This window comes from Bacteroides xylanisolvens (genome assembly GCF_018289135.1).
In the GTDB taxonomy this organism is placed as follows: domain Bacteria; phylum Bacteroidota; class Bacteroidia; order Bacteroidales; family Bacteroidaceae; genus Bacteroides; species Bacteroides xylanisolvens.
In genome coordinates this window covers 1,095,755-1,211,097 of the sequence record NZ_CP072216.1, presented here as the reverse complement: position 1 = coordinate 1,211,097, position 115,343 = coordinate 1,095,755, and the positions used below count along the sequence as shown (strand labels likewise).

Genomic DNA, 115,343 nt, shown 5'->3' with positions numbered 1-115,343 from the left:
TCATTGCCAATCCCAGCATATTAATGGCTCCCATCACAGATGTTTTGGCAGTTTGAATCGGGTCATGTTGATAATGAATGGGAGATGCCGGACAGGCCAAATTATAGATTTCATCTACTTCAGCCGAATAAGGATAAGTGACATCATGCCTCACCACCTCAAAATGATGATTATCCATCAAGTGAATGATATTATCTTTCGAACCCGTAAAAAAATTATCCAGGCATATCACGTCGTGACCTTCGTTTATAAGCCGTGTACAGAGATGAGAGCCTATAAAACCGGCTCCGCCACTTACCAATATTCTTTTCATTCTAAATATTTCTATTGTTTACTAAAGAGACGCTGTCTCTTCGTTTTGTTTATGGTCACAAATGTAACCGATTTGCTTAAAATAAACAATTTTCGGAGAGGATATTTTAAAAAAAAGAAGATTTAAATAGTTTCAATTTCCGAAACAACTTGCCACTGACAAATGTTTATAATAAAAAAGTATTATTTATTAGAACTATTATGATGACAAATAATCCAAATGCAAACCTCATAGAAGCGATGAAGGAAAAGTTCCCGCTCAAAGGGCAACTGGCAGATATGTTAATGGACACGCTATACATAGGAAAAGAGGCAGTATATAGAAGATTGCGCGGTGAAGTACCTTTCACCTTGCAAGAGTCGGCTCTTATTTCAAGAAAACTGGGTATATCGCTAGACAAGATTATAGGACTAAGTTTCAAATCGAACGCCATGTTCAATATAAACATTGTAGATTATGACGACCCGTTCGAGAGTTACTACAATATCCTTGAAAAATATGTCTCGCTGATCAATACGATGCCGGATGACCCGAATTCTGTAATGGGAACTTCTGCCAACATTATTCCCCAGACTCTCTATCTGAAACATGAGCTTCTGGCAAAATTCCGTTTATTCAAATGGATGTACCAGAATAAATATATTGATTGCAAGAGCTTCGAAGAGTTGGATATTCCATCGAAATTGGTCAATATCCAAAAAGACTATGTAGCAATGACACGTCATATCCACTCCATAGACTACATATGGGATAATATGATTTTCCAGCATCTCATCAACGATATCCAATACTTCGCCAGCATCCATCTCATTTCCGACGAAACAAAAGAAGAAATCAAAAAAGAATTATTCTTATTGGCGGATGAACTGGAAGAACTGGCTATCAACGGTAAAACAGCCGGCGGCAATCGTGTACGCATTTATGTGTCGAATATCAACTTCGAGGCAACATATAGTTATGTAGACATCAATAACCTGCAACTGAGCCTCATACGTATTTATTCTATCAACTCCATTACCACGATGGACAACGAAATTTTCTGTACCTTGAAAGAATGGATTCAATCTCTGAAAAAGTTCTCCACTTTGATATCCGAAAGCGGCGAAATGCAGCGTATTCAATTCTTCAAGCAACAGCGAGAAATTATTGACGCTCTTTAATTTTATTTTCGCAGATTAGAACTTCAAAAAAAATTAAGTTCCAATAAATGAAAGTAGATAAGAATCTTATCTACTTTTTTTCATTCCCTGTTCCCATCCTACCCACTTGATTCCCAATCAGAAAAAGACCTGCACATTCATCTCTGTTTTACCACACAAATCTTTCAAACACAAGACGTAATTTTGCATAGAATGTATCACAGAGATTATTAACATTAAAATTAAAGGAACAAACAATGAAAAACGGTATTCTAAACGAATTAATATCTACAATGAGGGAGCGAATTCCTCAAGATATGAATCTGGCCAATACTTTGGCTGACATTTTATGCATGGGAAAGGAAGCTGTCTATCGCAGATTGAGGGGTGAGGTGTCTTTTACAATAGACGAAGTAGCGCTGCTTTCTCAAAAACTCGGCATTTCTATCGACCAGATTGTCGGTAGCCATGTATCTAATAAAGTTACTTTCGACCTGAACTTGCTTCATGCTTCCAGTGCGCTGGAAAGTTATTACGAAATAATCAACCGTTATCTGCAAATTTTCGACTATGTGAAAACAGATAATACGACGGAGGTGTATACTGCATCCAATTCCCTGCCCTTTACACTTTATTCTTCCTATGAGAATTTGTCTAAATTCCGTCTTTGCCGATGGATGTATCAGAATGGAGATATAAAGACGCCACATTCTTTGGAAGAGATGTCTGTGGATGAACGGATCGTCAATGTGCATAAGAAGCTGAGTGAAAGTATAAGACAGTGTCCAAAAACGTTTTTCATCTGGGACACAAATATCTTTTATTCTTTTGTGAAAGAGATCAAGTACTTTGCCAGTCTGAATCTGATAAGCAAGGACGATGTCATGCATTTAAAGGAAGAGCTTCTTCAGTTACTTGGCGTGGTAGAACATCTGTCCATAAAAGGAGAGTTCAGCGAAAACAAGAAAGTATCTTTCTATCTGTCCAATATCAGTTTCGAAGCCACTTACAGTTATATCGAGAAACATGATTACCAAGTCAGCCTGCTGCGGGTATATTCTATCAATTCGATGGATTCGCAAAGCTCGTATATCTGCCAGATGCAACGCAATTGGATTCAATCGCTGAAACGCCACTCTATTCTGGTTTCAGAAAGTGGAGAAGCACAGCGTATCGCTTTTTTACAAAAGCAATTGGAAGTTATCAATACGTTGTAAACAATTGTAGATTTTAGGATATAAAAGAAAGAGATGTAAAAGACGAGCTGTATCAGAATGAAGACAAACAAGATTCTGATACAGCTCTTTTCTTTTAGCTTTTATTCTATTGTGCGCACACAACGATACCAAGCCCAATCTGTGGATTCTCCAGTAGTCCATGCGCCGAATTCACCATTATTATGTCCGACCACCCAATAGCCGCCATCGCGTGAAGTCAATGTCCAATGTACAGCGCTAATCTTCTCGAATCCGCTCCCTGTCCAAGTAGTCGAACCACCGAAACCTTGGTTTTCAATGCTGGTAACGGCCCCTCCCATACTGAGCACCAGATACATCTCACGCTGGGTAGGCAGACGCCAGCCACTCCCTTTGTTTTCGCATGCCGCTTTTGCTTCCGACCAAGTTTTACCATTACTACTGGTATTTTCAATCTGAAACTTAGGAGCAATCTTATTCATCGCGTCACTTGTACCCGGAGTTTCACCTGAAGCAAATAATACCGAAGGATCCGTTCCTCCACTGGCATCACGAGAGACAATAGTGACCCCCGAGGATTCTACCGTTAGATAAGGGTACTTCTTTCCACTATTTGTATTATTCCTCACGCAACGGAAATAATTATTCTTGCTAACAGATTCGGAATCCAAAAAACCTGCCGACATCTCCATCCAAAAACGGGTAGCAGAGCCTTTAGCCTCATAGTATGATGAAGTCCAGTAATTACCGGTCCAGTTTTGATACCACCCATATATATTCTGGCTATCATGATTATTATAATTCTCTGCATTGCCACCCAAAGCATTTTCATAAGCGAATGACAGCAACAGTTCACTGGCAGTAGGCAGACGCCAACCATCGCCTATATTCCTACAGATATCCTCCGCATCGGCTACATTTTCCAACCGTCCCACACTTTGCTTCGTCTCGCCTATTTCCTTATAATATAGCCTGTTATCAAACCGAAGTGGATAAAGATAGAAAAGAGGTTCCCCTGCAGTTGTGTAAGATTTGGTTTCGGATACCATCTGAAGGTCAATCGTACGATAAAACGGGAATTCTTCATCCGACACAGTATGCATTACATTTCTGAACGTGATTCTTATCGTTCCACTTTTTCCCTCTTTCCACTTGCCAGGGTGAAGCTTCAGCCTAAAATCGTATCCGTGGCCAACCACATCATTACCCTTTCCGTCATCATAGCCTATGATAGACTCAAGATACATCTTGTCGTCCGCATTCTTTCTGCCTATAATTACATCATTATCCGAATCGGTCCGAATCAGTCCGGTACCATCATCGTTCGTTATATTCAATTCCTCAATATCCATAATTTCCCAATTGTTATTGACAAACAATTGCAAGTATTGCTCCGCACCCAGATTGACTTTATAAGTACGGCTATTGACTGTAGTGGGAATATATCGGAATGAGAATTCCAACTCCCCTTGATTGATGGGGAATTGTACATGAGTGAGGTATCCCTCCTTATCGTACAGGCCGAATAAGATGAAATCCCAACGCCACCACCAACCTTCACCATCTTCAACAGTACCATCACCTGCTCTTCGCGGATTAGGCTGTATGGTAAACGCCTGCACCCTTTCACTGAATGGTACCGTATTCGTCCTGTCTAATTGCGGAATTAAACCGCCGGCATTGTATTGGATCATACCGATATCGTTAGCGTCAAAAAGTTTACCTTCTATCTTATCCACGGAAAACATGACATACACCGTCTGCGGTTCAAGAGGGAGTTCGTCACCATCGGGATTTCTAATCGGGAAAAAAAGACCTCTCTCCAACACATTTCCGTATGCATCGACAAATTTGATAATTCCCGGATCTATCGTATACTGCGTCACTTCAATATTGTGAGTCAAGCGCCCTGCTGTCAACGTAACAGTAGCCTTACGCTCAACACCTATAGTTTCATTATTAAAATAAGGAATCTTCAATTTGAGTTGGGTATCATCGTTCGCAACGCCCGACGCCGCATCGACTCCACCTTCAAATTTGAGCCAGTCGCTCCCTGCAGTAACGGTGGCCTTCCAACCGCCGGGATTGTCAGTAAAAACGTCTATGGCATAACTATTATTCTGGTATTGAGTTACAGCGACCTCCGATTCACCCACTCCGAGCATATATTGCCCATTGTAGACTACATCTTTGACCTTATCACGGTCATAGTGTATCAATCGGAATTTAAGGTTGGACATGACTGTATAAGATGCCAACGCCTCGCTAAAACTTTTATAACCGATTCCCAACGCCTTAGTAATGGTAATGATGTATTTATGGTTTCGCTTCAAGGACAAATATTCCACCTGCTCTCCTGTATTTCCGGTTTTGGTAAAATCCACCCGGTAAAATGTCGATTCGCCCGTACCGATTCTTCCTTTCACAATCAGGCAAGTAGCATTCTTACGGCTCGCTTCTCCATCTTGTCCCACACCACCGGCATCCTCTGCTGCTAGAGATTCAAATGTATAAATCTCCCCATCGTAGGGTGTGTTGCCATTTACGGAGTAAAGAATTGCATCCCCTTCTTCCGTCATTTTACCACTGTTCACAGGGAGAACCGGAGTATCCGGAGCCGGGTCAGTAACCTGCCCGTTCGTGTTCCATGCCGGAGCAATGTATCCGGTGGTATTGTAATTAGCCAGGTAAACCTCTTCGACCGTGAAATTCGAAGTGGCACTGTTATTACGGATATCGATGCGCGCCAGCATACGTTTCATATTTATGCCAGTTATCGGATCCATCGAAGGAGTGATTTTGCTTATTACCTTCTCCCCGTACATCGGAATCCGCGTATACCCATCAGTCGTCGAACCGTCTGCCAGCCATTTGCCGGTCTGGGCGTGGAGCATCTTTTCCATTGCCTCAACCTTGGTGGTCGTTCCCTTCATGAAGCCCGACACAATATTATCAAGTTCCTTATTTGCCACAACCACGATGCAAGTAGATGCGGTAGTGGGAGAAAGCACAGCAGAGAAACTCACAGTGGAATTGTCAGCCAAGTCCTGAGTAACTCCTGTAGCGCTGACGCATTCCAGGTATACCGCCGGTGTTTTTGACATATCAAAAACAAGAATATCCACCGTTTTTATTTCGTCTTCTTTCTTTGCAGTTCCCGCTCCGGTCATCGTACGCGAAGATACGGACGGGAGGTTTACATCGGGAACCGTTAATGTAAACCGGATACCGTTTCCTGCCGGAGAAGGTGTCGATCCTAATTCTTCCTGTACGCATCCGGTAAGCCATACCGTCATCAACAAAACAGACAAAAGATAGCACCTTCTTATGATTGAAATCCCATATTGCATATTTCTATTTCCTTTCCTTAAACTTTAATATTACATATTCGCCATTATGGCGCAGTCAATGTCACCGCTATTGGCAGATTATCACCATTCGTATTGGTTAGTGTGAGTGTAGCCGTATCACCGGACACAGCATCGGCTCTAAAGTAGAAGTAAACCACATCACCACTCACGCCACTTGTTTCGAGCATTGTCTCACTGTTAAGCAGAATTTTATCCGGATCCTGTATCTGGGTTATCTTCCACTCCCACGTTCCCGGGTTGCCCGAAGTAAAGACAAGCTTGCGACGTTGCATATTTCCGGTTCCACCATCACTGCCGTCCAATTCTACGTTCGAGGTCAACCACTCTCCGTCTTCTTTCCACTGGCTCAACAGTACATGATGCCGCAGATTACCGGCATTGATATAAAAGCCTGTTTCCCGCTTAGTTCCGGTTCCGGAGTTAAATCCGGGCATCACAACCTGGATATTATAGGTATACACACCTCCCGAAAGGGATGTCTGAGTCATATTAACCGTTGCCCACGTATCCATAGTACTTTTGTTTAATGACGCACCCGGCAGATAGCCCGTATTCGGATTGGCATCATAATTCGTTTTCGCTTCTATATTGACAGTGACACCATCACCAGCCGTCTGTACCTTGGTCTGCGATAATTTGAGATAATATTGTTTGTCGAAAATCACATTCACCGGGCTTTCCGTCCATTCAAGCGGCGTGGCTGAAAGCTGATAGGTTTCGTTGGATATCGTAAGATTATAGTTGATGTACTCGCCTGACTCCCAAGAATGCGGGTTCTTGGCAATAATATCACTGAAGAGGAATTCCCGGTCGCCAAAGTTGGTGGTAACAACGATTTTGGCGGTTGCGGAGAAAGCGTCGGTCGGCAACATGAGGAATGTATCCCCCATCAAGGTGGCATCTTCGGTCACCGTTTTGTTATCGGTGAGAGTAGAAACGACCTTCCCGGTGGCAACATCGCTCCAGACAAACTTCGGTTTGCCGTTTTTCGTCGTGGTAGTCGGAATTTCAGTCATGGCAAGTTTACCGCTTTTTCCCACATTCTGGAATTCTATTTTCTCGATAGTCACCTCATCCGGCACAGGAGCTACTTTTTTGAATGTAAAGGTAACCTTAGTCAATGTGTGGTAGAAGTGTATATTCACACCCTCAATCCATACAGGACCTGATATAGCCGCTAGTACATCGACATGATTAGCAGCGGATTCATTCGCTGTATAATTCAGCACCATTTTTTCGGGATCAGTGAAACTCGCAGTAGGCGCATTCGCATCGTTGTACGGATACCAAGAGAAGAATTTCATGCTCGCATTCAGCAATCCGGGCCAATATTGCAACGGCGAGATGGTGGCTGTTAGGTCGGCGTTAACCGTGGCACTTGCATTGAAGTATGGTTGGGGAACGGAAGCATTGGGAGTCAGTGAGCCGTAAAGACCGAAAGTCTCTTCTTTCAGATCGGTATTCGAAGAGATTGCCGCACCACGAGTGTAGACATAGCCGCCTTCTCCGATACGTTGCACAACAATTAATTCCTTATCACACGTCATCTCTTCTCTGACACACGAAAAGAGGACAGCCGAAAGGACAGCCATTGCCATAATCATCCTAATATTATTAATAGTCTTTATCATCTTACTTCTTTTCCGAAATTAAAAACAATCAACGAAAGATATTACAAGCCCAGATCCAAGTCAATGTCTTGTCTTTCACCCCAATCTTCCACGCTTATCGTCAGTATCTGAATACCTATTTTTCCGACGCGTGCCGTTACCTGATACACGTTGTTCCGACGGATCTCCGTAAAAGGTTGCGCCGTCGGACTGCCTGTGTCGTCAACCTTTGTTACGCTTTCAATTACTTTCTCGGTTATTCCAGTGACGTCCGAAGGTCCTTTCGGGACATTAGCCATACTGATAGACAGTCGGTCGGAATAATCCGACTTGAATAGGCGTTCGGCTGTATAGAACGAGCAAAGCAACTTCCGGTTTTCAGCTCCGGCAGCCGATGAATATGCCCAGGTTTCTGTAGTCGTAGCCGTCCAGCTATGCGTTAACAAATTGCTTTCCGACACGTCTTCCTTCACTTTTCCGTAGTTTTTTGAAGAGTCGGCGTTATCACGCGTACCGTTATCCACGTTTCCCATCACGAAATAGCTATCGTGAGAGAAATTGTGCAAGGTGACACTGGTGCTTCCGGCAATATATCCGGTCACCGCCCCGCCGTCTATAGCTTCGATAAAGACATCTACTCTGGCTACGGCACGTTCGATCACCATTTGTACTGTTTTGGTTTCATCGGGTGCTATGGATATATCCCGGATCACCCCTGTCATAGGCATTCCAGTCGTCGAAATGATCTGCCCGTCATTATTCAGTATGCTGGAGATATCGTAAATCATCTCCTGCAATGTCAAAAGATTGGCTATACCGTCAAGTTTGCTTGTGAGGCTCTGCGGTTCGTTGGCAATAACTACGACCAGGATATCATTGCTGGAAGTCACTTCGAGAAGTTGCGCATCTATATCAGTAGCTGTCTCCGGAGTACTCAACAAGATGTGTTCATTCACATCCAGCCTCACGCCACCGGGCGTGCTGCCGAATACGATAAACCGCATGGAGTTTATCTTCTCCTGTTGTTCCACATCCCCATTGTTCACCAAGTCGATGCTAAGTTGCGCCCGGGTAGTATGGGCAGGCAACTCATAAGCCACATCAGCTTCTCTACTACATGAGAACAAAAGGATGGTGGATGCCAGACAAATGATATGTAATAGCTTTTTTCTCATTCTTAAACTTCCATCCCGTGGAGCCAATGAATCCAGTTCCCCACGACAATACCAATTTGAAGGAATCCTCCTCCGTTTTTTTCAACAACTGTAAATATCAGGTTCCATTCACTCTGCCTGTCAAGATATTCCTGAAAGGGAAGCTCCGTTCCGTCGTAACGGGAAACCGGCCGTGCAATACTCAAGAGTGTCATCAGATTATAGCTCCAGACTTCAGCTTCGGTATTCGCATCCCTTATAATAAATTTATAATCCCATCCACTCCTGTTGAGCAAACGCATCGTGTTCAGGCGTGCGGACATAACCACGTCGGATATTTCACCCGGACCTGTATAGTAAGGCACATAAGTAACCGGCCCTTGTCCTGCGGGTTCGTTTTCCCAGGAATAAACTGCATTTTCCGGCGCCTGAATTTCAAATGTATATTGTGTGCCATCCACTTTATTTTCCTCATATCCCATTAACGCGAGATTAAACCGATTGGTGTCACGTATCAGGTTCACCGGATAAATTTTATGGTCGGTACTGGATGGCAGGTGGTCCACTTCTACAACCTCTCCGAAGTAAAGATGCTGAAACTCGAAATTAACAACATCCGTCTCTCGCTTCAGGGATACAATGACCTGTTGGAGGGTGCTAGTTCCCGGTGCCAGTTTATTACCTGCATTGTCCGAAAGACGGAATCTGTCAGACAGACTTCCGACGGTCAGTACTTTATAACTTCCGAAATCGAGCTCGTCGGTCAACGACATCCGGTTTCCACCCACCAGCGCAGCAACCTCGGCACTTTTGGTGAAAAGCAATTTATCATCGCTGTCGAACACAAGTACATCCACCGATTTAACCTGCGGATTAAATGCATCCGCATATTCCATATTGTAGTCGAATACAAATTCCAACCAAAGCTCGCACCGTGGAAGGTCTTCGCGTATACTGTCGCACGAAGCCATACATAGCATCGAAGCAACGATAAGGAACAGCGATTTAGTTTTTCCGAACATATCTTTTTCTTTTAGGAGGCAACCCTATCGGTTTGCCATTTTATATTGTCAGAGATCTCTATTTTGTGACCTCCGGTTATTTCCTCTTTTAGGGGCGCGCTTTGCATTTCATTGCATCTCGGATGCGCCGGTATATTTCAGTGCTGTTTTTGGGAAGCCTGTCACCGGCTTGTTTTTACTTTTTTCGGCGGTCTGTTCCGCACAGAATATCTATTAAAAAAAGTACAGGGCAGGCAGTCCGCACTGCCCTGTTTTCTTTGAAAGTAAAGAGGTTCTTTAGATTTCGAAATTTGTAGTCCAGTATATCCACGGAGCAACTTTAATCTCAAAGTGGAGATAAGCACCTTTCTTATCGATATCTTCTTCTTCATCCGGATCTTCGGGTCCACCACCAGGATACCACGGTGTACCGTTACCATTTACCTTTGTCAGCGTAAGCGTATAATAGTTATTACGTACTACACCGTATTTTCCATACTCCATATAAGAGTTGGCTGCATTGTCATGACGAATCTCATAGTAGTAATAGTTGAGACTCTTTGGATACCAATAGATGCAACCTTCTTTTTTACACAGTTCACCACCATTCTTAATGTTGTTGTCATCAAGAATAGTCTGTGTAAGAAGAGCAAAACTACCCGGATCATTGGTGGTAAGTTCAGATTGTATCTGAGTATAGAACAGTTCGCATGCTGTAACCAAGAGTTTCTCCTGGGCGGTCATAGGGTCTGAGTTTGTTTGTTTAGCTTTAGCAGGTGTATAAGCAGCCAGCAAGTCAGCAAAACTTTTGAAGTTTACAGAGTTAGTTCCGTTAGGAAGACGATACCAGTCATCTCCCAAAGTAAATTCACCGGACTTCCAAGGTGCATACTGTCCCTTAAGTACCAGACGCGTAGCCGCACCGAACTTCTGATATCCTTCAGCCATCGTATTCTCGATACAGTATTTATAATTATCACCCGCATCTGCACTTTCAGCAACCCACTCTACCTTAGGTTCGCGGTTAGCATCAAGTGTATTCTTAACAATGCCTGTAAGATATTCAGTTCCACCTGCAGTCGTAAAGTTCGGGTCAACTGTATAGAAGTTACTTTTGTAGAATCCGGTAGTATGAGATGACGCTGTGGTAGTCTTCTTTGCAAAAGGATAGAACAGAGAGTTATAGTAGTCTATAGTCCAGTTTCCAAAATCAAATTGTCCAAGACTTGCATTTGTTCCATCTTCAAAAGGTCCAACTGCTAATGGACTGCCAATCATAACTTCCAACTTTGCAGCAAGGCGTTCTATCTCAAGAGTAGCCGGATTACTTTTCGCTGCATTCTGAGCTTGCGCTTCCGATTTATAGTCACTGACCAAAACAATCTTGTCCGATACATCGAGCAGACATTCATCTTTCCATGCATGATTGGATGGATCCGAATCGGAATCATCGTAGAATCCGACATTAATCATTGCACAACCATTGGAGTGTACAACCTCCTCTACCAGATAAGCATTGTTGGGCTTAGTATTGTTTTCAGGAACTGTAACCATTGCATTGATGGTAGCATAGGTTGCACCCTCTGAAAGGTTATCCAAGCGATCCTTTAATTGGTAACCCGGATTGGCTATAACAAGCAAATACTTAGTATTCGGATCCACTTTAACCGGAGTATTCGGAGTCGTAACTCCACTATTTGTTCCGAAAGAACCTGATCCCAATACCGTGGCATACTTAGTTGCCTTTTCATCCTTAGTCACCACCTTACCCGCATCGAACGTAATCACATAAAGCTCATTAATCGCGCTTTCTGCAGGCAAAGCCGGCTGTTCACCAGAAGCACGTGAACCAGGCACTTTTGGATTAGTCAGACTAATTGATACGTAAGCTACATCATAACCTGCTCCCCCTTCAACCTCCGGATTTTCCTCCAGATTCTCATTTGAACAACTTGCTAATGCCACAACGGCCAGCAACGAAACTAAAATTGATTTAATCTTTAGCATAATACAAAAAATTATTAGAATTAATACATATATAATTTCCCACTTAATTAGTAAGTTTTACTTACCATTTTTTCTCATCTCGGCAGCATTAGCCTTCTTCCTGACTAATTCTTCCAGATTGCCCCTAGCTGCATCCAGACCTAACTGCTCTGCGACCTTCAAATACTTCTTCGATAATTCATAATCTCCCTTCATTAACATTAATATTCCCATAGCATTATTATATTCCGGCAAATTCTTATTCGAATTCACCATACCCAGATAACGTTCGGCCGAAACCAAGTCATTGCGTGATAAAGCGGCAGTAGCAGCATTTATATTTGCAATCTCACTCTGCGGATACATCCGTACAGCCGTTTCGAACACATCAATAAACTCTTGCGAGCCTGTCGGATAGGTATTAGCCACCAGAAACATTTCATTCAAGCTCAAATTCTGCGGACGCGTCTTGATAATCTCTTTCGCTTCCTCCACACTAAAATTCCTCACTTCGTAATTCACTTTGCAGATAGCCACACGCAAACTTGGAAAAATATACTTCAACAAGTATCGGTAAGGTGTTCCTCCGTGAAGTTGCATCAGTTTTGTTTCTCTTCCTTTTTCAATAGGTATATTCCTGATAATATCCAGCACTTCGTCTTTATATTCCAATTCGATTGTTTCAAGCGCCTTCTCCAGTCCGTCCCAGTTTTCACCTCCAAAGACAATGTAGTATTGGTTTCTCGGAAAATCGTATCTGTGTGCCAGATAATCCCGAAGCGCCATGGCACGCCCTTCAGACAGACGTTTGTTCGCTGCCAATGTTCCTTCCGGAGAAGCATAACCGATAATATCCAGACGGTTCACTTTCACATTCGGATCGGACTTCAGCTCATCGATCATCTTGCGGATTTTAGCTAGTTCCTGAGGGTTATTCATGTATTCGGGACGAATATTGACTTTATTCACCTCGAAATCCAGAAAACATTCTGCTTGAATATCCCGTTGTTTGATTTCTTCCACTTTCGGTTGCAGATAAGCAAACTGAGGAACCGCTACGTAAGGCGTCCATACACGTTCCAACGTCACTTTGCCAAACTCCTCTATGTTCATCAATGCCGTTTCGCCGCAACCACATTCATCACGCTGCACGTCCAAGCGCGCATCCTTCATCCATGATTCGAACGGAACCAGATATTGATACCGAATCGTATCATTTCTTAGTTTTCCAGCTTTTTCCACTATATATGGCTTCTCGTAGTTTCTTTTCTCTTTGGCGCTCATCAACGCAAGCTCACGCTCATACGCCAGATACTCGTCACGACCTTTAATAGAAACTTTCGGAAGATTCTGAGTACGTCCGGGAGTCACCAGCCGCGGAATAAAATCCATTCCCCGGGCAGATTTCACTTTCACATTATTCAAAACAAAATCTATATCGACATGAATAAAATCACCTTTCTGTTCCAACCGCACCGGATTCACAGTAATGACACCTTCGTAAGAGCGGGATTGAGCCATAGCTGTGTTTATATTCAGGCTGCAAACCACCAACATACACACAAGGAAACCTATTTTTCTTATTATCATACTCCTCATTATTTAATTACATAAATAAGTGACACACTTGCTTTAGTAGGCCCGAAATAGTTTTTGCTGCTTTCCTTTAGTCTCGTACCACAAGTAGCGCAAGGATACTTGTCATATACAATGTGCGCATATCCCACTCCGACAGATGTTTCTATACTCCAGCGTTTTTTCAGAATCCACGAATATCCTACGGAAAAGCCACCACCATAAAGATATCCTTGATAACGCGTATGCTGCATATTGTCACTGATAAAAGACCAGTCGGGCCATCCCCCTACATTGAAATCGGCATAATGTCCATGCATTCCGACAAACATACGGCGAAAACTCTCACAAAACCAGTAACGGACTTCAGGTTGTATTCCCCAATGACGGAGGCGTTTGCCGTCGGAAAGTTTCCACGGATTATAATTGACCGGAATATCCAGCGTCCATTTACGCGCCAGTCCGATCTCCAGTCCCAGATTCATGGTAGTAGTAGCGTCATATAGCAGATTGCTTTTCAGCGCAACCTTCTGGGCATGCCCCTCGGAAATGGCACATCCGAGCATGAATAATATGAGTATAGCAACTTTCTTCATTTATATCACATTTACTGTTGTTTATTGCCCCAATTGAGTAACATCTATTTTTATGCGTTGCACATTACTGATGCCCGTTTTAACGGAAGACACCATTGTTGTGAGATGTACGATTCCGTTTCTGGAATCCGCCTCTACATTGGGCAATACCTTAATATAGATCTTACCGTCTTCAACGATAATGCGTTCTTCTCCTGTATGTCCCTCCGGCATTACGGAAGAATACAGACGAATCCAATTTTTAGCACTTTCATCCACTTCGCCCGTAAGGCAGAAATAATCGATTTCATACACCTCCGAATTTAAATTTCCAGTAGGCATGAGCTGAAGTGTACTTCCCGTAGCAGGAACAGCTTCCCTTTGTCTAATATGAACTTCTTTTTCCAAATTTCCTGTTTTTAATGTTATAAATTCATGGGGATAGTTTCTTGAGTGTCACTATAAGACAGAGAGCCAAGCAAAGGATTGCTCAACGGCTTAGTCAACAACCTGGCATATATATCCGCACAAGTTGTCACCTTCGATGTTAATTGAAAGAGAGTGCCGGTCACATTCGACCCCTGCACACACATCACAGATAATAAAAAAATCAAATATAAAATACTGATTGTAAGTTTTGTTATTTCTCTCATTAATTCTCTAATATACTTTCTTCTACTTCTTGTATATCTCTCTTATTTCTCTTTTTGCTTTTCTCTCAGGACAATATTTTTGTCCAAATCTCATATTGCAAATTTCGGAATATTAAAGGAGATACAAAATTGTATTCATTTCTGTTACAGAGAATCAACTTAGAATAAAGAGGCTAATTATGCAGGTAGCGAACAAGAGGGTTACGAAATTCACAACAAAAATATTTAATATCCTCATTTCTTTCGATATGCGAACATTAAAAAAATCCCAAGTTTCTCTCATAAAAACTTGGACAATGGAGGGAAGTTATAGTTTTCTGTGTCATTTAGACACAACTTAGGCACAAATTAGACAAAAGACATAGCTATTTTATACAACAAAATAGCCCAATAACTTGTATAATTTGTGCCTAAATGACAAAAAGTTCAATTTCTATATGTATATATAGTTATCAAATTATAAGGTTTTACGCTCTGTTTCCGTAGGTGCCACCTCATCAGGAATACTGAATTCGCGATTAGCAAACAGATCGGCAAGTCCTGAAATTTGTTTCAGACGCAACAATTCATCACGGTCCATACCAATATTTTTCATTATCCATTGATCGGACATACCTGCCTTGTCAAGTTCCGCAACAATGTTGCACATCAATTCAATGTTATGCATTCCACGCGCACGGTTGTGCCGGATGGTCGAACTCATACGGTTAGACAGGTCTTTGTCTATCACCACAATCGGCAATAAGCCGTTTTCACGCTTATAGATTCGTTGGGAAGTTTTCAATACCGTATAGCGATGGTAGCCGTCCACCAGTATATAATAGTCTTCATCTTTATTGTAGTAACATACACATGGCATTGTAAAGCCATCTTCCCAAATAGAAAGTTCCAGCAACTTCATTTCAGGCGGTGCAACGACATTCGGATTATAATCGTTCGCATATACTTTTTCTACGGGTACCGCTTTTACCTCGTAAACAGGGCTTTTATCTACACTCATGATACTATGATTCTATATTGTTCCATAATTTGACTCCTCTTACTCATCTCCTCCTTCGTAGGTGAGAATCCCATATATTTGCAGGCATGGTCATTTTTAAGAATACAAACACACATTCGCTTATACGTGGGTATTTCTTTGAATTCCGGAATGTCGATATCATCCTGATATTCCATACGTACCGGTTTTTTCAACGTTTTGTAGTTACTGTTGTCCATAACGATAATCGGTACTTTCGCATCAATCAACTTTTGGATGGTAGCATCACTTAGACATCCACCTTTTGTCCGCCAGAAATTCACGCTCACTGAAAGTTTACGAAGATAGTTTTTCCTCGCCCGTTCCGGCAAAGTGGACAACAAGAAATACATAAACTCTCGCCATGTATATCCTTCAGGAAGTTTCACCGACTGCCATCCCATCGCATGAGTACCGCCATACATACCGGTAAAGTTCACACCGTTCACCCTTCCGACCATTTTGCCCCAGGTATTGGGATCTAGCACCCGGTAAAGTTGCAGACTCTCTTGCGCTTCGTTAATAAAAGGACTTGCTACACGCTGACGCTCCAAATTGACTCCGGCACGATAGTAAAGGTCATATAAAGTATTATAATCCCACTGGAATTTTCCATTGGCCGTCCATACATCCGTTGTCTTCCAGTCGAATATAGGATAGGCATTATAAATATCATTCCCTACTTTTGAAGTCCATTTGTATTTATGATACATCTGGAATTTACGGCTCATATAGATACATCTCCATCGGTTGAAACTCTCCTGTGTACGGATTCCGATCAGACAACAAGTGCGCACTGCGTCATTTTTAGTATGTATCCATTGCGCAAAGCGCATCTGGAATTCATAATCCCACATGGTTGTATTATAAAAAGGAAAATCATCTTTAGTCATTGCCTTTTTAGGCATGGAACGAACCCATATATTCTTTTTATTATCTTCCCAGGGACGCCAAAAGGATTGATACATCGAGGTACAGGTAGCCACACGGAAAGGAATACATACCCGGTACACATCCAGAATATCCTTGTTAGCTTCCAGCATCCGGTCCACATAGTCGATGGTCATTTTATACTGGATTTCATAATCCATGTGAAAAACTCCCAAACGTACCTTCAGGTTATTCTTCCGGATATAATCGATACACATATTCAGCAGTACCCCGCTGTCTTTACCTCCGGAGAATGACACATATATATTATCAAATTCATTAAATATAACTTTCAGTCGTTCTTGTGCTAATTCATATACATTCTTTGTGCCTGCTATTTTCTTTTTCGCCATAAGTTATCTATACATTTTTACATACCGTGTCCATTTCTTGTCCATCGATACAAATTCAAACTTTTCAAATGTTTCTTTATCTTGTACCAGTGTGACCGAATTGAGCAACCAACTCTCAGGCCCGAATTCCGCAATAACGGCAGGCAACAAATGCGACAGGATTTCCTCCCGTCCGGCGTCTTCTGCCTTTACATAATAATTATTGATTACAGCTTTCTTCCGGCTTTTCTGTTCCACCGGCACGAAGCCCACCACTTCTTTATCTTCAATCGCAATAAACCACACATACTCTTCGCCCGTCTTGAAAGGGTAATTATTGTTTGCGCGTATCACTTCGGGATCCATCACCATCGGCGCCACAAGCCGATATAAATGTTTGTCTTTTCCTTTTAATCGTATTATCTGTATCATATCATTCAAAAATGGACACACAAAAATAAGGAAAAAATATCAAATTCGTCATTTCTGTTCCTAAAACATTTGTTTTTCATGTTATTATCTCTATATTTCGATATTTTTGAAATCACCCGTCCGTCATTCCTCTCTCACGTTTAAAGTAAGTCAGTATGGTGGCAAAGCTTAGATATTCCCGCCCGGGAGTATGCGACCGGCTTTGAAATTGATAACGGGCAAAGATGACTTCACATGCCAGTTTATATTTAAAATGCAGCTTTAAGCGGTGCTGTAAAAACTCAAACACCCGACAGAGATATACAAACACGTCTCCCACTTTGTCATTGGGAATCACTCGTGGCTCACGATGCGTATCCAATATGTGTTCCATTTCACTAAGAACATATTCCAGCTGCTCTATTTCCTCGCTAGTGTTTTGCATTGTACATTTCATTTGTTCTATTTTCTCTTCCTGACGAATGTACTGTTCACGCTTTCGTTGTAAACGATCTTTTATGATCTCTATTCCTTTTGACATTATAAAATTTAGTTATATATAAACGGTTTGACCTTACTGATTATTAACCGGCAAAAATGCCATATAAAATCTAATCTCACATGCAAATATAGAGAAGATTGTTTAAATAATTAGATTTTTATTTAAAAATATTCATACTTATAACACATTTAAATTACCGGCATCATAAAATCGGTTTTTCCTTCCAATGAAACGAATCGTACTTTTGCGGAATATTTAAATATTTTAAACAATGGATATGACTGGCTGCTTCATGGCTGCCATGCACTATCCGAAGTGGCAGTAGCTTATTTTCCGAACTATCAGTATAATTGTTCAGCGGTGAAAGCATTCCGTCGGATCATCAAAGAACATGCAGTATTACTGAACCAACTCACGGAAGCGGGATTCACCCCGCATACCACAACGCTCACTCCTCAGCAAATTGCGATTATTGTAAGGTTCTGGGGAACGCCTGCATTAGTATACGAAATGATAAAAAAGAATTCATATCTTGCTGTCCCGAAAATGGGGAAAAAGATATAATGTATTTTAATACATTCTTTTTTTCATTTATATATTAATGGATGAAGGGGTGGTCGAAGTGCTAATATAGGCATGCCGGCCTCCCCTTTTAACAGGGCGTTTGAGCAAGAGTAGAAGAAGGCAGACAGAGAGGTCCAAAAATATGGGCAATAATCAGGGGTATTGGACACATGAGCCAATATTAAAATATTTAGCCGTTCATAACCGTAAAATTGTACACCTCAACCAACCGGACTACCTGTCAAATAAGGCATTTATGAATGAATATGATTATTAGAAAAGAAAATGAGTGAGATAACAAACCCACAGGACGCCGAACTCGAAGAAGTCGTGCTCGGTGCCTGCCTGCTGGAAAGCAAAGCTATTACACTGGTTGCCGGCATATTACGGCCGGAAGTATTTTACACTGAAACGAACCGTGAGATTTATGCTGCCTTGCAAAGTATGTACCATGCCGGGCAAGTAATTGATATCATGACCATAAAAGAAAAATTTGCCCGGCGTGGCAAGCTCGAATTTATAGGAGGGTTTTATACAAATTGAATAACCGATATGCCATCTTTATGCCCAAACAAGTTACTCGACAAACTTCTTGGTTGCCAATATTGGAATAGCACTCATGATGCTCTATCAATCAAGTATTTACGACAGTCCGTCACTTTAAACAAAAATCGTCAATTAAAAAGTTAGACAAAATTTGGTCAAATATTCCTTTTTATTAATTAAAAAGGCTACAGTTTCACAAACTAATATTGGATTTCAGTCTCTTTTCCATATATTTGCGCCCGCATTTTTATTATTGGATCAACCTCCTTATTCAATTTACCAAACTAGATAAAACAAATGGAAAATATAAACGCAGTAATTACAGGAGTCGGAGGATATGTACCCGATTATATCTTGACCAATGATGAGATTTCAAAAATGGTAGATACCACCGATGAATGGATTATGGGGCGTATTGGTATTAAGGAAAGGCGTATTCTGAAAGATGAAGGACTAGGAACTTCTTACATAGCTCGTAAAGCTGTCAAACAACTGATAAAACGCACCCATACAAATCCGGATGATATTGATCTGGTAATTGTAGCTACAACAACTCCTGATTACCGCTTTCCTTCCACTGCTTCTATTTTATGTGAGAGACTGGAACTGAAAAGAGCTTTTGCTTTCGACATACAGGCCGTTTGCAGTGGTTTTTTATATGCATTGGAAACAGGAGCTAACTTTATCCGTTCCGGAAATTACAAGAAAGTGGTGGTGGTAGGTGCTGAAAAGATGTCGTCAATAATAAACTATACCGATCGGGCAACATGTCCTATTTTCGGCGATGGCGGAGCAGCCGTCATGCTTGAACCTACTACTGAAGATTTGGGTATTATGGATGCTGTGTTAAGGACAGATGGTAAAGGATTACCTTTTTTACATATTAAAGCCGGTGGTTCCGTATGCACCCCTTCTTATTATTCATTGGATAATCAAATGCACTACATCTATCAGGAAGGACGCACTGTATTCAAATACGCGGTATCTAACATGGCAGATGCCTGTGAATCTATTATTGCAAGAAACCATCTAAGCAAAGACAATATCGACTGGGTGATTCCCCATCAAGCTAATCAACGCATTATCACTGCTGTAACACAACGTTTGGAAGTTCCCGCCGAAAAGGTCATGGTTAATATTGAACGATACGGCAATACCAGTGCAGGCACTCTCCCACTCTGCCTTTGGGATTTTGAAGATAAATTCAAAAAAGGAGATAACCTAATTCTCACTGCATTCGGAGCAGGATTTGCCTGGGGAGCTATCTATATAAAATGGGGATATGATGGAAAAAACAGATAGCGATTAATCGCTATCTTCCAAATAAAAAATCCTCTAATTTACTAGAAACCAGAGGATTTTTTGTTTGGGAAGTGCGGTGCGTACGGGACTCGAACCCGTGACCCCATGCGTGACAGGCATGTATTCTAACCAACTGAACTAACGCACCAAAATATTCATTAAAGCATCTCTCTCGATTGCGGATGCAAAGGTAGATATTTTTTTGAAACCTGCAATAGCTTCAGTATCTTTTTTCTGAAAAAGTGGATTTATTAAGAATTATCGTGTACATTTGCAGCTACTAATAAAATAGAAAATAGAATGAAAAATACACCAATTGAACGACATCTGATTGATGAAACTATAAATGAGTTTCAAATTGTCGATTTTTCAAAAGCTACCATTCGGGAAGTGAAAGCTATTGCTTCAAAAGCAGAAGCTGCATCGGGAGTTGAATTTATTAAAATGGAAATGGGCGTTCCGGGGCTCCCTCCTTCCGCAGTAGGTGTGAAAGCAGAGATTGAAGCGTTACAAAATGGCATTGCCAGCCTATACCCCGATATCAACGGATTGCCGGAACTGAAAAAAGAGGCGTCCAACTTTATCAAAGCATTTATCAACGTGGATTTAAATCCGGAGGGATGCGTACCTGTCACCGGCTCTATGCAAGGAACATTCGCTTCATTCCTCACTTGCAGCCAATGCGACGAAAAGAAAGATACGATTTTATTCATCGATCCCGGATTTCCGGTACAGAAGCAGCAGTTGGTAGTAATGGGACAAAAGTTCGAAACGTTTGATGTATATGACTACCGCGGTGACAAACTGAAAGAGAAACTGGAAAGCTATCTGAAAAAAGGAAATATATCAGCTATCATTTATTCGAATCCCAATAACCCCAGCTGGATTTGCCTGAAAGAGGAAGAATTGCAGATTATCGGTGAATTGGCAACGCAGTATGATGTGATTGTTTTGGAAGACTTGGCTTATTTCGCGATGGACTTCCGGCAGGATTTGAGCAAACCATACCAACCTCCTTTCCAGCCATCAGTAGCCCATTATACAGATAATTATGTATTATTGATTTCCGGTTCGAAAGCATTCAGCTACGCCGGACAGCGTATTGGCGTAAGCTGTATCTCTGATAAATTATACCACCGAAGCTATCCGGGACTGACCAAACGATATGGCGGCGGTACCTTTGGAACTGTTTTCATCCATCGCGTACTTTATGCACTTTCATCAGGAACAAGTCATTCCGCACAATTCGCCATGGCTGCCATGCTGAAAGCTGCCAACGAAGGACAATATAACTTCCTCAACGAAGTGAAGATCTATGGTGAGAGAGCACAAAAATTGAAAGAAATCTTCCTCCGTCACGGTTTCCACCTGGTATATGACAACGACTTGGGCGACCCGATTGCGGACGGATTCTATTTTACCATCGGATATCCGGGAATGACCAGCGGCGAACTGGCCAAAGAACTGATGTACTACGGAGTGAGCGCTATCTCTTTGGTTACAACAGGAAGCCATCAGGAAGGATTGCGCGCGTGTACCTCTTTTATTAAAGACCATCAGTATGCGCAATTGGATGAAAGAATGAAACTATTTGCTGAAAATCATCCGATAGCCTGATTATTTGACATGAGATATTCATAAAAGCCATTCTTAAAATGAAAAAAAACGGAAAGAACGATTGTTATTCCGTTTTTTTTCTTACTTTAGTGGCATGAATATCGACTCTGACATATTTAAGATTCAATCGAATAATGTGTTACCATCAAGAGGAAAGATTTTAATATCTGAACCTTTTCTGCGTGATGCAACGTTTGGCAGATCCGTAATTTTACTGGTCGATCATACGGACGAAGGAAGTATGGGATTGGTTATCAACAAACAACTGCCATTATTCCTGAACGATATCATCATGGAATTTAAATATCTGGACGAGATTCCTCTATACAAGGGTGGACCGATTGCCACTGATACTTTATTTTACCTCCATACACTATCAGACATCCCCGGCTCTATCTCTATCAGCAAAGGACTTTATCTGAATGGAGATTTTGATGAAATAAAGAAATATATATTACAAGGAAATAAAATCAGCGAATGTATCCGTTTCTTCCTGGGATATTCCGGATGGGACAGCGAACAGCTAAATAACGAAATCAGAGAAAACACATGGTTGGTGTCTGAAGAAGAAAAATCATATCTGATGAAAAACAATATCAAAGATATGTGGCGGACTGCTTTAGAGAAACTAGGCAGCAAGTACGAAACGTGGTCACGCTTCCCACAAGTGCCTACTCTCAACTAATATTTTATTTCTTAGGATTCAAACATTGGAGGAGCAATGCATCTTTGTAGCAGCCCTCCACTTTCAGCCAGTTTTTCAATAATCCGCATTGAACGAAGCCACAAGACGTGAACAGCTTTACACAAACGTCATTATCTGTCGTGACATGTGCATAAAGCTGACTTAAAGACAGAAAATCAAAAGCATATTCACAAAGCAGCTTCAATGCGTCGGTGGCATACCCTTGCTGACGATAATCCTTATGCACGGCAATTCCTACTTCTCCCCGCGAATGAAGGGGAACGAAATCCGTAATATCAATCGTACCAAGGATACACTGGTCGGATTTGCGTACCATCATCAAACGTAATTGCTTATCCGCAAACACATCACACTGCGAACCTTCAATATATTGGCGCAATACGTAACGGGAGTATGGAACTGTAAAGTTACTGATGTCCCACATCGAAGGATCATTTTCCATCTCATACATTATATCCATATCTTCCGGTTCTACCGCACGAAGATAGATACGATCGTTCATCAAGAAAGACTGTCTCATAGCTTTTCTTCTTTTGCAATGTGAAGTTCGTTACGCAATCTCTTCTCACTGGGCAGGCAGAAAAGTGACGCCGTGAGGCCAATCAGCATACAGAGGTTACCCGTACTGCTCAACGTCAGGTAGTAACACAAAAGGTTCACCACAATAGCTACTTCAAGCACTCCCAAGCGAACAATGTTCCATTGCACATATCGCTTCAAGGCAAGCGTGATAGTCATGTGATCTATCTTTTTCTTAAGCACCAAGCTATATAATTTGAGAGAAAGAGGCACACACAAAGCAGTAAGCAAAATGCCGACCGTCTCAAAATAGTAGATAGCCGGTGCGTTATCTACCAAACCTCCTACGGGAAAGAGTTCAAACTCTCCTGCCCCAAGCAAAAATGCCGGGAGCACCCAAAAGAAAACATAACTGATATTCAAATTTCTGACAGCTCGTTTTATCTGTTCTTCCATGTTCGTTCTTAAATAATTAATAATGATTATACAGTTCCGGTAAAAAGCGTCCGGTTCACAATGCTGCGTCCTAAAGTCACTTCATCGGCATATTCAAGTTCATCACCAACCGATATGCCACGGGCTATCACACTTAGTTTAACCCCTAGTTTATCCAGCTTGCGATAGATGTAGAAGTTGGTAGTATCGCCCTCCATCGTGGTGCTCAACGCCAAAATAACTTCTTTGATTCCACCTTCAGCCACCCGCTGCACCAGGCTTTCAATTTGAAGGTCACTCGGTCCGACTCCGTCCATTGGAGAAATGACTCCTCCCAAAACGTGATAAAGCCCTCGATACTGCTGGGTTGCCTCTACCGCCATTACATCACGGATATTTTCCACCACACAGACAGTGGAAGCATCCCGTTGCGGATTAGCGCAAATCTGGCAAGTTTCAGTATCGGATATATTATGACACACTTTGCAGTATTTCACCTCACGTTTCAATGTTATGATAGAATTTCCGAATGCTTCCACCGTAGCCGTATCCTGACGGAGCAGATGCAGAACAAGCCTCATAGCCGTCTTACGCCCGATACCCGGAAGTTTGGAAAATTCGCCGACTGCCTTTTCAAGCAGTATAGAAGGATATTGTTGGTTCATAGATAATATTTGCTGTTCTATCGATAAAACCTTGCAAAGATACAGATTATTGTTTTTAATACCTACAAAAATTGCTACCTTTGCATCTGTTATGATGATACTAGTCACTATTCTTTGCTACTTCGCGGTATTATTACTAATAGCCCGTATCACCGGACGTAAGGGAGGATCGAATGCAGCATTCTTCAAGGGAGAGAACCAATCACCTTGGTACATAGTCTCTTTTGGAATGATTGGCGCCTCCATCTCCGGAGTCACTTTCGTTTCTGTACCGGGAATGGTGCGCGGAATGGATATGACGTATATGCAAACGGTACTCGGATTTTTCTTCGGATACATGGCCGTAGCCCATATCTTACTTCCTTTATATTATAAATTGAATCTGACAAGTATCTACGGATACCTCGGCACCCGCATCGGAGTGCGTGCCTATCGCACCGGTTCCTTTTTCTTTCTGCTGTCACGCATGTTGGGAACCGCAGCCAAACTTTATCTGGTATGCCTCATTCTCCATACGTATGTATTTCAGGAAATGCACGTTCCTTTTTGGCTGATTGCTGTCGGTTCGGTTGCATTGGTATGGATATATACTCATAAAAGCGGAATAAAGACCATCGTGTGGACAGATACCTTACAAACATTTTGCCTGATTGCCGCTCTGATTTTTATCATCTATTTTACAATCCAAAGATTAGACCTTAATTTCAGCGGCATTGTGCAAACAATCCAAAACAGCGAACACAGCCGTATTTTTGTATTTGACGACTGGATATCCCGACAGAACTTCTTCAAACAGTTTTTAAGTGGTATCTTCATCGTCATCGTAATGACCGGACTGGATCAGGATATGATGCAAAAGAATCTTTCTTGCCGGAACCTCCGGGAAGCACAAAAAAACATGTACTGCTACGGTTTCTCATTCATTCCGCTAAATTTCCTTTTTTTATGCCTGGGAATTCTATTGATAGCGCTAGCGGGACAGATGCAACTCGAACTGCCAGCCATGAATGATGATATACTACCCATGTTTGCAGCCCAAGGTTATCTGGGACAATCCGTATTGGTACTTTTTACAATCGGCATTATCGCAGCAGCTTTCAGCAACTCGGATTCCGCCCTGACAGCCATGACAACCAGTGTATGCGTAGACCTGCTGAATACGGAAAAAGACACAGAAGAAACGGCACGTCGCAAAAGAGGCAAAGTGCATTTATCGTTATCAGTCTTATTGGCATTCTTCATCTGCCTGGTAGAAATACTCAATAATAAGAGCGTTATTGACGCCATATATATCATCGCCTCCTACACATACGGCCCCCTGCTTGGAATGTTTGCTTTCGGACTTTTTACACGCAGGCAAACGAACGACCGGTGGGTTCCTCTCATAGCCATCCTTTCACCACTGATCTGCTATCTTGCCGACTGGTGGATTGGAAAAGAAACCGGATATAAATTCGGTTATGAATTGCTAATGTTAAATGGAACGCTTACCTTTGCGGGGTTAATTTGTATGTCTAAAAAAGGGAAAAACGATGTTACAAAGAAATAAATGACAAGAAAATGGAAATAACAAGTGCTGAATTTGTGATTAGCAATACGGACGTGAAGAAATGCCCGGCCGGCATTTTCCCGGAATATGCCTTTATAGGCCGTTCGAATGTGGGAAAATCGAGTCTTATCAATATGTTGACCAGCCGTAAAGGTCTGGCCATGACCTCTTCTACTCCGGGAAAAACGATGTTAATCAACCACTTCCTTATCAATAAGAATTGGTATCTCGTCGACCTTCCGGGATATGGCTATGCCCGACGCGGACAAAAAGGGAAAGACCAGATACGCACCATAATCGAAGATTATATCTTGGAACGGGAACAAATGACCAACCTCTTTGTCCTGATAGACAGCCGGCTGGAACCTCAAAAAATAGACCTCGAGTTTATGGAATGGCTGGGCGAGAACGGTATCCCCTTCTCTATCATCTTTACCAAAGCCGACAAGCTAAAAGGTGGACGTTTAAAAATGAATATCAATGCCTATTTACGTGAGTTGGGCAAACAATGGGAAGAGCTCCCTCCTCACTTCGTATCTTCCTCGGAAGACCGCACAGGACGTGTTGATATACTCAACTACATAGAAAACATAAACAAGGATCTCAATGTTAAATGAAAGAAGAATGAAAATGAAAAAGAGTTTTTTATCTATTGCCTTTTTGGCAGTATTTATGCTAACGGCAACTAACAGCCAGGCGCAATCATGGTCCGACTTATTAAATAAGGACAACATTTCAAAAGTAGTGAATGCCATCACCGGAACCACCGAATCTATCGACATGACCGGAACATGGAACTACAAAGGTTCGGCCGTAGAGTTCGAATCGGATAACTTACTAATGAAAGCAGGCGGAGCTGCCGCAGCCACTATGGCTGAAAATAAGCTGAACGAACAATTAAGCAAAATAGGTATTAAAGACGGCCAAATGAGTTTCACTTTCAATGCCGACAGTACTTTCACCAGCACGGTGGGCAAGAAAACATTGAAAGGCACTTACTCCTACAATGCTTCAACCAAACAAGTTGATTTGAAGTATTTGAAACTTCTGAATCTGCACGCTAAAGTAAATTGCAGTTCCAGCTCACTGGAGTTACTGTTCAACTCGGACAAACTGTTGAAACTAATGGCTTTCATCGGTAGCAAAAGTAGCAGTACCGCACTGAAAACAGTTAGTTCACTGGCCGAAAATTACGATGGAATGATGCTCGGATTCCAACTCTCAAAATAGCAAAAGAGAATCGTTTAATACTATTTCGCACTCCATAAAGTATATTTTAGGGGAAAAGCATTATCTTTGTCGTTTGTAATCAAAAAGAGAAGGAAAAATGAAAAAGATACTTTTTTTAATGACCCTGTTAGTAATGGGCGTAAGCTTTGCATTTGCACAAACAAATGCAGATATCAAGTTTGACAAAACAACTCACGATTTCGGTAAGTTTTCTGAAAACAGCCCGGTTGTCAGTTGCACATTTACCTTTACTAATATCGGCGATGCCCCTCTGGTGATCCATCAGGCTGTAGCCTCTTGCGGATGTACAGTACCCGAATATACAAAGGAACCCATCATGCCGGGTAAAAAAGGAACAATCAAGGTGACTTATAACGGAACAGGCAAATATCCGGGACATTTCAAAAAATCAATCACCTTGCGTACCAACGCCAAAACAGAGATGGTAAGATTGTATATCGAGGGCGATATGACAGCAAAAGATGCAAAGTAGGAAAAAATAGACTATTACATAAAGGAGAATCTTTCGGTTCTCCTTTTTTTTTGTTTACTTTGAGGACGGAAATGTAAATTAACACATTAGCAAATTATAAAAACTATGAAACAAGAAGAAGACAAATTCACTGGGTTACCCGAGAATGCGTTCAGAGAGTTGAAACCCGGGGAAGTGTACAACCCGTTGATGGGTCCCTCTAAAAATTATCCGGAAGTTAATATCTGGTCAGTAGCATGGGGTATTGCCATGGCAATCCTTTTTTCGGCCGCCGCTGCCTATCTGGGGTTGAAGGTCGGACAGGTATTTGAAGCAGCTATTCCAATTGCGATCATTGCCGTAGGAGTTTCCGGAGCTGCCAAAAGAAAAAATGCGTTGGGCGAAAATGTGATTATCCAGTCTATCGGAGCTTGTTCCGGAGTAATCGTTGCCGGAGCGATCTTCACCCTCCCCGCTCTTTATATTCTCCAAGCTAAATATCCCGAGATGACGGTTACCTTCATGCAGGTATTCATCAGCTCTTTATTGGGTGGCGTATTGGGTATTCTATTCCTGATTCCTTTCCGTAAATACTTCGTCAGCGACATGCATGGAAAATATCCTTTCCCGGAAGCAACAGCCACTACACAGGTGTTGATCTCCGGCGAAAAAGGTGGCAGCCAGGCCAAACCGTTATTGATGGCAGGTATGATCGGTGGATTATATGACTTCATCGTAGCGACATTCGGATGGTGGAACGAGAACTTTACCACCCGTGTTTGCAGTGCCGGAGAAATGCTGGCAGAAAAGGCGAAATTAGTATTCAAGGTAAACACTGGTGCCGCTGTACTTGGTTTGGGATATATCGTCGGACTGAAATATGCTTCCATCATTTGTGCCGGTTCACTGGCTGTGTGGTGGATTATCATTCCGGGAATGTCTGCTATCTGGGGTGACAGTGTACTGAATGCATGGAATCCGGAAATTACCTCTACCGTAGGTATGATGAGTCCGGAAGAAATATTCAAATATTATGCCAAGAGCATCGGTATCGGCGGTATCGCTATGGCAGGTGTGATCGGTATTATCCGTTCCTGGAGCATCATCAAGAGCGCTGTCGGACTGGCAGCCAAAGAGATGGGCGGTAAAGGGAATGTAGAGAAAAGCATTATCCGCACACAACGGGATCTTTCTATGAAAATTATCGCCATCGGTTCCATCATCACACTGATATTAATCGTATTATTCTTCTATCTTGATGTCATGCAAGGGAATCTGTTGCATACATTGGTAGCCATTGTATTGGTTGCCGGCATCTCTTTCCTGTTCACCACAGTAGCAGCTAATGCCATTGCGATTGTTGGTACTAATCCGGTTTCGGGAATGACATTGATGACACTGATATTGGCTTCCGTAGTGATGGTAGCTGTCGGACTGAAAGGTCCTTCGGGCATGGTTGCCGCATTGGTAATGGGTGGCGTAGTATGTACCGCGCTGTCGATGGCAGGAGGTTTTATCACCGACTTGAAGATTGGTTACTGGCTCGGAAGTACGCCTGCCAAACAGGAAACATGGAAGTTCTTGGGAACAATCGTATCGGCTGCAACAGTAGGCGGTGTAATGATTATCCTGAATAAGACATACGGATTTACAAGTGGCGCACTGGCTGCTCCACAAGCAAATGCGATGGCGGCCGTGATCGAACCACTGATGAGCGGTGTAGGTGCACCCTGGTTGTTATATGGCATTGGTGCTGTCTTAGCAATTATTCTGACTCTTTGTAAAATTCCTGCATTAGCTTTCGCATTGGGTATGTTTATTCCATTGGAACTGAATGTACCGTTGGTAGTGGGTGGAGCAGTGAATTGGTTTGTTACAACACGTAGCAAAGATGCATCTCTGAATACGGAAAGAGGTGAAAAAGGAACTTTACTGGCATCCGGTTTCATTGCCGGAGGTGCATTGATGGGAGTAATCAGTGCCGCGATGCGCTTTGGTGGAATCAATCTGGTTAATGAGGCATGGTTGAACAATACTTGGTCAGAAGTGTTGGCATTAGGAGCGTATGCCTTACTGATTCTTTACTTTATAAAGGCTTCAATGAAAGTTAAATAAATAATTATGAGGAGACTATTATCCATTATAGTATCGCTTGTAACTGCCATATCATTTGCGCAGCAGCCCGTCGAGCTACCTTTGTGGCCCGACGGTGCTCCCAACTCCAGTGGACTAACCGGAGAGGAGCAGGAAACGCGTCCTCATTTTGTCACGAATGTCACGCATCCCACCCTGACGGTCTACCACCCGGAAAAGCCGAATGGAATGGCTATTATCATGTGTCCCGGAGGCGGGTATCGTGGACTGGGTATGGATGGAGAGGGGTATGATATGGCTCCCTGGTTCTGCGGACAAGGTATTACCTATATGGTATTAAAATACCGGATGCCGAACGGACATTGGGAAGTCCCCGTATCAGACGCCGAACAAGCCATTCGCATGGTACGCCAACATGCCAAAGAATGGAATGTTAATCCTTACAAGGTAGGATTAATGGGAGCCTCTGCGGGAGGGCATTTAACTGCTACACTTGCCACTCACTACAATTCGGAAACACGTCCGGACTTTCAGATATTACTTTATCCGGTGGTTACGATGATGCAAGTCACCCGTGGAAATACAAGAACTGCATTGCTAGGCAAAAATCCAACAATGGAACAAATACAGAAGTTTTCTGCCGAATTGCAAGTAACGCCCGATACTCCACAAGCATTTATCGCTCTTACCTCCGACGACCCTTCCGTAGCACCTTACCACGGAGTAAACTATTACCTTGCTTTACAGAAAAACAAGGTTCCGGCAACTCTCCATGTTTATCCTACCGGAGGACATGGCTGGGGATTTCAGGATCATTTTAAATATAAGCAACAATGGACACAGGAATTGGAGAAATGGTTGCGCGACGGCGTTGTATTCCCGGAAAATCCCGAACCCATGTTACGAATCGGAAAATCTTACTTGGGAACTAAATACGTGGCTAACACATTAGATCAAGACGGAGAAGAATCATTAGTGATCCGGACTGATGCCGTAGATTGCCTCACTTTCGTAGAATACACGTTGGCACAGGCACTCGGTTCTTCCTTTGCCGACAATCTGCAAAAAATACGTTATCGGGACGGCATCATCAACGGTTATCCTTCCCGGTTGCATTATACTTCCGAATGGATAGAGAACGGAATCCGCCACGGATTCCTCACCGATATTACTGCCAAAAACAGTGCGCATACCCAGAAAATCTCTCTTTCGTATATGTCTACCCATCCCAAGCAATATAAAAAATTGGCTGATTCGCCGGAAAATGTACGACAAATGGCCGAATATGAAAAAGCAATCTCCGGAAAAGTCGTACATTGGTTGCCGAAAAGCGAACTGCCGGAAGCCGGATTGCCCTGGATCATGAATGGAGACATTATTGCTATTACAACGAAGATGCCCGGACTGGACATTGCTCATGTGGGAATAGCAGAATATAAAGAGGGAAAACTGCACCTGCTGCACGCTTCTTCTACATTGGGAAAAGTAGTTGTCAGCGACGAACCTCTCAATCACATGCTAAACAACAATAAATCGTGGACAGGCATACGTGTTGTCCGGATGTCTCACTCTAAAAATAACTGATTATGAAACGAGTAAAACATTTCCTTCTCGCCTCGTGCTTATTCCCCACTTTGCTGGGAGCACAAGAAATGGCAAGCGCCTATTTTCTGGAACTTACTCCGGACGCCCAATCGGCAGGTATGGCAGGTACAGGATTAGCTACCACCGACAACGGTAGTACAGCTATTTTTCATAATGCTTCTACCATCGCTTTCTCACAAGAAGTGATGGGTGCGAGTTATTCATACGCTAAGATCAACCAAGATTATGCGCTACATAGCGCCTCTCTTTTCTACCGGATCGGAAGGGAAGGCATACATGGATTTGCTGTAGGTTTCCGGCATTTCAAAGATCCTAAGGTGCTCGATTACCGTCCTCATATCTGGGATTTAGAAGCTGCTTATTTCAGAAATGTAGCCAAAAATCTGTCTCTTTCATTAACGTTCAGATACCTGCAAGCCAAAGCCGCGGAAAACGCAGACAGCAAGAATAGCGTTTGTCTGGACTTCGGCGCGACCTACTATCGCAATATGGCTTTATTGGACGAAATGGCTTCCTGGAGCATTGGTTTCCAAGCTGCCAACTTAGGCAAAAAGCTGGACGGACAAAAGTTACCCGCCAGATTAGGATTGGGAGGTACAATCGACCTGCCATTCAGCATAGAAAACCGTTTGCAGGTTGCGCTCGACTTCAACTATCTGCTCCCTTCTGAAATCCGTCATCTCCAGGCTGGCATAGGAGCCGAATATAATTTCCTGAAATATGGTGTTGTCCGTGCGGGATACCATTTCGGAGACAAAGACAAAGGAGTAGGCAACTACGGCACCCTAGGCTGCGGAATAAACTTCTGGCCGATACGTGCAGACTTCTCATACGCCTTGGCTGATAAAGATTGCTTTATGCGCCGCACCTGGCAACTGGGAGTTGGAATAGTTTTCTAAGTTCCTCTTCGAGGCGTTGCTTCACTTCGTCCATCGGCACATCGTGCTTTAATTCCTGACGAAGAGAAGTGACGCCTTTATCTATAAATCCGCAAGGGTGGATATAACTGAAATAACGTAAATCGGTATTCACATTCAGAGCCAGTCCATGCATCGTGACATAATGGCTGCTCCTCACTCCGATAGCACAAATCTTACGCGCACGAGGCGTATCACCTTCCAACCAGACTCCTGTCGCTTTCGCCAAACGTCCGGCCTCAATGCCATAAGAAGCACATACCCGAATCACCGCTTCTTCCAGCAAATGAACGTACTCTTTCAATCCTAACTGAAATTCTTCCAGGTTTACTATCGGATAACACACCAGTTGTCCCGGACCATGATAAGTAATGTCCCCTCCCCGATCAATATGATAAAGGGTGGCATCAATTGCTTTCAGTTGTTCATCACTCAACAGCATATTATTTTCTTTCCCGCTACGTCCTAATGTATAAACATGGGGATGTTCGCACATCACAATACGGTTTTCATAACTCTCGCCCTGAACTTTTGCCCGGACAATGTTATCAAACCATTCTGTCTGCCGTTGCCATGCTTCGGCGTATGGTATCAAATTCCAATCAATAAAAAATGTTTTCATAAAAACAAAGGTAAGAAATAAAAAGAAAATGCGTACATTTGTTGGCCCAATATAACAAACACAACTATGAAAATGGACTTTCCACAGGTAGACTTGCCTACCGAAGTATTAGCATGGACGAATGTAACAGAAGACATTCTCAATATTTACAAGCAATCTTGCCGGTTGCAAGCATGTATTGTTGCCATCTGTACCGAAGGTTCGATGAAAGCCTCCATCAATCTGCTTGATTACGAAATTCACCCCAATGACTTAATAACATTATTACCGGGAACAATCATTCAGTTTCGGGAAAGAACGGAAAAAGTATGCCTTTGCTTTGCCGGCTTCTCTGCTCATTGTACCGGACGGATCAATCTGATGAAGAATATTGGTAACGCATACCCCAAACTGATAGAACAGCCGGTAGTTCCTCTTAATGAAGAAGTAGCCAGTTATCTGAAAGACTATTTTGCTCTATTATCACGGGCCAGTTGCAATGAGAACTTCGAAATGGATTCTGAATTGGTCGAATTGTCTCTTCAGACTATCCTGACAAGCATACGACTGATATATCATAAATTTCCGGGCGAAAACAGCAGTTCGAACCGCAAAAAGGAAATCTGCCGGGAACTGATTCAAGCCATCACCGAGAATTATAAAAACGAACGTCGTGCACAATTCTACGCAGATAAACTAGGAATATCTCTTCAACATTTAAGCACGACTGTGAGACAAGTGACAGGTAAAAGTGTTTTGGACACCATTGCTTATATCGTTATCATGGATGCTAAAGCCAAACTGAAAGGTACCAATATGACTATCCAAGAGATAGCATATTCTCTAAACTTCCCCAGCGCCTCTTTCTTTGGCAAGTATTTCAGACGATATGTAGGAATGACACCATTGGACTTTAGAAACAGATAATTTTCACGAAGAACGATAGAAAACATAAATGGTGAGTTGCAAAACAATGAACGGTGAATAAATTGCGCATTATCCGCAAAGTATTCACCGTCTATTATTTACAGTTCGCTGTTCATAAATAACAGCTTGCCATTCATCGTTTACAGCTTACAGGTTCCTGTCTTTTTATAGTTCGTTTCTTATTTTCGTCCCAAACTCAACGAATTGAGCACTACGCTCACACTGGAGAACGCCATTGCGGCACTTGCCAGCATCGGATTCAACAGCAAACCATTCAGCGGGAACAAGATACCGGCAGCAATAGGAATACCAATCAGGTTGTAAATAAACGCCCAGAAAAGATTCTGATGAATCAGTTTGACCGTCTGCTTTGACAACTGGAAGGCTTTAGGAAGCAGCAACAAGTCCGATGTCATCAAAGTCACCATAGCCACGTCCATAGCAATATCAGTTCCTTTTCCCATGGCAATGCTGACGTCAGCCAATGCCAGTGCCTGCGAATCATTGATACCATCGCCCACCATCGCAACCTTCTTTCCCTGCATTTGAAGCTCACGTACAAATTCGGCCTTATCGTCCGGTAGAGCGTCGGCAACAAAACGTTCGATTCCTAAACGGGAAGAAACGGCTAGTGCAGTCCGTTGTCCGTCCCCCGTCAGCATACAGATGTCAATCCCTTGACGTTTCAGTTCCTTCACTGCTTCGGCAGAAGTAGCCTTTATCGGGTCGGAAACAGCAATGATAGCCAGCAACTCGTTTTCACGTCCAAAGTAAATGATGCCGTTACCGTCCGATTCATAGTGAACCAGCATTTCAGCCATCACATCGCTTACTGTCGCACTGAAATCTTTCAGGAGTTTATGACTACCTACCCAGTAAGTATGTCCCTCATACGAGGCTTTGATTCCTTTTCCCGTAATGCTTTCAAAGCTATCCAACGCGGCAGGTTTTATTTTTTCTTCGTCCTGAAGCGCAGAGACAATAGCGCCGGCAAGCGGATGCTCCGATTTCATTTCCGCAGCTAAAAGTACATCTTTGAAATGTGGTTCCTGCGACTGCGCCCATAACCATCCGGTAGCTGTAGGATGTCCTTCAGTCAGTGTTCCCGTTTTATCCAGAACAACGACATCTACTTTGCGCATTTGTTCCAAAGCCACTGCATCTTTAATCAGAATATGCTGGCTGGCAGCTTTACCTATACCCACCATCAACGCAGTAGGTGTAGCAAGCCCCAAAGCACATGGACAAGCAATGACAAGAACAGAAACAGCCGACAAAATACCATAAGAGATATATTCACTACCACCAATGGTGACCCACAATACAAATGTCAGAATGGCAATGCCCAATACGACAGGTACAAAAATCCCCGTAATACGATCGACAATGCGCTGTACGGGAGCTTTGCTACCCTGCGCTTCCTGCACCATAGAGATAATACGGGCAAGCACGGTTTCACTGCCTACCTGTGCGGCACGAATGATAAATGAGCCACGCTGGTTGATCGTCCCTGCCAATACTTTATCACCTTTCTTCTTTTCTACCGGAACCGGTTCACCGCTAATCATACTTTCATCGACATACGAGTCGCCTTCGGAAAGCTGACCGTCCACAGGTATTTGCTCTCCCGGGCGTACAACCACCAAATCACCTACCTGAAGTTTTTCAATCAAGATCTCCTCCTCCACTCCATTGCGCAGAACACGAGCCGCTTTAGGCTGCATTCCCATCAACTTACGAATGGCTGTCGAGGTATTTCCTTTGGCACGTTCCTCCATCAACTTTCCGGTAAGAACGAAAGCGATAATCACCGCAGAAGCCTCATAATAGACATGCGGTTCCAATCCGCGGTCATACCAGAATTCGGGGAAGAAAGTGTTGAACAGACTGAACAGAAAAGCAATGGAAGTACTAAGCGCAACCAAAGTATCCATATTGCTCCGTCCTAATTTAGCCTGTTTCCAGGCTCCGGTGAAGAAACCGCCTCCGAAAAAGACCATAACAGGGATAGCAAGTACCATTTGAATCTCATTAGAGTATGGCACATGCATCAGTATCATGGAATATACCAATAACGGTACTACCAAAATCCACGCACCAATCACCTTCCACTTCAAACGAGTGTAACGCTTATGCTGTTCCTCTTCCCGGCGTTCTTCTTTGTGGGCTTCTTCCACAATCAGATCATAACCTGCCGCAAGCACAGCCGCACGAATCTCTCCGGGAGTCAGCTGCTCTTTCTCATAAGAAACGGTCAATGTATTGGTAGCAAAATTAACGGAAGCCTCAATGACTCCCGGCAATTTTTTTACTGTTCTTTCTACATTATTGGCACATCCTGCACAATGCATATTAAGCACAGGAAATGCCTTTTTTGTTGTGTTACCCATATAATTATTGTTTACGGCCTTCCCCTCCTCTCGAAAAAGAAGTTGGGGAAGAACCCTTGTTTGTTTATAGAAACAAGCTAATACAGGTATTTGTTCAATTACTTCTTATCAGCCTTCTGATCGTCTTTCTTTGTTTCTTTTACAAATTCGGCTTCATAACTGAACTTATTAAACCCTGCCTGCAACTTCTTTACATTCGTTTTTTCAGCGTCATACGTAATGGTTACCATTTTCGTTTTTACTTCGGTCGAAATATCCTTCAGCCCTTTCTCAAAACGCATATTGTCCTTTACTTTCTTTTCGCATTTCTCACAGTGCATCTGCGACACTTTAAATACAACAACACGAATATCTTTTGCCAATACAGCTGTTACACTCAAAAGAGCCACCACGCAAGTGGCCATCCATCTTTTTGTTCTCATTTTTCTTATCAGTTTAAAATTAATATTCTTTATTATGCAATCGTTTCTTTCATTCGCTATTTCCTGCTTTTACTCACTATTTCTAGCTAAGTTAAAACGTATTCCGATATATCCTTTTGCTCCGTGCACCGGTCCCCAAATCATGGTAGAATCAAAATTGTTCCCCCAGGGATTTGCCGCATCGATAATCGGATTCTTTTGTTTGAAATTTGTCAGGTTCTCGCCTCCTACGTAGATAGACCAGCGGCGGAAGTAACGGGTCACCTGCAAGCTCAACTGCTCAAAACTGCCATAACGACGTTCCCAAGACAACTGTCCGTCTCCCAACTCATAAGGAGTAGGCATCCTGCCGCCGCCATTCAGTTGCAGTGTGGCGTCAAACTGCCATATTCCCAGCGGAGTTTGGTAAGAGGCCGTGAGTAGTCCTTTATATTTGCTGGTCAGCGGTTTCTCCATTCGTTCACCTTTGTAGGTCGTTTTCGCATCCGTGAGCCGGTAAGCACCTGTCAGGGTGAATCCTTTGAAGAAAGGATGACTTGCTTCCACTTGGAACACATGCGAATAAGAGCGTCCATCCAAATTGTAGAAAGCTACTTCATGGGGGTTGCTATCCATATCTACGATCACTTGTTTCAGGAAATCCGTATAATAGTATTCTGCATTCACATTCAGCGTTTTGCCGAATATAGGGATATAAGTAGAGACGCTGGCACCGTAATTCCACGCTTCTTCCATATCCAGGTTCTTTGCTATTTCCACCTTACGACTGCTGGAAAGCAGGTAGTTGTTTTCCGCCAACACATGATTGGTACGATACCCTTTTCCGGCAGAAAGACGGAAATTCACATAATCATTCGGATTGTACTTAAGATGCGCACGCGGAGTCACGAAGAAACCATGTTGGTTACTGTAATCACCACGCAGACCGGCCATTACCATCCATTTATCATTCAGGTTCAACGTATATTGCACGTAAGCACCGGGAACAGCTTCCTTTTCAAAGGCTTTGAGAGGATTGTCCGTTGTATTTTCCAAACGGTAATGTTGGTCATAAGCGTCATAATTGAAGCTCCCCCCTGCGGAGAAACTATTTTGCGGATTAAATTCTGTTTCAAACATCAGCGAAGCATAGACGTTGGTTTGATCCACATTATACAGTTTGCGTCCATACGTAGCATCCTGATTATGTAAAGTGGTGGAAAGAATCAAAGCCAGGTTCGTATTCTTCTCCTTATTAAAGATATAGGCATTCTTGGTGAAGAATTCATAGCGTTCTGTATCGATCCCTACTTTATACAGATCACCGGAGTGCATTGTTCCTCCATGATTGGCCTGTCCGCTGGTACGTGTTTCAGAAAGGGCTTTGATACCTGCCTGAAAAACATAATGGTCGCCCATATATGCCCACCGGTTCCACACATTATATTGTTCCACCTGCGGAATATCCACAAATCCATCATCATTACCATCATGCGCCTTGGTCTCATTTTCGTAATGTGCCAGCAGAGAAGTGCTCCATCGTTTGGAAATTTTCAATGTAGCGTCCGCATTGGCTTCATACCGGTTGGTAGTGCTTGCAAAAAGATTGGCAGACACCCAATCGGCTTCCGGCAACTGCGGTTTCTTAAATTCTACGTTTATCTGTCCTGTGATGGCTTCATAGCCATTCTTTACCGAAGATGTTCCTTTGGAAACCTGTATGCTTTGCATCCACGGGCCGGGGACATATCCTAATCCATAAGGAGCGGCGGCTCCCCGATAATTCGGAATGTTTTCCGTCAACATCTGCACATAAGTGCCGGACAGCCCCAACAATTTAATTTGTTTGGCTCCTGTTGCCGCATCGGAATAACTCACATCTACTGAAGGGTTCGTCACAAAACTTTCCCCCAGGTTACAACAAGCGGCTCTACTCAATTCGGCACTGCTTATCATGTCTTCGTTCATCACGCTACTGCGCAATTTCATCGTTCCCAGTTTACGAGTGACAATATTTACTTCATTCAGTTCCACTCCATCACGAAGCACAATATCCAGTTGTTGATTTTTACTGCTCACATGAATCGTGTCGTTCTGAAAACCGATAAAACTGACAATCAGCATGTGGCTTTTGGAAGGTTTAGTGATAGAAAAACTACCATCCTCTTTCGTTGTCACTCCTTGTCCTGTATTCATCCAGAACACATTGGCACCCGGAATAGCCTCCCCGGTACTATCTTTCACTGTTCCCCGTACTTGCGCATATATATTGCCGGCAAATAACAGGAACAGTCCTATTATCATATATTTCATTCTTTCTAAAGTTACTTTCGAGATACAAAATTAATTCATTTCTCATGCAACTTAGTTGCATTCAGTGCTGCTTTACTTTCATGTTCTATTGAAAGTAAAGGATTAAATAAGAAAGAAATAGTGGCTAAATAATGTAAGTGGAATATAACGCCAGCATCTGCCTCGAGCAGAGAGGTGGCGGAGAGGTCAGACTATCAAATTCTACCGGTTTATCCGCATAGGTCGGAGTCAGCAGATAGCAGAAATGCTCACATAAAAGATCGACTGCCAAAACTGATACGGTCAGTTCCGTAGAGTGTTTCATCAGGTCGAGCTTATAAATCGTAGCCGTACAACCTTTTTCTTTGCAGTTTTTCTTTGAATCGCAAGTATGAGACTTTTTACACTTCGGACAGCCTGTATCACAGCAGCTCTGCACTGTCTCACAACGGGCACAGCAATAACGCACAATAGAGACTCCGCCTCCTGAATAGATAATCAGGAGAGAAAGGATTAGTGCTGTTATGTAGGCTAGTCTTTTCATTTCAGAGGACAAAGATAAGAATAAAAACAAATTTTCCTATCTATTTTCGTAATTAAGATTCAATCCTCATTCAAAACTATAGATATACATGCATTTCTTACCGGTTCTTCCCCCAATAACCTCGTATTCCATCATCAGTAGATTGAATACCAATTCATTGCAGACATATTTCCCGTTCATTATTTGGCTATTTTAGGGTCATATCAGCACTATTAACTCTTTTTACTCAACAATAAAACCTATCTTTGCCACGAATAAATTCATTGTTTTTTTAAGTAAACGCTATGCTTACATATCTACTCCTCATTATCACTCTTTATCTGGCAGGGAATACCTACATATTTATCAGAGCGACGCAGGCTCTGAAAGTAAAACCGCTTGGAGTAAAATTACTCTTAACCGTTTTATTTTGGACATGTGCCTTATCTTTCTTCGGCACGATGTTAGCCCGTAACCTGGAAATGCCTGTCCTTATCTCCCATTCGATGTACATCATTGGAACAAGTTGGCTGATATTTACCCTATACATGGCATTATTCCTGCTGTTGTTTGATATATTGAGATTATTCAAGGTTGTCTGCAAATATCGTTTTTATCTGTCTTTGGTGTTTACATTAGGATTGCTGGGATATGGGCTATACAACTATCACCATCCGGAAACCAATATAGTCAACATTTTAACTAATAAACAAAATGAAGATACTTCTCACGCAGTTAAAATCGTCGCGATAAGCGATGTTCATCTGGGAAACGGCACAGGAAAAGCCTCACTGAAGAAGTATGTGGAAATGATAAATGCACAGCATCCCGACTTGATACTGATTAGTGGCGACTTAATTGATAACAGTGTTGTACCTCTTTATACAGAGAATATGGCGGAAGAACTGGCCGAGTTGAAAGCTCCTATGGGCATCTACATGGTTCTTGGTAATCACGAATACATTAGTGGAATCGATGAAAGTATCCGATATATAAAGAATACTCCGATACAACTTTTGCGTGATTCAGTAGTGACACTCCCCAACGGCATACAACTGATAGGCCGCGATGACCATCATAATCGCAAACGCCGTTCCCTGCAAGAACTGATGGCGAATGTTGATAAAAGCAAACCTATCATCTTGCTGGATCATCAACCCTTCAACCTGAAAGAAACAGAAGCTGCCGGCGTCGACCTGCAATTCAGCGGACACACACATCACGGACAGGTATGGCCTATTAATTGGGTGACTGATTATATATTCGAGCAAAGCCACGGTTACCGCCAATGGGGAAACAGCCACGTGTACGTGTCTTCCGGATTGTCTCTTTGGGGACCGCCTTTCAGAATAGGAACGCATAGCGAAATGGTTGTTTTCAACTTCCAATGAATAATATGCAGTTTTGTCACATATGTTACAGTTTCTAAATGGACGTAGATACCCTTATCGAATTTCTGAAAATGAAAGGGAAATTTATGCCTGCTGAAGATGGATTCACCGTGGATATCACTAAAGTTTGCAAGCATTGACGTGTGGATGGTATCCGGCAATCCTGTTTTAGAGGATAAATAGCTGCAAATTTTTCTGTTTTTATTAGCCCGATTCACGAATTTCATCTATATTTGTCAATAGTGAATGATAATACAAATGTTGAATTTATAGAAAAAACGGGTATGAAAAAACAATATGTCAGTCTGCTTGCAATTATACTTTCGGTAAGCGGCTTTTTGTTTTCTTGTCATGACAAGATGAACAAAAACACAGGTGCGTTACAGTTTGATAGCATTCAAGTGAATGAGACAGCACACCTCTTCAGTGATACAGCCAAACCGGCCTGCAATATTATTATTAATTTTGCCTATCCGGTAAAATCATCGGATGATATGCTGAAAGATAGTTTGAATTCTTATTTCATTTCGGCCTGCTTCGGTGATAAATACATCGGCGAAAAGCCGGAAGAAGTTGTAAAGCAATATACCGAGAACTATATCAGCGAATACCGCCGCGACCTCGAGCCGATGTATGCCGAGGACGAGAAAGACAAGGAAGACGAATCTTCCATCGGAGCTTGGTATTCTTATTATAAAGGTATAGAGAGCCACGTACAACTGTATGATAAAGACCTGCTTGTATATCGTATCGACTACAACGAATATACCGGAGGTGCACATGGCATTTACATGGCTACTTTCCTGAACATGGACCTCACCCTGATGCGCCCGCTCCGTCTTGATGATATTTTTGTCGGAGACTACAAAGACGCATTGACCGACCTGATCTGGAACCAGCTCATGGCGGACAATAAAGTGAACACTCACGAAGCATTGGAAGATATGGGATATGCTTCCACCGGGGACATCGCTCCGACAGAAAATTTCTATCTAAGCAAAGAAGGAATCACCTTCTATTATAATGTATACGATATCACTCCTTATTCTATGGGACCTGTAAAGGTAACAATCCCATTTTCTATGATGGAGCATTTACTAGGCAGTAACCCAATTCTAGGAGAACTGAAAAATTAAATTTCATAAAAAGCTGAACACCAATGAATATCCTATTGTTATCACTCCCGTGTGACAGAATAGGATATTCATCCACATCTATCATTCAAAACTTATAACTCAAAACTCAAACAGTGGAAATCATACTGAAATATTTTCCTGATCTGACGGAAGAGCAGCGCAAACAGTTTGCAGCTCTATACGACCTCTACATTGACTGGAATTCTAAAATCAACGTAATCTCCCGCAAGGACATCGAGAATTTATATGAGCATCACGTGCTCCATTCGTTAGGCATTGCCAAAACAATCCAATTTCGCCCCGGAACCAGCATTATGGACCTGGGTACAGGAGGAGGTTTCCCCGGTATTCCTTTAGCCATCTTATTTCCCGAAGTGACATTTCACCTCGTGGACAGTATCGGCAAAAAAGTACGGGTAGCAACCGAAGTGGCAAACGCTATCGGACTGAAAAATGTAACATTCCGTCATGCCCGCGCAGAAGAGGAGAAACGAACGTTCGACTTTGTTGTCAGCCGTGCCGTAATGCCTTTGGCGGATTTGATTAAGATTATCAAAAAGAATATCTCTTCAAAACAACAGAATGCATTACCCAACGGACTGATCTGTCTCAAAGGTGGCGAACTGGAGCATGAAACGATGCCGTTCAAGCATAAAACGGTCATTCATAACTTGAGCGATAGTTTCGAAGAAGAGTTCTTTCAAACTAAGAAAGTGGTATATGTTCCGATTTAAACAAGACTATATGTTCTGATAGATGATAAATCATAAAGAAACCATGAAAATAAAGAGATTTGAATTTAATATGTTTCCCGTAAACTGCTACGTATTATGGGATGACACTAAAGAAGCAGTCGTAATCGATCCCGGCTGTTTTTATGAAGAGGAAAAGCAGGCTCTGAAAAAGTTCATTCTTACCAATGAGCTGAATGTAAAGCATCTGCTGAATACTCATTTGCACCTGGATCATATCTTCGGAAATCCGTTCATGCTGAAAGAATTCGGATTATCGGCAGAAGCAAACAAAGCGGATGAGTACTGGATTGACGAAGCACCGAAACAAAGCAGAATGTTTGGTTTTCAGTTACAGGAGGAACCTGTACCACTGGGCAAATACCTGCATGACGGAGATATTATCACTTTCGGACATACCAAACTGGAAGCGATACATGTGCCCGGACATTCACCCGGTAGCTTGGTGTACTATTGCAAGGAAGACAACTGCATGTTCTCCGGCGACGTCCTGTTTCAGGGCAGTATCGGTCGTGCCGATCTCACAGGAGGCAACTTCGATGAACTGATAGAGCACATTTGTAGCCGTCTGTTTGTCCTCCCCAACGAAACTGTCGTTTACCCCGGACACGGTGCTCCTACGACGATCGGAATGGAGAAAGCTGAAAACCCATTTTTTAGATAAGAGAAGATTTAATGAGTTATGAATTCTGATTTATGATTTGCCGTGCGGATGGAGTAGGTGTTGCGGCTAATTGAGGTTTATAAATCGGAAAAACATAAGAAAGCATAAATCAGAACTCATAATTCAGAAATCATTAATCATAAATCATTAAGACATGAAAACCGATTTGTTAGCTAGCCGTCACATCGGCATCAATGAACAAGACACAGCCCTGATGCTCCGCAAAATTGGCGTGAACTCACTGGACGAACTGATTGATAAAACAATTCCCGCCAATATACGGCTAAAAGAGCCGCTGGCATTGACTAGTCCGCTGACGGAATACGAATTTGGAAAACATATCGCCGAACTGGCAAATAAAAATAAACTATATACTACGTATATCGGTTTGGGATGGTACAACACGATTACCCCGGCTGTTATCCAGCGGAATGTATTCGAAAACCCGGTATGGTACACTTCTTACACTCCTTATCAGACAGAAGTGTCGCAAGGACGCCTGGAAGCGTTGATGAATTTTCAGACAGCCGTGTGCGACCTTACTGCCATGCCACTTGCCAACTGTTCACTTCTGGACGAAGCAACTGCCGCTGCCGAAGCCGTGAGCATGATGTATGCCATCCGTTCCCGTGCGCAACAGAAAGCCAATGCGAACGTAGTCTTTGTAGACGAGAATATCTTCCCACAAACATTGGCTGTTATGACTACACGCGCTGTGCCGCAAGGCATCGAACTGCGTGTAGGTAAATATAAGGATTTTGAACCTTCACCGGAAGTGTTTGCCTGCGTTCTACAATATCCAAACTCGAATGGAAATGCAGAGGATTATTCCGAATTTACAGAAAAAGCTCATGCCGCAGATTGCAAGGTAGCTGTCGCTGCAGATATTTTAAGCCTTGCCCTGCTGACTCCTCCGGGAGAATGGGGAGCAGATATTGTATTCGGAACTACACAACGTTTGGGTACTCCAATGTTCTATGGTGGTCCGTCGGCTGCTTTCTTTGCTACCAGAGACGAATACAAACGGAATATGCCGGGACGAATCATCGGATGGTCTAAAGATAAATATGGCAAACTTTGCTATCGGATGGCTTTGCAGACACGTGAACAGCATATCAAGCGGGAAAAAGCAACTTCAAACATTTGTACCGCACAAGCATTATTAGCTACCATGGCAGGCTTTTACGCTGTTTATCACGGCCAGGAGGGTATCACCACAATTGCGTCGCGCATCCACAGTATCACTGTATTTCTTGAAAAGCAACTGAAGAAATGTGGATACACACAAGTCAACGCTCAATATTTTGACACCTTACGTTTTGAGTTGCCCGAACATGTTTCGGCACAACAAATCCGTACCATAGCGCTTAGTAAAGAAATAAATCTGCGTTATTATGAAAATGGTGATGTCGGTTTCAGTATTGATGAAACAACAGATGTGGCAGCCGCCAATGTATTGCTCTCTATCTTTGCCATCGCTGCCGGAAAAGATTATCAGAAAGTAGACGATATCCCGGAAAAAAGCAATATCGACAAGGCTTTGAAACGGACAACTCCTTTCCTGACGCACGAAGTATTCAGCAAATATCACACGGAAACACAGATGATGCGTTATATCAAACGTTTGGATCGCAAAGATATTTCGCTTGCACAATCGATGATTTCTCTCGGTTCATGCACCATGAAGCTGAATGCAGCTGCGGAAATGTTACCTTTAAGTCGTCCCGAATTTATGGGTATGCACCCGCTGGTTCCGGAAGATCAGGCAGAAGGATATCGGGAATTAATTAAGAATTTAAGTGAAGATCTGAAAGTTATCACCGGATTTGCAGGGGTGAGCCTGCAACCCAATTCGGGTGCTGCGGGAGAATATGCAGGACTTCGTGTAATCCGTGCTTATCTCGAAAGTATCGGTCAGGGACATCGGAACAAAGTCCTGATTCCGGCTTCAGCTCACGGAACAAATCCTGCGTCAGCTATACAGGCCGGATTTGTGACTGTCACCTGTGCATGCGACGAACAAGGAAATGTAGAAATGGATGACCTGCGTGCCAAGGCTGAAGAAAATAAGGATGAATTGGCAGCGCTGATGATTACTTATCCTTCTACACATGGTATCTTCGAAACAGAAATAAAGGAAATTTGCGACATCATTCATGCCTGTGGCGCACAAGTATATATGGATGGAGCCAATATGAATGCCCAAGTGGGATTGACCAATCCGGGATTCATCGGTGCGGATGTCTGCCACTTGAATCTCCATAAAACATTCGCTTCCCCTCATGGTGGCGGAGGTCCGGGAGTAGGTCCTATCTGTGTGGCCGAACATCTGGTTCCTTTCCTTCCCGGACATGGAATCTTCGGCAATTCGCAGAATCAAGTATCAGCTGCTCCATTCGGTAGTGCAGGTATTTTGCCTATCACGTATGGATATATCCGCATGATGGGTGCAGAGGGATTGACGCAGGCCACTAAGATCGCCATCCTGAATGCTAATTATCTGGCTGCTTGCCTGAAAGATACGTATGGAGTTGTCTATCGGGGAGCCAATGGTTTCGTAGGACACGAAATGATTCTGGAGTGTAGGAAAGTACATGAAGAAGCAGGTATCTCGGAAAATGATATTGCCAAACGTCTGATGGATTATGGTTATCATGCTCCTACCCTCTCCTTTCCTGTTCACGGTACATTGATGATTGAACCGACAGAAAGCGAGAGTTTGGCAGAACTGGACAATTTCGTAGATGTCATGCTGAATATCTGGAAGGAGATTCAGGAAGTGAAGAACGGCGAAGCTGATAAGGATGATAATGTGTTGATTAATGCTCCGCATCCGGAATACGAGATTGTTAGTGATCGTTGGGAACATTCGTACACACGCGAAAAAGCGGCTTATCCGATAGAAAGTGTACGTGATAACAAATTCTGGGTCAATGTAGCTCGTGTAGATAACACATTGGGAGACCGTAAGTTACTACCAACTCGTTATGGCACTTTTGAATAAAGGTGATTTATTGTAGAAATCAATTCATTAGAAAAGATTTTTAGAAGCGTCTCAATAAGAAATAATCCCGGGGCTCAATGAATGTAAGCCCTGGGATTATTTTTATCAGCCCAAGACTGAATAAACAAAAGCCCTGGGGATGCATCAAATATCCCCAAGGCTCATATTTTGTGATATGGAATGTAAATCCAACTACAATTCTGAATATTTTTTCTACTTGACAATCGTTACCGTATCAGCCTTCACCTTTTTCTCTTTCATCGGAATCTTCGAATCAGCATACCCCAAAGCTACGCAACCATAGACTTTATGATTGGCAGGAACACCTAAAGAGGTAATATATTCACGAACTTCAGGATCATCACACGTTGTGCCCAACTGGTTGATCCAGCAAGAGCCGATTCCTAAAGAATGGGCAGCCAGAAACATATTTTCTATTGCACAAGCACAATCCATACCAGCCCACCATTGTGTAGGTTCATTGGATACAATCACCAAAGTCGGAGCATGATAATAACAACAATAGGTCTTGCTATGCCCACGCTCTTGCAAACGGGAATCATCACTTTTTGCAAAAGCTCCTTTAATGCGCTCATTCAGTTCTGTCAATTTATCTACATTTTGAATAGCAGTAAAGTGCCATGTTTCCAAATGCATTCCACTGGGTGCATAAGTTGCAGCTTCCAGAATAGCCTGCAAATCTTCTTCTGAAACTTGCTGACTAGTATAAGCCCGTACGCTACGACGTGCTTTAATGTTCTCTAAAACTTCATTCGTTTTCATGGATAACAAGTTTTTTATATATATATCGAATCAAAATTTCACCACAGAATTCTAATTTATCATTTACCTTTTAACTAGCCCAATCTTTGCATTCAGTTTGAAATAATAGACTCCATTCTCTCTCTCCAAAAATCCGTATTTATCCTTCTCCAAAGATCCTTTTTCCAAACGGGTATTTTGAAACAAAAAGTCTTCCATTACTTGCTTTTCTGATTTATGATAACAGAGCACCTCTCCACTTCCGCCCACCAACAGAATACCTTCCACAGCCGAATCCAATCCATTATAAATCTTTGCGGGACGCATACCTAAAGCTAATGCCAACAAGAACTGCTTCATCTTAAACTCATAAAACTTGTGCTTGTTTATCAGTTCATCTTTAATCTTTAACGGATTCATTTGTTTGATAACTTCCGTCAGCTCGCTAATACGAGAGATACCATCCAAATGCATAATACGAACCATTTCTGTCAAGACACGTGGAAAATGCAGGTCAATCATTAGAAGATTGCTACGGAATACCCGGTCGGCTACATCAGAATATTTAAGTACACCGCCCAATCGTTCGATCATCATCATTCGCTCGGCAACCTCATTGGGAGATTCAGGCAAAGCATTGATTTTATTCACTGTGGGAGTGGCAAATTTGACTCCACTCTGTTCCAGTTTTAGATTTGCAGCACGTCCTCCGTCCAGTAACGGATTCATTACACCCAACCGTGAACGAACATTAAAACCTCTAAACGGAGCTTCCGGATGCCAAAATGCAATGGAGAAATCAGTACGATCTTCTGTTTTTGCTTCCAAATCGAAAATGGCTGCTTCATCTAAAAACTCTTCTACTCCTTCCGGAGAGGTTACGTCCTCTTCCGAAGAAGATTTCACAGCCCGCAATATCAAATCAGCTACAATACCAAAGTCTTCGCGAGGCATGAATTTAGTTCCGCTCTCTGCTTCTATACGAATCGTATCTTCCTCAATATAATATTGACGTGTTCCATCATGTTCTTCCCGTTGAATCATTGCAATAGGCCAAGATGTTTCTCCCGCCTTTGCGTCTGCTGTGCCTAGCACTACTTTTCCGTCTGTCAGGAGACGAAAGAAAGAATAGAGTTCGCACCATTCTTTTTTGGTTGCTTCGAATGCCATATATCTTTGTTCTTCTTTATTTTACTAATGTTCTTTTTATCCTAATTTCACTAAGAAATTTCTATCTTCACAATGAATTGCTTACTGATTAATAACCTGCGGTAAGGTTACAGGCAACGCAACAGGAGGTACTATATGAGTTACTTCCTCCAAAGGAGGAAGCTTGCCTACTTGTGCAAACAGGGAGTTTCGAATCCATTCTTTAGGAGTGACTATGATAAATCGTCCCGTCCAGCAACCATCAAAATAGGAAGGATTGCCCGGCTGTTTCTTTATTGGATAGCAGATATTTTCTCCTTTACTCCGCATCTCCGGCGAACGTCCGGGGTCATTTACCCACACATGTTTATCGTCAATGCCACGAAGCACCATCCAGTGCCCTCTCGGACCGGGACGCAAACCACGAACTGCTCCTGTATATCTCACATTCACAAGCACAGGTATACCACGATCAATATAATCTTTCAATACCCGGTAATCTTTCTGCTGAAAATGTTCGGCACTTATCATATTTTCATAATAACGTGTCAAAGAATCAATTTCAAAAGAATAATATCCTCCCTGCCCTATCGATGTACGACGACGGAAAGGGGCACGTTTTTTCAGAAAGTAGTTACGCTGATACTCAATCAGTTTCTTTTCTGCATCCTGGGCTGTACGTTGTGTATCGGTCGTCATGCCTTTAAAGTAGTCAAAGACCATTAACGAAGAAGCCAGAGAGCAATGCGAGTAAGGACATCCCGTGATTTTCTGCGAATACCACGGAACAGGGATATTATTAGGAGCGAGCTTTTGAGTCTCCTGTACTTGTGCTTGCGTCTGAACGCTTATCAAAGCAAAGAAGCTTAAAAACAAATTGAAAATTATATGATATTTATTTCTCATGCAATATTTTAAATATCTTACTTACAATACATTCTCATCATCAAGAATACGAGCTGTCTCCACCTTTTCCAAACGAGCACGCAATTTAGGCATCATCGAACGACGAATACGTAACGTCATACTACAATCCATGTCATACGACTGATTGAGAATTTCCGGTTCCTCCTCTTTCACAATGCGCATCACGTCATTCATGAAAGGATATTCAAACATTACCGTCACGTCTTCATCTACTGTCTTTTCTATAATTGTAGCGGCAGCAATAGCTTCAGCAGCGGCAGCCTTGTAAGCCACGATCAATCCGCTTGTCCCTAACTTGATTCCTCCAAAATAACGAACTACTATAATCAGGATATCCGTCAGTTCATTTGAATTTATCTGTCCGAGAATGGGTTTTCCCGCTGTTCCGGAAGGTTCTCCATTGTCATTGGCACGGAAATCCTTTCGTGCAGCTCCCAACATATAGGCATAACATACGTGTCGTGCGTCATAATACTTTTTCTGATACGTTTCAAGATGTATTTTTATCTCATCGAGAGTACGCACAGGAAGGGCTATAGCAATGAACTTGCTTCGTTTTTCCGTATAAATACCTTCGGAAGGTTCAATGATGGTTTTATAAGTATCTTCAGCAGTCATGCTGCAAAGATACGGCTTTAATAAGAAAAGTCAATCTATCGTTTGGAAATATTAATGTTCCACTTATCGATGAGATGTAGCTGGAAATATAAAAATCTTTGTTGGCAGATTTTCATCTATAAGATAGTGACGCTATCCAATAAAAATAGTGACAGTATACCACAAGGATACCGTCACTATCCCGGGCATATACCGTCACTATTTTTTTTATCTTAATCGGGTGTTACATTTATTGATATAGCTTACATCAGCAACGTCTTTTTTGCATCATCCGATAGAATTTCCTAATCCAATTTATGAATTACCAACCCCGAACGAAGTTTAGGTTCAAACCAAGTTGTCTTCGGTGGCATGATATTACCTGTATCTGCAATATCCATCAATTGTTTCATAGATACGGGATAAAGAGCCAGAGCCACTTTCATTTCACCGCTATCCACACGTTTCTTGAGTTCTCCCAATCCACGGATGCCGCCCACAAAATCAATACGCTTGTCCGAACGCAAATCCTTTATACCCAAAACTTCATCCAAAATCAGGTTGGAAGAGATGGTAACATCAAGCACGCCAATAGGGTCGTTATCATTGTATGTACCTGTTTTGGCTGTCAGACTGTACCATTTACCACCCAGATAGAGTGAGAAGTTATGTAAGCCGGATGGTTTATAGATATCCGCACCCTTCTCTTCTACTATAAAGTTTTTATCAAGTGCAGCCAGGAATTGCTCGGGAGTCAAACCATTGAGATCTTTCACTACACGATTATAGTCGATGATGGTTAGCTGGTTTGCAGGGAAGCAAACAGCCATGAAGTAATTATATTCTTCATCACCCCGATGATTCGGATTTTGCTTTGCTTTCTCTGCTCCCACTAGTGCAGCAGCGGCAGAACGGTGATGTCCGTCGGCAATATAAAGAGCCGGCATTTTAGCAAATTCGGCAGTAATAGCAGCAATATCCTCATCTTGATCGACAATCCAGAAAGTATGTCCAAAACCATCCCCCGGAGCGATGAAGTCATAAACAGGCTTGTTTGCCGTATACTTCTTGATAATAACATCCAACTTCTCATTATCCGGATAAGCAAAGAAAACAGGCTCAATGTTAGCGTTGTTCACACGGACATGCTTCATACGGTCTTCTTCCTTGTCACGACGGGTAAGCTCATGTTTTTTGATAATCCCATTCATATAATCGGGAACGTATGCACCAACTACCAATCCGTATTGCGTTTTCCCGTTCATCGTTTGGGCATAGATATAATAATTTTCCTTATTATCCTGCACCAACCAACCTTTGTCCTGGAACAGTTGGAAATTCTCGGCAGCTTTAGCATACACTTGTTCGTCGTGTTCGTCCGTACCGACAGGGAAATCTATTTCCGGTTTAATAATATGATAAAGAGACTTTTCGTTACCTTCCGCTTCTGCGCGGGCTTCTTCTGAATTCAATACATCATAAGGACGTGAAGCGACCTGTTCTACGAGGTCTTGCGGAGGACGAATGCCCTTGAAAGGTTTAATTATTGCCATGATATTAGTATTTTATATGTAAAAAATTAAAGCCACAGACTTATTGAAAATCTGTGGCTCAAATATACTACTTATTTCTAAAAGAATCTTATTTGTTTACTCTAAATTTCTCGCAACCATCTTTCAGGAAGCCTACAATTTGTTGAGCGGCAGCAATACCGGCATTGATATTTGCTTCAGCAGTTTGAGCACCCATCTTCTTTGGAGTTGAGAAATAACGTCCGGCAAATTTCTCTGCAAATTCTGCGTTAGCAACAGGCATAATATCTGTGATATATTTGAAGTCTGCACGCTCTTCCATCAATTTAATCAGTTCTGCTTCGTTGATAACTTCCTTACGGGCAGTGTTTACCAACATAGCACCTTTCGGCATATCTTTCAACAAAGCATAATTGATAGAATTTTTCGTTTCGGCAGTTGCCGGAATATGAAGAGATACCACCTGGCAAGTCTTATACAGTTCTTCTGCTGAACCAAGTGCTTTCACACCATCTTTTTCGATTACTTCTTTCGGGCAGAATGCGTCGTAAGCATACACTTCCATTCCGAAACCTTTGGCAACACGGGCTACATTACGACCTACGTTTCCATAAGCATGAATACCCAGTTTCTTGCCCATCAATTCTGTACCGGAAGTTCCGTTATAGAAGTTACGGACAGCATATACCATCATACCCAAAGCAAGTTCGGCAACAGCATTAGAGTTTTGTCCCGGAGTGTTCATCACACATACGTTGTGAGCAGTGGCAGCAGCCAGGTCAACGTTGTCATATCCCGCACCGGCACGTACTACGATTTTCAATTCTTTGGCAGCATCAAGCACCTCTGCATCAATAATATCGCTACGGATAATGATAGCATTAGCATCTTTCACTGCATCCAGCAATTGAGCCTTATCTGTATATTTCTCAAGTAAAGCAAGCTCGAATCCGGCCGCTTCTATTTCTTTACGGATGCCGTCTACTGCAACTTTAGCAAACGGTTTTTCTGTAGCTACAAGTACTTTCATAATTTAATTCTATTTATAAAGACTCACCACAGATTACGCAGATTTTCACAGATTATAGAATTTAGGAATCTGTGCTAATTCGTGTAATCTGTGGTGAAAATAATATATTAATGAAGTTTTTCAAATTCCTGCATGCAGTCAATCAAAGCTTGTACGCTTTCTTTCGGTAAAGCATTGTAGCAAGATGCACGGAAACCACCTACAGAACGGTGTCCCTTGATACCTACCATACCTCTTTCAGTGGCAAACTTCAAGAAGTCAGCTTCAAGGTCTTTGTATTCGGGAGCCATCACGAAACAGATGTTCATGCGTGAACGGTCTTCTTTGGCAGCAGTACCCACGAACATTTTGTTGCGGTCGATTTCAGCATACAACATATCCGCTTTTTCAATGGCACGACGTTCCATTTCTTTCACACCACCTTGTGCTTTGATCCAACGAAGGTTCAGCAATGCAGCATAGATGGGCACTACCGGAGGAGTATTGAACATAGAACCATTATCAATGTGTGTCTGATAATTCAGCATTGACGGAATGTAACGAGAAACCTTACCTACAGCATCATTCTTAACAATAACGAATGTAACACCTGCAGGAGCCAGATTCTTTTGTGCACCACCATAAATACAGATATATTTAGAAACGTCGATCGGACGTGAGAAAATATCAGAAGACATATCGGCAACCATCGGAACCGGAGAATCGAGGTCTTTCTTCAATTCTGTACCATAAATCGTGTTGTTAGTAGTGATGTGGAAATAATCTGCGTCTGTCGGGATTGTGTAATCTTTTGGGATATAAGTATATGTAGCTTCAGCAGAGGAAGCAACTTCTACAACTTCACCAAACCCTTTAGCTTCTTTCATTGCTTTCTTAGCCCACACACCAGTGTTCAGGTAAGCAGCTTTTTTTTCCAGGAAGTTATAAGGAACCATGCAGAACTCCATACTAGCACCTCCACCCAGGAACAGTACCGAATAGCCTTCGGGAATATTGAGTAATTCCTTGAATAATGCCTCTGCTTCGTCAACCACAGGTTGGAAGTCTTTGGCACGGTGGCTGATTTCCATCAAAGAGAGACCAGAGCCGTTGAAATCTAAAATAGCCTTCGCTGTATCCTCTATCACCTCACGCGGAAGAATGGAAGGTCCTGCATTGAAATTATGCTTTTTCATTTGAAGTTTGTTTTTGGTTTAACAATTTCGTTACTTTTGTCTTTTGACCTTGCGAATTTACGAATTTATTCCCATCGCACAAATCTTTCCTTATAAAAATACTGTTTTAAAGCAGATTTTCCTTTCTTTTTATTGGTTTATACAGGATATATACACCATATTGTTATCTATAGATGTCAAGTATGGGATAAAAGTCGAGATTGAAATAGAACCGGAGATATTGATGATAAAACAAAAGATTAATGCAATAAAAATGAATATTTATAAACTACAACAGTGAATTCAGCTTAGATTAACAGGGAAATGAAGTGAAAAGTAAAACATCTTTGGAAATAATGTAATCATCCCTATGCTCAATGACTAGTGAACATAGGGACGATTGTAAATAATAAAAGAGGACTTTAAGAGTTCTATATTACAAAAAAAGAGTTTTACTTCGCTTCCTCAATAATAGTCTTCATTCCTTTTATTTTCTCTCCTTGAATCAGATTCAGGAGTTGCTTCACCTTAGCTCGGCGAACGGCAACGAAAGCATAATGTTCTTTGACATCAATCGCTCCGACATCTTCGCGAGTCAGATTTCCTTTTTTATATAAGAATCCGGCAATATCGATCCGACTAAGTTTCTCCTTCTTTCCTTTACCTATATATAGTAGCCCAGAGCGATTTCGGAGGCCGGGGAGGGTTTTCAGGCAACACTACTATCTCCATTTCTTCCGGGATATAAGAAGGAAGTTTCTCTTCGGTATGAAGAATCAGATAAGACGTTCCGGTCGCATCCCAACGTGCTGTTCGTCCGTTGCGGTGCGTAAAGGCTTCTTCATTGACCGGCAAATGATAATGGATAATATGTCCGACTTCCGGAATATCCAGTCCACGAGCAGCCAGATCGGTAGAAATCAATACATGACAACTGCCATTACGGAACTTGTAAAGCGCACGTTCACGGTCCGGCTGTTCCATACCACCATGAAAACGTTCTGCGAGTAGTTTTTTATCCGCCAATAACTGATGTACACGGTCCACCGCATCCCGATGATTACAAAACACAATGCTCGAACTGCTCCCCAATGTACAAAGCAGGTTATATAAAGTATCAATCTTATCTTTGGAAGGCGAAAGCACCTTCATCAATTTCAAGCGCGACTCTTGTTCTTCAGAATCGTCCGAAAGGAAGTTCAACTTAACTGTGCGGTTCAATCCTGTAAATTCGGGAATCTCTTCGGCATCGGTAGCTGAAAGCAACATACGTTTTTTTAATCCCGGAAGCTGGGTGATAATCTCTGCCATTTCATCGTGGAAACCAAACTCCAACGATTTGTCGAACTCGTCGATAATTAAAGTTTCAATGGTTTCGGGATTGAAATTTCCTTTAGACAGATGGTCGGTGATACGTCCCGGAGTACCAATGATGATAGCAGGATGATTGCCCAATATACTTTTCTTTTCTTCGGCGATAGGATGCCCACCGTAACAACAGCAGGTTTTCCAGGAAGTCCCCATTGCTTTGAATACAGAATCTATCTGTAAGGCCAGCTCACGCGAAGGAACGAGAATCAAAACCTGCACGCTGTCATCGTTCGGTTTTAGAGTAAGGAGTAAAGGTAACAGATAAGCCAATGTCTTGCCCGATCCTGTCGGTGACAACAGTATAACGTCTTTTCTTCCGGTAGCTTGTTCAAGTGATGCTTCCTGCATCGGATTCAGCTCCTCAATCTTCAAATTGCGGAGAGCCGACTGTATAATTTCATTTTTCTCTAACATGGGGGCAAAGATACAAAAAGGAAAGAGTACGGAGATAAAAATGCAATCAAACTTTAGCCATGCCGGTCAATATATAATAACCTTTCAGATTATTCTCTTTCATGTAAATGGTTACTTCTGCCCTACAAGCTGTCACCAAGGCATATCCCGTTAAACTTGAACTCATAGCTTTGACAAATGAATACTCTGTATCATTGTGAATAAAAGATATACGATGATATTCCATAACCTATTGTACTTTAATAATTCTATTGTGTAGCCAAATATACGAATATAATAGATAAGTACGGATAAAAAAGGAGAACTATCTTTAAAACAGACATAAAATAGATACAAACCATAACGGAAAGACATTATGAGATAATAGTAAAAAAAAGCGGGAAATCGAAGAAGCATTACTGCTTTTCAGATTTCCCGCTCTGTGTTTATGTAACCTTTCCGGTCATTGTTCCGACCGGTTTGTTCTCTTCTGCGAATTATCCTCCGAAGTTGTCGAACATCAGGTTCTGTGCCGGAACGCCAAGATCGTCGAGCATCTTCTCAACAGCTTTCGACATCGGACCAGGACCACACATATAGTATTCAATATCTTCAGGAGCTTCGTGATTCTTCAGGTAAGTTTCGTAAATTACGTTGTGAACGAATCCCGGAGTGTACTTCACGCCTGCAGCATCAGCAGCAGGGTCCGGACGGTCGAGAGCCAAATGGAAAGTGAAATTCGGGAAGTCCTTTTCGATTTGCAGGAAATCTTCCAGATAGAACACTTCGTTCAGCGCACGGGCACCATAGAAGTAAGACATCTTACGGTCAGTAGTATGCAATGTCTTGGTCAAGTGCATGATTTGCGCACGCAACGGAGCCATACCGGCACCACCACCAATCCACATCATTTCCTTCTTAGAATCGAAGATTGGGTGGAAGTCTCCGTAAGGACCGCTCATTATTACCTTGTCACCCGGTTTAAGAGTAAAGATATAAGAAGAAGCGATACCCGGCATTACGTCCATAAATCCAGGACCTTGTTCTTTCGGTTTGAACGGCGGAGTAGCGATACGTACTGTCAACATGATACGGTCACCTTCGGCAGGATAGTTGGCCATAGAGTAAGCACGGATTGTTTCCTCGTCGTTCTTACACTTCAAACCCAGCAAACCGAATTTCTCCCATGCAGGAAGATATTCATCACCAATCAAGCTCTTGTCAATGTCCTTGTCATAGTCCATTGAGAATTTAGGAATCTTAATCTGTGCGTAAGAACCCGGGATAAAGTCCATGTGTTCGCCTTTAGGCAGAGCAACGATGAACTCTTTGATAAATGTAGCCACGTTCTTGTTGGAGATTACTTCGCACTCCCACTCTTTCACGCCAAGTACAGATTCGTCAATCTTGATTGACATATCGCCTTTCACTTTCACCTGACAGCCCAGACGCCAGTGGTCTTGCTGCTGTTTGCGACTGAAGTGAGGAACCTCAGAAGGTAGGATTTCGCCGCCTCCTTCGAGTACTTGGCATTTGCACTGTCCGCAAGATCCCTTACCACCACAAGCAGATGACAGGAATATCCCATTTACAGACAGCGTATTCAACAAAGTAGAACCGGAAGCCACTTCCAATTCCTTTTCGCCGTTGATTGTCAGTTTTACGTTTCCTGATGGTACCAGGAAATTCTTAGCAACCAACAAGATTACAACAAGCAACAGAATAACCACAAGGAATACCCCAATGCTCGCTAATATTAAATTCATATCCATTGTCTTATTCCTTTCTTTTTAGATGTTCAAACCAGAGAAACACATAAATGCGATTGCCATCAGACCTACTGTGATAAATGTGATACCCAAGCCCTTCAACGGAGCAGGTACGTCAGAGTAAGCCATTTTCTCGCGGATAGCAGCCAGACCTACGATAGCCAGCAACCAACCGATACCAGAGCCTAATGCATAAGAAAGGGCATCCCAAATATCACCAATGTATTTCGGATCACTCGGACCCAGATTGATACGTTGTTGCATAAACAGAGAGGCACCCATGATCGCACAGTTAACAGCAATCAACGGCAGGAAGATACCCAGCGAAGCGTACAGTGACGGAGTGAAGCGTTCTACCACCATCTCCACCAATTGCACGATACCGGCAATTACGGCAATGAAAAGAATAAAACTCAAGAAGCTAAGGTCGACACCTTCAATGATAGCATTGGCAGCCAACACCTTAGTTTGCAACAGGTAGTTGACCGGAAGCGTCACCAGCAACACGAAAGTCACGGCGATCCCCAGTCCTACGGCAGTCTTCACATTCTTCGAAACAGCCAGGTATGAACACATACCCAAGAAGAATGCGAATATCATGTTGTCCACAAAGATAGAGCGGACGAATAAACTTAATAAATGTTCCATAATTCTTTTTGATTTATGATTTATGATTTATAATTTATGATTCAGCAGACTTATCATGCGACTATGACTATAAAGCTAGACATAAATCATAATTCAGAAATCAGAAATAATTAATTACTTTGTTCTTGCAATTCTTTATGACGTGCACGTTGATACCAGATAATGCATGCTACGATAATCAATGCCATCGGCGGCATCAACATCAAGCCGTTGTTTACGTATCCGATATTTTGAATCGGTTCATAATTCAGGATATTGAAACCAAGCAATGTTCCCGAGCCAAACAGTTCGCGGAAGAAAGCAACGATAATCAGAATCTTGGCATAGCCTAAACCATTACCTACACCATCCAAGAAAGACTCCCAAGGACCGTTCTGCATGGCAAATGCTTCCAGACGTCCCATCAAGATACAGTTGGTGATAATCAAACCTACATAAACAGAGAGCTGTACGCTTACGTCGTAAGCAAACGCTTTCAGGATTTCACTTACGATAGTTACCAAAGCAGCTACCACAACCAACTGGACGATGATGCGGATGCGGTTAGGAATCGTCTTACGCAACAGTGAAATAACAACGTTGGCAAATGCAGTAATCACCGTTACTGAAAGTCCCATCACGATGGCAGGCTCCAGCTTTGCAGTAACAGCAAGTGCAGAACAGATACCGAGCACCTGTACGGTTACCGGATTATCAATTCCCAGCGGAGCAGAGAATACTTCTTTATTTTTCTTTGAAAACAGTTGTCCCATATTCTATCTTTCTCCTCCTTATTATTTAGTTAAAAAACTCAAGTAACTATTCAGGCAAGACTTCAACATGGCATCTACACCTACTGAAGTGATTGTACCACCGGAGATACCATCCACTTGGTAATCAGGTTTCTCTACCTTGCCATTTTTTACGACTCCCAAAGTGATAGCTCCATTTTCCAAAGTCTTCTTACCTACAAATTCATTTTGGAAATGGTCGGTTGCAATTTCAGCACCCAGACCCGGAGTTTCACTAGCGTGTGAGAAGTAAGTACCGTAAACGGTATCTTTATCTTCGTTCAGTGCAACGTATCCCCAGATAGCGCCCCAAAGACCGGCACCGTAAACAGGAACTACATATTTAGTCTGACCGTCCACTTCGCATACAAACACGTGCAGACGTTGTTGTTCTTTTGCTTCTTTCTCGTAGTTGGTAGCAAATTCGCCCGTATTTTCGGTCAGCGTACCGTCTACGTTCATCAGCATATCCCCTTTCACATATTTCTGATATTCAGCATCCGCATCTTCCACATTCTTAATGTTCAATGCAGCGAGGATTTGTTTCTTAGTGTCCAACTGCACATTCTTGTCTTGTGTAGATTTCAGTGAAGAACTAACGAATGCCAGCAGGAATGCTACGATAATAACCATTACCGAAGCATAAATGATAGTATAACTATTACTATTCGTATTCATTTTCTTTCGGTATTTATTGGTTAGACTTGATAGTGCGTTTCTCGCGACGGCTGATATTGCTTTGTACTACACAGTAGTCAATCAGCGGAGCGAAGATGTTCATCAGCAGGATGGCAAGCATCATACCTTCCGGATAACCCGGATTCAGTACGCGGATAACGATAGCCATCACACCGATCAGGAATCCGAAGATATATTTACCTCTTTCTGTACGTGCGGAAGTCACAGGGTCAGTAGCCATAAATACGGCACCGAAGCAGAAACCACCAAGAACGAGATGTTCGTACCAAGGCATTTGAGCCATTGTGTTGTTTTCCATGCCGATTGAGTTGAATACCCATGCCATGAATGCGCCACCGACGAATACGGAAATCATTGTCTTCCAGCTTGCAACACCTGTCCAAAGCAGGATAACGGCACCAATCAGGATAGCGATTACGCTGGTTTCACCAATAGAACCCGGAATCAGACCTGTAATCATATCCATGTTGAACGCAGGAACACTACCTGTTGTAGCAGCTTGTCCCAGCGGAGTGGCAACGGTGAGTCCGTCTACGCTTTGTCCTAAACCGAAGATGCTGTCTCCTGACACCCAAACAGCATCACCGGACATCTTGGTCGGGTATGCGAAGAACAGGAATGCACGAGTAATCAACGCAACGTTGAATACGTTCATACCTGTACCACCGAATACTTCTTTTGCGAAGATAACAGAGAATGCAGTAGCTACGGCAAGAATCCACAGCGGACAGTCTACCGGAACGATCATCGGGATCAGGATACCGGAAACAAGGAATCCTTCCTGGATTTCTTCTTTCTTCCATTGAGCTACGACGAACTCAATGCCAAGACCTACTACGTATGATACGATTATTTTAGGCAGTACTGCCAGGAATCCGTAGATAAACATTTCGATGAAGCTGCCAGTAGCACCTGTATGAGTGAAATGCTGGTAACCTACGTTGTACATACCGAACAGCAAAGCCGGTATTAACGAAATAACCACAATCGACATGATGCGCTTGCTATCGATTGCGTCATGTATGTGCGTTCCCGTTTTCGCAGTCTTGCTAGGCACGAACAGGAATGTTTCGAAGCCGTCAAACACCGACTGGAATGCGTGGAATTTGCCGCCCTCCTCAAAGTTCGGCTTTATCTTATCGAGATAATTTCTTAACGCTTTCATTTATTTAATTGAAAATTGAAAGTTGAGAGTTGAAAATTGGCTGTGCTGGGTTTATGCTGTATCCACAGAGAGCCGTTTCGCAAGATTTCAACTATCGCTTATTTTAATTTTTATTATTTAATCTCTTATTCGATTACGCCATTTCTGAACGGAGCATATCGAGTCCGGCACGAACGATGCGTTGCAGTTCCATCTTTGAAGAGCAGACGAATTCGCAAAGGGCGAAGTCTTCAGGAGCTACTTCGTAGATGCCGAGTGCTTCCATACGGTCGATGTCACCAGCGATAATTGCTTTAATCAGATATTCGGGCAGAATGTCCATTGGGAATACCTTATCGTATTCACCCGACATAATCATGTGACGTTCGCCACCTTTGATACGGGCATCCAACGTATATTCCTTCTTACCCATCAACCAGCTGAAATAAGAACGATTGGCACTGAACTGGTTGAAACGCGGCATGATCCATCCAAGCATTTCGTGAATGTCGTCACCTTCGGGGATAACAGTCAGTTGGCTATGGAATGCGCCCAAGAATCCGTTCGGAGATACTTGCTTTCCTGTCAGCACGTTACCGCTGATGTAGCGTAAGTCTTTGTCTTTTGTTACATTGCCGGCAAACACGTTGGTGAGCAATGCACCTACCTGTAGTTTGCAGTATGCAGGTTTCAACACTTCGGAACCTGTCACAGCTACTGTACGGGTGAAATCTACATGGCCTGTATTGAAGAGGCGACCGATGAAGATTACGGCTTGCGGATCAATAGTCCATACCGTTTCGCCCTTGGATACGGGGTCGAGGTGGTTGATCTGAACGCCTACATTACCTGCAGGGTTCGGTCCGTCGAATGCGGTGATTGTAACGTTCTTAGCCTGTGTCAGTGCGGCAGCGTTCTGTTTCACACTGATGTTCAAGTAGGTTTTTGCCAGTTTGGCAAGAGCATCAAGCCCTGTCTGGAAGTTTGCTTCTTCGCCTTTGAGGGCGAACTCGAAATCCGGAGCCAATGGATTGGTATCGAATGCGGAGATGAAGATTCCTTTCGGGGTTACCGTCGGATCTGCAATGATGTCATAAGGACGCTGTTTGATAAACGCGAAAAGTCCGGCTCCCAACAGAGCGGATTTCACAGCTTCAGCATCCATCGAAGCAACATTCTTTTTCCCAAAATCTTCATAGTCCTGCTCTGCAGCAGCTTCTACTACGATGTTCAATACCTTACGACGAGCACCACGTTCTACACTCGTCACCACGCCGCTCACCGGCGAAACAAATTTCACTTCAGGATGATACTTGTCGATAAACAAGGGTCCACCAGCCATTACATATTCCTGCTCTTTCACAACTACCTTAGGCGTCACTCCAGGAAAGTCATCGGGTACAAGTGCGTAGAATCCCGGTTCTTTTACTGTTGCGTACGTTTCAGCAGCTTTTCCTTTCAGGTTTATGTCAAGGCCTTTACGTAACTTTATTACATTTGCCATGCTATATAAAATAATGGTTTCATAAATTTGCCGCAAAAGTAATAAATAAGATTGGGATTCGGTAGGAAAAAAGAAAGGAATTACGGAAAAATATCCGTAATTCCTTTCGTGTTCGTGCACGTAATCTTTTATCTTTTGTTCCGAAACAAAAGACAGAAGCAAAGAAAAAGAACTATTCAGCAAACATAGGATCCCAAGCAGGAAGTCGGATAGGCTTCTGTTTCAACACCTCGAGAGCTTTTTTCGATGCATATTTCGTTTCTACTACTAGACGGAACATATATTCGTTAAACCAATCATCTGTCATAATGAGATAACCCTGATAACCGGCAGCAGGCCCCCAACTATTTTCAACCATCCATTTCGTCGGTTTTCCATTTTTGTCAAGATCGACGGCCATAAGAGTCATGGCGTGACTGGAGCCACTGGCAAAACTTTGGATACGTTGCTTCTTGTTCATGCCAAAAGAAGTACCCATAAGAGATTCGTAGTCGTAGTTTTTGACATCCAGTAGACCACGGTCAGAGTTTAGAAACTTACCTACATCGCAAGAAAAATACATCATTGTGCTATCCTTGAGAGAAGAAATAGCCATTTCTTTGATATCCTCGATGGGGAGATTGACATACGTCCAGTTTTTGCCGTCGTAACGGTGGCGGTCGTAGTCTATCTCATAACACTTATAATATTCACGGCTCGGATCGTTCATTAACATGACATAATTATCAATCAGTTTTTCGTCACCATACTTTTTCAGGAAAGAAAGTGGAGTGTAAGTTTCGGTAGACACAGGCTCACCCTTAGCGTTATATTCAGTCCAGGTAAATTCAGTAGGAGGAACACCGAGATTCAACACTAACATGCGGTAGATGGTGCTCAACATCTCTGTTTTTGTTTTCTCAAGGGCAGCAGGCTTGACACCTTGCGCAGCGAGATCACGGAGTTGAAGCCCCTGTTCACGAAGTTTCAGGGCGATCAGACCTGCCATACGGGAGGTATTTTCACTACTGTTGGTTTCCGGCATCACATCTTTGGGAACAAGCCCGTATTTACTGACAATATCGGCTACACCGGTGAATGTTCCACCGTCACTCAAAGGATTACGGAAGAGCCATTCCACCATTTTATCATCCATCGGCTTACTGCTGGTATCGATAATACCTTGTAGAAAGAGGTTGGCTTTCTCCAGTTGGTCGAAGAAGAAAGGATAAGTTTGCGAGAATTCGAAGGAACCGAGGTTATGCTTGGCGATCGCTTTGGCACGCATCACATTCAAACCTGTAAAAAGCCAGCAACGACCAGAAGATTTTTGGTCGGTGATACCTTTAGAAGACACTTTGATAGAAAAATGCGTATCCATGCCTTTCAGGTTATCCTGGTTGAGAGCCAGTTTACGGATGTCGTTGTTGCCGATGGCGTTGCGAATAGCCTTGTCGGTGGGAGTGTTTGCATAACTCTGCTTGATTTGTTGCATCATGGAGTCGCTGATGCCTCCTTTCACTTCTTGCGCTTGTGTAGAATAAGAAAAAGCACAGAAAACAAAAATTGATAAAATCTGTTTATTCATTTGATATAAATAATTAATTAATAGGCTGACGGATCATGATATGCTAACAAATATTGTTTTAGTGTATGGGATTAAATCATGCAATTTTATTTACCAGCATATCGAAAAACATCTTATTCTGCAAAAATACGATTCTTTTTTAGATTTATTATCTAAGAACATCAAAACTAATCGGAATAAAATAGTTTTCTTTGCAGTCGAATTCCTCAAAGAGAAATATGAAGAAATATATAATAGGAATATTGGTGATGCTTCCATCCATCAATATGATGTCAGCTACGGCTGATAGTACGGCAGTAAAAAGCGATGAACTGCAAATGTCTACAACTTCTATCAGTGATACTACTCCTACAGATTTTGAAGGCGCCCCGTCAGACACCATTCCTGCCCTTTCCAAGCGCGAGTTGCGTCGCCAGCGCGTGGCAAACCGGAATTTGCACTATAACATATTAGGTGGTCCCAGTTATACGCCGGACTTCGGTTTATTAGTAGGCGGTAGCGCACTGATGACGTTTCGGATGAATCCGAGTGATACCACTCAACGGCGTTCAGTAGTGCCAATGGCCATCGCCTTGATGTTCAAGGGCGGCTTGAATCTGATGACGAAACCACAGCTCTTCTTTAAAGGCGACCGTTTCCGTATCTTCGGAACCTTCTCTTATAAAAATACAATCGAGAATTTTTATGGCATCGGATATTCCACTAATAAAGATTATGAACGTGGAGAAGATACCAGCGAGTACCGTTATAGCGGCATTCAAGTAAACCCCTGGTTCTTGTTCCGTCTGGGAGAAAGTAATTTCTTTGCAGGTCCTCAAGTCGATTTGAACTATGACAAGATAACTAAACCGGCTGCGGGGATGGTTAATGAGCCCTCGTACATTGCGGCAGGAGGTACGGAGCACGGATACAAAAATTTCAGTTCGGGACTCGGCTTCCTATTGACGTATGACACACGTGATATTCCCGCCAATGCTTATAGCGGAACTTACCTTGACTTCCGGGGAATGATGTACAATAAAACGTTCGGCAGTGATAATAATTTTTATCGATTGGAAATCGATTACCGCCAATACAAAACAGTAGGACGCCGCAAAGTGATAGCCTGGACAGTGCAAAGCAAAAACGCATTCGGAGATGTACCCCTAACAAAATATGTACTTAGCGGGACCCCCTTCGATCTTCGCGGTTACTACATGGGACAGTTTCGCGACAAGTCCTCGCATGTCATGATGGCCGAATACCGCCAGATGATAAATACGGACAAAAGCACTTGGGTAAAAAAGATGTTAAGTCATATAGGATATGTAGCCTGGGGAGGATGCGGATTCATGGGACCCACTCCGGGCAAGATAGAAGGTGTGCTTCCCAACCTCGGATTGGGATTACGTATCGAAGTTCAACCCCGTATGAATGTACGCCTTGATTTCGGCAGAGACATGGTGAACAAGCAGAATTTGTTCTACTTCAACATGACAGAAGCCTTTTGACGCCATTTACGCGACAAATTGTGCACAATTTACAAGAAAGATTGTAAAATAGATAATAAAAGACTGCACATAAATGAAATTAATCCTTATATTTGCGCAAGCTATAACACAGCAAGAGCAAATAATAGGATTTTTTTATGAAGCAATTTATATATTTTTTTTCGGGGTTATTACTTCTGTTCATCTCTACCACCCGTGTAGTTGCACAAGAAGTGTCTGACTATTCTCAACTAAGTGAAGAAGATTATAGTAAAATAGTTCTCCCCCCACTATCAGTTTTATTCGAAAATGCCAAGAACAGCCCCATTTATGAGATGGCGGACGTAAAGGCGAGAATTGAGCGCAAATTACTCCAAAAAGAGAAATGGTCATTTCTAGGTTTCTTCAGTTTACGGGGGAGCTATCAATACGGAATGTTCGGTAATGAGTCCACCTATACGGACGTGGCAGTCGCCCCATATCTTACCTACTCCACTCAAGCGCAAAATGGTTACACAGTAGGTGCAGGTCTAAGTATTCCATTGAACGATTTATTCGACCTCAAAGGACGTGTCAGTCGGCAAAGACTCACACTGCGGAGTGCGGAACTAGAACGAGAAATGAAGTATGACGAAATCAAAAAAAGTATTATTGAAATGTACACAATGGCAATTTCGCAGATGAAAGTTCTTCAAATGAGGAGTGAAAGTTTGGTGCTAGCTAATGTGCAATACGAAATTTCTGAAAAGAACTTTGCCAATGGTACTATTGAGTCTACCGATTTATCTACAGATAAGGAAAGGCAATCTCAAGCCCGTGAGGCATATGAGAATAGCAAGTTCGAATTAACAAAGAGTTTAATGATACTCGAAGTTATTTCACGCACTCCCATCATACGAAAATAAAAGATTAAGATATGAACTATATCATTTCTATCATACGAGCCCTATTTCGTCATCGCTGGCTGATATTGCTAGGAACCACTTTCTTCACATTGCTGGTTATTTACTACACACGACATATGCAAGGAGGATATGATGTAAAAGCCACATTATACACAGGGGTAGCTTCAGGTTATAATCTAGAAAGTGACAAACGCACAGACTGGGCAACAGTACAAAACTCAATGGACAATTTGATCAGCATCATGCAGGCCGAAAGTACGTTGAAGAGAGTATGTCTACGATTATTTGCGCGAATTCTTATTCAGGGTAACCCGGATAAAGAAAATAACGGTATTACCGCTTCCAGCTATAACTATACCTACAATCACTTGAAAAATAGTCCGAATGGAGCTGAAATTCTAAAACTAATCGACAAGTCGAGTGAAGATAAGACAGTAGCTAATCTGGAAAAATATATGCGTCCACATAGAGATAACTATATCTATGGATTATTTTACTACAATCACCCTTTTTATAGCTATAATGCCCTGAAAAACATCAAAGTACAGCGTCGATTGACCAGTGATTTGTTGGATATCAGCTATTCATCCGGTGATCCAGGCATCGTCTACAATACAGTGAGTATCTTAATGGACGAATTTGTAGAAGAATATCGTCGCATTCGTTATGGAGAGACGGACAAAGTAATCAAATACTTTGAAGAAGAGTTGAAGCGCATCGGAAAGAAACTAAACTTAGAAGAAGAAGACCTAACAAAGTATAATGTAGAAAAACGCATTATCAACTACATTGACGAGACCAAAGAAATAGCCGCCATCAGTAAAGAATACGAGCTGAGAGAGCAAGACGCACTTTTTGCTTTTAATAGTAGCAAATCCATGCTTGAAGAACTAGAAAAGCATATGGACAGTAATGCAAAACAGGTGCTCAAGAACATGGAATTTGTAGACAAACTGAGAGAAGCTTCCAGCATTACCGGCAGAATATCGGAGGCTGAAGCGATGACTGTTTCCTCAAAAACAGACGATCAGACCTTGATAAATGAAAAGAAACGGCTCTCTGAAATCAAACAAGAATTAAATGACTTAACATCCTCCTATATCGGCCATAAATATACCAAAGAGGGCGCTTCGAGAACCAATATCATCGACCAATGGCTGGAACAAACGCTACTATACGAGAAAGCCAAAGCTGAATTACAGATTGTACAGAATGCACGCAGTGAATTGAATGACCGATATGTTTTTTTTGCACCGGTAGGTACTACCATCAAGCAAAAAGAGCGCATGATAAATTTCACCGAACGCAACTACCTCACTGTACTTCAAAGTTATAATGAAGCCTTACTGAGAAAGAAAAATCTAGAAATGACTTCTGCCACTTTGAAAGTACTCAACGAGCCGACTTATCCGATTTCGTCCAACTCAACCAATCGGAAACAGATTGTTATAGCTGCCTGTGCAGTCAGTTTTCTCATCATAGTCGCTTTGTTGTTACTAGTCGAAATGCTTGACAGAACTTTACGAGATGCCAGCCGTACCAGGCGAGTCACCGGGTTTAAGGTAATAGGCGCTATTCCCAATACAAGCCCCTCTCGCTATGGAGGTCTGACCAAGACTTATGTTCAGCTTTCCGTAAAAGAATTGAGCAATTCGCTACTTCGCTTCCTGACTAAGCGCAAGTCTCCCGGCGTATTCATCATCAACCTTTTCAGCACCAGTGACAATTCCGGAGAAGAAGAATTGGGAAATTTAATCTGTGGATATATGCAAAGCCGGATGTTAAATGCCAGGTTTATCACCTATGGAGTAGATTTTAATACAGACTCGACCCAATTTCTGCTAGCCAAGAGTATTACAGACTTTTACACTTTGCAAGGAGAAGATGTGCTGATAGTTGCTTATCCGCCATTATCGACCAGCAATATTCCGAGTGCTCTGTTACATGATGCCAACGCCAATATTCTAGTAGCTTCGGCAGACCGTGGCTGGAAAACTATTGATAAACAGCTTTGCGAACAACTTACGCAGCAACTGAGTAAGACGGATGTCCCATTCCGTATATGCCTCACAAATGCGAACCGTGACGCAGTAGAAGACTTTACCGGACAACTTCCACCCCATACATTACTGCGTAGAATCGGCTATCGTCTCAGTCAGTTATCATTAACAGAAAAAATCATATTCAATCTCAGAAGAAAAGCCAAAGAAGCAGCAGACGAGGACGATGACGAATAAAGTAACCGCTTTCCACCTCCTGCTTGCCGCACAGTTCGCGCTAATCGCAGCAAGTATGTTCGTAAACATCAAGATAGGATTATTCTCAATGGTGCTTATCTTATTGTTTACTACGATCTGTCTGATACAACTCGGCAATGACGAGCGCACTAACTGGAAACCCGGACAAAATATAATGACCTATTTCTTCATTGTCTGGTTATTGTTTTATATACTGGAAATACTGAATCCAAACAATGTTATGGCAGCCTGGAATATTAACCTCACTCCATACGCTCTCACCCCCTTGATCTGTGCATTCGTCGTTCCGATCGTAATACGTACCAAAAAAGATATTGAACTATTATTAATTATATGGTCAATATTTGTTTTGATATTCACCCTAAAAGGTTATTGGCAGAAGAATCATGGATTCAGTTCTAAAGATCTTTATTTCTTACACGTAGTGGGAGGTGCACGTACTCACATTATCTGGTCAGGCATTCGCTATTTCTCTTGTTTCTCTGATGCAGCCAATTATGGTGTTCATGCTGCCATGTCTACTGTGACCTTTGCCATTGCCTCATTCTTTGTTGACTCCAGATGGAAACGCATCTACTTCCTTTTTATTGCTTTTTGCGGCATTTATGGAATGGGAATCTCCGGAACACGCTCTGCCATGGGCGTTCTTATGGGTGGCATGCTGATGATAACCGTCATAGCAAAGAATTGGAAAGCATTACTGGGAGGTATATTCATATCTATCAGCATTTTCGCATTTTTCTATTATACCAACATCGGGAGCGGAAACCAATACATTCACAAAATGCGTTCCTCTTTCCATCCTACCGAAGATGCTTCATACCTCGTACGTGTCGAAAACAGGATGCGAATGAAAGAATTGATGGCAAAGAAGCCTATCGGATATGGTGTTGGGCTTTCAACCGGAAATTTCGAACCGAAAGAGCAAATGCCCTATCCTCCGGATTCATGGTTAGTCGGCGTATGGGTAGAAACAGGAATTGTCGGACTCATTCTTTATCTGGGTATACATGGCATTCTATTCGCTTGGTGCTCATGGCTACTGATGTTTAAAGTACGCAATAAGAGCTTGCGCGGATTAGTGGCAGCCTGGCTTTGTATGGATGCCGGTTATTTCATAGCGGCCTATGTCAACGACGTAATGCAGTATCCCAATCCATTGACTGTATATATAGGATTCGCACTCTGTTTTGCCGCTCCTCATATAGACAAGCGCATCAGTGAAGAAGAGAAAGAAAAAGAACTAGTAGCCACTCAAAAAAACTGACGAACAAATATGACAAACAATATTCCAGACATATCATTTATCACAATCTGCTACAACGGATTCAAAGACACATGCGAACTAATAGAATCACTACAGAATAAAATACATTCTGTAAGTTATGAAATCATCGTCGTAGACAATGCTTCACATGAAAACGAAGCAGCTAAAATACATCAACTGTATCCCACCGTTGTCGCTATCCGCAGCAATGAGAACAGTGGTTTTTCCGGTGGAAATAATATCGGCATCCAGGTAGCAAAAGGTAAATACATATTCCTTATTAATAATGATACATATATTGAATCAGACCATATCGCCTATCTCGTAGAACGCCTTGAAAGTCGACCGGAGATTGGAGGTGTATCCCCCAAGATACGCTTTGCATTTCCACCCCAGCATATACAATTTGCCGGATTCACTCCCTTGTCGCAAATCACCCTACGTAACCATATGCTGGGCTTCGATTGTCCAGACGATGGAACATTCGACACTCCCCACACCACCCCCTATCTGCATGGGGCAGCAATGATGTTTAAACGGGAAGTCATTGAAAAAATAGGAATGATGCCCGAGATATTTTTTCTCTACTATGAAGAACTAGACTGGAGCACAAGCATGACCCGTGCCGGATATGAACTGTGGTACGATCCCTGCTGTACCATTTTTCATAAAGAAAGCCAGAGCACTGGGCAACTTAGTAAATTGCGTACTTATTATCTGACACGCAACCGCCTGTTCTATGCCCGGCGCAATCTGAAAGGGTTCAACCGCATCGCCTCCATTATTTATCAGAGCACCGTAGCTGCTACAAAGAATAGTTTGGCTTTCATCCTCAAAGGGCGTTTCGACTTGGCGGCAGCCATATTCTATGGAGTAAACTCCGGACTTCTTCGCCCGTCATCCGACAAAAAGAGCGTTGTCTCACCCGATAAATAAAACGTTGTGTCATAAATTCCAAATACTATGAATATCGTCGACTGGATTCTTTTTGTACTTTTCGCGCTTTGCGTATGTTATCTGTTGCTATACGCCATTGCTTCCAAGTTCTACCGGGTCCCTGAATTTCCGGAAGCCCGCACCCTACGACGTTTCGTCATACTCTTCCCGGCTTATAAAGAAGACCGGGTAATCGTCTCTTCCGTACGCAGTTTCCTGAGACAGGAATATCCGAAAGAAATGTTTGATATCATCGTTATCTCCGACCAGATGCAGTCTGCCACCAACGAGCTCTTGCGTTCCTTGCCTATCCGATTGTTGATAGCCGACTATAAAGACAGCTCCAAAGCCAAAGCACTGACAATGGCAATGGATGCCATTGACGGAATACCCTACGATGTAGTAGTTATCATGGACGCCGATAATCTGACTTCCCCGCACTTCCTGACAGCGGTAAACCGTGCATTCGACAGCGGTGTGCGGTGCATACAAGCCCACCGAACCGGCCAAAATCTGAATACTGACATTTCTGTTCTGGATGGCATCAGCGAAGAAATTAATAATGGCATCTTCCGCAGCGGACACAATGCACTAGGACTTTCAGCCGCATTATCCGGTTCAGGAATGGCTTTTGAAGCCGACTGGTTCCGGAAAAACGTCCGACTTCTTGAAACGGCAGGCGAAGACAAGGAATTAGAAGTACTTCTTCTGCAACAGCGCATTCACACCACCTACCTACCGGAAATACCAATTTATGACGAAAAAACGCAGAAAGAAGAAGCCATCAGCAATCAGCGAAAACGCTGGATAGCTGCACAATTCGGCATTCTCCGCAGTTCATTGTCCGGATTACAGAAAGCAATCCGCCAAGGTAACATTGACTACTGCGACAAGATAATTCAATGGATGCTACCCCCAAGACTGATCCAAATAGCAGGTGTTTTCGGACTGACATTTATTTTCACAGCCATCGGTATCTGGCTAAGTCTGAAAGGCGATTCCGGAAACGAATGGATGATAGCCATAAAATGGTGGATATTATCCATAGCCCAGATAGTAGCAATGATATTGCCCATACCTGGAAATCTGCTAAACAAACGATTGGGTAAAGCAATTATAAAAATCCCAATACTGGCACTCACTACCATCGGCAATTTGTTCAAGTTGAAAGGAGCTTATAAAAAATTTATCCATACAGAACATGGAGAAGGCCATTTTTAAAGAAAATTTTCTTGAAAAGCAAGAGAATATTTATAAAAAAATGAGACTCCCTAGAAACAAAAAACTTATATAAAAGAGAAAACATCACCACCACTAAAAAAGAAAGAATATGAAAATAGCCATTGAAGCACAGCGCATTTTCCGCCCCAACAAGCATGGAATGGATTTTGTTGCTCTTGAAACAATTCGGGAACTACAAAAAATGGATCATGAAAATGAATATTTCATTTTTGTCAGTCCCGGTGAAGACAAGTGTCTGGAAAGTTCCGATAACGTACATATCATCGAGCTGAAATGCCCTACTTATCCATTGTGGGAACAGGTAGCACTCCCGCGTGCAGTAAAAAGCATCAAGCCCGATTTGCTGCATTGCACCAGCAACACGGCTCCTCTACACTGCCCTGTGCCTCTGGTTCTAACATTGCACGATATAATCTATCTGGAAAAGCGCCAGTCGTCCAGCCTGTCGTGGTATCAAGAGATGGGATGGCATTATCGCCGGTTAGTCGTTCCGCGCATACTCCCCAAGTGCGAGAAAATTATTACCGTTTCGCAGTTCGAACGGAAACGGATTCTTGAAGCGTTACATCTGCCGGAAAAGCAATTAGTAGCTGTATATAACGGGTTCAACAGTCATTTCCATTTGCAGCCCAAAGCTCCGGAAATTACCCGGAAATATATCGATGCAGACGAATATCTGTTTTTTCTAGGAAACACGGATCCGAAAAAGAATACTCCGAGAGTACTGAAAGCGTACAGCGGATATTTGAAAAAATCGGCAAAGAAGTTACCATTACTGATTGCCGACCTTAAAGAAGATGCCATTGACCGGATATTGGAAGAAGAAAAGATGATGGATATCAAAAGTTATCTCAGCTTCCCCGGCTACATTGAGAATACCGACCTTGCAGCGCTCTACAGTGGTGCATTCGCATTTCTATATCCCTCACTTCGCGAAAGTTTCGGTATCCCGATGCTGGAAGCGATGGCTTGCGGAACACCAATCATTGCAGGAAATACTTCAGCAATGCCCGAAATTGCAGGTGATGGGGCTTTATTGGTTGATCCATTCAGTCCCGAAGATATCACAGCAAAAATCTTGAAACTAGAAAATGACGGGACATTCTACCAGCAACAAGTGGAATACGGGCTTAAGCGCAGCCAGATGTTTTCGTGGAGAAACACAGCAGAATCGTTATTGAGTATATATAAGGAACTTTCTTTATCAAACATCTGCCCCGTGTCTAAGTAAAACTCACCGGAAAATAACCTAAGAAATGATAAAACGAGAAAAGACTTGTGACAAGTATTTATGTACTCGGTCACAAGTCTTTCTATAGAGTACATTACATTTTTGAGCAGAATTCTTTCACTTCGAAGCACGGACACGCTTTAATCCACTCTTCGGGTTCGATCTCTCCGTTTCCGTTCAGGTCCGGACTTAGATCCCGATGTCCGCACACCCGGCAACCGGGATAGTCGCGCAGGAGTGCAAGGATCAGCACCCGCATCGAATGAATCTGCCATTCGGTACGTGTATCGGCGGGATGACCGTGGCAGTCAAGTCCGCCCTCATAACAAATGCCAATACTGTTCTGGTTGTGTCCTTTTGCGTGCGCACCGATTCGTTCAATCTCACGGGTGGTCTTTATATCTCCATTTTTACGGATATAAAAATGATACCCCGTCCCGTTGAAACCACGCCGACGGTGGCACACTTCCAAATCATCTTCCGTAAAATCCCTGTCCGCCCTTGTGGCGGAACAGTGGATCACAATCAAGTTGATGGTTCGCATAAATTCATCCCTCCGTTTCAGTGACCATCTGTACTCGTTGCACACATTCCTTGCTACTACACTGCAGAGCCGCAGCTTGCGTCAGCTGTCCTCTCAACGAGAAAATCTCCGCGTGCATCTCTTTCACTTTCGAACTAAGGTCGAAATAATCCTTCAACACTTTCTCCAACTGCTGCATCAGAAAAGTATACTGGTCTTTCACTAGTTCACTGAACTCTTTCACTTCTTGCGCCATCATCTGGCGCTTCTTGCGGCTACTGCCCAGAAAAGGCAGAATCGTCATGATGATTTCGATAATTTTATCTAACATTTTAATAGATTGAGATGATAAATTAATAAATTGAGAACAGAGTCAATCAAAGCGGTTTATGCTGCCGGATCCGGAGCTTCTCCTCCACCGCTACCACCACCGGGTTCTCCCCCATCGCCTTTACCATCATCATCGGAGCCGTCACCGCCGTTTCCTCCGGCAGCGGACTTCTTCTCCGTATACAATTCGAACATCATGTTATTATCCCCGCCACGAGTAGTTGCCGTGCTGTCATTGGCAAGACGCAATGAGTTGTCGACTTTGAAACGGAGATTGATGCGAGTGATATTTTTCACCGTACAATCCTTTTCCTGTTCCACACCCGGACAGGTCAGCGTGGTATAAAAAATACCCAGTCCATCCACTTTCACCTTATTCCCTGCCACAAGCACTTTTTTCATCGCACGGACAAAGGATTTCATCACATGCGACACGTCTTCCACCGAAAGCGACCCGATAGACTCGATTTCCTGTGCCAGTGAATCAATTGAATAGATTTTCGACTCTCCAGCCTTAGGCTTGAGAAGATACATCATCGGTGATTTATCATCACCGAGCCGTTTTCTGCGCTTGTAGCGCACAACTGTAACTGTTGCCATATTTAAAAATTGTTTCTACGAAAAGAAGTACATTCTCCCTTTCTGTTGATGAAACAAAGATACGACAACACATTGACGACTTACCGGATTGCACCGGACTACACCGGATTATGCCGGATTAAAACGGATTACACCGAATTATACCGAAATATGTGGAAATATGTAGGAATATGTAAGATTATTCCCTAGTTTTCAATGATCCATTCTCCAATAGTTCGCGTACTACTGTCGAAATTAACTCCCACTTTGATAACTTTCCGATGATCTGCCTGATAAGGAATCGCATACTGCTTACTATTGATCTGTGCCAACGCTTCTTCAGGAGTACCGTCTACTTTGAATTCAAATACATAGATAGCCTCCTGCATCTTTATCACAACATCAGCCCTGCCAACAGCGCTCTTTACTTCTGCATCCACATATTGCCCCATCAACCGGAACAGGAGGTAGAAGATGGTCTGATAGTGTTTCTCCTCCTTATTATTCATATCATTGGGGATAGAGGCGAAAAATGATTTGATCCGCTCCATACATTGATCCAGATTGCCGACCCGTAAGTCTTTGATAAACGATACTACATAAAATGTATTCTCGCGAGCAGGCAAATGCACATAAGCCGGCATTAATGATTCGATAAAGCCTTTCCGAACTTCTTTGTTAGGATAAGCCAACGTATAGATCTGAAAATCCCGATCATATTCTTTAATAGTGAGATAACCGCTTTGGTAAAGTACCGGAAGCGGGTCTGTAATGACATTGGTAGGTGCATCAAACTGCTCGGCAGTAGCCGAAACGCCATCCAGTTGACGAATATCGAAATCGCTTTGCTGCAAGATGTCTATCAGGAAAGTGGGAGTGCCGGTAGAGAACCAGAAATTGGCATATTTCTTTTGAGCAAATGCATTAAACAAACTAAACGGATTGTAAATGTCTTCACTATTTTCACTGAAATGATACCCATCATATTGTTGTTTCAAATGTATACAAGCTTCATCATACGTTTCACCGTTCGCCTCGGCCATCCTTCTTATATCTTCTTCCAACTGTGTACGCAATTCATTTTCCGTTATACCGCAAATGGCACTATAAGCATCTTGCATACTTATGTTCTGAAGATTGTTCAATTCACTAAAGATGCTCATCTGACTAAATTTACTGATACCGACCAGAAAAAGAAAACGAAGATATTCTCCCTGCGCTTTCAACGGACTGAAAAAGTCGCGCATGATGCCACGTATTTCAGCTTGCAACTCCTCATTGTTGTTGCTATCCAACATAGGAGAATCATATTCGTCTACAAGTAACACAACCTGACGTCCGCTCTGCTCGTAAGCACGTTTGATAATACCTTTCAGACGGAGACTGAAAGTGTCTTCGCTCGTGTCACATCCGTAAATTCGTTCCCATTCCACCAAGCGATTGTTGATAGCGGAGCGCAGCATCCCCGCATTCATATACTTACTGATACTGAAATCAATATGCAACACGGGATAAACCGTCCAGTCTTTCTCCAACTGTTCCATCATCAGACCCTTGAACAGGTCTTTTTTACCAGAGAAATAGGCTTCAAGAGTGGAAACTAACAGACTCTTTCCAAAGCGTCGGGGACGGCTAAGAAAATAAGTCGTATGTGTATTTACCAAACGATAAATCAACTCTGTCTTATCAATATACACACAATTATCATTGCGTAGTCTCTCGAAACTCTGTATCCCTATCGGATAACGCCTGAATATTCCTTCCATCCTTTTTCTATGCTTTTAACGTGAAACGTAAACAAAGATACGATAAATTTCAAGAATCGGTATTCTATTAGTATCAATTCTTTTATGAATACGCCCGAACATCCGCTCTCAAAATTTGCCTATTCCACTAAAAATGAGTAACTTTACTTCAAATATAACAATCTAAAGGCACAACTATAAATGAAAACAAAAAACAAGATTCTCCCCGAACAAGAAGAAGAAAAAACATTCCAATACCGCACCTATGGGAAAGGCGAGCTCGCCTTGTTGTACCTCCCCAATATCCTGCAACAAAGCGCAGTAGACCGATTCAACGAATGGATTGAAGCTGCACCCGGACTAAAAGAACGGCTCCTGGCCACCGGCATGAATCCACGCAGCAGATACTACACTCCCGCACAAGTAAGGCTCATCGTCGAAGTACTCCAAGAACCCTAATTGAAGTATTAAGTATTAGGTATCAAGTATGGTAAACGCATCGCAACAATGGATAACATCATAATACTTAATACTTGATACTTAATACCTAATACTTTAAAACAGCTCTTTTTCAGGTAGCCAGCAGGAGTTGTCGAACATTGTATTTCGGACACGCTGGTCAGCGGAGAGAGAAGGGTCGTGAGATTCTTCACAGGGCAGGTATCGTCCGCTTACGGGATCGTAGACAAAGGATGCCATTCCACCGACACCAAGATGCTTGAATTTCACCTTGTCCACGTATACGCGTGTGGCACCAACCTCCTTGTCACGTTCCACAATGATACCGTAATCCGCTTTGTTATAGAAATCGGCAGAGCCGTTGATGTCGTACATTTCCACACGAGGGGTAATGCCCGTGACAGGATTACGGTTCATTTTACGAGGATGGACTACGACCACGAGCAGGCAATTATGTTGCACGGCAAATTCTGTAAATTTATTCAACAGGTTCGAAATATATTGCGTTTCCGTCTGTCCAGGCTGCGGGTTATGGTCGAAACGGTTGAGCGGGTCGAAGACAATGATGCGGCAGCCACGGCGGACAACGAGTTCATGAGCCTTAGCCAGTACACGATCCGGAGAAACATTACCTTTCAGAGAGATATGAGAGACGTTTTCAGTCAGAAAATCTTCCGAGTTCGCAAGGAGTCCCTCCGTCATGCCACAGCCGTTTTGAAAACGGTGTCCGGTGAGTTTCTCAATCAGTTTGCGGAGATGATAGACGATGGGGGTATTTTCCGGGCTAAAGAACCCGATTTTCCATTGATGCCGCAGGCAGAGACGCAACACCAATTCGTCCACCCACTCGGATTTTCCTGCACCGGGAACTCCGGTGACGTAGACACTTCGCCCACGTTCATACGTGCAGATCTTATCCATCTCCTCCCATCCCGTTTCCGCTCCGGGACCGAAGCCGTTGTCGAAAAGAGCCCGCAGATCGTCATGCAAGTCGGCAGCGGTGAAGATACCTTCGAGCGGAACTTCTGCTGCCTGTTCGATGGCGATACGGAGACTGGCGATACCATATTTGCAGAGATGCTCGTTGGCATCTTTACACTCCGGACCGTAAGTCACCACCCGGCAGCGTTCAGCTCCCAGCCGGTTGATGAGTTCATTGCGCAACCGGATTCCGGCAGAATCAGCATCAACGGCAATGATGATTTCTTCCAGGTCCTCGAAGTGCGTCTCCATAAAACGGTCGAGCCAGGAGAGGTTCGAATTGGCTCCGGCCGGCACGGAGATGGCGCTTTTGAATCCGGCGGCGATGGAAGAAGCAGCATCCAGTTCCCCCTCGTGGATGATGCAGGAGGTTTGCCCCAGGATGGAGTCGATGTTGTAGGGAATCAGTTCGGCACCCTGCACCATTTTGAAAAGTTTCGGGAGAGCGCGAAATTTGGTGTTTATCAGTTGTTCCCCTTCAAAATAGTTGAAGCAGATGCAACGTTCCTTTTTGCCGGATTGCGGCATAAATTCTTCCTGTTCGGTGATGCGTAGGGCGGCTATGACGGACTGCGGGATGCAACGCGTCTCCACCAGCCAACGCTCCGTGTCTTCGGAAAGCGTGGTTTTCGAGGCATCAAACACTGGACGCTGAAAATGCTGCGGAATGGCTGCTGCACGACGCTTGCGGGCTGCCACACGTTCGGCATTCTTGCGCTCTTCCACATCATCGGGAACATAAAAATCAGCGCCACAATGATAACAGTGACAGTGGCCCGTGTCGACGTTGACACGTAGCGAACGGTCGCGCTTATTCTTGCGGGTAGGAAGACATTTTTTACAAATCGTCTTGAGGACTCCACTCGATTTACCGTGGATGTCGACATCATAGTTGGCAAAATTTCTCATATTTTTTTCCTTTTTTCTAATTAAAAAATAGTTTAAAATAATCATTCACACGCAGAGGACTTACCTGCCGGACGAGTGTCTGCCACCTGCCGGACGAGCTTCCGTTACCTGCCAGACGAACATCAACAACCTACCAGACGAACATCGGCAACCTACCGGACGAAGCCAGTCATCTGCCGGATTAATGCGCCCATCTTTTCTTCACATCATCCCACACAGCTGATGCATCGGGACGTGGCGGCGCATCAACCGGAATAAGATGTCCCAGATACGTTCGCCGCCCGTCGACGACGCTTTCAAAGCGGTTTACATCCTTGTCGACCGTATTCTCAAGCTCTTTCAGCAAGGTTTCCCTCAACGTGCGACAAGTAACGGAACCGGCCGCGATATAATTTGAAAAATACCGTTTCACGTCCTCCGGAAAAAGCAGTCCCGCTCCTTTGTCATAAAGGCGGATATGTTTTTTGAAGATTTCCAAAATAAGTTTTTGATGGTCTACAAAAAGCTTTCCCAAACCGGAATGCTGCCCGGCCAATTCCATATATGACTGGAAAGTAAAAAGTTGGTCCACCAACTTTTCCCAAGGCAACACGGGTTGTAACGGGCCATGATTGCCTTCATCCGCCAAACGGCTCACAAGAGACGGTGTTTCTATATTACTCCTATTATTGTTTACAACAGAAACACTTCCTTTACTCTCCTCTTCTTTACTTTCCTCTTCTCTCCTCTTCTGGTTTTCAGTGGGTTTTCTCCCTTTACTGACGGGCGTTTCAGCACTTTTTGCCACCTTTTTCGGACGCCCTCCTTTTTTACCGTTTTCGATGTCCATTTTCCGCTTCTCTTCCAAGCTTTTCATCACCCTATCCAAGTAAGAAGAACGAAACATCTGTCGTTCCTCATCCAGTTCGAAGAGATCGAATTCGCGAAGTACCCGCTCCACCGCAACTTCATCCACATCATACCGCCGGGCCATGGCCTTCAGTAAAACCGGTTTGCACGACGCCTCATAAGCATCTTTAGTGCGCAGATGCAACAGCAACATCACGTAAATTCCGAGTGCTTCCGCGGCATTCATCTCTGACATCATACAGGCAATATTGTCGTCATTCAACAAATTTACCTCCAAATTGAAATACTGATCTTTCTTCATTTTCATTTATCATTTATTATTCCACATTTAATACTTCCGGGGCGCAAAGGTGCAAAATGTATTTTATTCCAGCTATCGCAAAAATGAGAGAGGGATTATATATTTTTTATCCGACCTTTGCCAAAAATTATTAATAATCCCAAACAATATGGACACAAAACGCAACCAAACGTTGGAAGAAATAGAAGAAAATAAAATAGTGAACGAGCATTACCAGAACAGAGTAATGCTGATAAAAAAGCTCTTGAAAACGTCACGGCTAGCCACAGTAGACCTCTGCGTGCATATCGACATCAGTGAAGCCTCCTACTACCGTTACATAAATTTCACCAGCTATATGAAAGCAGACATTTTCATACATGCTTGTCTCTTCCTCAAGCAATATATTGAAAGTCACCACATTCCTTATACCCAAGAAGAAAAACGGCTTATAAAAACATTAGACCTGTTTCAGATTTCCTCAAATAGCAACTTAAACTGCAATTAAAACACAGAAAAGGAGAAACTTATCATAAGTTTTATTACATTTGCAATGTAATAAAGGTCTTTAAAACTTAAAAAATGAGTGATAGCGAAACAGACAGCCCATCAATAAAAGCACTGATCGTTTTCAGAGAAAACGGAGAAACCGACAATCTATTTGTTCCTATCTTATGCGATGCTATCAGAATGGCTGGAATCAATGTAAGATACTCCCAAAAAGAATTCTGGGAATCGGATACGACTTATGACATCATCCATTTCCAATGGCCGGAAGAACTGGTGGGATGGACATGCAAAGACCCCGACGTCATCCGCCGCCTGAAAGAACGCATTGATTTTTTCCGCTCGCGAGGAACTCATTTCATATACACACGGCACAACATTCACCCCCACTATGCAAATGATATCATCAGCCGGGTCTACGACATAATCGAATCGGAGAGTGACACCGTAGTGCACATGGGACATTACAGCCAGACAGAATTCATACAAAAATATCCCGACAGCAGGAACGTCATCATCCCGTACCACATCTACCAATACACCTACAAAGAAGATATCAGCATAGAGCGCGCGCGCCAATATCTGAACCTGCCACAAGAAGCATTCGTCGTCACCGCCTTCGGGAAATTCCGCAACCGGGAAGAAAGACGTATGCTGCTCGGAGCGTTCCGCGACTGGGACAAAGAACGGAAACTACTGATAGCCCCTCGCTTATGCCCCTTTTCAAGGCGCAATAACTATGGCAGAAATATCCTCAAACGATGGGCTTCCCGAATTGGCTACTATGTCCTCATGCCGTTGTTAAACCGTATGTTCAGACTACAAGCGGGAGCCAACGACGAACCGATAGACGAGTGCGACCTCCCTTATTATATGTCTGCCTCTGACGTGATATTCATCCAAGAAAGAAATGCACTAAACTCCGTAAATATTCCTCTTGCTTTTCTTTTCCACAAGATAGTCGTAGGACCAAATACCGGCAATATAGGCGAACTATTAAAAAACACAGGCAATCCGACTTTCAATCCGAATCATAAAGCCGATATCATACGGGCACTGAAAATGGCCTGGCAGTTATCTACTTGGGGAAAAGGAGAAATGAACTATACCTATGCACTAGAAAACATGAGTATAGATAAAGTGGGCAAACAATATGCCGAAGTATATAGAGATTTGAACAGCAGATTGTAATGCTGCTGCCAGTATCAATAATTTATCAGAATACGAAATGCATGAAATATAATGAAATAAAAGTCAGTGTCGTCATTCCTGTCTATAACACTGAAAAATATGTTCGTCAAGCAGTAGAAAGCGTGATGTATCAAAGCTTGAAAGAACTGGAAATAATAGTTGTAGATGACGGATCAACAGACAAAAGTTTAAGTATAGTAGAAAAACTGGGTGACACTGACAAACGTATACAAATATATACACAAGCGAATCAGGGACAATCAATTGCGCGTAACAGAGGGATCTCACACGCACACGGAGAATATATCTATTTTATGGATAGCGACGATCTGCTGGAAGAAGATGCTTTGGAATTGTGTTATCATAAATGCAAAGAAGAAAAACTTGATTTTGTATTTTTTGATGCTTTAGTTTTCTTTGAAAACAACGTTGAAAATGCTCCAACACTGAATTACAAACATACAGAGAAATTAGAAGACAAAATCTATACCGGCCAGGAAGCACTTGAAATTCAATTACAGAATAAAGAATATACTCCTTCCGTTTGCCTGCACTTTATTCATAGAAACGTGATAGAAAAACATAATCTATCATTTTATCCCGAAATCGTACACGAAGACCAACTGTTTACTACCTTGCTTTATCTACAAAGCACGAAAGCAGCTTGCATTAAACGAACTTTTTTTCATCGTCGTATGAGAAAAGATTCTACAATGACGAGTAAATTCGCAATGCGGAACATAAAAGGATATCTTGTCGTCACAGAAGAGATTCTTAGCTTTAGAAGACAGACTACCGAAGATAAAAATAAAGAAATTATTGATTTATATTTATCTCAAATGCTTGACGCTGCCATGTGGCAAGCACATTCACTAAAATTACCGGAGCGGATCAAACTCGCACGGTTGTGCCTGCAAAAATATAAAAAGTATGTATCGACAAAAACGATAGGGGCATTACTTTTCAAATTCCTATTTATAAACCATAAAAAAACGGTCGACAATGGCTAGCAACATTAAAAATCAACTCTTTTCAGGAGTGTTCTATACCGCACTGGCCAAATACAGCGGCATTGTCATTTCTCTTGTAATAGCAGGAATACTGGCCCGCCTCCTATCTCCGGACGACTTCGGAATCGTAGCCGTTGCCACCGTAATCATCGCTTTTTTCAGCCTCCTCACCGATATGGGAATATCTCCCGCTATCATACAGCACAAATCACTGACAAAAGATGAACTATCAACTATTTTCTCGTTTACCGTATGGACCGGCATCGGAATCAGCATCTTGTTTTTTGCAGCTTCATGGATGATTGCCGACTATTACGAAAGCGAAATCCTGCGGACACTGTGTCAACTGCTGTCCGTTAATCTATTCTTTGCCTCCGCCACCATCGTGCCGGGAGCACTATTCTATCGGAACAAGGAATTCAAATTCATCGCTATCCGTAGTTTCGTTATCCAGATTTCCGCAGGTGCGGCAGCCGTGACTGCCGCCCTCTGCGGAGCAGGATTATATGCACTGATTATCAACCCAATAATATCCAGCATACTCATATTCGTCATCTCCTACCAGCGCTATCCGCAACGACTGCGTTTCACGCTGGGGCTGACGGCGCTCCGGAAGATATTCTCCTATTCCGCCTACCAGTTTCTATTCAACGTCATCAACTACTTCAGCCGCAATCTGGACAAATTACTGATTGGCAAATACATGAGTATGTCCGACCTCGGATATTACGAAAAATCCTATCGCCTGATGATGCTTCCCTTGCAAAACATCACCCAGGTCATCACTCCTGTAATGCACCCCATCTTCAGTGATTTCCAAAATGACAAAGCAAAACTAGCCACCTCTTATGAACGTATTCTCCGATTCCTCGCTTTCATCGGATTGCCTCTTAGCGTGCTGCTCTTCTTTACAGCAGAGGAAGTAACGTTGATTATTTTTGGAGTCCAATGGCTGCCCTCCGTACCCGTTTTTCGGCTACTCTCCCTGTCCGTAGGAATTCAGATCATACTCTCCTCGTCCGGTTCCATCTTTCAGGCGGCAGGCGATACACGGAGCTTATTTGTATGCGGAGTGTTCTCGTCTGTGCTCAACGTGACAGGCATACTGCTCGGAATCTTCTATTTCGGAACGCTGACAGCAGTGGCTAGTTGCATTGTGGTGACGTTCTCCATCAACTTTATACAATGTTACTGGCAAATGTACCGGATAACCTTCCGTCGAAGTGCGTGGCCATTCATTCGTCAGCTTATTTCTCCGTTCATCATTAGCATTTTGATAGCATTAGCCCTCATTCCCATGCAGTATGCACTGGAAGGGATGAATATTTTTGTGACAATTATAGCCAAAAGTATCGTTAGTTTTATTATCTTTGGCATTTATATACAAATGACGCATGAGTATGACATTATCGGCAAAGTGCGAAGCATCCTGTGTAAGAGATAATAAAAAGAACAGAATAAACAATATATAGAGATTTGAGCAACCAATGAAAGCCTTATTCCTTATATTCCACGGCTTCGACAAAGCCAACGGAATTAGCAAAAAAATACACTATCAGGTAAAAGCCCTCAAAGAATGTGGGTTAGATGTTCGTTTATGTTATTATGACATAAGCCCTTCCGGTGAACGCCGCTGGATGGCAGACAATGCAGTGATTGCTGAATTGGGACAAGGAGTGTTTGCGAAAATTCGGAAACGGTTGGGCCTAAACTGCATAGCAAACTACGTACTTCGCGAAAATATACATTTTGTCTACATCCGTTCATATCATAATGCAAACCCTTTCACCATAAATATGGTGAAACGTATGAAGAAAAAAGGAGCAAAAGTGGTCATGGAGATACCGACTTTTCCTTACGATCAAGAGTACATCACATGGCCTATGAAATTCAAAAGGCTCACAGATCGTTGTTTTCGTCATCGCCTGGCCTCTTTCCTTAATGGAATAGTCACCTTTTCAAACGCTAAAAATATCTTTGGCGAACGAACAATCCGCATATCTAACGGAATTGATTTTGATGCCATTCCTATGAAGAAACAAATGAATGACACGACACATGAGCTACATTTAATAGGAGTAGCTGAAGTACACTATTGGCATGGATTCGATCGACTTATCCGTGGATTAGCTGAATATTATTGTACGAATCCTGACTACAAAGTTTATTTTCATATCGTGGGACCATTATCCGGCGAACGTGAAAAGCAAGAAATCCTTCCCGTCATTCGTGATAATAAACTAGAATCTTATGTTATCCTCCATGGACCACAGCATGATCAGCAACTTGACGCCATGTTTGAGCAGGCAGATTTTGCTATCGGTAGTTTAGGCCGACACCGCAGTGGTATCACACATATCAAAACTTTAAAAAATCGCGAATATGCTGCACGAGGATTGGCATTTACTTATTCAGAAATCGACGAAGATTTTGATAAGATGCCTTACATTTGGAAAGCACCACCAGATGAATCACCTATTAATATTCAACAGTTAATCAGCTTTCAAAAGTCTCTGACTATGACTCCGCAGAATATTAGAGAATCTATCCGTCCATTGTCCTGGACAGCGCAAATGAAAAAAGTCATCGATGAATTGGACATCAGACCACAGCATACAATACTTGAAAAGTAATCCGATGAATAAAAAAGTAAAAATAGCCTATTGCATCCCCTCGCTCTATTATCCTAGTGGAATGGAACGTGTACTTACACTAAAAGCAAACTATTTTGCAGAACATTTAGGGTATGACATACACATCATATTGACCGATGGAAAAGGAAAAGAACCTTACTATAAATTGTATCCATCCATCACCACCCATCAGCTCGACATCAACTATGACGAATTGTATGGCCTTTCCTTACCGAAACGAATTCACCGATATTGGAGCAAACAGAAATTGTTTAAAAAAAGGCTGGAGACATGCCTCAATGAGATTGAACCGGACATTACCATCTCTCTCTTACGACGTGATATAAACTTCATCAATAAGATGAAAGACAAAAGCATTAAGCTTGGAGAAATCCACTTCAACAAGTCCAATTACCGGGAATTCAGCGACAACTGTCTTCCTGGTATCATTCAGCGTGCCGTCAAGCAATACTGGATGTGGCAACTCATCAGGCAGGTGCGACAACTCAAAAGTTTTGTCGTCCTTAGCCATGAAGATGCTGCCGAATGGACAGAGCTCAATAATGTAACCGTAATCTACAATCCACTCCCGTTTTTGCCGGAACAACAATCGGATAACACCCCCAAACAGGTCATTGCCGTAGGCAGATATGTCCCTCAAAAAGGATTTGACCGTTTAATATCTGCTTGGAGCATTGTCAATAAAAAACACCCGGACTGGATTCTCCGTATCTATGGTGATGGTATGCGGGAACAACTTCAGAACCAAATCTACGAACTAGGAATTAGCCCCAGTTGTATTCTGGAGCATAGCACACCGGATATTGTCGATAAGTACTGTAAAAGTTCTATCTTCGTCCTTTCTTCGCGTTATGAGGGATTTGGCATGGTTATTATAGAAGCAATGGCATGTGGAGTACCTCCCGTCTCATTTACATGCCCCTGCGGACCGCGTGATATCATCAGCGACGGAATAAACGGACTATTAGTAGAAAACGGTAATATAGAGGGATTAGCAGAGAAAATCTGCTATCTGATAGAAAACGAAAATGTACGACGAGAAATGGGACGGCAAGCTCGAATGGATATAGAACGTTTCAGGATCGAACCAATCGCAGAACAATGGAAAACATTGTTTGAAAGTATCATTGAAAAAAATAAAGATTTATGAAATGGTATACTAAATATCTGCAAGTTTACGAACAACCTTTCGATTCAGCACCAAAGGAAGCAGTAGATTTCGTAAAAACTAAATTGCAGAAATTATCGGAAAACAAACAACCCTTAGCATCTGTCATTCTCATCTGCTATAATGAAGAAAAGCGTTTGCTAAGTTGCTTATGGTCGCTTTGTGACAACATCTGTGACTTTCCGATTGAAATTCTGGCTGTCAACAACAATTCTTCCGATCGAACTGAAAGTGTGCTCCAACAGTTGGGAGTCACTTATTTCAATGAGCTTAAGAAAGGACCGGGACATGCCCGCCAATGCGGATTAAACCAAGCAAAAGGAACATACCATATCTGTATTGACACCGATACCATGTACCCGAACAATTACATCAAGACACATGTAAAAAAACTAATGCAACCAAACGTAGTCTGCACGTTCAGCCTTTGGAGCTTTATTCCTGATGAGCAACACTCTAAATGGGGATTATGGTGGTATGAATCATTAAGAGACTTTTACCTGCGCATTCAAGCCATACAGCGTCCGGAACTTTGTGTACGCGGCATGACATTCGCATTCAAAACAGAATTAGGCAAGCAGTTAGGATTCCGCACAGATATCATTCGTGGTGAAGACGGCTCACTGGCTTTAGCGATGAAACCTTACGGAAAACTCGTCTTTATCCATTCTTCAAAAGCACGGGTTATAACCGGATATGGAACAGTAGGAGCAGATGGAGGACTGTTTAAAAGCTTCAAAGTGCGTTTTATCAAAGGATTAAAAGGTATTGGAGGATTATTCACCAGAAAGAAAAAATATAAAGATAAAGACAATAATTTAATCAAATAAGCAAATGAAAATAATAAGAAAAATTATTCTAGTTGTTATTTGTGTAATATTAGTTGACTATATATACCAGTATAATCAATTTCAAAAGTATAATCAGGCTCCATTAATTATCAAGACTCCGGAAGGTAGTAACCAACCCTATCACCCATCAGTAATATACATTCCGGAAGGATGGAATGGATATAAATACTGGATGGCGGAAACTCCATATCCCTTAGGTGAGGATGGTGATTGGAAAGGATTGCCTCCATATAGAGAACGATGGGAAAATCCATGTGTGCATGTATCTAAAGACGGAATACATTGGAACGATTTTGAGGACTCTCAAAATCCAATAGATGATTTAGACGAAAACAATATTATAAATAAAGATTATTTTTCAGACCCACATTTAGTCTTTTATAAAGATACTTTAGAGTGCTGGTACCGCATCAGCCATCAAAAAAATAATGCTACTTATATATTACGCAAATATACTCTCAATGGAAAAGACTGGTCTCCCCGAGAGGTGATGATAAATCTACAAGATACCTCTATCATAAAAAATGAAACAGGTAATATGGTTATAAGCCCTGCGATACATAAAGGTACTAATGGATATGTAATGTGGTATGTGAACAGTATAGAAAAGCCAAGAGAAATCTGTAGAAGTTTTTCTACAGATGGGAAAAAGTGGAGCAAAAAAGAAACATGTCATCTACCTGACAATTCTGTTACCCCTTGGCATATTGATTTAGCATATATAGACAAAATATATTATCTAGTTATATATGATTATGATACTAATAACCTAGTATTATACTCCAGTTCCGACGGCTTATCATTTAACAACAAAAAATATATATTATCCAAAGCTCCAATGCTGGGTTCTTTTTATTCCTATGGTTTATATCGAAGTTCACTTATTAAGGACAATGAAAAATATAAGCTATATTTTAGTGCTTTTGAGAAAAAAACTGCTATAGGACTAATGGAAGGAAATTCAATAAGTACATTACATGCTACTTCTGCAGAGGGAAATTTTATATCTTTCTGCAAATTTCCAATTGTATATTTGAGGAATAAAAAACAGTCGCTAAAGGAATTATTTCAATAGCATAGTTGAAAACAAACAATATAATTATGATTGGCGGCACCTTAAGCGTATTTAAAAGTATTTGCAGACAAAATAGTGAGATAGAAATATGAATATAAAATTATTAATCAAACAATTTACATTCCCCTTGTCGTTAATATTACTATGCTATATTAATTTACAATACATGCACTACTCAATTCTTATTGATAAATATTCTCTTACTCCATTCTCATATCTGGAGAATATCATTCATGCTTTTATCGATATATGCCTATTATTCTTTATTCCACTTTATCTAATTGGAAAAAAGACTTATTTATTTTTCATTCCATATACTATCATTACAATACTGGTAATTGTAAATGTATCTTATAGTAGATTCTTCTACACATATATGCCTCCAATATTATATGGAGAATTCAACAATCTTGACGGACTATCAGCTAACGTATTTGCAACTATTAGGTTCTCTGACATTACAATACTAATAACAACTCTTGCAAGTATCTTATCTTATAAACAATTTCATAGAGCTTATTCTGAAATAAGAAGAAAGACACGAAGAATCTTTTCCCTTTACATATTAGGAATTGCATTTATTTTATTAGGAGGATTAATAGCTACAGCAACAATACATTGGTCATCATTAAACTACAAGTATGTTCACCCTTTTAAAAATAGTCCAACAGAAAGTATATTCAAATTCGGAATAATTTATGGGACCATTATACAATGTGCATCAAACAACAAACAAGACTGTAACCCAGAGGAAGTGGCAAAACTGGAACCATTCTTTTACGAATCAAAATATAGTATTGAATATCCACCAAAAGAAAATATTATTCTCATTATAGTAGAATCCCTTCTTTCGTTCCCTACAGATCTAAAAATAAATGGAATAGAAATTACTCCTACCCTCAACAAATTAGTAGAAAAAGGAGCATACTACAATAATAACATGACTTCTCTGATACAATTAGGCGAATCGAGCGACGGACAATTCACATACCTCAACGGACTTATACCCAAAACAAAAGGTGTTACCATTTACGATTATTTTAATAATACTTTCGTGTCCTTGCCCAAACTTTTAAAGAAACAAAAACCTGGAATCGAATGTAGAATGGTTATTCCTACTTCATCTAAAACATGGAGACAAGATGGAGTATGTATCCAATATGGGTTTGATAAACTCTATTCACGAAAGGAATATACATTGAGTAATTATAAAGAAAATTGGTTAAATGATAAGCTTCTTTTTGAATATGCAGCAAGCATAGACAAAAATAGCAAACAACCTTTTTTCTCACTTATCCTCACATCATCAACGCATTCTCCATATACCAAAGCAGTTGAAGACTACCTCATTCCATTCCCTGACACATATTCAGAAGAATTAAAAAATTATCTATCTAATGTGCATTATATGGATAAATACTTAGGTAAGTATTTGAATTTCTTAAAAGAAAATCATCTTTACCACAATTCTCTAATTATAATAGCCAGTGACCATTCCATTTCAAATGACTGGCTTAAATCCAAAGAAGAAGATAATGTTTCTTTTCAAATCCCATTGTATATTGTAAACTCTCCACAAAAGATCGACAAAACAAGCGATTATGTTATCACGCAAGCTGATTTATTTCCAACCCTTCTTGATTTGGGGGGTATTCATTCTGAATGGAGAGGAGTAGGAAATAGCTTACTTTGCCCTGATTCCATTTTGAACACCGAAAGAGAAAAAAAACGAATAATATATAGAGAAAAAATTTCTGATATTATATTAGATAGTGATTATTTTAAAGGAAAGAAAATATCTAAATAAATACAGCTATGAACGAAATCATCACTCTTTGTCTTGAAATAATTTTCTGGTTTGCCTTGTTCATTGTGTTCTACACATATCTGGGCTACGGAATTGTGCTTTACGTTCTCGTCAAGTTGAAAGAACTTTTCGTGAAGCCTGTGAAGCGTTCGTTGCCGGCATCGGACGCTGGTTTGCCGGAAGTGACTCTCTTCATTACAGCATTCAATGAAGAAGATGTTATAGACGAAAAGATGGAGAACAGTCTTGAACTGGACTACCCTGCGGACAAACTGCATATCGTATGGGTGACAGACGGAAGCAACGACGGTACGAACGAACGACTGAAAACCCGTTGGCAGGGAAAAGCGACCATACACTTCCAACCCCTACGACAGGGTAAGACAGCCGCAATGACACGTGGAATGACGCTGGTGGACACTCCGCTCGTCGTCTTTACGGATGCTAACACTATGGTAAACCGGGAAGCAATACAGGAAATCGTACTTGCTTTCCAAGACCCGAAAGTGGGCTGCGTGGCCGGCGAAAAACGGATCGCCGTACAGACCAAAGACGGAGCCGCTGCCGGTGGGGAAGGTATTTACTGGAAATACGAATCAACACTGAAAGCACTTGACGCCCGCCTCTACTCTGCTGTAGGAGCAGCAGGCGAACTATTTGCCGTGCGTCGTGAACTATTCGAAGCAATGGAACCGGATACGTTGCTCGATGATTTTATTCTTTCGCTCCGGATCACCATGAAAGGTTATACCATTGCTTATTGCACCAATGCTTACGCCATCGAAAGCGGTTCGGCAGATATGCGCGAAGAAGAAAAGCGGAAAGTGCGCATCGCTGCGGGAGGATTGCAGTCCATCTGGCGACTTCGTCCGTTGCTGAATCCTTTCCGCTACGGGACACTTAGCTTTCAATATACGTCTCACCGGGTATTGCGATGGTCTATTACTCCGTTCCTGTTGTTTGCTCTCTTCCCGCTGAATATTGCGATTCTGCTGTTAGGCGGTTCCGCGATATTCTACGGAGTGCTGCTTGCCATGCAGGTTCTTTTTTACGGATTGGGATATTGGGGATATTATCTATCCACCAAACAGATAAAAAACAAGTTGCTTTTTATCCCCTACTATTTCTTATTTATGAATGTCAATGTGCTGAAAGGCATCCGTTATCTGAAAAAGAAAAAAGGAAGCGGAGCCTGGGAAAAGGCGAAACGCGCTGAAAAGTAAAACAAATGCTATTATCTTTTGTTATCCTTACTATAAGACATTAGTCTCTATCATCTAATAAAAAACAGACATGAACAGAATATTACATGATGCGAATAACGCACAAAGAATATTGAAACTGACGGCAGATACAATGCTATTGGTTGACAGGCACGGAGTCTGCGTAGACATTGAGCCTCATTGTGATCTATGGTTTCTGCAAGAGGATATACTTTTAGGAAAAAATATATTTGAGCTTTTACCAGAATATACGAGAGAGAGGGTGATGCCCATCTTCCAGATTGTACTCGAAGAACAAAGAAGCATCAGCAAGAACTTCAAGTTGGTGCTGAAAGGCGAAACTTTTTACTTCAAATGCCTCATGTTCCCTTATGACGGTATGGTGCTTTGCCAATATCGCGACATCACGCAAAGAAGCAACGTAAAAAGACAGTTGGAACAGGCAAATCTCACCCTGCGGGCTATCCAAAAGGTAGCCCAGATAGGACAATGGACGTACAATACGAAACAGAATATTTTTCATTATCTTGGATATACCGGTGTTTTGTGCGAGGAAAATGTGCAAAACCTTGCCATTGAGAAATATGTGGAACTGATTGTAGAAGAAGACCGTCAGAGTTTTATGGAATGGTGTCGGGTGAACGAAAAAGAACTCAACATGGAAAGCATCAGCTACCGTGTCCGCCTGAACGGAGAAATCTTCTATATGCGTATCCAGACTTATCTGCGTGAACAACGCTCCGACGGTAGTTTCAATATCGAAGGCTATATCCAGAACATCACGGACATACAGCATCGTAGAAATGACATCAATACACTGACTCATGCCATCAACAACGCCAAAGAAAGTATCTTTGCCGCCAAGCCCGATGGCACGATTATCTTTGCCAACCGTCGTTTCCTGTACAATCATGGTATTTCAGAAAACGAAGACATCAGTCAATTAAAGATTTACAATGTCGCCGCAGATATGCCTACACAAGAGGCTTGGAACGAACGTTGCAAAGATGTCATACACGGTGGCAGCAGTAACTTTGTGGCTCATCACCCATCTAAAATCAATAAAGGTATATTGGCTTATGAAGGCACGATGTACAACGTGACCAATGATTCCGGAGAAGAAAGTTACTGGTCGTTTGCCCATGATATTTCCGAGAGGATTCGGTACGAAGCCCAAATCAAACGGCTCAACCAAATCATGGATACAACCATCAACAATCTCCCTGCCGGGATTGTAGTGAAGGAAATCAACAACGACTTCCGATACATTTACCGGAATCGGGAGGCCTACAACCGCGATCTTTATAAGAACGACCCTGTCGGCAAGAATGACTTCGATTTCTACCCGCCTATCGTAGCCGAAAAGAAGAGACAAGAAGATATCCAGGTGGCCACCACCGGAAAAGGTCTGCACTGGACTGCTGAAGGAAAGGACAGAAACGGAAACATGATTATCCTCGACAAACGGAAAATCCGGGTGGACGGTGACGAATTGTCTTCGCCTATCATCGTCAGCATCGAATGGGACATCACGGAGCTGGAAATGATAAAACGGGAACTTCAATCGTCGAAAGAGAAAGCGGAAATGTCTGATAGCCTGAAGTCGGCCTTCCTCGCCAATATGAGTCATGAAATACGTACGCCGCTGAATGCTATCGTAGGTTTCTCGCATCTCATTGCCGAAAGCGACGATGCGGAAGAACGGAAGACGTATTATAACATCGTAAACGCGAACAACGAACGTCTCCTGCAACTTATCAACGAGATTCTCGACCTCTCGAAGATTGAATCGGGAACCATCGAGTTTTCCTTCGGACCGGCTAGTCTCCATAATCTCTGCCGGGAAGTGCACGATGCTCATATATTCCGTACTCCGCAGGGAGTAAGCCTTGTCTATGAATCCTCGGACGAAAGTCTGATGATTGAAACGGACAAGAACCGGGTATTCCAGGTGATTTCAAATCTGATTGGAAATGCTGTCAAGTTTACGAAGGAAGGAAGCATCAGTTATGGTTACAAACTGGCGGACAATCAGATTGTATTCCACGTAACGGATACCGGAACAGGAATTGAACCGGAGAAAGTGGGGCGTGTGTTCGAGCGTTTCGCAAAGCTGAACAATCATGCGCAGGGTACAGGATTGGGGTTATCTATCTGTAAGTCTATTGTTGAACGGCTCGGTGGAAAGATTTCCGTCAACTCCGAATTTGGCAAGGGGACGACGTTTACATTTACTTTACCATACACGATTGCAAATCCTGCAAATGTGGATTCTTCAAAGAAAGAGAATGGTGAAGGGAACATTGCTGGAATAGCATCTGCCGGAAAAACTGCAGATTCGAGTGTTGACAGTTCTGCAAATACACGGCATGCCTGTATTTTGGTTGCCGAAGATACGGACAGTAACTTCGACTTATTGGAGGCTATTTTAGGTAAAGATCACCGGCTTATACGTGCGCATGACGGAATGGAAGCTGTCACGATGTTCGATGAAGTGAAACCGGATCTTATCTTGATGGATATCAAGATGCCGAATCTGGACGGACTGGAAGCTACAAAAATCATCCGTGAACTGTCTGCCACTGTTCCTATTATTGCTCAAAGTGCCTTTGCATACGAACAGGACCGGAAAGCGGCTGAAGAAGCGGGATGCAATGATTTTATAGCTAAACCAATAGCGGATGATAAGTTGAAAGCAATGATTCATAAATGGTTGCTTCCTTCGTAGAGAGCTTAATCCCTCATGATATAACCAGCAAATAATTTAGATTAAATGAAAGCCTTTTACAGACTGTTTTATTACATATCCATCGTGCTGACCAGTATTTTGGCAGGAGTTACCATTGCGGGTGCTTTCGTAGGCAATGCCGCACCGGATAGTTTCAAATTTATGCCTTTCATCGGTTTGATACTGCCGATACTTTTATTGGCTAATCTTGCTTCTGCTATCTACTGGACGATTCGTTGGCGGTGCTGGGTTTTCATCCCTCTGATTGCTATATTCAGCAATTGGGGGTATATGAGCTGTGTATTACAATCGCCTTTTTTCAGTCCGGCTTCGTCACCGATGGTTAAAATGAATGTATATACTCCGGGGGTGTTGACGGTTGCTACTTACAACGTCGATGCCTTTAACCACGAGCATACCGGCTACTCATGCAAGGAGATTGCTTCTTACATGAGAAACCTGCAAGCAGATATTCTCTGTTTTCAAGAATTTGGCATAAACGATGAGTTTGGCATCGATAGTATATCCGCAGCTCTTTCTAATTGGCCGTATCATTATATTCCTTCTTCGCCCGAAGGGAAAAATCTGTTGCAACTGGCTGTTTTCAGCCGTTATCCTATCAAGGAGGAGCATCTTATCATCTATCCTGATTCGAAAAATTGCAGTCTTGCATGTGATATTGAAATCAATGGTCGCACCATCCGCCTGTTCAACAATCATCTCCAAACAACGGAAGTAAGCCAGAACAAGCGCAAACTGGAAAAGGGACTTCGTACGGATGATTCCCAAAGAGTGGAACATGCTACCCTGGGACTTATCGACGGCTTACATGAGAATTTCCGGAAACGGGCCGTACAAGCTGATCTTCTCAAGCAACTGATAGCCGCCTCCCCCTATCCAACTCTAGTCTGCGGTGACTTTAACTCTCTGCCGTCTTCGTATGTTTATCACACTATAAAAGGTGATAAGTTGCAGGATGGCTTTCAAACGAGCGGACATGGGTATATGTATACTTTCAAGTACTTCAAGCATCTGTTGAGAATCGACTATATTCTCCATTCACCGGAACTGAATAGCACGGATTACTTCTCGCCGGATCTTAATTATAGCGACCATAATCCGGTGGTGATGAGGATGAAATAAAAAAGATGCTCCGTTTATTGAACGAAGCATCTTTTTATATAAATATTCTAGAATGTAAACTTAACGCCTAACTGCATCTGCCATGCACTACCTGTAGAAGCAGTATAATCCCATTTAGAATTTTTCTGGAACACCTCGCGAGAAGATGCATTCATCTGATAAGTAAGAGGTTCTCCTACCTTACTTGCTGTTTTTAACAACCTTACATTATCATAACTCTGCAAACCGCAAGAGCGATAAGCCCCCCACTTCGAATTTAATAAGTTACCAATATTCAACATATCAAGACTTACTTGAATACCGTACTTACGGCTACCAATCTTAGCATAAAAATCCTGTGCTATCTTCATGTCAAAACGGTGAATCCACGGTTCTAAAGAAGAAGCACGTTCTACATACTGCCCCTTGTGATCATTCAAATAAGAGTCATTATTTACATAGTTCCAAAAATCTTCTTGTTGGTCTACCGCCGAATAAGTCACATTATTTTGTTTATCTTTAATATCCACAAATGTCATTTCTTCTTTAGAAGCAGGCACATACATCAAATCGGAATAGTTTCCGTCACCGTTCATATCATTAGAATAGGTATAAGAAAAACGTCCTTGTTGGTAACCTGTATAGAACAAAGAAACAGTCGTTTTCATATTCGCATAAGCAACTTCATAAGAAGCATTAGCTATCAAACGATGCGGGGTAGAAAATAAAGAATAAGAGACACCCGGATCATTCAATGAATTAACTGCAACATTATTCTGCCATACTGAAGCCGCCGATGAACCTGGATTTGCCGTCATATCTTTAGCCATTGTATAAGTGTACCCAAATGAACCTGTAAAGCCAAAATCAAATTTCTTCGTTAATACTGCATTAAAAGAATATTGATAACCTTTTTCATCCCCATTAGTCAACTGTATAACGGTTTTCGTCTTAGGATTGTCATAGTAATTATTCTTAGTCCAATATACACGTCCCGGTTGTTCATTATAGGTTCCAGAAGGGGCCTTTTCGTTCATATTCTTCTGAACAACATTATATATATCACGTGTATACATAGCACCAACAGAAAGCATAAATCCATAAGGTAACTGAAACTCTGCATTTACATTACTACGCCAAACTTGAGGCATTTTAAAATTCGGATCCACATAAGCTATAGCACCGGGGACCTCATTTCCCGGAGTTGATGGAAACATATCCGGATTTTGGGTAAGAGTTTCTTTATAATTTGGATTAAAAGCAAAGTTTGCCGGTAATTCCGAAGTCTCAAATTCAACCATATTTTGCATCTGACCTGCATTTGTCGGTTGGTTAGTGAACCATACAAATGGTAATAACCCTGTAAACAAGCCTGTACCTCCAGTCAAAACAATAGAACGGTCACCTTTTATATCCCAATTAAATCCTAAACGAGGAGATATTAACAATTTACTTTTCGGCCATTCGGATACGTCAACATTCGTTCCATTAAATGACTGTTCTTTGATAGCCGCATTCCCTAACAAATCATCAAAATATAACGGTAAATCAAAGCGTAATCCATATGTCAATTTTAAATTAGGTGTAATAGAATATTCATCTTGTGCATAAGCTCCCAACATACCAAATGTCAGTTCAGCTCCCGGAGCGTCTTTTCCATTATATCCATAAGTAATGCCATACAGCATCGGTTTTTCTCCCGTCATAAAATCGTCCATTGAAGCATAACGATAATATCCATAAGGAGCACGTAAATATGAATTCATGAAATACTGTCTTTCAAATGTTGCACCGGCAGTTATCAAATGGTTTCCTTTATTAATAGTTACATTGTCAGTAACACTAAATACATTATTCTCGACATCATTAAAAGGAGTAAACAATTCTGTACCCAATGTCATATACTGCTTACCGTCCTTGTAAATATCAACCATTGGAAACGCATCTCCCTTAGTTGTACGAGAATCTCGGATATGGGTATAAGTCACTAATAATTTGTTTTGTACTGAGGAAGAAAAATTGCTATTCAACTCACCGGAAAGAGACGTTACAATATTTCTAAAACCATAGTTGGAATTTCCAAATGCAAATGCATCAACCCCATAACGGTTTGAATTAGCTTTAGTGATTACCGAAGAGGTTGAACTAATACTAGCATCATTTTCTGATTTCACTGTGTTAAAACGTAATGACAGTTTATGACTTTTATTAATATTCCAATCCAAACGAGCCATAAGCTTCCAATTTTTACTCTCGAAATCATCAAATTTATCATAACTTCCCGGATCATATCCATATTTATCCTTTACAAAATCACTTATTGTCTTCAAATCCTTTATCCAAGTTCTAGAAATATGATTTTGATTATCCCCACTTCCACCTTCTTCTTGACTAGGAGTCCACAAAATACCAGGGCTAGTACTATTTTCTAATTCTCCATTTACAAAAAAGAATAGTTTATTTTTTATTATCGGAGCTCCTAATGTAAAGCCATACAAACTGGATTTATAACTTTCCACATTAGGAACGTCAACATCGTTAATAGATTTTCCTATAAAATTCTTTGGTTTCTGATATGTATAAACTGTTCCCTTTAATTCGTTTGTACCACTCTTGGTTACAGCATTAATAGAAGCTCCCGTAAAATTGGAATACGTAACACTATAAGGAGAAACATTAACGCTAATTTCATCAATTGCATCAAGTGAAATAGGCTGCGCATCTCCACCCGGCAAATTATTAGTACTCAAACCAAAATTATTGTTCAAAGCTGCACCATCCACAGTTATTGTATTATAACGTCCATCACGTCCGGCAAAAGAATTACTGCCACCCGCATAAGGAGAAAGTTTAGTAAAGTCAGTAATACTACGATTAATAGTAGGCAATGTCGTTAACTGACGCTCACTCACATTCGTTACAGTCCCCATCTTCTCTACTGTTTTCTGTGCTGTTACTATAACTTCATCCAATAATTCAGAACTTTCCTTTAAAACTACATTTAAAGTGTATACTTCTCCTAACGATAAATTTACACCTTTATAAATAGCAGTCTGATAACCAACATAAGAAACTTCAACTTTGTAAGGACCACCGGTACGCATACCTTGCAAATTAAATTGACCACTGATATTAGTCACTGTACCATAACGTGTACCTGACGGCTCGTGGATTGCAACCACAGTCGCTCCAATGATAGGTTCATCTTGTGCTGTAACCTTACCACTCATACTAGAAGTGGTAACCTGCGCACTAACGGTAGCAATGACCATGAGCATCGCCGCTACTAAAAAAGATCGCATTCTCTTTAACATAAATGTAGTTGATTAGTTAATATAAATTGTTTGCTTTTAAAAACTGTGCACAAATATAATTAATAATATTTAGAACTACATTACGATTATACTACAATTTTTTAAGAGAGATAAACGTTTTCCCTTGTTATAAAACGATAAAGGCTCTACAATATTTGCAGAGCCTTTTATTTTGAAACAGAAAGCATTATAAATGCTTCAATCTATTACTTTATACTAGTCAGTCATTAACTTTCTATAACGAACGCGTTTTGGTTCTTCATTTCCCAAACGTTTCATTTTGTTTTCTTCATATTCTGAATATGAACCTTCGAAGTAGAATACATTGGAGTCTCCTTCAAAAGCAAGGATATGTGTACAGATACGGTCGAGGAACCAACGGTCGTGCGAGATAACTACTGCACAGCCGGCGAAATCTTCCAAACCTTCTTCCAAAGCACGCAGAGTGTTTACGTCGATATCATTGGTAGGCTCATCGAGCAACAGTACATTACCTTCTTCTTTCAAAGCCATCGCCAAGTGTAAACGGTTTCTTTCACCACCGGACAATACACCGCAGAGTTTTTCCTGATCGCCTCCGGAGAAATTGAAACGGGAAAGGTATGCACGCGCATTCACGTCACGTCCACCCATGCGGATCAACTCATTACCACCGGAAATTACCTGATATACGCTCTTATTCGGATCAATATCTCTGTGTTGCTGGTCTACATACGCCACCTTTACAGTCTCTCCTACTTCAAATTCTCCTTTATCCACTGTTTCCAATCCCATAATCAGGCGGAACAATGTCGTCTTTCCCGCACCATTAGGGCCAATCACACCGACAATACCATTAGGAGGAAGCATAAAGTTCAAATCGTCAAACAACAATTTATCACCGTATGCTTTAGCCACATGTTTGGCTTCAATGACCTTATTACCCAGACGGGGACCATTCGGAATAAAGATTTCAAGTTTCTCTTCTTTCTCCTTCACGTCCTCATTCAGCAATTTGTCATAAGAGTTAAGACGTGCCTTACCTTTCGCCTGACGGGCTTTCGGAGCCATGCGTACCCATTCCAACTCACGTTCCAGTGTTTTACGACGTTTGCTGGCGGTCTTTTCTTCCATTTCCATACGTTTGGTCTTTTGTTCCAACCAGGAAGAGTAGTTACCTTTCCAGGGGATACCTTCACCACGATCCAGTTCAAGAATCCATCCGGCAACGTGATCGAGGAAGTAACGGTCGTGCGTCACAGCAATAACCGTACCTTCATATTGTTGTAGATGTTGTTCCAACCAATCGATAGACTCTGCATCCAAGTGGTTGGTAGGTTCGTCCAGCAAAAGCACATCCGGTTTCTGCAGCAACAAACGGCAAAGAGCTACCCGGCGACGTTCACCTCCGGAGAGATTTTCTACCGGCTGATCTTCAGGCGGACAACGGAGAGCATCCATCGCACGCTCCAACTTGCTATCCAGATTCCATGCATCAGTTGCATCAATGATATCTTGCAATTCACCCTGGCGAGCAAAAAGAGCATCCATCTTATCCTGATCCTCATAATACTCCGGTAAACCAAATTTCTGATTGATCTCTTCGTATTCTGTCAGTGCGTCAACAATGGGTTGCACACCTTCCATCACTACTTCTTTTACTGTCTTTGTGTTGTCTAAATAAGGTTCCTGTGCCAAATACCCCACGGAATATCCCGGAGAAAACACCACTTCTCCCTGAAAGGATTTCTCCAAACCGGCGATGATCTTCAATAACGTTGATTTACCAGAACCGTTCAAACCGATAATACCGATTTTCGCTCCATAGAAAAACGACAGGTAAATGTCTTTCAGCACATTCTTATTAGGAGTGAATGCTTTGCTCACTCCTACCATTGAGAAGATAATTTTTTTATCGTCAGCAGCCATAATGTATGATTATATATTGTTGATAATGGCACAAAGATAAGAAAAATGTTTGAATTCTTTTGGAGTTATAAAAAAATGTTCTACCTTTGCACCCGCATTCGAAAGAAAGCACTGAAGGATTGATTCGCTAGCTCAGCAGGTAGAGCACAACACTTTTAATGTTGGGGTCCTGGGTTCGAGCCCCAGGCGGATCACGAAACATAAAATTAATCCCTTGATAATCAGTCGTTATCAAGGGATTTTTATTTTAATATTCTTCACATATACTTATTCTACAAGCATAGAGCGACACGGTAATTCGATTATAAAAGTAGTACCTATCCCCAGTTGGGAATCGACTAATATCCGCCCGTTCATCTTCTCGACGATCAGTTTGCAGATAGGTAAGCCCAGACCGGCCCCTTGAGCAAAGGAATCCAATTTCTCAAACCTTTCGAATATCTTTTCAAGCATATTCTGCGGGATGCCCCGACCGGTATCTTTAACACCGATTCTGACAGATTGGTGGTCTACCTCATAGAAGACTTCCACATGTCCGGTGGTAGTGTTCTTTAAGGCATTCGAAAGGAAATTACTCAAGATCTGTTTGATACGCAATTTATCCAGTTCTACCAAAGAATCATGTGCCGGATAGTTGGTCAGAAGTTCAACGCCGGATGGTACTTGATGAGCATACTCCGCTACACTCTCGTCAAGAAGCTCGGTAAGGTTAACCCAGTCCGGACGCAATTCCAGATAACCGGATTCTATTTTAGAAAGATCAATTACATCATTAATCAGATTTAATAATAGTTTGTTGTTATGTCCAATCAGAGAATTATATAGTTCCTTTTCCGCTGCATTTTCCGTACTAGTCAACAGGCTTGAAAAGCCGACAATAGCATTTAAAGGAGTACGGATTTCGTGACTCATATTAGCCAGGAAAGCGGACTTTAACCGATCGGACGCTTCAGCTTTATCACGTGCCTTGACAAGCATTTCTTCTGTCCTTTTCAGTTCTGTGATATCATAATTGATGCTGATAATCTCGATAATCCGGTCTTGCGGGGCATATTTCTTTACTAACAGATTGACATGCGTCCATGTGTATGTGCCATCCTCCCTAAGGACACGCATCTCTTTGCTAAGTTGGGTGGTAAGTCCATTTCGTGCGTCGTCCAGAAAACGAATCAACAAGGCACGGTCATCGGGGTGGAAATGCCGGTATGTGCCAAAGATGTCGGACAACGGAGTTTCATACGCTTCACCCACATTTCTGTACCAACTTTTTTGAGCATAGCCGTGTCCACTCAAAATATTGAAGTGGGCATAACCGACCTTGGCATAATCACCGACCAGTTCAAAGAACTCCTCAAACTCCTGAATCTTATTATAGGCTACCGTTGTTTCTGTCTTATCCGCATTAATCAATAGATAGTTTATCGGTTGATGCTCACTATCATATAATGTAGTCACTTTAGTCACTAAATCAATTGTACCCTGTTTTTGGGTATTCTGATAATACGAACCAACCTTCGAGAAGTCATAACGGAAAGTAAAGTCGGCATCTTCATTTTTCTTCAGCCGTTCTTTCATTTCTTTCGGGAAAATAGGATTCTCAAAAATATTGATACCCAATACATCTTCTTTCTTCTCTATATGAAACATTTCTAATTCCTTATCGTTCAGATCCACCAATACCCCATCCATATCGTATAATTCGATACCAATAGGCAAATACTTGAAAATGTTAGATAAGAGACGCTCACTGTATTGCAAAGCTTGGTAAGCAGATGCTATATCAGGACCATCTTGCACTTCGGATATACCATAGATGACTTCGTTTCCGTCTTCATCCGTTTCTTGAAAGCATACCTTGCTACGTACCCAAACAGCTCCTTTCACCGTATCAAGCAAATACACCACCTCCGGCCGTTGATACACACCAAAGGAATGAAAAGTTGCAGAATGTTGCTCCTCTTTCAGAATACGTTTATTGAAATCTTCAAAACTGATAACTCCGGTCTGATCCAGACCTAATAACTCTACTATAAAGTCAGAACATTCATAATTCGCAGTTGATAAATTGGCTTTCCACCATCCCATATTAGCGTTAGCCATCAACTGCGAGAAAAAGGTAAAATCTTGTAGTCTATTCATAACGCTATTTATCATTTTATTATTTTTCGGGCGCAAAAATACAGATTGGTAACAAATCTAACTTTCAGAAAGACACTTTTTTAGCATATTATAAGAAGATTATTTGTGATTAAACTAAAAAATTTCCGGTTAAAACTTTCTCCAAAAGAGATTATTTCAACCGGAAATTTTACAATCGTCAAGTTCCTTATTTTACTTTTTCAAGGACTGATAAACAGCTTTTGCCATCACTTTAGCCCCTTCTTCATTCGGATGGATCTTATCCGGAAACAATTGGGGCATTCCATCCATTGCTGCGTGAAGATCGATGACAGACAAGTTATTTTTCTTGGCAACCTTCTTTATCATCGGAATGATTTGTTTAGAGATGATGTCATCGTTGATATTATCACCGGTCTGATAGGCTTTAGAAGGATAACAAAGATAAATCTTCGGTTGAGCTGGCAACGCTTTGAAAGCGTCGACCATCGTTTGCAGATCTTTCGTGAAGTCGGCCTTATATTTCCAGTTGAATGATTTACTGTCATTCGTACCCAACTTGATAACAACGATATTAGGATTGAAAGCCAGCGCATCCTGATAAGCCTTTTCATTCATATAAGGATGATCGCCCTTGTTCAGCAGAGTGCGGGCACTGACTCCGAAGTTCTTTACCCAATAAGCCTCTCCCAACATACGGCTCAACACGGCCGGATAACTGTCACGATCACGATTCTTGATACGTGCTCCATACGTAATACTATTTCCAATGCAAGCTACACGGATAGCATCTTTATGAGGTACTTTGAAACTACGGAGCCAAGACGTCAGTTCGTCCAACATTTCATTCTTATAGAGGAAACCCTCGCGAATTCCCCATCCATGTCCACCGGAAGGATAAATATGAAGCACTGAAGGAACATTGTTCTTGTTCAGCGCCAAATAATAATTAACTCCGTTAGCAGGCGGAACGACTTTATCATCATCACTATATACGATAAAAGCACGTGGTGTATCTTTCGTCACTTGCTTTTCATTAGAATATTCAAGTTCCAATTCAGCAGAAGCATCTTTTCCCAAAAGGTTGTCGTGAGAGCCCCTATGGGTATAAGATTTATCCATCGTAATCACAGGATAGAAAAGAATCTGAAAGTTCGGACGAAGTTCGGGCTTGGCATGAGTGGCAATGGTAGAAGCCAGATGTCCACCGGCAGAAGAGCCCATGATACCAATGTCATTCGGGTTCAAATTCCAGACATCAGCACTGTCACGTACCAATTTCATTGCTGCTTCAGCATCCGAAATGGGTAATGTACGATCACCGTTCGGCATCCGGTATTTTAGCACAATCAATGCAATACCTTGTTTATTAAAGTAGGGAGCCCAATCACAGCCTTCGTGTTCGAATGCCAAATGTGAATATCCACCTCCCGGACACGCAACCACAGCACGCCCCGTTGCCAGTTCCGGCGCAGGAAGGAATACGCGAAGTGAAGGTTGTTCAATATCAAAAGGTTTCGGAGCATTTTGCGCTACCACTCGTGAACCAGCAAAAAAGAGAAGCAGCAAGATAAAAATAGTAGAAAATTTCTGTTTCATAGTATCTATGTACTTTGATTAATGAATAATTAGATGCGCGAAGATAGTAATTTTGCGTATCTTTGCACCCCATTTTGATTAGAAAAATTATATGCAAGGAATAAAGAATCTGACACAAGGCCCTATCAATCGTCAACTGTTTAATCTGGCAATGCCGATCATGGCAACGTCGTTTATCCAAATGGCATATAGCCTCACAGATATGGCGTGGGTAGGACGACTGGGAAGTGAAGCCGTAGCCGCCATCGGTTCTGTCGGAATCCTGACCTGGATGTCCGGTTCTATCTCCTTATTAAATAAGGTGGGATCTGAAGTGAGTGTCGGACAATCCATCGGTGCGCAAAGCCAGGAAGATGCCCGCAGTTTCGCGTCTCATAACATCACGATTGCTTTGATTATTTCCATCTGTTGGGGCACACTCCTTTTTATATTTGCAGAACCTATCATACGCATCTATGAACTCGAAGATCATATTACGGCCAATGCCATCCAATATCTGCGGATTGTTTCTACCGGATTGCCTTTTATTTTCCTCTCCGCCGCCTTCACCGGAATTTATAATGCGGCAGGGCGCAGTAAAGTCCCGTTCTTTATCAGCGGCACAGGATTGATACTGAACATCATTCTGGACCCGCTCTTCATTTTCGGTTTCGGGCTGGGAACCAATGGTGCGGCATACGCTACCTGGATTGCGGAAGCAAGTGTTTTCCTAATTTTCGTCTATCAGTTGCGTTGCCGGGATGCTCTGCTTGGCGGTTTCCCTTTCTTCACGCGGCTAAAGAAAAAATATACACGGAGAATCTTTAAACTGGGATTGCCCGTAGCTACTTTGAATACGCTATTTGCTTTCGTCAATATGTTCCTTTGCCGCACCGCCTCGGAACAGGGAGGACACATCGGACTGATGACTTTCACTACCGGAGGGCAAATTGAAGCAATCACCTGGAATACCTCACAGGGATTTTCCACCGCACTAAGTGCCTTCATCGCCCAAAACTACGCCGCCGGACGAGTGGAACGGGTACTTAGAGCCTGGTATACGACTTTATGGATGACGGGAATCTTCGGTACATTCTGCACATTACTATTCGTTTTCTTCGGGAATGAAGTTTTTGCCATATTCGTCCCCGAACAGGCGGCCTACGAAGCCGGAGGTGTGTTCCTCCGTATCGACGGATATTCGCAACTTTTTATGATGCTCGAAATCACCATGCAGGGAGTATTCTACGGCATCGGACGCACCATCCCTCCTGCCATTATCAGCATCAGCTGCAACTATATGCGTATTCCGCTTGCCATCCTGTTTGTACGGATGGGCATGGGAGTGGAAGGAATCTGGTGGGCAGTCTGCATCACCACGGTTGCCAAAGGGTTAATTCTTTTGAGTTGGTTCATTATTATTAAAAAGAAGTGTTTGAGTATTCCTTCAACGATAAAAGGATAATTATCATTTCCCTTTATTAACAAACAAAGGGGCTCGTCCGAGTTATTTTAACTTAAAAAGTACACGCTTGCCAAATAATATGTATCTTTGCATTGTTATTAATAATGCGAAGTGATTCGTATAAAAACATTTTTTATAAACCAATTAAAAAACATCAACATTATGAACAAGATGAAATTTATGGTTCTCTTCATGAGTATTGCCATGATATTTGGTAGCTGTGGAAGTATGAACAACACTGGTAAAGGTGCTGCTATCGGTGGTGGTTCGGGTGCTGCACTAGGTGCGATCCTGGGAGGTGTTATCGGTAAAGGTGCTGCTATCGGTGCTGCTATTGGTACGGCAGTAGGTGCAGGTACAGGTGCTCTTATCGGTAAGAAGATGGACAAAGCAGCAGCAGAAGCAAAACAAATTGAAGGCGCACAAGTAGAACAGATAACAGACAACAACGGATTGCAAGCCGTGAAAGTAACATTCGATTCGGGTATTCTTTTCACTACCGGTAATGCAAATCTAAGTGCTGCTGCTAAATCTGCTTTAAGCAAGTTTGCCAACAATGTGCTCAACCAGAACCGGGATATGGACGTGTCTATCTACGGATATACCGACAACCAGGGCTGGAAGAACAGTACTGCTGCACAAAGCCAGCAAAAGAACCTGAACTTATCACAAGAACGTGCGCAAAGTGTGTCCAGTTACTTGTTGAGTTGCGGTGTTTCCACCAATCAGATCAAGAGTGTACAGGGAATGGGTGAAAGCGATCCCGTTGCAAGCAATGACACTGCTGCCGGTCGCGAACAAAACCGTCGTGTAGAAGTATACATGTACGCAAGTGAACAAATGATTAAAGATGCACAAGCAGCCGCTAATTAAAAAATTACTGCGCTATACGCGCAACCTGCTGATTTTCTTCTTTGCATCAACACTACTAGCAGTGATTATTTACCGTTTCATGCCGGTTTATGTAACTCCGTTGATGGTTATCCGAAGCGTTCAGCAAGTTTTTTCAGGAGATAAACCCACGTGGAAGCACACGTGGGTTTCTTTTGATAAGATATCTCCCAACCTGCCGATGGCGGTCATAGCCTCCGAAGACAACCGTTTTGCCGAACACAACGGGTTCGACTTCGTAGAAATCAAAAAAGCGATGAAAGAAAACGAAACACGCAAACGGAAACGGGGAGCAAGCACCATCAGTCAGCAGACAGCCAAGAATGTATTCTTATGGCCGCAATCTTCGTGGGTACGCAAAGGGTTCGAAGTCTATTTTACGTTTCTCATCGAACTCTTCTGGTCGAAAGAGCGAATCATGGAAGTCTATCTCAACTCTATAGAAATGGGAAATGGCATCTACGGCGCACAAGCAACCGCAAAAAATAAGTTCGGAACAACAGCCGACAAACTGACCCGGGGACAATGTGCACTCATCGCCGCCACCCTCCCCAACCCGATACGATTTAACTCGGCGAAACCTTCGTCATACATACTAAAACGACAAAGTCAGATATTACGGCTAATGAATCTGGTTCCTAAATTCCCACCGGAAGAGAAGGCCGTTGAAAAGAAAAAAAGCAAAAAAAAGAAAAGCAAATAACAAGAAAGAATTTATAACCTAGTTTAATTTACGATTAGACGAATAGGTGATTTACGATTAGACAATTTACGATGTACGATTGAAATAACTTTTGGAATTATAAGTACTTATCTTTGCATAAGTATCTCCTCATTCACAATTCAAATTTCAATCGTACATCGTAAATCGTTTAATCGTAAATAAAATTAGGTTATAAAAAAGGAAGGAGCAATGAGAATCTATCTCTTTGCTCCTTCTGCTAATAAGCTTGTTTGTATGCGCTATCCTCATTTATACAAAATCTTTCAATTCCTGTTGTAAACGTTGACGTGTGAAGAATATGCGGCTCTTCACTGTGCCTAATGGTAATCCTAATTTCTCTGCGATTTCGCGGTATTTAAAACCAGATACGTGCATAGAGAAAGGAATCTTATACTCCCGGGGGAGTGCGTTGACGATGCGGTGCATTTCTTTCAGGTCGTAAGCACCTTCCGTACTTTCAAATCCTGAATCTTGTGGCAGATTTAAGTGATAATAATTATCGGTTGTGTCAACAAAAGTTTGATCGCGTACTATTTTACGGTAGTTATTTATAAAGATGTTACGCATGATAGTGTACATCCATCCTTTGAAATTTGTATCCGGAACATATTTCTCCTCATTGTCTAATGCTTTTAAAGATGTTTCCTGCAATAAGTCATTTGCTTCTTCACGGTTGGCCGTCAATTTATAAGCAAAACGAAGCAACTCTTCCTGTACTCCAATTAAATCTTTTCTGAAACTTAAACTTTTCATACTTTAATGGTTTTATGGTTAATATTCGTTTTTCTCGATGTTTGCAAGTTTAAAGGTATTTTGCTTATCAAGCAGGGTAGAATCCGTTATTTTTTAGGGGGACATTCTATCAAATGACAGATTTCAGGTGCTTTCTGATAGTTTTTAGGTGGTATTTGCGAAATTTATCCCCTACTGCTTGGTTAAAAGAACCAAATAGATTACTTTTGATTTTATATTATTAAATAAAACAAAAAGCTATGACCATACTTATTATTGTAGGGATTATTGTATTGCTGGGCATCATTTTTGCTTCCATGTACAACTCATTAGTGAAATTGAGAAACAATCGTGAAAACGCGTTCGCCGACATCGATGTACAATTGAAACAACGCCATGATCTCATTCCCCAACTGGTAGACACCGTGAAAGGATATGCCGCACACGAAAAGGAAACGCTCGAACGGGTGATTCAGGCACGTAACGGTGCAGTGGGCGCAAAAACGATTGATGATAAGATAGCTGCCGAAAACCAGTTAAGCTCTGCTCTTGCAGGATTGAAAATCACTCTCGAGGCTTATCCCGATTTGAAAGCTAATCAGAATTTCCTGCAATTACAGGAAGAAATTGCTGATGTAGAGAATAAACTGGCTGCTGTCCGCCGTTACTTCAACTCGGCAACTAAAGAATATAATAACGCCGTACAGACATTCCCATCGAATATAGTAGCAGGAATGACCGGATTCCAAAGAGAAATCATGTTCGACCTGGGGAAGAATGAACGTGCGAATCTGGATCAGGCACCTAAAATAAGTTTCTAAACTCTTTATTCACACCGTCCACTCAATTACAAAAGTTGAACACGCATGCAATACGTCGGAATCCAAACACAGCAGAGCCGGAATAATCTGCGCTCTGCGTTTCTACTGTTCCTGTTTCCCTGTCTCGTGGCAGCACTCCTCTATTTATCCTGCTACCTGTTGGTTCTTTTTGGATACGGAAAGAGTATGGAAATAGAAATAATGCCAATGGTCAATCATTTCTTCCTCTCTTCGTTGCCATACACCATGGGGATCGTAATCATCTGGTTTCTGATTGCCTACTGGGCCAACACAAGCATTATCAATTCTGCCACCGGTTCCAAACCGCTGGATCGTATAGAGAATAAACGCGTTTACAACCTGGTAGAAAACCTATGTATGTCGCAAGGCATGAAGATGCCGAAAATCAATATCATCTATGACAGTTCTCTGAATGCATTTGCAAGCGGTATCAATGAACGTACATACACTGTTACCCTCTCGGAAGGTATCATCAAAAAACTGAATGATGAAGAACTGGAAGCAGTGATTGCGCATGAGCTAAGTCATATCCGCAATCGTGACGTGCGCTTGCTGATAATATCCATCGTCTTTGTCGGTATCTTTTCCATGCTGACAGAAATCACATTATATACCATCACGCACATACGTGTACGCAGCAACAGCAAAGGTAGTGGCGGCATTTTTCTTTTCATTCTACTCGCTTTAGTGATAGCTGCCATCGGTTATCTTTTCTCAAGCCTGATGCGTTTTGCCATTTCACGCAAACGCGAATACATGGCAGACGCGGGATCGGCAGAAATGACGAAGAATCCGTTGGCACTGGCCAGTGCTCTCCGCAAAATATCGGCAGATCCTGCCATCGAGGCAGTAGAAAGGAAAGACGTGGCGCAATTATTTATACAGAATCCTAAAAAGAAATCGAAAAGTATATTCAGCGGAATCAACGGATTGTTTGCCACTCATCCTCCCATTGAAAAACGAATTGAAATACTGGAACAGTTCTAAAAGCCTGTTCTAATTTTCTTCCCAAGCGTTTTTATTCAAAAGTTGATTATGCCCTTAATTGGTCTAAACTTATAAATAACAGGGATTTCTGTTTAATTTTCATTAAAGGAAACAGAACTATCCCTGTCTTTTTCTTATATTTGGTTGTTATACATATATACATCAACCTAAATACAACTGATATGAGAACGAAGAAACAAATCTTTATGCTGTTACTAGCCTTGCTAGTGGGCATCCCTACCCTTTCGGCTCAAAGTAAAAAGGAAAAGAAAGAACAGAAGAAAGAAGCCGTAAAGAAGCTGATTGAATCTGAAAACTACAAGATAGATGTCAACACCGCCATGCCGATGCGCGGACGCTCCATCCCTTTGACATCTTCCTACTCACTGGAAATCAGAAACGATTCGGTCATTTCTTATCTGCCTTATTATGGACGAGCTTACAGCATCCCCTATGGCGGAGGCGACGGGCTAAATTTTAAAGCTGTGCTCAAAGAATACAGTATGAAAATGGATAAGAAAGGAAATGCCGTCATCGAGTTTATCGCACGCAATCCCGAAGACAGGTATGAATACAGAGTCAAAGTATTCCCCAATGGTTCGGCAAGCATTGATGTCAATATGCAAAACCGTCAGTCCATTAGTTTTCAGGGGGAGCTGTATATAAAGGAAGAGAAGTAAGTAAGAAACAAAAACAAGTAAGAGAAACGGGCTAAATAATTTTGTATTATTAGGTGTGGATTGCACGGATTACACGGTTGTTAGAATGATGATTACCATACAGCAACCGTGTAATCCGTGCCTAATTTTATAATATAAACTATTAATTCTTAGCTATCCGATAGAAACAATATGAACACATTCACTCGGGCAATATCTTTTTTATTCTTCCGGCTCTTCCCCACCTTTTAATATAGGCAGGCAAATGTGATATTTTACAGCTAAGATGCGAGTCAGAAACACGACTGATCCGCCAATCAACTGACAAGCGTAGGACTCCATACCTGCGAGATCGCAAATCCAATATGCAATACCGCCTACGACACAAGCCATTGCGTAAATCTCCTTTCGGAAGATAAGAGGTATTTCATTGATAAATACGTCACGAATCACCCCACCAGCCGCTCCAGTAATGCTACCCATGATAATCGCCACCCAGAAAGGATAACCCAAAGCAATGCTCTTGCCTACACCTACCACGGTAAACAGTGCCAGACCGATGGTATCGAAAATGAAGAAAGTATTATTGAGCCGGATGAGCCAGCGTCCGAAACAGATGACCCATAACAAAGCCAGTCCTGTACAAATCAGATAGATAGGGTCAGTCATCCATCCCGGTGTCACGTCGAGCAGTACATCACGGATGGTACCGCCGCCGATAGCCGTAGCAAGTCCTACCACATAAGCGCCGAACCAGTCGAAACGTTTCGCCGAAGCTAGCCGGATACCACTAATAGCAAAGGCAAATGTGCCTATAAAATCAAGAATTTGAACGAATGTGGGCATATATTTGTTATTTTGTATGCAAAGTAACGAATAAATTCCGTAAGAAAATGTACTTTTGCTTCACGAATTAAACCGAATAAGGTAGAAACAATATGAAAATAACAATTGTTGCGGGGGCACGCCCCAATTTTATGAAGATAGCTCCCATTACACGCGCTATTGAAGCCGCACGGGCGCTGGGTAAAAGTATCTCTTACCGACTGGTTTATACAGGGAGGAAAGATGATACAAGTCTGGATGCTTCTCTCTTTTCGGATCTCGATATGAAAGCTCCCGATGTGTATCTGGGAGTGGAAAGCAGTAATCCAACGAGTTTGACAGCCGGAATCATGGTAGCCTTCGAACAAGAACTGACGGAGAATCCGGCACACGTAGTCCTTGTGGTAGACGACTTGACCGCAACCATGAGTTGTGCCATCGTTGCCAAGAAACAAGGCATCAAGGTAGCACATCTCGTAGCCGGAACCCGTTCTTTCGATATGAAAATGCCGAAAGAAGTCAACCGCATGATTACAGACGGACTATCCGACTATCTGTTCACAGCCGGTATGGTTGCCAACCGCAACCTGAACCAGACGGGAACGGAAAGCGAAAACGTATATTATGTAGGCAACATTCTGATTGATGCCATCCGCTACAACCGGAACCGCTTGCTCAAACCGATATGGTTCTCCGTCTTGGGACTGCAAGAAGGAAATTATCTCCTATTTACTCTCAACCGTCGTGTATTACTCGGCAATAAGGAGAATCTGCGTCAGTTGATGAAAACAATCATCGACAAGTCTGCCGGTATGCCTATCGTTGCACCGCTGCACACCTACGTGCGCAATGCCATCAAAGAGTTGGACATCGAAGCTCCGAATCTCCATATCATGCCGCCGCAGAACTACCTGTTCTTCGGTTATCTGATAAACAAGGCGAAAGGAATCATAACAGATTCAGGAAACGTAGCCGAAGAAGCGACCTTCCTGGGTATTCCTTGTATCACACTCAACACGTATGCCGAACATCCGGAAACGTGGCGCATGGGAACCAACGAACTTGTCGGAGAAGATCCTGCCCTGCTTGCCAAAACCATGGATACACTGATGTACGGTGAATGGAAACGTGGCGAACTTCCCGAACGTTGGGACGGACGTACCGCAGAGCGTATTGTACAGATACTTACGAGCAAATAACATTTACCCGGCATGTTCCATTCCGTTTCCCGGCATGGAACTGTTAGTTTCACGCCTTGAAACTAATAGTTTCACACCGAGAAACAAAGTGTTTCACACCGAGAAACCAACAGTTTCATGCCGGGAAACAAAAAGTTTCAAAGGTTGAAACAAAAAGTGCCCTACAACGGGAGCAAAGGTTTCAAATACCGAAACTGGGAGAACGAAATGCGGAAATGCCCTTATCAAAAGGATTAACAGCGGGATGTTCCTTGAATTATCGGACGATATATGCTTGTAAACAACCAAAAACGATGGGTAAAAAAAGTTATATATTCTGTTATCCTTAGAGTTATTTGTTAACTTTGCAGCCCTACTACGAACGTTATGATACAACGATATAACAAAATACTTATACTGTTCTTACTCGTATTGGTAGCTTCCAATGCTTTTGCGCAGCAAATTAAAGGGGTAGTCACTGATTCGATTACCCACGAGCCATTGATGTATATCTCTGTTTACTATCAGGAGAAGAGAGATATGGGAACCATCACCAATATTGACGGAGAATACAGTCTTGACACCCGCAGAAACGGAGGGACACTGGTGTTCTCCGCTGTAGGTTATATCAGTAAAACGGTTCGGGTTGGTTCCAACAATCAGACAGTGAACGTTAAGTTAGCTCCGGATAATGTGCTCCTGAACGAGGTTGTCGTGAAACCTCAAAAGGAGAAATACTCCCGCAAGAACAATCCGGCAGTGGAATTCATGAAGAAGGTAATCGAACACAAAAAGGCACAAGTCCTCGAAGTGAACGAGTACTATCAGTACGACAAGTACGAGAAGATGAAAATGTCTATCAACGACCTCACACCGGAAAAGCTTGAAAAAGGTATCTACAAAAAATATTCATTCTTAAGAGACCAAGTGGAAGTGTCGGAAACAACCAATAAGTTGATTCTCCCTATTTCCGTACAGGAAACGTCCTCGCAAACCATCTACCGCAAAAATCCCGAAAACAAGAAAACGATTATCAAAGGAAAGAACTCCAATGGTATAGAAGAATTTTTCTCTACGGGAGATATGCTCGGCACCGTATTGAAAGACGTATTTGCCGACATCAATATCTACGATGATGATATCCGGTTGCTTCAGCAGCGTTTCGTCAGTCCGATCGGTAACAATGCCATCTCATTTTATAAATATTATCTGATGGATACATTGATGGTAAACAAACGCGAATGTGTCCACCTCACTTTTGTTCCGCAAAACTCGCAAGACTTCGGATTCACCGGACATCTGTATGTATTGAATGATTCTACATACGCCGTTCAGAAATGTACAATGAACCTGCCTAAAAAGACCGGAGTCAACTTTGTCAACCGCATGGACATCACGCAACAGTATGAGCAACTGCCCAACGGCAACTGGGTGTTGGCGGATGATGACATGACCGTAGACCTTTCCTGGAATTCCAACAAAACAGCAGGTGGATTGCAGGTGGAACGAACCACGAAATATAGTAATTATAAATTCGATCCTATTGAACAACGACTGTTCCGGTTGAAAGGCAGCGTGATAAAAGAAGCGGATATGCTCTCGAAAAGCGATGAGTACTGGGCGAGTGTCCGTCAAGTACCATTGACAAAGAAAGAAAGTTCGATGGATGTATTCGTCAACCGTCTTGAACAGATTCCGGGATTCAAATACATCATCTTCGGAGCGAAAGCACTGATTGAGAACTTTGTAGAGACAGGAAGCAAAGAGCATCCGAGCAAAGTGGACATCGGCCCTATCAACACCATGATTTCGAGCAATTACATTGATGGCACCCGTTTCCGGTTGAGCGGTATGACTACGGCTCATTTCGACAAGCACTGGTTCTTGAGCGGATACGGAGCATACGGTCTGAAAGACGAACGCTGGAAATATAGCGGAACGGTGACTTATTCGTTCAACAAACGCGATTATGTGGTTTGGGAGTTCCCGAAACATTATCTTTCGGCAACGTACAGTTATGACGTAATGTCTCCGATGGACAAATTCCTGTTTACGGATAAAGATAATATCTTCCTGTCGGTCAAGACAACGACAGTAGACCAAATGTCGTATATGCGCGACGCCACCATTAATTATGAACTCGAAACGCTGACCGGATTCGGAGTGAAAGCCATGCTGCGCCACCGTAACGACGAGCCTACCGGCAAACTGGAATACCTGCGCAATGATGCCGCACAAACCCGTGTGCACGATGTCACGACTTCCGAAGCAAGTCTGACGCTGCGCTATGCGCCGGGCGAATCATTTGTCAACTCCAAGCAACGCCGCGTGCCTGTGTCGCTGGACGCTCCTATCTTTACGCTCACTCATGCTATGGGTTTCAAAGGAGTATTGGGCGGGGATTATAACTTTAACCGCACGGAAGCAAGTGTGTGGAAACGTTTCTGGCTCCCGGCTTCCTGGGGAAAGATTGATTGCAGCGTGAAAGCAGGTGCAGAATGGAACACAGTTCCTTTCCCGTTGTTAATCCTGCCGGAAGCCAACTTGTCCTACATCACCCAGCGCGAAACGTTCAACTTGATTAATAACATGGAATTCCTGAACGACCGTTACGCTTCCATGTCATTATCCTACGACATGAATGGAAAACTCTTCAACCGTATTCCTCTTATCAAGAACCTGAAATGGAGGGAAATGTTCCGTGTACGTGCTCTGTGGGGAACATTGACGGACAAGAACAATCCGTTCAAGAGCAACAATCCCGATTTGTTCCGTTTCCCGACACGCGACGGTAAGTTCACCAGTTTCGTGATGGACCCGAAAGTGCCGTATGTCGAAGCAAGTGTAGGTATCTACAACATTTTCAAGTTGCTGCACGTTGAGTATGTACATCGTTTCACTTATCGTGATAATCCGGGTATCAACAAAAACGGTATCCGCTTCATGGTATTAATGGTATTCTAAAAAATTATGCAACCACTAGCAGAACGGTTACGGCCAAAGACTTTGGATGATTATATCGGTCAGAAACATTTAGTTGGACCGGGGGCTATCTTGCGGAAAATGATTGACGCAGGACGCATCTCTTCGTTTATTCTCTGGGGACCTCCCGGAGTGGGTAAAACAACCCTTGCGCAAATCATTGCCAACAAACTGGAAACCCCTTTCTATACGTTAAGTGCCGTGACTTCCGGTGTGAAGGATGTGCGCGAAGTGATAGAACGTGCCAAGAGCAACCGCTTCTTTTCACAGTCCAGCCCAATTCTGTTTATCGATGAAATCCATCGGTTCAGCAAGTCGCAGCAGGATTCTCTGTTGGGAGCGGTAGAGAACGGAACAGTCACGCTGATTGGCGCAACAACGGAGAATCCGTCGTTTGAGGTCATCCGCCCTCTCCTGTCCCGCTGCCAGCTTTATGTGCTCAAATCTTTGGAGAAAGAAGATTTATTGGAACTTCTGCAACGTGCCATCACCACGGATGCCGTATTGAAAGAACGCAAAATTGAATTGAAAGAAACAACGGCCATATTGCGTTTCTCCGGTGGAGACGCCCGCAAGCTGCTTAATATATTGGAACTCGTTGTGCAATCGGAAACGGAAGAGACTGTTGTCATCACCGATGAAATGGTGACCGAACGGTTGCAACAAAATCCGCTGGCATACGACAAGGATGGAGAGATGCATTATGACATTATCTCCGCTTTCATCAAGTCTATTCGTGGCAGTGATCCTGATGGAG

At 42.3% G+C, this 115,343-nt stretch carries 96 protein-coding genes, 2 tRNA genes and 3 pseudogenes (2 of these 101 running past the window's edge); 51 read left to right on the top strand and 50 right to left on the bottom strand.

The window, feature by feature from the left end; translation table 11 throughout:
* Positions 1–313: the beginning of a UDP-glucuronic acid decarboxylase family protein gene (locus tag INE92_RS05170; protein WP_004300450.1), read on the bottom strand. It extends 617 nt beyond the left edge of the window; the window shows 313 of its 930 coding nt (coding positions 1–313); it begins with the start codon at positions 311–313; the stop codon falls past the left edge of the window.
* A 200-nt stretch (positions 314–513) separates the two neighbouring features.
* On the opposite strand from INE92_RS05170, the gene INE92_RS05165 reads away from it, so the two are divergent.
* Positions 514–1,473, top strand: a complete 960-nt coding sequence (locus INE92_RS05165; RefSeq protein ID WP_015531217.1) for a hypothetical protein — start codon at positions 514–516, stop codon at positions 1,471–1,473.
* Positions 1,474–1,709: 236 nt separating this feature from the next.
* Positions 1,710–2,669: a hypothetical protein gene (locus INE92_RS05160; RefSeq protein WP_008022188.1), complete on the top strand. Its 960-nt coding sequence runs from the start codon at positions 1,710–1,712 to the stop codon at positions 2,667–2,669.
* A gap of 101 nt (positions 2,670–2,770) precedes the next feature.
* Here the strand turns inward: INE92_RS05160 and INE92_RS05155 are convergent, their stop codons facing one another.
* From INE92_RS05155 to INE92_RS05100, 12 genes are all read right to left on the bottom strand, one after another.
* Positions 2,771–5,998 (bottom strand): fimbrial protein, encoded by a 3,228-nt coding sequence (locus tag INE92_RS05155; RefSeq protein ID WP_195435746.1) that lies wholly within the window; start codon positions 5,996–5,998, stop codon positions 2,771–2,773.
* A gap of 44 nt (positions 5,999–6,042) precedes the next feature.
* Positions 6,043–7,650: a fimbrillin family protein gene (locus INE92_RS05150; protein WP_195435749.1), complete on the bottom strand. Its 1,608-nt coding sequence runs from the start codon at positions 7,648–7,650 to the stop codon at positions 6,043–6,045.
* A 41-nt stretch (positions 7,651–7,691) separates the two neighbouring features.
* Complete coding sequence (locus tag INE92_RS05145) at positions 7,692–8,804, bottom strand: hypothetical protein (protein WP_009039653.1); 1,113 nt, start codon at positions 8,802–8,804, stop codon at positions 7,692–7,694.
* A gap of 2 nt (positions 8,805–8,806) precedes the next feature.
* Positions 8,807–9,805 carry a FimB/Mfa2 family fimbrial subunit gene (locus INE92_RS05140; RefSeq protein ID WP_004308186.1) on the bottom strand — a complete coding sequence of 333 codons (999 nt, stop codon included), beginning with the start codon at positions 9,803–9,805 and terminating at the stop codon, positions 8,807–8,809.
* Between the two features lie 276 nt (positions 9,806–10,081).
* Positions 10,082–11,791, bottom strand: a complete 1,710-nt coding sequence (locus INE92_RS05135) for an Mfa1 family fimbria major subunit (protein ID WP_004308188.1) — start codon at positions 11,789–11,791, stop codon at positions 10,082–10,084.
* A gap of 57 nt (positions 11,792–11,848) precedes the next feature.
* Complete coding sequence (locus INE92_RS05130) at positions 11,849–13,360, bottom strand: DUF3868 domain-containing protein (RefSeq protein WP_134993360.1); 1,512 nt, start codon at positions 13,358–13,360, stop codon at positions 11,849–11,851.
* 8 nt (positions 13,361–13,368) lie between these two features.
* Positions 13,369–13,941 (bottom strand): DUF3575 domain-containing protein, encoded by a 573-nt coding sequence (locus INE92_RS05125; RefSeq protein ID WP_015531221.1) that lies wholly within the window; start codon positions 13,939–13,941, stop codon positions 13,369–13,371.
* A 21-nt stretch (positions 13,942–13,962) separates the two neighbouring features.
* Positions 13,963–14,328 carry a hypothetical protein gene (locus INE92_RS05120; RefSeq protein ID WP_009039657.1) on the bottom strand — a complete coding sequence of 122 codons (366 nt, stop codon included), beginning with the start codon at positions 14,326–14,328 and terminating at the stop codon, positions 13,963–13,965.
* Between the two features lie 702 nt (positions 14,329–15,030).
* A complete protein-coding gene (locus INE92_RS05115; protein ID WP_074706541.1) occupies positions 15,031–15,573 on the bottom strand; it encodes an IbrB-like domain-containing protein in 543 nt (180 codons plus the stop codon).
* The gene (locus INE92_RS05110) at positions 15,570–16,874 is read right to left on the bottom strand and encodes a DUF3440 domain-containing protein (RefSeq protein WP_008640579.1); all 1,305 of its coding nucleotides are present in this window, start codon (positions 16,872–16,874) and stop codon (positions 15,570–15,572) included. Before INE92_RS05110 ends, INE92_RS05115 begins: the two co-directional genes overlap by 4 nt.
* A 3-nt stretch (positions 16,875–16,877) precedes the next feature.
* Positions 16,878–17,285 (bottom strand): hypothetical protein, encoded by a 408-nt coding sequence (locus INE92_RS05105; protein ID WP_008022169.1) that lies wholly within the window; start codon positions 17,283–17,285, stop codon positions 16,878–16,880.
* A 112-nt stretch (positions 17,286–17,397) separates the two neighbouring features.
* Positions 17,398–17,805, bottom strand: coding sequence for a hypothetical protein (locus INE92_RS05100; protein WP_008640581.1), 408 nt, complete (start codon positions 17,803–17,805; stop codon positions 17,398–17,400).
* Positions 17,806–17,958: 153 nt separating this feature from the next.
* On the opposite strand from INE92_RS05100, the gene INE92_RS05095 reads away from it, so the two are divergent.
* From INE92_RS05095 to INE92_RS05085, 3 genes and pseudogenes are all read left to right on the top strand, one after another.
* Entirely contained in the window at positions 17,959–18,330 is a 372-nt protein-coding gene (locus INE92_RS05095; RefSeq protein ID WP_306444729.1) for a DUF4248 domain-containing protein, read from the top strand.
* Between the two features lie 285 nt (positions 18,331–18,615).
* A pseudogene (locus INE92_RS05090) lies at positions 18,616–18,864 on the top strand (DnaB-like helicase N-terminal domain-containing protein); the annotation flags it as partial.
* 309 nt (positions 18,865–19,173) lie between these two features.
* Positions 19,174–20,178 (top strand): beta-ketoacyl-ACP synthase III, encoded by a 1,005-nt coding sequence (locus INE92_RS05085; RefSeq protein WP_120143634.1) that lies wholly within the window; start codon positions 19,174–19,176, stop codon positions 20,176–20,178.
* A 74-nt stretch (positions 20,179–20,252) separates the two neighbouring features.
* On the opposite strand, the gene INE92_RS05080 is transcribed toward INE92_RS05085, so the two are convergent.
* A tRNA-Asp gene (locus INE92_RS05080) sits at positions 20,253–20,326 on the bottom strand.
* Between the two features lie 152 nt (positions 20,327–20,478).
* On the opposite strand from INE92_RS05080, the gene INE92_RS05075 reads away from it, so the two are divergent.
* On the top strand, positions 20,479–21,795 hold the full coding sequence (locus tag INE92_RS05075; protein WP_004314588.1) for a pyridoxal phosphate-dependent aminotransferase: 1,317 nt from the start codon (positions 20,479–20,481) through the stop codon (positions 21,793–21,795).
* Between the two features lie 94 nt (positions 21,796–21,889).
* Positions 21,890–22,480, top strand: a complete 591-nt coding sequence (locus INE92_RS05070; RefSeq protein ID WP_087317946.1) for a YqgE/AlgH family protein — start codon at positions 21,890–21,892, stop codon at positions 22,478–22,480.
* Between the two features lie 4 nt (positions 22,481–22,484).
* On the opposite strand, the gene INE92_RS05065 is transcribed toward INE92_RS05070, so the two are convergent.
* Genes INE92_RS05065 through recR form a run of 3 tightly spaced genes read right to left on the bottom strand, consistent with a single transcriptional unit; the run spans position 22,485 to position 24,120 of the window.
* Complete coding sequence (locus tag INE92_RS05065; protein ID WP_008022161.1) at positions 22,485–23,021, bottom strand: GNAT family N-acetyltransferase; 537 nt, start codon at positions 23,019–23,021, stop codon at positions 22,485–22,487.
* Entirely contained in the window at positions 23,018–23,476 is a 459-nt protein-coding gene (locus INE92_RS05060) for a hypothetical protein (RefSeq protein ID WP_044131866.1), read from the bottom strand. Before INE92_RS05060 ends, INE92_RS05065 begins: the two co-directional genes overlap by 4 nt.
* Before the next feature lie 26 nt (positions 23,477–23,502).
* Entirely contained in the window at positions 23,503–24,120 is a 618-nt protein-coding gene (recR, locus tag INE92_RS05055) for a recombination mediator RecR (RefSeq protein ID WP_004306273.1), read from the bottom strand.
* Positions 24,121–24,211: 91 nt separating this feature from the next.
* Between recR and INE92_RS05050 the strand changes: the two genes are divergently transcribed.
* The 7 genes from INE92_RS05050 (at position 24,212) to INE92_RS05020 (ending at position 31,969) form a co-directional block, all read left to right on the top strand.
* Positions 24,212–25,669, top strand: coding sequence for a sodium:solute symporter (locus INE92_RS05050; protein WP_212701975.1), 1,458 nt, complete (start codon positions 24,212–24,214; stop codon positions 25,667–25,669).
* 11 nt (positions 25,670–25,680) lie between these two features.
* Complete coding sequence (gene yihA / locus INE92_RS05045; RefSeq protein ID WP_004315890.1) at positions 25,681–26,286, top strand: ribosome biogenesis GTP-binding protein YihA/YsxC; 606 nt, start codon at positions 25,681–25,683, stop codon at positions 26,284–26,286.
* Positions 26,276–26,899: a DUF4923 family protein gene (locus INE92_RS05040; protein WP_195435761.1), complete on the top strand. Its 624-nt coding sequence runs from the start codon at positions 26,276–26,278 to the stop codon at positions 26,897–26,899. The genes yihA and INE92_RS05040 overlap by 11 nt, the downstream gene beginning before the upstream one ends.
* Positions 26,900–26,996: 97 nt before the next feature.
* Complete coding sequence (locus tag INE92_RS05035; protein ID WP_004300420.1) at positions 26,997–27,392, top strand: DUF1573 domain-containing protein; 396 nt, start codon at positions 26,997–26,999, stop codon at positions 27,390–27,392.
* 105 nt (positions 27,393–27,497) lie between these two features.
* Positions 27,498–29,486 carry an OPT family oligopeptide transporter gene (locus tag INE92_RS05030; protein WP_004300419.1) on the top strand — a complete coding sequence of 663 codons (1,989 nt, stop codon included), beginning with the start codon at positions 27,498–27,500 and terminating at the stop codon, positions 29,484–29,486.
* Between the two features lie 6 nt (positions 29,487–29,492).
* Positions 29,493–31,049, top strand: a complete 1,557-nt coding sequence (locus INE92_RS05025) for an N-acetylmuramoyl-L-alanine amidase-like domain-containing protein (protein ID WP_032849483.1) — start codon at positions 29,493–29,495, stop codon at positions 31,047–31,049.
* A 2-nt stretch (positions 31,050–31,051) separates the two neighbouring features.
* Positions 31,052–31,969: a PorV/PorQ family protein gene (locus tag INE92_RS05020; protein WP_004315893.1), complete on the top strand. Its 918-nt coding sequence runs from the start codon at positions 31,052–31,054 to the stop codon at positions 31,967–31,969.
* Here the strand turns inward: INE92_RS05020 and lipB are convergent.
* On the bottom strand, positions 31,926–32,609 hold the full coding sequence (gene lipB / locus INE92_RS05015) for a lipoyl(octanoyl) transferase LipB (RefSeq protein WP_004315894.1): 684 nt from the start codon (positions 32,607–32,609) through the stop codon (positions 31,926–31,928). The genes INE92_RS05020 and lipB overlap by 44 nt on opposite strands.
* Before the next feature lie 66 nt (positions 32,610–32,675).
* On the opposite strand from lipB, the gene INE92_RS05010 reads away from it, so the two are divergent.
* On the top strand, positions 32,676–33,515 hold the full coding sequence (locus INE92_RS05010; RefSeq protein ID WP_015531226.1) for a helix-turn-helix domain-containing protein: 840 nt from the start codon (positions 32,676–32,678) through the stop codon (positions 33,513–33,515).
* A 179-nt stretch (positions 33,516–33,694) separates the two neighbouring features.
* Here the strand turns inward: INE92_RS05010 and INE92_RS05005 are convergent, their stop codons facing one another.
* From INE92_RS05005 to INE92_RS04990, 4 genes are all read right to left on the bottom strand, one after another.
* Positions 33,695–35,905: a heavy metal translocating P-type ATPase gene (locus tag INE92_RS05005; RefSeq protein WP_151921391.1), complete on the bottom strand. Its 2,211-nt coding sequence runs from the start codon at positions 35,903–35,905 to the stop codon at positions 33,695–33,697.
* Between the two features lie 98 nt (positions 35,906–36,003).
* The gene (locus INE92_RS05000; RefSeq protein ID WP_004300412.1) at positions 36,004–36,327 is read right to left on the bottom strand and encodes a heavy-metal-associated domain-containing protein; all 324 of its coding nucleotides are present in this window, start codon (positions 36,325–36,327) and stop codon (positions 36,004–36,006) included.
* Positions 36,328–36,396: 69 nt separating this feature from the next.
* On the bottom strand, positions 36,397–38,619 hold the full coding sequence (locus tag INE92_RS04995) for a TonB-dependent receptor (RefSeq protein WP_195435764.1): 2,223 nt from the start codon (positions 38,617–38,619) through the stop codon (positions 36,397–36,399).
* Positions 38,620–38,743: 124 nt separating this feature from the next.
* Entirely contained in the window at positions 38,744–39,142 is a 399-nt protein-coding gene (locus tag INE92_RS04990) for a hypothetical protein (protein WP_008640595.1), read from the bottom strand.
* 284 nt (positions 39,143–39,426) lie between these two features.
* Between INE92_RS04990 and INE92_RS04985 the strand changes: the two genes are divergently transcribed.
* The 6 genes and pseudogenes from INE92_RS04985 (at position 39,427) to gcvP (ending at position 46,068) form a co-directional block, all read left to right on the top strand.
* Positions 39,427–40,512 (top strand): metallophosphoesterase, encoded by a 1,086-nt coding sequence (locus INE92_RS04985; protein WP_008640599.1) that lies wholly within the window; start codon positions 39,427–39,429, stop codon positions 40,510–40,512.
* Between the two features lie 38 nt (positions 40,513–40,550).
* Positions 40,551–40,652, top strand: a pseudogene (locus INE92_RS04980) (DUF2492 family protein); the annotation flags it as partial.
* Positions 40,653–40,796: 144 nt separating this feature from the next.
* Positions 40,797–41,648, top strand: a complete 852-nt coding sequence (locus tag INE92_RS04975) for a DUF3298 and DUF4163 domain-containing protein (RefSeq protein WP_008640601.1) — start codon at positions 40,797–40,799, stop codon at positions 41,646–41,648.
* Positions 41,649–41,761: 113 nt separating this feature from the next.
* On the top strand, positions 41,762–42,382 hold the full coding sequence (gene rsmG, locus INE92_RS04970) for a 16S rRNA (guanine(527)-N(7))-methyltransferase RsmG (RefSeq protein WP_008640602.1): 621 nt from the start codon (positions 41,762–41,764) through the stop codon (positions 42,380–42,382).
* A gap of 43 nt (positions 42,383–42,425) precedes the next feature.
* Positions 42,426–43,064 carry an MBL fold metallo-hydrolase gene (locus INE92_RS04965; protein WP_004311627.1) on the top strand — a complete coding sequence of 213 codons (639 nt, stop codon included), beginning with the start codon at positions 42,426–42,428 and terminating at the stop codon, positions 43,062–43,064.
* Positions 43,065–43,218: 154 nt separating this feature from the next.
* Complete coding sequence (gene gcvP / locus INE92_RS04960) at positions 43,219–46,068, top strand: aminomethyl-transferring glycine dehydrogenase (RefSeq protein WP_008640603.1); 2,850 nt, start codon at positions 43,219–43,221, stop codon at positions 46,066–46,068.
* 213 nt (positions 46,069–46,281) lie between these two features.
* Here gcvP and INE92_RS04955 read toward each other — a convergent pair whose 3' ends face one another.
* The 16 genes and pseudogenes from INE92_RS04955 to INE92_RS04880 all read right to left on the bottom strand — a co-directional run bounded on the left by INE92_RS04955 (position 46,282) and on the right by INE92_RS04880 (position 63,084).
* A complete protein-coding gene (locus tag INE92_RS04955) occupies positions 46,282–46,851 on the bottom strand; it encodes a nitroreductase family protein (protein WP_008643824.1) in 570 nt (189 codons plus the stop codon).
* 63 nt (positions 46,852–46,914) lie between these two features.
* Positions 46,915–48,000, bottom strand: coding sequence for an HpaII family restriction endonuclease (locus tag INE92_RS04950; RefSeq protein WP_015531232.1), 1,086 nt, complete (start codon positions 47,998–48,000; stop codon positions 46,915–46,917).
* 81 nt (positions 48,001–48,081) lie between these two features.
* Complete coding sequence (locus INE92_RS04945; protein WP_008643831.1) at positions 48,082–48,885, bottom strand: C39 family peptidase; 804 nt, start codon at positions 48,883–48,885, stop codon at positions 48,082–48,084.
* Between the two features lie 21 nt (positions 48,886–48,906).
* Entirely contained in the window at positions 48,907–49,524 is a 618-nt protein-coding gene (locus INE92_RS04940; RefSeq protein ID WP_008643833.1) for an IMPACT family protein, read from the bottom strand.
* Positions 49,525–49,808: 284 nt separating this feature from the next.
* Complete coding sequence (locus INE92_RS04935; RefSeq protein ID WP_195435780.1) at positions 49,809–51,056, bottom strand: DUF1015 domain-containing protein; 1,248 nt, start codon at positions 51,054–51,056, stop codon at positions 49,809–49,811.
* Between the two features lie 88 nt (positions 51,057–51,144).
* Positions 51,145–52,065, bottom strand: coding sequence for an NAD(P)-dependent oxidoreductase (locus INE92_RS04930; protein WP_195435783.1), 921 nt, complete (start codon positions 52,063–52,065; stop codon positions 51,145–51,147).
* A 107-nt stretch (positions 52,066–52,172) separates the two neighbouring features.
* The gene (gene serC, locus INE92_RS04925; RefSeq protein WP_008022134.1) at positions 52,173–53,240 is read right to left on the bottom strand and encodes a 3-phosphoserine/phosphohydroxythreonine transaminase; all 1,068 of its coding nucleotides are present in this window, start codon (positions 53,238–53,240) and stop codon (positions 52,173–52,175) included.
* A 431-nt stretch (positions 53,241–53,671) separates the two neighbouring features.
* Positions 53,672–55,004, bottom strand: a pseudogene (locus INE92_RS04920) (DEAD/DEAH box helicase).
* 46 nt (positions 55,005–55,050) lie between these two features.
* The gene (locus INE92_RS04915) at positions 55,051–55,230 is read right to left on the bottom strand and encodes a hypothetical protein (protein WP_004306317.1); all 180 of its coding nucleotides are present in this window, start codon (positions 55,228–55,230) and stop codon (positions 55,051–55,053) included.
* Positions 55,231–55,480: 250 nt separating this feature from the next.
* On the bottom strand, positions 55,481–56,755 hold the full coding sequence (gene nqrF / locus INE92_RS04910) for an NADH:ubiquinone reductase (Na(+)-transporting) subunit F (RefSeq protein WP_008022130.1): 1,275 nt from the start codon (positions 56,753–56,755) through the stop codon (positions 55,481–55,483).
* Between the two features lie 18 nt (positions 56,756–56,773).
* Positions 56,774–57,400: an NADH:ubiquinone reductase (Na(+)-transporting) subunit E gene (gene nqrE, locus INE92_RS04905; protein WP_004315904.1), complete on the bottom strand. Its 627-nt coding sequence runs from the start codon at positions 57,398–57,400 to the stop codon at positions 56,774–56,776.
* Between the two features lie 110 nt (positions 57,401–57,510).
* Complete coding sequence (locus INE92_RS04900) at positions 57,511–58,152, bottom strand: NADH:ubiquinone reductase (Na(+)-transporting) subunit D (protein WP_004300389.1); 642 nt, start codon at positions 58,150–58,152, stop codon at positions 57,511–57,513.
* 21 nt (positions 58,153–58,173) lie between these two features.
* Positions 58,174–58,848: a Na(+)-translocating NADH-quinone reductase subunit C gene (locus INE92_RS04895; protein ID WP_004315905.1), complete on the bottom strand. Its 675-nt coding sequence runs from the start codon at positions 58,846–58,848 to the stop codon at positions 58,174–58,176.
* Between the two features lie 13 nt (positions 58,849–58,861).
* Entirely contained in the window at positions 58,862–60,034 is a 1,173-nt protein-coding gene (locus INE92_RS04890; protein ID WP_004311620.1) for an NADH:ubiquinone reductase (Na(+)-transporting) subunit B, read from the bottom strand.
* 133 nt (positions 60,035–60,167) lie between these two features.
* Positions 60,168–61,517, bottom strand: coding sequence for a Na(+)-translocating NADH-quinone reductase subunit A (locus tag INE92_RS04885; protein ID WP_032811009.1), 1,350 nt, complete (start codon positions 61,515–61,517; stop codon positions 60,168–60,170).
* A gap of 172 nt (positions 61,518–61,689) precedes the next feature.
* Positions 61,690–63,084 (bottom strand): C1 family peptidase, encoded by a 1,395-nt coding sequence (locus INE92_RS04880; protein ID WP_004315907.1) that lies wholly within the window; start codon positions 63,082–63,084, stop codon positions 61,690–61,692.
* A 218-nt stretch (positions 63,085–63,302) separates the two neighbouring features.
* On the opposite strand from INE92_RS04880, the gene INE92_RS04875 reads away from it, so the two are divergent.
* The 7 genes from INE92_RS04875 to INE92_RS04845 all read left to right on the top strand — a co-directional run bounded on the left by INE92_RS04875 (position 63,303) and on the right by INE92_RS04845 (position 72,392).
* The gene (locus tag INE92_RS04875) at positions 63,303–64,574 is read left to right on the top strand and encodes a BamA/TamA family outer membrane protein (protein WP_008017378.1); all 1,272 of its coding nucleotides are present in this window, start codon (positions 63,303–63,305) and stop codon (positions 64,572–64,574) included.
* 137 nt (positions 64,575–64,711) lie between these two features.
* Positions 64,712–65,458: a TolC family protein gene (locus INE92_RS04870; protein ID WP_008017377.1), complete on the top strand. Its 747-nt coding sequence runs from the start codon at positions 64,712–64,714 to the stop codon at positions 65,456–65,458.
* Positions 65,459–65,469: 11 nt separating this feature from the next.
* Complete coding sequence (locus tag INE92_RS04865) at positions 65,470–67,695, top strand: GumC family protein (RefSeq protein ID WP_004315910.1); 2,226 nt, start codon at positions 65,470–65,472, stop codon at positions 67,693–67,695.
* Positions 67,685–68,983 carry an O-antigen ligase family protein gene (locus INE92_RS04860; RefSeq protein ID WP_004315911.1) on the top strand — a complete coding sequence of 433 codons (1,299 nt, stop codon included), beginning with the start codon at positions 67,685–67,687 and terminating at the stop codon, positions 68,981–68,983. The genes INE92_RS04865 and INE92_RS04860 overlap by 11 nt, the downstream gene beginning before the upstream one ends.
* Before the next feature lie 9 nt (positions 68,984–68,992).
* A complete protein-coding gene (locus INE92_RS04855; RefSeq protein ID WP_004315912.1) occupies positions 68,993–69,919 on the top strand; it encodes a glycosyltransferase family 2 protein in 927 nt (308 codons plus the stop codon).
* 27 nt (positions 69,920–69,946) lie between these two features.
* Positions 69,947–71,140 carry a glycosyltransferase family 2 protein gene (locus tag INE92_RS04850; RefSeq protein WP_004315913.1) on the top strand — a complete coding sequence of 398 codons (1,194 nt, stop codon included), beginning with the start codon at positions 69,947–69,949 and terminating at the stop codon, positions 71,138–71,140.
* Between the two features lie 109 nt (positions 71,141–71,249).
* Positions 71,250–72,392 (top strand): glycosyltransferase family 4 protein, encoded by a 1,143-nt coding sequence (locus INE92_RS04845; RefSeq protein ID WP_004315914.1) that lies wholly within the window; start codon positions 71,250–71,252, stop codon positions 72,390–72,392.
* 94 nt (positions 72,393–72,486) lie between these two features.
* Here INE92_RS04845 and INE92_RS04840 read toward each other — a convergent pair whose 3' ends face one another.
* From INE92_RS04840 to INE92_RS04825, 4 genes are all read right to left on the bottom strand, one after another.
* On the bottom strand, positions 72,487–72,936 hold the full coding sequence (locus INE92_RS04840; protein WP_008643849.1) for an N-acetylmuramoyl-L-alanine amidase: 450 nt from the start codon (positions 72,934–72,936) through the stop codon (positions 72,487–72,489).
* A gap of 4 nt (positions 72,937–72,940) precedes the next feature.
* The gene (locus tag INE92_RS04835) at positions 72,941–73,246 is read right to left on the bottom strand and encodes a hypothetical protein (RefSeq protein ID WP_004300375.1); all 306 of its coding nucleotides are present in this window, start codon (positions 73,244–73,246) and stop codon (positions 72,941–72,943) included.
* 56 nt (positions 73,247–73,302) lie between these two features.
* Complete coding sequence (locus INE92_RS04830; protein WP_004300374.1) at positions 73,303–73,845, bottom strand: HU family DNA-binding protein; 543 nt, start codon at positions 73,843–73,845, stop codon at positions 73,303–73,305.
* Positions 73,846–74,030: 185 nt separating this feature from the next.
* A complete protein-coding gene (locus INE92_RS04825) occupies positions 74,031–75,590 on the bottom strand; it encodes an ATP-binding protein (protein WP_195435785.1) in 1,560 nt (519 codons plus the stop codon).
* Between the two features lie 180 nt (positions 75,591–75,770).
* Here INE92_RS04825 and INE92_RS04820 point away from each other — a divergent pair, with 180 nt between their 5' ends.
* Positions 75,771–76,028 carry a DUF4248 domain-containing protein gene (locus INE92_RS04820; protein WP_004311607.1) on the top strand — a complete coding sequence of 86 codons (258 nt, stop codon included), beginning with the start codon at positions 75,771–75,773 and terminating at the stop codon, positions 76,026–76,028.
* A 96-nt stretch (positions 76,029–76,124) separates the two neighbouring features.
* On the opposite strand, the gene INE92_RS04815 is transcribed toward INE92_RS04820, so the two are convergent.
* Both INE92_RS04815 and INE92_RS04810 read right to left on the bottom strand, forming a co-directional pair.
* Positions 76,125–77,918: a bifunctional DNA primase/helicase gene (locus INE92_RS04815; RefSeq protein WP_008997724.1), complete on the bottom strand. Its 1,794-nt coding sequence runs from the start codon at positions 77,916–77,918 to the stop codon at positions 76,125–76,127.
* 181 nt (positions 77,919–78,099) lie between these two features.
* Positions 78,100–79,068 carry a DUF7833 domain-containing protein gene (locus tag INE92_RS04810; protein WP_195435788.1) on the bottom strand — a complete coding sequence of 323 codons (969 nt, stop codon included), beginning with the start codon at positions 79,066–79,068 and terminating at the stop codon, positions 78,100–78,102.
* A gap of 148 nt (positions 79,069–79,216) precedes the next feature.
* On the opposite strand from INE92_RS04810, the gene INE92_RS04805 reads away from it, so the two are divergent.
* The 12 genes from INE92_RS04805 to INE92_RS04750 all read left to right on the top strand — a co-directional run bounded on the left by INE92_RS04805 (position 79,217) and on the right by INE92_RS04750 (position 94,404).
* Positions 79,217–79,555, top strand: a complete 339-nt coding sequence (locus tag INE92_RS04805; protein WP_008017359.1) for a hypothetical protein — start codon at positions 79,217–79,219, stop codon at positions 79,553–79,555.
* 74 nt (positions 79,556–79,629) lie between these two features.
* A complete protein-coding gene (locus INE92_RS04800; RefSeq protein WP_004315920.1) occupies positions 79,630–80,745 on the top strand; it encodes a glycosyltransferase family protein in 1,116 nt (371 codons plus the stop codon).
* 41 nt (positions 80,746–80,786) lie between these two features.
* Positions 80,787–81,755 (top strand): glycosyltransferase family 2 protein, encoded by a 969-nt coding sequence (locus tag INE92_RS04795; protein ID WP_004315921.1) that lies wholly within the window; start codon positions 80,787–80,789, stop codon positions 81,753–81,755.
* The gene (locus INE92_RS04790) at positions 81,748–83,199 is read left to right on the top strand and encodes a lipopolysaccharide biosynthesis protein (protein WP_004315922.1); all 1,452 of its coding nucleotides are present in this window, start codon (positions 81,748–81,750) and stop codon (positions 83,197–83,199) included. Before INE92_RS04795 ends, INE92_RS04790 begins: the two co-directional genes overlap by 8 nt.
* Before the next feature lie 43 nt (positions 83,200–83,242).
* A complete protein-coding gene (locus tag INE92_RS04785) occupies positions 83,243–84,388 on the top strand; it encodes a glycosyltransferase family protein (RefSeq protein WP_004315923.1) in 1,146 nt (381 codons plus the stop codon).
* A gap of 4 nt (positions 84,389–84,392) precedes the next feature.
* Entirely contained in the window at positions 84,393–85,559 is a 1,167-nt protein-coding gene (locus INE92_RS04780) for a glycosyltransferase family 4 protein (RefSeq protein ID WP_008770970.1), read from the top strand.
* A complete protein-coding gene (locus INE92_RS04775; protein ID WP_004315925.1) occupies positions 85,556–86,407 on the top strand; it encodes a glycosyltransferase family 2 protein in 852 nt (283 codons plus the stop codon). Before INE92_RS04780 ends, INE92_RS04775 begins: the two co-directional genes overlap by 4 nt.
* 4 nt (positions 86,408–86,411) lie before the next feature.
* A complete protein-coding gene (locus INE92_RS04770; RefSeq protein ID WP_004315926.1) occupies positions 86,412–87,503 on the top strand; it encodes a hypothetical protein in 1,092 nt (363 codons plus the stop codon).
* Positions 87,504–87,669: 166 nt separating this feature from the next.
* Entirely contained in the window at positions 87,670–89,310 is a 1,641-nt protein-coding gene (locus INE92_RS04765) for an LTA synthase family protein (RefSeq protein WP_015531241.1), read from the top strand.
* An 8-nt stretch (positions 89,311–89,318) separates the two neighbouring features.
* A complete protein-coding gene (locus INE92_RS04760; RefSeq protein WP_008770969.1) occupies positions 89,319–90,533 on the top strand; it encodes a glycosyltransferase family 2 protein in 1,215 nt (404 codons plus the stop codon).
* 70 nt (positions 90,534–90,603) lie between these two features.
* Entirely contained in the window at positions 90,604–93,261 is a 2,658-nt protein-coding gene (locus tag INE92_RS04755) for a hybrid sensor histidine kinase/response regulator (RefSeq protein WP_008770968.1), read from the top strand.
* A 45-nt stretch (positions 93,262–93,306) separates the two neighbouring features.
* Positions 93,307–94,404: an endonuclease/exonuclease/phosphatase family protein gene (locus tag INE92_RS04750; RefSeq protein WP_008017354.1), complete on the top strand. Its 1,098-nt coding sequence runs from the start codon at positions 93,307–93,309 to the stop codon at positions 94,402–94,404.
* Positions 94,405–94,451: 47 nt separating this feature from the next.
* On the opposite strand, the gene INE92_RS04745 is transcribed toward INE92_RS04750, so the two are convergent.
* Together INE92_RS04745 and ettA are read right to left on the bottom strand one after the other, a co-directional pair.
* Positions 94,452–97,697: a TonB-dependent receptor gene (locus INE92_RS04745; protein WP_004311593.1), complete on the bottom strand. Its 3,246-nt coding sequence runs from the start codon at positions 97,695–97,697 to the stop codon at positions 94,452–94,454.
* Between the two features lie 216 nt (positions 97,698–97,913).
* Positions 97,914–99,605 (bottom strand): energy-dependent translational throttle protein EttA, encoded by a 1,692-nt coding sequence (ettA, locus tag INE92_RS04740; protein ID WP_004311592.1) that lies wholly within the window; start codon positions 99,603–99,605, stop codon positions 97,914–97,916.
* 121 nt (positions 99,606–99,726) lie between these two features.
* On the opposite strand from ettA, the gene INE92_RS04735 reads away from it, so the two are divergent.
* Positions 99,727–99,799 (top strand) — tRNA-Lys (locus INE92_RS04735).
* 73 nt (positions 99,800–99,872) lie between these two features.
* On the opposite strand, the gene INE92_RS04730 is transcribed toward INE92_RS04735, so the two are convergent.
* Both INE92_RS04730 and INE92_RS04725 read right to left on the bottom strand, forming a co-directional pair.
* Entirely contained in the window at positions 99,873–101,744 is a 1,872-nt protein-coding gene (locus INE92_RS04730; RefSeq protein WP_195435789.1) for a PAS domain-containing sensor histidine kinase, read from the bottom strand.
* Between the two features lie 192 nt (positions 101,745–101,936).
* On the bottom strand, positions 101,937–103,322 hold the full coding sequence (locus INE92_RS04725; protein ID WP_004326932.1) for a GDSL-type esterase/lipase family protein: 1,386 nt from the start codon (positions 103,320–103,322) through the stop codon (positions 101,937–101,939).
* Positions 103,323–103,413: 91 nt separating this feature from the next.
* Here INE92_RS04725 and INE92_RS04720 point away from each other — a divergent pair, with 91 nt between their 5' ends.
* The 3 genes from INE92_RS04720 to mtgA all read left to right on the top strand — a co-directional run bounded on the left by INE92_RS04720 (position 103,414) and on the right by mtgA (position 106,360).
* A complete protein-coding gene (locus tag INE92_RS04720) occupies positions 103,414–104,766 on the top strand; it encodes an MATE family efflux transporter (RefSeq protein ID WP_008022103.1) in 1,353 nt (450 codons plus the stop codon).
* Positions 104,767–104,928: 162 nt separating this feature from the next.
* The gene (locus INE92_RS04715) at positions 104,929–105,639 is read left to right on the top strand and encodes an OmpA family protein (protein ID WP_212701974.1); all 711 of its coding nucleotides are present in this window, start codon (positions 104,929–104,931) and stop codon (positions 105,637–105,639) included.
* Positions 105,617–106,360: a monofunctional biosynthetic peptidoglycan transglycosylase gene (gene mtgA / locus INE92_RS04710; RefSeq protein WP_195435790.1), complete on the top strand. Its 744-nt coding sequence runs from the start codon at positions 105,617–105,619 to the stop codon at positions 106,358–106,360. The genes INE92_RS04715 and mtgA overlap by 23 nt, the downstream gene beginning before the upstream one ends.
* A gap of 270 nt (positions 106,361–106,630) precedes the next feature.
* Here mtgA and INE92_RS04705 read toward each other — a convergent pair whose 3' ends face one another.
* Entirely contained in the window at positions 106,631–107,134 is a 504-nt protein-coding gene (locus INE92_RS04705; RefSeq protein WP_004300346.1) for an RNA polymerase sigma factor, read from the bottom strand.
* A 239-nt stretch (positions 107,135–107,373) separates the two neighbouring features.
* Between INE92_RS04705 and INE92_RS04700 the strand changes: the two genes are divergently transcribed.
* From INE92_RS04700 to INE92_RS04690, 3 genes are all read left to right on the top strand, one after another.
* Positions 107,374–107,934, top strand: a complete 561-nt coding sequence (locus INE92_RS04700; protein WP_120144554.1) for a LemA family protein — start codon at positions 107,374–107,376, stop codon at positions 107,932–107,934.
* Positions 107,935–107,979: 45 nt separating this feature from the next.
* Positions 107,980–108,942 (top strand): M48 family metallopeptidase, encoded by a 963-nt coding sequence (locus INE92_RS04695; protein ID WP_008643886.1) that lies wholly within the window; start codon positions 107,980–107,982, stop codon positions 108,940–108,942.
* A 182-nt stretch (positions 108,943–109,124) separates the two neighbouring features.
* Positions 109,125–109,622 (top strand): DUF4251 domain-containing protein, encoded by a 498-nt coding sequence (locus INE92_RS04690; RefSeq protein ID WP_117683736.1) that lies wholly within the window; start codon positions 109,125–109,127, stop codon positions 109,620–109,622.
* A 201-nt stretch (positions 109,623–109,823) separates the two neighbouring features.
* Here INE92_RS04690 and INE92_RS04685 read toward each other — a convergent pair whose 3' ends face one another.
* Complete coding sequence (locus tag INE92_RS04685; protein ID WP_120070177.1) at positions 109,824–110,447, bottom strand: trimeric intracellular cation channel family protein; 624 nt, start codon at positions 110,445–110,447, stop codon at positions 109,824–109,826.
* 92 nt (positions 110,448–110,539) lie between these two features.
* Here INE92_RS04685 and wecB point away from each other — a divergent pair, with 92 nt between their 5' ends.
* From wecB to INE92_RS04670, 3 genes are all read left to right on the top strand, one after another.
* Positions 110,540–111,625, top strand: a complete 1,086-nt coding sequence (gene wecB / locus INE92_RS04680) for a non-hydrolyzing UDP-N-acetylglucosamine 2-epimerase (RefSeq protein ID WP_195435797.1) — start codon at positions 110,540–110,542, stop codon at positions 111,623–111,625.
* Positions 111,626–111,991: 366 nt separating this feature from the next.
* Positions 111,992–114,568, top strand: coding sequence for a DUF5686 and carboxypeptidase-like regulatory domain-containing protein (locus INE92_RS04675; RefSeq protein WP_004311580.1), 2,577 nt, complete (start codon positions 111,992–111,994; stop codon positions 114,566–114,568).
* Positions 114,569–114,574: 6 nt separating this feature from the next.
* Positions 114,575–115,343, top strand: partial view of a replication-associated recombination protein A gene (locus INE92_RS04670; RefSeq protein ID WP_008022094.1) — the 5' portion only. It continues 503 nt past the right edge of the window; the window shows 769 of its 1,272 coding nt (coding positions 1–769); it begins with the start codon at positions 114,575–114,577; its stop codon lies off the right edge, out of view.

Excerpts from the sequence above, each read along its gene's own strand:
- INE92_RS05140 (WP_004308186.1), bottom strand. The coding sequence starts at position 9,805 with ATGTTCGGAAAAACTAAATCGCTGTTCCTTATCGTTGCTTCGATGCTA.
- INE92_RS04915 (WP_004306317.1), bottom strand. The coding sequence starts at position 55,230 with ATGGAATATCATCGTATATCTTTTATTCACAATGATACAGAGTATTCA.
- INE92_RS05110 (WP_008640579.1), bottom strand. The coding sequence starts at position 16,874 with ATGGCGAAAAAGAAAATAGCAGGCACAAAGAATGTATATGAATTAGCA.
- INE92_RS05060 (WP_044131866.1), bottom strand. The coding sequence starts at position 23,476 with ATGGAAGAACAGATAAAACGAGCTGTCAGAAATTTGAATATCAGTTAT.
- INE92_RS04995 (WP_195435764.1), bottom strand. The coding sequence starts at position 38,619 with ATGAAATATATGATAATAGGACTGTTCCTGTTATTTGCCGGCAATATA.
- INE92_RS04810 (WP_195435788.1), bottom strand. The coding sequence starts at position 79,068 with ATGAAGAAAGATCAGTATTTCAATTTGGAGGTAAATTTGTTGAATGAC.
- INE92_RS04775 (WP_004315925.1), top strand. The coding sequence starts at position 85,556 with ATGAAATGGTATACTAAATATCTGCAAGTTTACGAACAACCTTTCGAT.
- INE92_RS04785 (WP_004315923.1), top strand. The coding sequence starts at position 83,243 with ATGAAAGCCTTATTCCTTATATTCCACGGCTTCGACAAAGCCAACGGA.
- INE92_RS05085 (WP_120143634.1), top strand. The coding sequence starts at position 19,174 with ATGGAAAATATAAACGCAGTAATTACAGGAGTCGGAGGATATGTACCC.
- INE92_RS04870 (WP_008017377.1), top strand. The coding sequence starts at position 64,712 with ATGAAGCAATTTATATATTTTTTTTCGGGGTTATTACTTCTGTTCATC.
- INE92_RS04690 (WP_117683736.1), top strand. The coding sequence starts at position 109,125 with ATGAGAACGAAGAAACAAATCTTTATGCTGTTACTAGCCTTGCTAGTG.
- INE92_RS04900 (WP_004300389.1), bottom strand. The coding sequence starts at position 58,152 with ATGGGACAACTGTTTTCAAAGAAAAATAAAGAAGTATTCTCTGCTCCG.
- wecB (WP_195435797.1), top strand. The coding sequence starts at position 110,540 with ATGAAAATAACAATTGTTGCGGGGGCACGCCCCAATTTTATGAAGATA.
- recR (WP_004306273.1), bottom strand. The coding sequence starts at position 24,120 with ATGAACCAACAATATCCTTCTATACTGCTTGAAAAGGCAGTCGGCGAA.
- INE92_RS04855 (WP_004315912.1), top strand. The coding sequence starts at position 68,993 with ATGACAAACAATATTCCAGACATATCATTTATCACAATCTGCTACAAC.
- INE92_RS04675 (WP_004311580.1), top strand. The coding sequence starts at position 111,992 with ATGATACAACGATATAACAAAATACTTATACTGTTCTTACTCGTATTG.
- INE92_RS04885 (WP_032811009.1), bottom strand. The coding sequence starts at position 61,517 with ATGGCAAATGTAATAAAGTTACGTAAAGGCCTTGACATAAACCTGAAA.
- lipB (WP_004315894.1), bottom strand. The coding sequence starts at position 32,609 with ATGAAAACATTTTTTATTGATTGGAATTTGATACCATACGCCGAAGCA.
- INE92_RS04845 (WP_004315914.1), top strand. The coding sequence starts at position 71,250 with ATGAAAATAGCCATTGAAGCACAGCGCATTTTCCGCCCCAACAAGCAT.
- INE92_RS04880 (WP_004315907.1), bottom strand. The coding sequence starts at position 63,084 with ATGAATAAACAGATTTTATCAATTTTTGTTTTCTGTGCTTTTTCTTAT.
- INE92_RS05100 (WP_008640581.1), bottom strand. The coding sequence starts at position 17,805 with ATGTCAAAAGGAATAGAGATCATAAAAGATCGTTTACAACGAAAGCGT.
- INE92_RS05070 (WP_087317946.1), top strand. The coding sequence starts at position 21,890 with ATGAATATCGACTCTGACATATTTAAGATTCAATCGAATAATGTGTTA.
- INE92_RS04685 (WP_120070177.1), bottom strand. The coding sequence starts at position 110,447 with ATGCCCACATTCGTTCAAATTCTTGATTTTATAGGCACATTTGCCTTT.
- INE92_RS04835 (WP_004300375.1), bottom strand. The coding sequence starts at position 73,246 with ATGTTAGATAAAATTATCGAAATCATCATGACGATTCTGCCTTTTCTG.
- INE92_RS05020 (WP_004315893.1), top strand. The coding sequence starts at position 31,052 with ATGAAACGAGTAAAACATTTCCTTCTCGCCTCGTGCTTATTCCCCACT.
- ettA (WP_004311592.1), bottom strand. The coding sequence starts at position 99,605 with ATGGCTGCTGACGATAAAAAAATTATCTTCTCAATGGTAGGAGTGAGC.
- gcvP (WP_008640603.1), top strand. The coding sequence starts at position 43,219 with ATGAAAACCGATTTGTTAGCTAGCCGTCACATCGGCATCAATGAACAA.
- INE92_RS04930 (WP_195435783.1), bottom strand. The coding sequence starts at position 52,065 with ATGAAAGTACTTGTAGCTACAGAAAAACCGTTTGCTAAAGTTGCAGTA.
- INE92_RS05040 (WP_195435761.1), top strand. The coding sequence starts at position 26,276 with ATGTTAAATGAAAGAAGAATGAAAATGAAAAAGAGTTTTTTATCTATT.
- INE92_RS04865 (WP_004315910.1), top strand. The coding sequence starts at position 65,470 with ATGAACTATATCATTTCTATCATACGAGCCCTATTTCGTCATCGCTGG.
- INE92_RS05010 (WP_015531226.1), top strand. The coding sequence starts at position 32,676 with ATGAAAATGGACTTTCCACAGGTAGACTTGCCTACCGAAGTATTAGCA.
- INE92_RS04790 (WP_004315922.1), top strand. The coding sequence starts at position 81,748 with ATGGCTAGCAACATTAAAAATCAACTCTTTTCAGGAGTGTTCTATACC.
- INE92_RS05030 (WP_004300419.1), top strand. The coding sequence starts at position 27,498 with ATGAAACAAGAAGAAGACAAATTCACTGGGTTACCCGAGAATGCGTTC.
- INE92_RS04725 (WP_004326932.1), bottom strand. The coding sequence starts at position 103,322 with ATGAAACAGAAATTTTCTACTATTTTTATCTTGCTGCTTCTCTTTTTT.
- INE92_RS04760 (WP_008770969.1), top strand. The coding sequence starts at position 89,319 with ATGAACGAAATCATCACTCTTTGTCTTGAAATAATTTTCTGGTTTGCC.
- INE92_RS05115 (WP_074706541.1), bottom strand. The coding sequence starts at position 15,573 with ATGAGTGTAGATAAAAGCCCTGTTTACGAGGTAAAAGCGGTACCCGTA.
- INE92_RS05065 (WP_008022161.1), bottom strand. The coding sequence starts at position 23,021 with ATGAGACAGTCTTTCTTGATGAACGATCGTATCTATCTTCGTGCGGTA.
- INE92_RS05165 (WP_015531217.1), top strand. The coding sequence starts at position 514 with ATGATGACAAATAATCCAAATGCAAACCTCATAGAAGCGATGAAGGAA.
- INE92_RS04890 (WP_004311620.1), bottom strand. The coding sequence starts at position 60,034 with ATGAAAGCGTTAAGAAATTATCTCGATAAGATAAAGCCGAACTTTGAG.
- INE92_RS04755 (WP_008770968.1), top strand. The coding sequence starts at position 90,604 with ATGAACAGAATATTACATGATGCGAATAACGCACAAAGAATATTGAAA.
- INE92_RS04795 (WP_004315921.1), top strand. The coding sequence starts at position 80,787 with ATGAAATATAATGAAATAAAAGTCAGTGTCGTCATTCCTGTCTATAAC.
- INE92_RS05105 (WP_008022169.1), bottom strand. The coding sequence starts at position 17,285 with ATGATACAGATAATACGATTAAAAGGAAAAGACAAACATTTATATCGG.
- INE92_RS04990 (WP_008640595.1), bottom strand. The coding sequence starts at position 39,142 with ATGAAAAGACTAGCCTACATAACAGCACTAATCCTTTCTCTCCTGATT.
- INE92_RS04780 (WP_008770970.1), top strand. The coding sequence starts at position 84,393 with ATGAATAAAAAAGTAAAAATAGCCTATTGCATCCCCTCGCTCTATTAT.
- INE92_RS04820 (WP_004311607.1), top strand. The coding sequence starts at position 75,771 with ATGAAAACAAAAAACAAGATTCTCCCCGAACAAGAAGAAGAAAAAACA.
- INE92_RS04875 (WP_008017378.1), top strand. The coding sequence starts at position 63,303 with ATGAAGAAATATATAATAGGAATATTGGTGATGCTTCCATCCATCAAT.
- INE92_RS04815 (WP_008997724.1), bottom strand. The coding sequence starts at position 77,918 with ATGAGAAATTTTGCCAACTATGATGTCGACATCCACGGTAAATCGAGT.
- INE92_RS05025 (WP_032849483.1), top strand. The coding sequence starts at position 29,493 with ATGAGGAGACTATTATCCATTATAGTATCGCTTGTAACTGCCATATCA.
- INE92_RS04985 (WP_008640599.1), top strand. The coding sequence starts at position 39,427 with ATGCTTACATATCTACTCCTCATTATCACTCTTTATCTGGCAGGGAAT.
- INE92_RS04695 (WP_008643886.1), top strand. The coding sequence starts at position 107,980 with ATGCAATACGTCGGAATCCAAACACAGCAGAGCCGGAATAATCTGCGC.
- INE92_RS04975 (WP_008640601.1), top strand. The coding sequence starts at position 40,797 with ATGAAAAAACAATATGTCAGTCTGCTTGCAATTATACTTTCGGTAAGC.
- INE92_RS04705 (WP_004300346.1), bottom strand. The coding sequence starts at position 107,134 with ATGAAAAGTTTAAGTTTCAGAAAAGATTTAATTGGAGTACAGGAAGAG.
- INE92_RS05075 (WP_004314588.1), top strand. The coding sequence starts at position 20,479 with ATGAAAAATACACCAATTGAACGACATCTGATTGATGAAACTATAAAT.
- INE92_RS04840 (WP_008643849.1), bottom strand. The coding sequence starts at position 72,936 with ATGCGAACCATCAACTTGATTGTGATCCACTGTTCCGCCACAAGGGCG.
- INE92_RS04700 (WP_120144554.1), top strand. The coding sequence starts at position 107,374 with ATGACCATACTTATTATTGTAGGGATTATTGTATTGCTGGGCATCATT.
- nqrF (WP_008022130.1), bottom strand. The coding sequence starts at position 56,755 with ATGGATATGAATTTAATATTAGCGAGCATTGGGGTATTCCTTGTGGTT.
- INE92_RS04745 (WP_004311593.1), bottom strand. The coding sequence starts at position 97,697 with ATGTTAAAGAGAATGCGATCTTTTTTAGTAGCGGCGATGCTCATGGTC.
- INE92_RS05150 (WP_195435749.1), bottom strand. The coding sequence starts at position 7,650 with ATGATAAAGACTATTAATAATATTAGGATGATTATGGCAATGGCTGTC.
- INE92_RS05160 (WP_008022188.1), top strand. The coding sequence starts at position 1,710 with ATGAAAAACGGTATTCTAAACGAATTAATATCTACAATGAGGGAGCGA.
- INE92_RS05155 (WP_195435746.1), bottom strand. The coding sequence starts at position 5,998 with ATGCAATATGGGATTTCAATCATAAGAAGGTGCTATCTTTTGTCTGTT.
- INE92_RS04940 (WP_008643833.1), bottom strand. The coding sequence starts at position 49,524 with ATGACTGCTGAAGATACTTATAAAACCATCATTGAACCTTCCGAAGGT.
- INE92_RS05050 (WP_212701975.1), top strand. The coding sequence starts at position 24,212 with ATGATGATACTAGTCACTATTCTTTGCTACTTCGCGGTATTATTACTA.
- INE92_RS04965 (WP_004311627.1), top strand. The coding sequence starts at position 42,426 with ATGAAAATAAAGAGATTTGAATTTAATATGTTTCCCGTAAACTGCTAC.
- INE92_RS04805 (WP_008017359.1), top strand. The coding sequence starts at position 79,217 with ATGGACACAAAACGCAACCAAACGTTGGAAGAAATAGAAGAAAATAAA.
- INE92_RS05035 (WP_004300420.1), top strand. The coding sequence starts at position 26,997 with ATGAAAAAGATACTTTTTTTAATGACCCTGTTAGTAATGGGCGTAAGC.
- INE92_RS04730 (WP_195435789.1), bottom strand. The coding sequence starts at position 101,744 with ATGAATAGACTACAAGATTTTACCTTTTTCTCGCAGTTGATGGCTAAC.
- INE92_RS04720 (WP_008022103.1), top strand. The coding sequence starts at position 103,414 with ATGCAAGGAATAAAGAATCTGACACAAGGCCCTATCAATCGTCAACTG.
- INE92_RS04715 (WP_212701974.1), top strand. The coding sequence starts at position 104,929 with ATGAACAAGATGAAATTTATGGTTCTCTTCATGAGTATTGCCATGATA.
- INE92_RS05125 (WP_015531221.1), bottom strand. The coding sequence starts at position 13,941 with ATGAAGAAAGTTGCTATACTCATATTATTCATGCTCGGATGTGCCATT.
- INE92_RS04850 (WP_004315913.1), top strand. The coding sequence starts at position 69,947 with ATGAATATCGTCGACTGGATTCTTTTTGTACTTTTCGCGCTTTGCGTA.
- INE92_RS04765 (WP_015531241.1), top strand. The coding sequence starts at position 87,670 with ATGCACTACTCAATTCTTATTGATAAATATTCTCTTACTCCATTCTCA.
- INE92_RS04955 (WP_008643824.1), bottom strand. The coding sequence starts at position 46,851 with ATGAAAACGAATGAAGTTTTAGAGAACATTAAAGCACGTCGTAGCGTA.
- INE92_RS04770 (WP_004315926.1), top strand. The coding sequence starts at position 86,412 with ATGAAAATAATAAGAAAAATTATTCTAGTTGTTATTTGTGTAATATTA.
- mtgA (WP_195435790.1), top strand. The coding sequence starts at position 105,617 with ATGCACAAGCAGCCGCTAATTAAAAAATTACTGCGCTATACGCGCAAC.
- INE92_RS04895 (WP_004315905.1), bottom strand. The coding sequence starts at position 58,848 with ATGAATACGAATAGTAATAGTTATACTATCATTTATGCTTCGGTAATG.
- INE92_RS05135 (WP_004308188.1), bottom strand. The coding sequence starts at position 11,791 with ATGCTAAAGATTAAATCAATTTTAGTTTCGTTGCTGGCCGTTGTGGCA.
- serC (WP_008022134.1), bottom strand. The coding sequence starts at position 53,240 with ATGAAAAAGCATAATTTCAATGCAGGACCTTCCATTCTTCCGCGTGAG.
- nqrE (WP_004315904.1), bottom strand. The coding sequence starts at position 57,400 with ATGGAACATTTATTAAGTTTATTCGTCCGCTCTATCTTTGTGGACAAC.
- INE92_RS05145 (WP_009039653.1), bottom strand. The coding sequence starts at position 8,804 with ATGAGAAAAAAGCTATTACATATCATTTGTCTGGCATCCACCATCCTT.
- INE92_RS04750 (WP_008017354.1), top strand. The coding sequence starts at position 93,307 with ATGAAAGCCTTTTACAGACTGTTTTATTACATATCCATCGTGCTGACC.
- INE92_RS04860 (WP_004315911.1), top strand. The coding sequence starts at position 67,685 with ATGACGAATAAAGTAACCGCTTTCCACCTCCTGCTTGCCGCACAGTTC.
- INE92_RS04830 (WP_004300374.1), bottom strand. The coding sequence starts at position 73,845 with ATGGCAACAGTTACAGTTGTGCGCTACAAGCGCAGAAAACGGCTCGGT.
- INE92_RS05000 (WP_004300412.1), bottom strand. The coding sequence starts at position 36,327 with ATGAGAACAAAAAGATGGATGGCCACTTGCGTGGTGGCTCTTTTGAGT.
- yihA (WP_004315890.1), top strand. The coding sequence starts at position 25,681 with ATGGAAATAACAAGTGCTGAATTTGTGATTAGCAATACGGACGTGAAG.
- INE92_RS05130 (WP_134993360.1), bottom strand. The coding sequence starts at position 13,360 with ATGATAATAAGAAAAATAGGTTTCCTTGTGTGTATGTTGGTGGTTTGC.
- INE92_RS04945 (WP_008643831.1), bottom strand. The coding sequence starts at position 48,885 with ATGAGAAATAAATATCATATAATTTTCAATTTGTTTTTAAGCTTCTTT.
- INE92_RS04825 (WP_195435785.1), bottom strand. The coding sequence starts at position 75,590 with ATGGAAGGAATATTCAGGCGTTATCCGATAGGGATACAGAGTTTCGAG.
- INE92_RS05005 (WP_151921391.1), bottom strand. The coding sequence starts at position 35,905 with ATGGGTAACACAACAAAAAAGGCATTTCCTGTGCTTAATATGCATTGT.
- INE92_RS04950 (WP_015531232.1), bottom strand. The coding sequence starts at position 48,000 with ATGGCATTCGAAGCAACCAAAAAAGAATGGTGCGAACTCTATTCTTTC.
- INE92_RS04935 (WP_195435780.1), bottom strand. The coding sequence starts at position 51,056 with ATGGCAATAATTAAACCTTTCAAGGGCATTCGTCCTCCGCAAGACCTC.
- INE92_RS04800 (WP_004315920.1), top strand. The coding sequence starts at position 79,630 with ATGAGTGATAGCGAAACAGACAGCCCATCAATAAAAGCACTGATCGTT.